86 protein-coding genes and 1 riboswitch (2 of these 87 cut by a window edge) are annotated in these 115,343 nt (G+C 68.2%); of the genes, 45 read left to right on the top strand and 41 right to left on the bottom strand.

Annotation, left to right across the window (positions count from 1 at the left end; all coding sequences use genetic code 11):
- Both ACFQ9R_RS18270 and ACFQ9R_RS18265 read right to left on the bottom strand, forming a co-directional pair.
- On the bottom strand, window positions 1–526 hold the 5' portion of the coding sequence (locus ACFQ9R_RS18270; protein ID WP_378991932.1) for a phosphotransferase family protein. The gene continues 479 nt to the left of window position 1, outside the view; only the first 526 of its 1,005 coding nucleotides appear in the window; its start codon is at window positions 524–526; its stop codon lies off the left edge, out of view.
- Entirely contained in the window at window positions 523–813 is a 291-nt protein-coding gene (locus tag ACFQ9R_RS18265) for a DUF6285 domain-containing protein (protein WP_378991931.1), read from the bottom strand. The genes ACFQ9R_RS18270 and ACFQ9R_RS18265 overlap by 4 nt, the downstream gene beginning before the upstream one ends.
- A 159-nt stretch (window positions 814–972) precedes the next feature.
- Between ACFQ9R_RS18265 and ACFQ9R_RS18260 the strand changes: the two genes are divergently transcribed.
- Both ACFQ9R_RS18260 and ACFQ9R_RS18255 read left to right on the top strand, forming a co-directional pair.
- Entirely contained in the window at window positions 973–2,262 is a 1,290-nt protein-coding gene (locus tag ACFQ9R_RS18260; protein WP_378991930.1) for a hypothetical protein, read from the top strand.
- Window positions 2,259–3,026 (top strand): hypothetical protein, encoded by a 768-nt coding sequence (locus tag ACFQ9R_RS18255; protein ID WP_378991929.1) that lies wholly within the window; start codon window positions 2,259–2,261, stop codon window positions 3,024–3,026. The genes ACFQ9R_RS18260 and ACFQ9R_RS18255 overlap by 4 nt, the downstream gene beginning before the upstream one ends.
- Window positions 3,027–3,400: 374 nt before the next feature.
- Here ACFQ9R_RS18255 and ACFQ9R_RS18250 read toward each other — a convergent pair whose 3' ends face one another.
- On the bottom strand, window positions 3,401–5,578 hold the full coding sequence (locus ACFQ9R_RS18250) for a malate synthase G (protein ID WP_378991927.1): 2,178 nt from the start codon (window positions 5,576–5,578) through the stop codon (window positions 3,401–3,403).
- Between the two features lie 234 nt (window positions 5,579–5,812).
- Between ACFQ9R_RS18250 and ACFQ9R_RS18245 the strand changes: the two genes are divergently transcribed.
- The 9 genes from ACFQ9R_RS18245 to ACFQ9R_RS18205 all read left to right on the top strand — a co-directional run bounded on the left by ACFQ9R_RS18245 (window position 5,813) and on the right by ACFQ9R_RS18205 (window position 15,985).
- Window positions 5,813–6,454: a TetR/AcrR family transcriptional regulator gene (locus tag ACFQ9R_RS18245; RefSeq protein WP_378991926.1), complete on the top strand. Its 642-nt coding sequence runs from the start codon at window positions 5,813–5,815 to the stop codon at window positions 6,452–6,454.
- Between the two features lie 2 nt (window positions 6,455–6,456).
- Window positions 6,457–7,746, top strand: coding sequence for an acyl-CoA dehydrogenase family protein (locus ACFQ9R_RS18240; RefSeq protein ID WP_378991925.1), 1,290 nt, complete (start codon window positions 6,457–6,459; stop codon window positions 7,744–7,746).
- 42 nt (window positions 7,747–7,788) lie between these two features.
- A complete protein-coding gene (betT, locus tag ACFQ9R_RS18235) occupies window positions 7,789–9,942 on the top strand; it encodes a choline BCCT transporter BetT (RefSeq protein WP_378991924.1) in 2,154 nt (717 codons plus the stop codon).
- 10 nt (window positions 9,943–9,952) lie between these two features.
- A complete protein-coding gene (locus tag ACFQ9R_RS18230; protein WP_378991923.1) occupies window positions 9,953–11,467 on the top strand; it encodes an aldehyde dehydrogenase family protein in 1,515 nt (504 codons plus the stop codon).
- Window positions 11,464–13,017: a GMC family oxidoreductase gene (locus ACFQ9R_RS18225; RefSeq protein ID WP_378991922.1), complete on the top strand. Its 1,554-nt coding sequence runs from the start codon at window positions 11,464–11,466 to the stop codon at window positions 13,015–13,017. The genes ACFQ9R_RS18230 and ACFQ9R_RS18225 overlap by 4 nt, the downstream gene beginning before the upstream one ends.
- A gap of 40 nt (window positions 13,018–13,057) precedes the next feature.
- Window positions 13,058–13,288 (top strand): hypothetical protein, encoded by a 231-nt coding sequence (locus tag ACFQ9R_RS18220; RefSeq protein ID WP_378991921.1) that lies wholly within the window; start codon window positions 13,058–13,060, stop codon window positions 13,286–13,288.
- A 59-nt stretch (window positions 13,289–13,347) separates the two neighbouring features.
- Window positions 13,348–13,890, top strand: coding sequence for an HNH endonuclease (locus ACFQ9R_RS18215; protein WP_378991919.1), 543 nt, complete (start codon window positions 13,348–13,350; stop codon window positions 13,888–13,890).
- Entirely contained in the window at window positions 13,887–14,141 is a 255-nt protein-coding gene (locus ACFQ9R_RS18210) for a WhiB family transcriptional regulator (protein ID WP_378991918.1), read from the top strand. The genes ACFQ9R_RS18215 and ACFQ9R_RS18210 overlap by 4 nt, the downstream gene beginning before the upstream one ends.
- Window positions 14,142–14,317: 176 nt before the next feature.
- Window positions 14,318–15,985 (top strand): VWA domain-containing protein, encoded by a 1,668-nt coding sequence (locus tag ACFQ9R_RS18205; protein ID WP_378991917.1) that lies wholly within the window; start codon window positions 14,318–14,320, stop codon window positions 15,983–15,985.
- Window positions 15,986–16,004: 19 nt separating this feature from the next.
- Here the strand turns inward: ACFQ9R_RS18205 and ACFQ9R_RS18200 are convergent, their stop codons facing one another.
- Together ACFQ9R_RS18200 and ACFQ9R_RS18195 are read right to left on the bottom strand one after the other, a co-directional pair.
- Entirely contained in the window at window positions 16,005–16,850 is an 846-nt protein-coding gene (locus ACFQ9R_RS18200) for a virginiamycin B lyase (RefSeq protein ID WP_378992054.1), read from the bottom strand.
- A complete protein-coding gene (locus ACFQ9R_RS18195; RefSeq protein ID WP_378991916.1) occupies window positions 16,843–18,330 on the bottom strand; it encodes an ABC-F family ATP-binding cassette domain-containing protein in 1,488 nt (495 codons plus the stop codon). The genes ACFQ9R_RS18200 and ACFQ9R_RS18195 overlap by 8 nt, the downstream gene beginning before the upstream one ends.
- Before the next feature lie 61 nt (window positions 18,331–18,391).
- Here ACFQ9R_RS18195 and ACFQ9R_RS18190 point away from each other — a divergent pair, with 61 nt between their 5' ends.
- Entirely contained in the window at window positions 18,392–18,982 is a 591-nt protein-coding gene (locus ACFQ9R_RS18190; protein WP_378991915.1) for a TetR/AcrR family transcriptional regulator, read from the top strand.
- Between the two features lie 31 nt (window positions 18,983–19,013).
- Here ACFQ9R_RS18190 and ACFQ9R_RS18185 read toward each other — a convergent pair whose 3' ends face one another.
- The 9 genes from ACFQ9R_RS18185 to ACFQ9R_RS18145 form a co-directional block, all read right to left on the bottom strand.
- A complete protein-coding gene (locus ACFQ9R_RS18185) occupies window positions 19,014–19,787 on the bottom strand; it encodes an FkbM family methyltransferase (RefSeq protein WP_378991914.1) in 774 nt (257 codons plus the stop codon).
- Window positions 19,787–44,158, bottom strand: a complete 24,372-nt coding sequence (locus tag ACFQ9R_RS18180) for a non-ribosomal peptide synthase/polyketide synthase (RefSeq protein WP_378991913.1) — start codon at window positions 44,156–44,158, stop codon at window positions 19,787–19,789. The genes ACFQ9R_RS18185 and ACFQ9R_RS18180 overlap by 1 nt, the downstream gene beginning before the upstream one ends.
- 870 nt (window positions 44,159–45,028) lie before the next feature.
- Window positions 45,029–47,839: an aminomethyl-transferring glycine dehydrogenase gene (gcvP, locus tag ACFQ9R_RS18175; protein WP_378991912.1), complete on the bottom strand. Its 2,811-nt coding sequence runs from the start codon at window positions 47,837–47,839 to the stop codon at window positions 45,029–45,031.
- A gap of 164 nt (window positions 47,840–48,003) precedes the next feature.
- A riboswitch (glycine riboswitch) is annotated at window positions 48,004–48,103 on the bottom strand.
- Window positions 48,104–48,271: 168 nt separating this feature from the next.
- Window positions 48,272–48,829 (bottom strand): MerR family transcriptional regulator, encoded by a 558-nt coding sequence (locus ACFQ9R_RS18170; protein ID WP_131816826.1) that lies wholly within the window; start codon window positions 48,827–48,829, stop codon window positions 48,272–48,274.
- A gap of 158 nt (window positions 48,830–48,987) precedes the next feature.
- The gene (locus tag ACFQ9R_RS18165) at window positions 48,988–49,461 is read right to left on the bottom strand and encodes a bifunctional nuclease family protein (protein WP_067446263.1); all 474 of its coding nucleotides are present in this window, start codon (window positions 49,459–49,461) and stop codon (window positions 48,988–48,990) included.
- Window positions 49,462–49,620: 159 nt separating this feature from the next.
- Window positions 49,621–50,409 carry a MerR family transcriptional regulator gene (locus ACFQ9R_RS18160; RefSeq protein ID WP_378991911.1) on the bottom strand — a complete coding sequence of 263 codons (789 nt, stop codon included), beginning with the start codon at window positions 50,407–50,409 and terminating at the stop codon, window positions 49,621–49,623.
- Between the two features lie 70 nt (window positions 50,410–50,479).
- Window positions 50,480–50,965, bottom strand: a complete 486-nt coding sequence (locus tag ACFQ9R_RS18155; protein ID WP_101462719.1) for an FHA domain-containing protein — start codon at window positions 50,963–50,965, stop codon at window positions 50,480–50,482.
- Between the two features lie 177 nt (window positions 50,966–51,142).
- Entirely contained in the window at window positions 51,143–51,556 is a 414-nt protein-coding gene (gene gcvH, locus ACFQ9R_RS18150) for a glycine cleavage system protein GcvH (protein ID WP_378631210.1), read from the bottom strand.
- A 27-nt stretch (window positions 51,557–51,583) separates the two neighbouring features.
- Window positions 51,584–52,219: a CDP-alcohol phosphatidyltransferase family protein gene (locus tag ACFQ9R_RS18145; protein WP_378631208.1), complete on the bottom strand. Its 636-nt coding sequence runs from the start codon at window positions 52,217–52,219 to the stop codon at window positions 51,584–51,586.
- Window positions 52,220–52,340: 121 nt separating this feature from the next.
- On the opposite strand from ACFQ9R_RS18145, the gene ACFQ9R_RS18140 reads away from it, so the two are divergent.
- The 3 genes from ACFQ9R_RS18140 to ACFQ9R_RS18130 all read left to right on the top strand — a co-directional run bounded on the left by ACFQ9R_RS18140 (window position 52,341) and on the right by ACFQ9R_RS18130 (window position 55,305).
- Window positions 52,341–53,735, top strand: a complete 1,395-nt coding sequence (locus tag ACFQ9R_RS18140; RefSeq protein ID WP_378991910.1) for a DUF2252 domain-containing protein — start codon at window positions 52,341–52,343, stop codon at window positions 53,733–53,735.
- 63 nt (window positions 53,736–53,798) lie between these two features.
- Window positions 53,799–54,677, top strand: a complete 879-nt coding sequence (locus ACFQ9R_RS18135) for a nuclease-related domain-containing protein (protein WP_378991908.1) — start codon at window positions 53,799–53,801, stop codon at window positions 54,675–54,677.
- Window positions 54,678–54,708: 31 nt separating this feature from the next.
- Window positions 54,709–55,305, top strand: a complete 597-nt coding sequence (locus tag ACFQ9R_RS18130; protein WP_378991906.1) for a phosphatase PAP2 family protein — start codon at window positions 54,709–54,711, stop codon at window positions 55,303–55,305.
- Here ACFQ9R_RS18130 and ACFQ9R_RS18125 read toward each other — a convergent pair.
- On the bottom strand, window positions 55,302–57,233 hold the full coding sequence (locus tag ACFQ9R_RS18125) for an acyl-CoA dehydrogenase (RefSeq protein ID WP_378991904.1): 1,932 nt from the start codon (window positions 57,231–57,233) through the stop codon (window positions 55,302–55,304). The genes ACFQ9R_RS18130 and ACFQ9R_RS18125 overlap by 4 nt on opposite strands.
- A gap of 101 nt (window positions 57,234–57,334) precedes the next feature.
- Between ACFQ9R_RS18125 and ACFQ9R_RS18120 the strand changes: the two genes are divergently transcribed.
- The 3 genes from ACFQ9R_RS18120 to ACFQ9R_RS18110 are packed head-to-tail and all read left to right on the top strand — an operon-like array spanning window position 57,335 to window position 60,516.
- Window positions 57,335–57,955 carry a TetR family transcriptional regulator gene (locus tag ACFQ9R_RS18120; protein WP_378991902.1) on the top strand — a complete coding sequence of 207 codons (621 nt, stop codon included), beginning with the start codon at window positions 57,335–57,337 and terminating at the stop codon, window positions 57,953–57,955.
- Between the two features lie 3 nt (window positions 57,956–57,958).
- The gene (locus tag ACFQ9R_RS18115) at window positions 57,959–58,888 is read left to right on the top strand and encodes an ATP-binding cassette domain-containing protein (RefSeq protein ID WP_378991900.1); all 930 of its coding nucleotides are present in this window, start codon (window positions 57,959–57,961) and stop codon (window positions 58,886–58,888) included.
- Window positions 58,885–60,516, top strand: a complete 1,632-nt coding sequence (locus ACFQ9R_RS18110; protein WP_378991899.1) for an ABC transporter permease — start codon at window positions 58,885–58,887, stop codon at window positions 60,514–60,516. The genes ACFQ9R_RS18115 and ACFQ9R_RS18110 overlap by 4 nt, the downstream gene beginning before the upstream one ends.
- 60 nt (window positions 60,517–60,576) lie before the next feature.
- Here the strand turns inward: ACFQ9R_RS18110 and ACFQ9R_RS18105 are convergent, their stop codons facing one another.
- A complete protein-coding gene (locus ACFQ9R_RS18105) occupies window positions 60,577–62,076 on the bottom strand; it encodes a sugar transferase (RefSeq protein ID WP_378991898.1) in 1,500 nt (499 codons plus the stop codon).
- Between the two features lie 486 nt (window positions 62,077–62,562).
- Here ACFQ9R_RS18105 and ACFQ9R_RS18100 point away from each other — a divergent pair, with 486 nt between their 5' ends.
- The 4 genes from ACFQ9R_RS18100 to ACFQ9R_RS18085 are packed head-to-tail and all read left to right on the top strand — an operon-like array spanning window position 62,563 to window position 66,297.
- Entirely contained in the window at window positions 62,563–63,822 is a 1,260-nt protein-coding gene (locus ACFQ9R_RS18100) for a methyltransferase domain-containing protein (RefSeq protein WP_378991896.1), read from the top strand.
- A 14-nt stretch (window positions 63,823–63,836) separates the two neighbouring features.
- Window positions 63,837–64,613, top strand: a complete 777-nt coding sequence (locus ACFQ9R_RS18095; RefSeq protein WP_378631193.1) for a glucose-1-phosphate cytidylyltransferase — start codon at window positions 63,837–63,839, stop codon at window positions 64,611–64,613.
- Complete coding sequence (locus ACFQ9R_RS18090) at window positions 64,610–65,260, top strand: PIG-L deacetylase family protein (RefSeq protein ID WP_378992053.1); 651 nt, start codon at window positions 64,610–64,612, stop codon at window positions 65,258–65,260. Before ACFQ9R_RS18095 ends, ACFQ9R_RS18090 begins: the two co-directional genes overlap by 4 nt.
- A gap of 2 nt (window positions 65,261–65,262) precedes the next feature.
- Complete coding sequence (locus tag ACFQ9R_RS18085; RefSeq protein ID WP_378992052.1) at window positions 65,263–66,297, top strand: NAD-dependent epimerase/dehydratase family protein; 1,035 nt, start codon at window positions 65,263–65,265, stop codon at window positions 66,295–66,297.
- Here ACFQ9R_RS18085 and ACFQ9R_RS18080 read toward each other — a convergent pair.
- Entirely contained in the window at window positions 66,275–66,838 is a 564-nt protein-coding gene (locus ACFQ9R_RS18080) for a dTDP-4-dehydrorhamnose 3,5-epimerase family protein (RefSeq protein ID WP_378991895.1), read from the bottom strand. The two genes, ACFQ9R_RS18085 and ACFQ9R_RS18080, sit on opposite strands and share 23 nt — an antisense overlap.
- Before the next feature lie 14 nt (window positions 66,839–66,852).
- On the opposite strand from ACFQ9R_RS18080, the gene ACFQ9R_RS18075 reads away from it, so the two are divergent.
- Window positions 66,853–67,965 carry a class I SAM-dependent methyltransferase gene (locus tag ACFQ9R_RS18075; RefSeq protein ID WP_378991894.1) on the top strand — a complete coding sequence of 371 codons (1,113 nt, stop codon included), beginning with the start codon at window positions 66,853–66,855 and terminating at the stop codon, window positions 67,963–67,965.
- Between the two features lie 190 nt (window positions 67,966–68,155).
- A complete protein-coding gene (locus ACFQ9R_RS18070; protein ID WP_378991893.1) occupies window positions 68,156–68,791 on the top strand; it encodes an MspA family porin in 636 nt (211 codons plus the stop codon).
- A 51-nt stretch (window positions 68,792–68,842) separates the two neighbouring features.
- Here the strand turns inward: ACFQ9R_RS18070 and ACFQ9R_RS18065 are convergent, their stop codons facing one another.
- The 6 genes from ACFQ9R_RS18065 to ACFQ9R_RS18040 are packed head-to-tail and all read right to left on the bottom strand — an operon-like array spanning window position 68,843 to window position 75,744.
- Window positions 68,843–69,940, bottom strand: a complete 1,098-nt coding sequence (locus ACFQ9R_RS18065; RefSeq protein ID WP_378991892.1) for a glycosyltransferase family 4 protein — start codon at window positions 69,938–69,940, stop codon at window positions 68,843–68,845.
- Window positions 69,927–70,964, bottom strand: coding sequence for a beta-xylosidase (locus ACFQ9R_RS18060; protein ID WP_378991891.1), 1,038 nt, complete (start codon window positions 70,962–70,964; stop codon window positions 69,927–69,929). Before ACFQ9R_RS18060 ends, ACFQ9R_RS18065 begins: the two co-directional genes overlap by 14 nt.
- On the bottom strand, window positions 70,903–72,501 hold the full coding sequence (locus ACFQ9R_RS18055; RefSeq protein WP_378991890.1) for an oligosaccharide flippase family protein: 1,599 nt from the start codon (window positions 72,499–72,501) through the stop codon (window positions 70,903–70,905). Before ACFQ9R_RS18055 ends, ACFQ9R_RS18060 begins: the two co-directional genes overlap by 62 nt.
- On the bottom strand, window positions 72,498–73,562 hold the full coding sequence (locus ACFQ9R_RS18050) for a glycosyltransferase family 4 protein (RefSeq protein WP_378991889.1): 1,065 nt from the start codon (window positions 73,560–73,562) through the stop codon (window positions 72,498–72,500). The genes ACFQ9R_RS18055 and ACFQ9R_RS18050 overlap by 4 nt, the downstream gene beginning before the upstream one ends.
- Complete coding sequence (locus tag ACFQ9R_RS18045; RefSeq protein WP_378991888.1) at window positions 73,559–74,923, bottom strand: O-antigen ligase family protein; 1,365 nt, start codon at window positions 74,921–74,923, stop codon at window positions 73,559–73,561. Before ACFQ9R_RS18045 ends, ACFQ9R_RS18050 begins: the two co-directional genes overlap by 4 nt.
- A complete protein-coding gene (locus ACFQ9R_RS18040) occupies window positions 74,920–75,744 on the bottom strand; it encodes a glycosyltransferase family 2 protein (protein ID WP_378991887.1) in 825 nt (274 codons plus the stop codon). Before ACFQ9R_RS18040 ends, ACFQ9R_RS18045 begins: the two co-directional genes overlap by 4 nt.
- Before the next feature lie 307 nt (window positions 75,745–76,051).
- Here ACFQ9R_RS18040 and ACFQ9R_RS18035 point away from each other — a divergent pair, with 307 nt between their 5' ends.
- From ACFQ9R_RS18035 to ACFQ9R_RS18005, 7 genes are all read left to right on the top strand, one after another.
- The gene (locus ACFQ9R_RS18035) at window positions 76,052–77,122 is read left to right on the top strand and encodes a hypothetical protein (RefSeq protein WP_378991886.1); all 1,071 of its coding nucleotides are present in this window, start codon (window positions 76,052–76,054) and stop codon (window positions 77,120–77,122) included.
- A gap of 9 nt (window positions 77,123–77,131) precedes the next feature.
- Window positions 77,132–78,448 (top strand): GNAT family N-acetyltransferase, encoded by a 1,317-nt coding sequence (locus tag ACFQ9R_RS18030; RefSeq protein ID WP_378991885.1) that lies wholly within the window; start codon window positions 77,132–77,134, stop codon window positions 78,446–78,448.
- Window positions 78,448–79,779 (top strand): glutamate-1-semialdehyde 2,1-aminomutase, encoded by a 1,332-nt coding sequence (locus ACFQ9R_RS18025; protein ID WP_378991883.1) that lies wholly within the window; start codon window positions 78,448–78,450, stop codon window positions 79,777–79,779. Before ACFQ9R_RS18030 ends, ACFQ9R_RS18025 begins: the two co-directional genes overlap by 1 nt.
- Window positions 79,776–80,879, top strand: a complete 1,104-nt coding sequence (locus ACFQ9R_RS18020; RefSeq protein ID WP_378991881.1) for a glycosyltransferase — start codon at window positions 79,776–79,778, stop codon at window positions 80,877–80,879. Before ACFQ9R_RS18025 ends, ACFQ9R_RS18020 begins: the two co-directional genes overlap by 4 nt.
- 274 nt (window positions 80,880–81,153) lie before the next feature.
- A complete protein-coding gene (locus ACFQ9R_RS18015) occupies window positions 81,154–83,166 on the top strand; it encodes an SDR family oxidoreductase (RefSeq protein WP_378991880.1) in 2,013 nt (670 codons plus the stop codon).
- Window positions 83,167–83,228: 62 nt separating this feature from the next.
- Entirely contained in the window at window positions 83,229–83,582 is a 354-nt protein-coding gene (locus ACFQ9R_RS18010; RefSeq protein ID WP_378991879.1) for a hypothetical protein, read from the top strand.
- Between the two features lie 56 nt (window positions 83,583–83,638).
- The gene (locus tag ACFQ9R_RS18005) at window positions 83,639–83,860 is read left to right on the top strand and encodes a hypothetical protein (protein ID WP_378991878.1); all 222 of its coding nucleotides are present in this window, start codon (window positions 83,639–83,641) and stop codon (window positions 83,858–83,860) included.
- On the opposite strand, the gene ACFQ9R_RS18000 is transcribed toward ACFQ9R_RS18005, so the two are convergent.
- The 3 genes from ACFQ9R_RS18000 to ACFQ9R_RS17990 all read right to left on the bottom strand — a co-directional run bounded on the left by ACFQ9R_RS18000 (window position 83,840) and on the right by ACFQ9R_RS17990 (window position 85,989).
- Entirely contained in the window at window positions 83,840–84,223 is a 384-nt protein-coding gene (locus ACFQ9R_RS18000) for a hypothetical protein (RefSeq protein ID WP_378991877.1), read from the bottom strand. The genes ACFQ9R_RS18005 and ACFQ9R_RS18000 overlap by 21 nt on opposite strands.
- A gap of 33 nt (window positions 84,224–84,256) precedes the next feature.
- Window positions 84,257–85,165 carry a pyrroline-5-carboxylate reductase gene (gene proC, locus ACFQ9R_RS17995; RefSeq protein ID WP_378991876.1) on the bottom strand — a complete coding sequence of 303 codons (909 nt, stop codon included), beginning with the start codon at window positions 85,163–85,165 and terminating at the stop codon, window positions 84,257–84,259.
- Window positions 85,166–85,491: 326 nt separating this feature from the next.
- Entirely contained in the window at window positions 85,492–85,989 is a 498-nt protein-coding gene (locus ACFQ9R_RS17990; protein ID WP_378991875.1) for a MarR family winged helix-turn-helix transcriptional regulator, read from the bottom strand.
- Window positions 85,990–86,057: 68 nt separating this feature from the next.
- Here ACFQ9R_RS17990 and ACFQ9R_RS17985 point away from each other — a divergent pair, with 68 nt between their 5' ends.
- Complete coding sequence (locus ACFQ9R_RS17985; RefSeq protein ID WP_378992051.1) at window positions 86,058–86,999, top strand: NAD(P)/FAD-dependent oxidoreductase; 942 nt, start codon at window positions 86,058–86,060, stop codon at window positions 86,997–86,999.
- 126 nt (window positions 87,000–87,125) lie between these two features.
- On the top strand, window positions 87,126–87,824 hold the full coding sequence (locus tag ACFQ9R_RS17980) for a GNAT family N-acetyltransferase (RefSeq protein WP_378991874.1): 699 nt from the start codon (window positions 87,126–87,128) through the stop codon (window positions 87,822–87,824).
- Window position 87,825: 1 nt separating this feature from the next.
- Here ACFQ9R_RS17980 and ACFQ9R_RS17975 read toward each other — a convergent pair whose 3' ends face one another.
- Both ACFQ9R_RS17975 and ACFQ9R_RS17970 read right to left on the bottom strand, forming a co-directional pair.
- Entirely contained in the window at window positions 87,826–88,929 is a 1,104-nt protein-coding gene (locus ACFQ9R_RS17975) for a glycosyltransferase (protein ID WP_378991873.1), read from the bottom strand.
- A gap of 103 nt (window positions 88,930–89,032) precedes the next feature.
- A complete protein-coding gene (locus ACFQ9R_RS17970; protein WP_378991872.1) occupies window positions 89,033–89,689 on the bottom strand; it encodes a CPBP family intramembrane glutamic endopeptidase in 657 nt (218 codons plus the stop codon).
- Between the two features lie 339 nt (window positions 89,690–90,028).
- Between ACFQ9R_RS17970 and ACFQ9R_RS17965 the strand changes: the two genes are divergently transcribed.
- Window positions 90,029–90,766: a hypothetical protein gene (locus ACFQ9R_RS17965; protein WP_378991871.1), complete on the top strand. Its 738-nt coding sequence runs from the start codon at window positions 90,029–90,031 to the stop codon at window positions 90,764–90,766.
- A 5-nt stretch (window positions 90,767–90,771) separates the two neighbouring features.
- On the opposite strand, the gene ppk2 is transcribed toward ACFQ9R_RS17965, so the two are convergent.
- Complete coding sequence (ppk2, locus tag ACFQ9R_RS17960) at window positions 90,772–91,707, bottom strand: polyphosphate kinase 2 (RefSeq protein ID WP_378629995.1); 936 nt, start codon at window positions 91,705–91,707, stop codon at window positions 90,772–90,774.
- A 205-nt stretch (window positions 91,708–91,912) separates the two neighbouring features.
- On the opposite strand from ppk2, the gene ACFQ9R_RS17955 reads away from it, so the two are divergent.
- From ACFQ9R_RS17955 to ACFQ9R_RS17935, 5 genes are all read left to right on the top strand, one after another.
- The gene (locus tag ACFQ9R_RS17955) at window positions 91,913–93,391 is read left to right on the top strand and encodes a sugar porter family MFS transporter (protein WP_378991869.1); all 1,479 of its coding nucleotides are present in this window, start codon (window positions 91,913–91,915) and stop codon (window positions 93,389–93,391) included.
- 85 nt (window positions 93,392–93,476) lie between these two features.
- Entirely contained in the window at window positions 93,477–95,879 is a 2,403-nt protein-coding gene (locus ACFQ9R_RS17950) for a glycoside hydrolase family 65 protein (RefSeq protein WP_378992049.1), read from the top strand.
- Window positions 95,876–96,634, top strand: a complete 759-nt coding sequence (locus ACFQ9R_RS17945; RefSeq protein WP_378991867.1) for an HAD family hydrolase — start codon at window positions 95,876–95,878, stop codon at window positions 96,632–96,634. The genes ACFQ9R_RS17950 and ACFQ9R_RS17945 overlap by 4 nt, the downstream gene beginning before the upstream one ends.
- A gap of 179 nt (window positions 96,635–96,813) precedes the next feature.
- Entirely contained in the window at window positions 96,814–97,890 is a 1,077-nt protein-coding gene (locus tag ACFQ9R_RS17940; RefSeq protein ID WP_378991866.1) for a metallophosphoesterase, read from the top strand.
- 46 nt (window positions 97,891–97,936) lie between these two features.
- Window positions 97,937–98,554, top strand: coding sequence for a methyltransferase domain-containing protein (locus tag ACFQ9R_RS17935; RefSeq protein WP_378991865.1), 618 nt, complete (start codon window positions 97,937–97,939; stop codon window positions 98,552–98,554).
- A gap of 10 nt (window positions 98,555–98,564) precedes the next feature.
- On the opposite strand, the gene ACFQ9R_RS17930 is transcribed toward ACFQ9R_RS17935, so the two are convergent.
- The 3 genes from ACFQ9R_RS17930 to ACFQ9R_RS17920 form a co-directional block, all read right to left on the bottom strand.
- The gene (locus ACFQ9R_RS17930) at window positions 98,565–99,503 is read right to left on the bottom strand and encodes a sigma-70 family RNA polymerase sigma factor (protein WP_378991864.1); all 939 of its coding nucleotides are present in this window, start codon (window positions 99,501–99,503) and stop codon (window positions 98,565–98,567) included.
- Between the two features lie 10 nt (window positions 99,504–99,513).
- The gene (locus ACFQ9R_RS17925) at window positions 99,514–100,698 is read right to left on the bottom strand and encodes an NAD(P)/FAD-dependent oxidoreductase (RefSeq protein ID WP_378991863.1); all 1,185 of its coding nucleotides are present in this window, start codon (window positions 100,696–100,698) and stop codon (window positions 99,514–99,516) included.
- A gap of 79 nt (window positions 100,699–100,777) precedes the next feature.
- Window positions 100,778–101,626 (bottom strand): alpha/beta fold hydrolase, encoded by an 849-nt coding sequence (locus ACFQ9R_RS17920; protein ID WP_378991861.1) that lies wholly within the window; start codon window positions 101,624–101,626, stop codon window positions 100,778–100,780.
- Window positions 101,627–101,691: 65 nt separating this feature from the next.
- Here ACFQ9R_RS17920 and ACFQ9R_RS17915 point away from each other — a divergent pair, with 65 nt between their 5' ends.
- Window positions 101,692–102,303, top strand: coding sequence for a TetR/AcrR family transcriptional regulator (locus ACFQ9R_RS17915; RefSeq protein WP_378991859.1), 612 nt, complete (start codon window positions 101,692–101,694; stop codon window positions 102,301–102,303).
- A 72-nt stretch (window positions 102,304–102,375) separates the two neighbouring features.
- Here the strand turns inward: ACFQ9R_RS17915 and ACFQ9R_RS17910 are convergent, their stop codons facing one another.
- Window positions 102,376–102,783 carry a hypothetical protein gene (locus tag ACFQ9R_RS17910; RefSeq protein WP_378991858.1) on the bottom strand — a complete coding sequence of 136 codons (408 nt, stop codon included), beginning with the start codon at window positions 102,781–102,783 and terminating at the stop codon, window positions 102,376–102,378.
- A 50-nt stretch (window positions 102,784–102,833) separates the two neighbouring features.
- Window positions 102,834–103,646, bottom strand: a complete 813-nt coding sequence (locus ACFQ9R_RS17905) for an alpha/beta fold hydrolase (protein WP_378991857.1) — start codon at window positions 103,644–103,646, stop codon at window positions 102,834–102,836.
- 254 nt (window positions 103,647–103,900) lie between these two features.
- Between ACFQ9R_RS17905 and ACFQ9R_RS17900 the strand changes: the two genes are divergently transcribed.
- Window positions 103,901–104,626 (top strand): helix-turn-helix domain-containing protein, encoded by a 726-nt coding sequence (locus ACFQ9R_RS17900; RefSeq protein ID WP_378991856.1) that lies wholly within the window; start codon window positions 103,901–103,903, stop codon window positions 104,624–104,626.
- Window positions 104,627–104,713: 87 nt separating this feature from the next.
- Here the strand turns inward: ACFQ9R_RS17900 and ACFQ9R_RS17895 are convergent, their stop codons facing one another.
- Entirely contained in the window at window positions 104,714–105,670 is a 957-nt protein-coding gene (locus ACFQ9R_RS17895; protein ID WP_378991855.1) for an endonuclease/exonuclease/phosphatase family protein, read from the bottom strand.
- Between the two features lie 141 nt (window positions 105,671–105,811).
- On the opposite strand from ACFQ9R_RS17895, the gene ACFQ9R_RS17890 reads away from it, so the two are divergent.
- On the top strand, window positions 105,812–107,173 hold the full coding sequence (locus ACFQ9R_RS17890; protein WP_378991853.1) for a M20/M25/M40 family metallo-hydrolase: 1,362 nt from the start codon (window positions 105,812–105,814) through the stop codon (window positions 107,171–107,173).
- 21 nt (window positions 107,174–107,194) lie between these two features.
- Window positions 107,195–107,722 carry a YbhB/YbcL family Raf kinase inhibitor-like protein gene (locus tag ACFQ9R_RS17885; protein ID WP_378991852.1) on the top strand — a complete coding sequence of 176 codons (528 nt, stop codon included), beginning with the start codon at window positions 107,195–107,197 and terminating at the stop codon, window positions 107,720–107,722.
- 54 nt (window positions 107,723–107,776) lie between these two features.
- Here ACFQ9R_RS17885 and ACFQ9R_RS17880 read toward each other — a convergent pair whose 3' ends face one another.
- The 3 genes from ACFQ9R_RS17880 to ACFQ9R_RS17870 form a co-directional block, all read right to left on the bottom strand.
- Complete coding sequence (locus ACFQ9R_RS17880) at window positions 107,777–109,600, bottom strand: AMP-dependent synthetase/ligase (RefSeq protein ID WP_378991851.1); 1,824 nt, start codon at window positions 109,598–109,600, stop codon at window positions 107,777–107,779.
- A gap of 131 nt (window positions 109,601–109,731) precedes the next feature.
- A complete protein-coding gene (gene ribA / locus ACFQ9R_RS17875; RefSeq protein ID WP_378991850.1) occupies window positions 109,732–110,418 on the bottom strand; it encodes a GTP cyclohydrolase II RibA in 687 nt (228 codons plus the stop codon).
- A gap of 80 nt (window positions 110,419–110,498) precedes the next feature.
- Window positions 110,499–112,127: a PfkB family carbohydrate kinase gene (locus ACFQ9R_RS17870; protein WP_378991849.1), complete on the bottom strand. Its 1,629-nt coding sequence runs from the start codon at window positions 112,125–112,127 to the stop codon at window positions 110,499–110,501.
- Between the two features lie 77 nt (window positions 112,128–112,204).
- Here ACFQ9R_RS17870 and ACFQ9R_RS17865 point away from each other — a divergent pair, with 77 nt between their 5' ends.
- Window positions 112,205–112,600: a hypothetical protein gene (locus ACFQ9R_RS17865; protein WP_378991848.1), complete on the top strand. Its 396-nt coding sequence runs from the start codon at window positions 112,205–112,207 to the stop codon at window positions 112,598–112,600.
- 4 nt (window positions 112,601–112,604) lie between these two features.
- On the opposite strand, the gene ACFQ9R_RS17860 is transcribed toward ACFQ9R_RS17865, so the two are convergent.
- The 3 genes from ACFQ9R_RS17860 to ACFQ9R_RS17850 are packed head-to-tail and all read right to left on the bottom strand — an operon-like array spanning window position 112,605 to window position 114,950.
- The gene (locus tag ACFQ9R_RS17860; RefSeq protein WP_378991846.1) at window positions 112,605–113,684 is read right to left on the bottom strand and encodes a quinone-dependent dihydroorotate dehydrogenase; all 1,080 of its coding nucleotides are present in this window, start codon (window positions 113,682–113,684) and stop codon (window positions 112,605–112,607) included.
- Between the two features lie 7 nt (window positions 113,685–113,691).
- The gene (locus tag ACFQ9R_RS17855) at window positions 113,692–113,943 is read right to left on the bottom strand and encodes a DUF5703 family protein (RefSeq protein WP_378652767.1); all 252 of its coding nucleotides are present in this window, start codon (window positions 113,941–113,943) and stop codon (window positions 113,692–113,694) included.
- A complete protein-coding gene (locus ACFQ9R_RS17850; RefSeq protein ID WP_378991845.1) occupies window positions 113,943–114,950 on the bottom strand; it encodes a YncE family protein in 1,008 nt (335 codons plus the stop codon). Before ACFQ9R_RS17850 ends, ACFQ9R_RS17855 begins: the two co-directional genes overlap by 1 nt.
- 168 nt (window positions 114,951–115,118) lie before the next feature.
- Here ACFQ9R_RS17850 and ACFQ9R_RS17845 point away from each other — a divergent pair, with 168 nt between their 5' ends.
- Window positions 115,119–115,343, top strand: partial view of a hypothetical protein gene (locus tag ACFQ9R_RS17845; RefSeq protein WP_378629053.1) — the 5' portion only. 132 nt of this gene lie beyond the right edge of the window; the window shows 225 of its 357 coding nt (coding positions 1–225); its start codon is at window positions 115,119–115,121; its stop codon lies beyond the right edge, outside the window.

Genomic DNA, 115,343 nt, shown 5'->3' with positions numbered 1-115,343 from the left:
CGCCGACCAGCACACGCACGTCCGCCTCGGCCGCGGCGAATAGGGCGGCGGCCGGATCGGCGCCCGCGGCGGACATGGTGCGCGGAGCGGCGGCCGGATCGATGGCGTGCAGCCTGCCCATCGCCTCGCCCCACTCGCGGGCCACCGTCTCGGCGTTGCCCGCGGCCGCGATGAGGCGTAATACCCTGCGCGGGACGGTCTCCCCGGCCACGTGCTCGCTGACAACGAACGGCTCGCCCACCACGGCCGGATCCGCGCAGACCGCCACCACCGCGGGCACCGCCACTCCGTGCGTGCGCGCCAGCTCACGCACCGCCGCCTCATCCTCGACCGACATGATCTGCACGGCGGCAGGCACGAGCGTGGCGACCAGCTTGCGGGCCCGCTCCCCCTCGACGTGCGCGGTGAAGCCGACATTGCGTCGGCGCGCACCGGCCGAAAGGTACTCCAGCTCGTCTACTCGCGTAGGCGCGGCCCAGGTCCGGGTCAGGAACTCGGCCAGACCTGCGACGAGATCGGTGGTCACTGCCCCTCCCAGCTGTCGTAACCGGGTTTGGCGATCGCCAGGTCGGCGCGCACCACCTCGACAAGCGCCTGCCACAGGGCGCGCTCGTCGTCGGCCGCGGCGAGTAGTTCGTGTTCGTGCCGCGTCGCCGCCGGCGCGAGATCGATCTCGCGCCGCACGATCCTGGCCAGATTCGCCCCCACCCGCGCACGGTGCTGCAGCGCGGGTGGCAAGGCCGGCAGCAATGTGCTCTCCAGTAGTTCGGCCAGGGACTCCAGCAGCTCGGCTGCGGGTGGTTGATTCTGCACAGTGACACCTCTGACGCTGCCGCCATCGTGAACGAACTCAGCGTTTTGACTCGAAGGTGAAGCTACGGCAGATCGCGCAACGAGACAATAAGAGACTCAAAGCCTATATATCTCACGGCTTGGCGTGTTAGAAATACCGCCAACGGCAAGGAGGCGGTTGTGACACGTCCGTATCGGCTGATCGTGTGGGGCCCCGGCGATATGGGCGGGCGGGCGCTGCGCACAGCGCTGGCATCCCCCGATTTCGAGGTCGTGGGAGTCAAGGTGTTCAGCCCGCACAAGCACGGCAAGGACATCGGCGAACTGGTCGGGCTGGCGCCGGTGGGCATCACGGCGACCACGTCCAAGGCGGAAATCCTTGCACTGAAAGCGGATTGCGTCGTGCACACGCCGACGACACCGTCTCTGGTGCAGGGCGCCGATGCCGATGTGCTCGACCTGCTCGAGTCCGGCAAGAACGTGGTGTCCGCGGCGTCCTATCACAATCCGGCCATGCCCACCTGGCTGTCCGAATCGCGTTCGCCGCTGGAGGTATTGCGCACTGTCGCGCAGATGCGGGTGACCGGAGGCGCCTTCGGGCCGCAGTTGCCCAAGGCGCTGTCGGCGCTGAAAACGCTCATGCGCGTGGCAGATTCGGGCCCGCTTCGGTTCGCCGGTCCGGTCCTGGAGCGTCTGGCCGCACCGGTGGTGGACCGGGCGATCCCACGCCGAGCGACAGGCGAGCGACTTCAGGCTGCCTGCTTGCGGGGCGGGGTATCGCTGCACGGCACTGGCCTGCACCCTGGACTCATGGTGGAGCAACTGCTGCTGCGTCTGGCCGGGCTGCTCGACGAGGTGCGCGAGGTGAAATTCCTGGAGGTCGGTGATCTTTCGGCCGCGCCGGACGGCATGTGGGGCGGTCTGGCCAGCCTCGGTTTCGGGATGCCGCTCAGCGCGGTCGACTCCGACCACGCCATCGCGCTCATGCAGCACTTCTACTTCGACGCGGTGCTCGCCACCGTCGCGCACACGCTGTTCGGCGCCCGCGCCGAGGAGGTGCGGGTGGAACGGCATGTCTATCCCGTGCCGGCGCGGACCCGGGTGCAGGCCGGCGGCAGTGTGATCGAGCCGGGCACGGTCGGCGCCATCCACATGAGCTACCGCGGCTACCTCGGCGACCGGTTGTTCATGACCAACGCCGAATGCTGGCACGTCGGCCCGGGCAACGCCCACCTCGGGCCGGATCATCCGCGCAGCCTGGCCGGTGGGCATGTGATCACGCTGGACGGCAGCCCCGCCCGGATCGAGATGCGCAACGAACTCGACGACGAGTCCTACGAGGGCGATTGGTCCGCGGTCACCGACATCTCGGTCAAGGCGATGCTCGACGTCATCCCGGAACTGTGTGCGGCGCCGGCCGGTGTCGCGACGCCCGACCTGAGCCCTCGATACCGTCTGGAGACAGTATGACCTCCCCGCTGCTGGTCGCAGTGCTCGGCGCCGGGCCGCTCGCCGACCGGATCGCCGCGCACCCCGATATCGCTGTCGCGCCCCCTTCCTCGGCCGCGGTGGTCATCCACCTGACTGCCGATGTCGATGCGGTTGTCGCCCAGCTCGGCGCGGGCCGTGACGTGGTGACCGCGCTGCCCCTCGAAGCCCTCCCCCTGGACGAGGTGCGGGACGCCTGCCGCGACGGATCGTCCACCCTGCACGCCACCGGCGGCTTCCAGTCGGCGGTCGCGGCGCGGCTCACCCGCTCGCTCGCCGCCGCGACGCGGGAGATCACCAGGATCGAACTGATCGAGGAGCTCGAGCTGCCCGACGACGGCGTGTATCCGTGGAACACGGTGCCGGAGGAGATGTTGCCCGGCTACTACTTCTCCGGTCTGCGCGTACTGGACGACGCCGCCTTCACCGGCTCACGCTCCGACACTCCCGAGCAGGCCGGTGCCGTCTACACCCTGGGCGACCGGATCACTTACCGTTCGATCCGCACCCGAGACACCGGCACGGTTGCGCTGCGCTATCGCCTGGTCACCACCACCACAGCTGGAACTGCCACGGCCACAGTCGATTTCCATCCCACCGACGGCGTTCACCCGGCCGATCATCTGACGTCGGTGGATCTGGTGAAGGCACTCGGTCCGGTTCACGCGAGCGAGCCCGGCATCGTCCTGCGCGATCTCGGCATCACCTATTTGGTCCCGGACGACCGGCTGCCGCGGTCCACGTAGGGCCGAAGGCGGTTGGATATCACCTTCTCGCAGGTCGTTACCCAGACCTTGCCGGTAACTGCAGATTCTGCTGCTCCGGATTCATCGCGAAGCCCACTTGCCTCACAGCCCACAGCCGCGCCTCTCCGCCGTGTCGTGAGTTGCAAACATATTCAGATGCGAATATCTATACCTCTTACTACCAGATGCTCGGCACCCCGACCGGTCCCAGCCGGGCCCGTGCCGGACATGGGCTTCACTGACCGTTTCGAGGCTGATGACCCGGTAACCAAGATGATGTCCGGTGACGGCAGCGGCCCCGCCTCGGAGATCTCCGAGGCGGGGCCGCAAGCGAAAAGAGCTGCTATGAGCTACTTTTCATGCACTCGACACCGCTACTTCTGCGCGGCCTTGAACTCACGACGACGCCGGTGCAGGATCGGCTCGGTGTAGCCGTTGGGCTGCGTGGTGCCTTCCAGGACCAGTTCCTTGGCGGCCTGGAACGCGATGTTGTCATCGAAGTTCGGGGCCAGCGGGCGGTAGGTCTTGTCGTTCGCGTTCTGGCGGTCGACGACCGGGGCCATCCGCTCGAGGCTGGCGATCACGTCGGCCTCGGTGACGATGCCGTGGCGCAGCCAGTTGGCGACCAGCTGGCTCGAGATGCGCAGGGTGGCACGGTCTTCCATCAGGCCGATGTCGTTGATGTCGGGCACCTTGGAGCAGCCGACACCGTGATCGATCCAGCGGACCACGTAGCCCAGGATGCCCTGGGAGTTGTTGTCCAGCTCCTGACGCTTCTCCTCGTCGGTCCAGTCGGTGGACTGGGCGAGGGGGATCTCGAGGATCTGGTCGACGGTGGCGCGCGGGCCGCCCTTGGCGATCTGCGACTGCTGCTTGAACACGTCCACCAGGTGGTAGTGGGTGGCGTGCAGGGTGGCAGCGGTCGGCGAGGGCACCCAGGCAGTGTTGGCGCCGGCCTTGGGGTGGCCGATCTTCTGCTCGAGCATGCCCGCCATCAGGTCGGGCATGGCCCACATGCCCTTGCCGATCTGCGCCTTGCCGGGCAGGCCCTTGGCCAGGCCGGTGTCGACGTTCCAGTCCTCGTAGGAGGTGATCCAGGTCTGGGCCTTCATCTCGGCCTTTCGGACCATCGGCCCGGCCTCCATGGAGGTGTGGATCTCGTCGCCGGTGCGGTCGAGGAAGCCGGTGTTGATGAACACCACGCGGTCCTTGGCGGCCCCGATCGACGCGGCGAGGTTGACCGTGGTGCGGCGCTCCTCGTCCATGATGCCGACCTTGAGGGTGTTGCGGGTCAGGCCGAGGACGTCCTCGATCCGGCCGAACAGCTCGTTGGTGAACGCGGCCTCGTCGGGGCCGTGCATCTTCGGCTTCACGATGTAGACCGAGCCGGTGCGCGAGTTGAGGCGAGTGTTGTCACCGTTGAGCGAGTGCACGGCGATCAGCGAGGTGATCAGGCCGTCCAGGATGCCCTCGCCGACCTCGTTGCCCTCGGCGTCGATGATCGCGTCGGAGGTCATCAGGTGACCCACGTTGCGCACGAACAGCAGCGAACGACCGTGCAGGACCAGCTCGGAACCGTCGAGCGCGGTGAACACGCGGTCGGGGTTCATGGTGCGGGTGAAGGTCTTGCCGCCCTTGGAGACTTCCTCGGCCAGGTCGCCCTTCATCAGGCCGAGCCAGTTGCGGTAACAGACGACCTTGTCGTCGGCGTCGACCGCGGCGACCGAGTCCTCGAAGTCCATGATCGTGGTGAGCGCGGACTCCAGGACGATGTCCTTGACACCGGCGGTGTCGGTGGAGCCGATCGGCGAGGTGGCGTCGACCTGGATCTCGATGTGCAGCCCGTTGTGCTTGAGCAGGATCGAGGTCGGGGCCTCGGGGTCGCCGAGGTAGCCGACGAGCTGCGACGGATCGGCCAGGCCGATGTCGGTGCCGTCTTCCAGACCGATCTCGAGCTCGCCGTCGACGATCTTGTAGTACGCCGAGCCGAGGTGCGAACCGGTGATCAGGGTGACCGCGTCGTCGAGGAAGTTGCGGCCCCACTCGATGACCTTGTCGCCGCGCACGCGGTTGTAGCCGCTGCCCTTCTCCGCGCCGTTGGCCTCGGGGATGGCGTCGGTACCGTAGAGCGCGTCGTAGAGCGAGCCCCACCGCGCGTTGGCGGCGTTGATCGCGAAGCGCGCGTTCATCACCGGCACCACGAGCTGCGGGCCCGCGGTGGTGGCGATCTCGGTGTCGACGTTTTCGGTGGCGATCTGGAACGCGGCCGGCTCAGGCTTGAGGTAGCCGATCTCGGTCAGGAACTGCTTGTAGGCGGCCTTGTCGTAGCCGGTGCCCGGGTTCTCGCCGTGCCAAGCGTCGAGCTTGCCCTGGAACTCGTCGCGCTCAGCGAGCAGAGCGCGGTTACGCGGGGCGAGGTCGTTGATGATCTGCTCGGCGCCGGCCCAGAACGCGGCGGAATCTACGCCGGTACCGGGGAGCGCCTCGTTCTCGATGAAATCGTGAAGAACGCTCGCCACCTGGAGCCCGCCGACCTGAATCCGCTCTGTCATCTACTGCCTCACTTTGGTGAAAACCGGGTGGGAAAAGTCGATGTCATGTTACCCGTGGGTAGAGGTGACACCTCGTGTGGGTTCGAACGCCCTGCGGCCTCCGTCCATTCCGCCACGCCGAGCCACCGAGGTCGGAGGCATGGGCGCGGCGGGTCACCCCTTGATTGTAGGTGCGCGGGCAATTAATGTACTGATCGGAACATTAAGTCGCGTGCCGGACCGAACGGAGGCGCCGTGACCACCGAACCGGTATCGCCCGTGCGCCGTCGCGGACGCCCCCGTGCCACCGAGCGCGCCGACACCCGCGAGCGGATCCACGACGCCGCGCTCGAGCTGTTCGCCGAACGCGGATTCCACGCCACGGGTGTGGCCGAGATCGGCGCGAGAGCCGACGTCCAGCGGGGTGCGCTGTACTACCACATCGGTTCCAAGGAAGACCTGCTGTGGGCGATCCTGCGCGACTACACCCGGCTGCTGCTCGCCGACGCCGAACGCATCATCGAGGCCGGCACCGACCCCGTCGAGACCCTGCGCCTGCTGATTCGCAGTCACGTCGAGCTGATCGTCACCCATCGGCGCGCGGTGGCCGTGCACCTGCGTGACGCCGACGCACTCACCCACGAACACGCGGTCGTGCTCCAGCAACTGCGCGATCGGCTGCAGCGCCACTGGCAAGACGTGATCGACGCGGGCCACGCGGCCGGTCAACTACGCACCGCCGACCACATCGTCACCAACGGCATGCTCGGCATGCTCAACTCCCTGGGCTACTGGTACCGCGAGCGCGGCTCCCATTCCCCCGCCGAGATCGCCGACATCCTCACCGACACCGTCCTGTCCGGGCTGCGCGCCACGGGCGACAACACGAAAGGCTGACCATGGCTTGGGATTTCGAGACCGATCCGGAGTACCAGCGCAAACTCGACTGGGTAGCGGAGTTCGTTCGCACCGAGGTCGAGCCCCTGGATCTGCTCTACCCCAACCCCTACGACCGCGCCGACCCCGAGATCCGGGCGCTGATGCGGCCGCTGCAGCAGCAGGTCAAGGATCAGGGCCTGTGGGCCTGCCATCTCGGTCCCGAGCTCGGTGGTCCCGGTTTCGGCCAGCTCAAGCTGGCACTGCTCAACGAAGTGCTCGGTACCTCGATGTGGGCGCCGCTCGTGTTCGGTTGTCAGGCACCGGATTCGGGCAATGCCGAGATCCTGGCGCACTTCGGCACCGAGGAGCAGAAGGCGAAGTACCTGCAGCCGTTGCTCGACGGCGAGATCGGCTCCTGCTACGCGATGACCGAGCCCACCGGCGGCTCCGACCCGACCGCGTTCCGCACCACCGCGGTGCGCGACGGTGACGAATGGGTCATCAACGGCGAGAAGTGGTTCAACTCCGCCGCCGAATTCGCCACCTTCCACATCGTGATGGTCGTGACCGACCCCGAAGCCGAACCGCACCAGCGGTTGTCGATGTTCATCGTGCCCGCCGATGCGCCCGGGCTCGAGCTGGTGCGCAACTTCACCGTGCCCGGGTTCAGCGAACACGAAGGGCATCTGCGATTCACCGATGTCCGGGTGCCCGCCGATCATCTGCTCGGCGCGGAAAGCGCGGGGTTCATCGTCGCGCAGACCCGGCTCGGCGGCGGACGCGTGCATCACGCGATGCGCACGGTCGCGTTGGTACGCAAGGCCTTCGACATGATGTGTGAGCGCGCGGTGTCGCGCCCGGCCCGCAAAGGTGTCGTCGGCGGCTTCCAGATGACCCAGGAACGCATCGCCGACAGCTGGATCCAGATGGAGCAGTTCCGCCTGCTGGTCCTGCGCACCGCGTGGCGCATCGACCAGGCCCAGGATTATCGCGCCGTCCGCAAGGACATCGCCGCCATCAAGATCGCCATGCCGACCGTCATGAACGACATCGCCCGCCGCGCACTGCATCTACACGGCGCGATGGGCGTGAGCACCGACCTGCCCTTCCTCGACATGACCACCTACGCCGAGGTCATGGCCATCGCCGACGGCCCGACCGAGGTGCACAAGATCACCCTCGCCAAGGAAGTGCTCAAGAACTACGCGCCGGGAGATCCGGTGTATCCGAGTGGCTACCGGCCGGCGCTGCGCGAACAAGCCCGCGATCTGGTGGCGCGCAGGCTCGAACACGAGGTCGGCAACCACTGAAGGTCCCCGATCGCGGGGTAGGCACGAACTAGCCTGCCTCGCATGGGTGGTGTCAGCAATCCCGGGGACAACGGCACGCAACGATCACCTGCCGGGACCGAGGACGAAGCGGTCCCGGCACATCCGGTCGCGAATCGTCGTTCGGTCAACAAGCCGGTGTTCCTCATCGCCGCGGGCACCGTGCTGGCCTTCGGGATCTGGGCACTGGCCTCACCGTCGAGCGCCGAGACCATCGTCGGCGAGGTCAAGACGTTCACCACCACCTGGTTCGGGTGGTGGTACTTCGTGCTCGCCACGGCCATCCTCGGCCTCGTCGTTTTCCTCGGCGCCAGCCGGTACGGCCGCTACCGGCTGGGACCGGAGGAGTCACGGCCGGAGTACAGCCTGTTCTCCTGGACGTCGATGCTGTTCGCGGCGGGTATCGGCATCGACCTGATGTTCTTCTCGGTCGCCGAGCCCGTCTACAACTACCTGCGTCCCCCGCTGGGTGAGCCGGGCACCAACGAAACGGCCCGCAACGCGGTGGCCTGGACGATCTTCCACTACGGCATCACCGGTTGGGCGATGTACGCGCTGATGGGCGGTGCACTCGCCTACTTCGCGTTCCGCCACAACCTGCCGCTGACGATCCGTGCCGCGCTCTATCCGATCTTCGGCAAGCGCGTACACGGCCGGTGGGGCGACGCGATCGACGTGGCCGCGGTGCTCGGCACCATCTTCGGCATCGCCACCTCGCTGGGCATCGGCATCGTCCAGCTCAATTACGGACTGCACCAGATGTTCGGGATCCCCCAGGGCAAGGCCGCCCAGATCGGGCTGATCGCACTGTCGGTGGCCATCACCACGATCTCCGCTACCACCGGCGTCGACAAGGGCATCCGGCGATTGTCGGAGCTCAATGTCATCATGGCGATCGCGCTGCTGATCTACATCCTGGTGGCGGGCAACACCGATTTCCTGCTCAACGGCCTGGCCCAGAACGCGGGCGACTACCTGTCGACCTTCCCCGACCGGACCCTCGACACTTTCGCGTGGGAGCGCAACCCCGAGACGGCGAACGCGCCGTCGACCTGGCTCGACAGCTGGACGTTGTTCTTCTGGGCGTGGTGGGTGGCCTGGGCACCGTTCGTCGGCCTGTTCCTCGCGCGCATCTCGCGTGGACGCACGCTGCGCGAGTTCATCTTCGGCGTGCTCGTCGTGCCGTTCAGCTTCACCCTGATGTGGATCTCGATCTTCGGCAACAGCGCGCTCGAGGTCGCCAGGGACGACCGAGCCTTCGCCGAGAAGACCGCGGACCGAGCCGAACTCGGCTTCTACTCGCTGCTCGAGAAATATCCCGGCGCGACGCTGTTACTCGGCGTCGCGACCATCACCGGGTTGCTCTTCTATGTGACCACCGCCGATTCCGGGTCGCTGGTCATGGGCAATTTCACCTCGAAGCTGCCCGATCCGATGGCCGACTGCGCCACCGGCACCCGCATCTTCTGGTCGGCCGCGATCGGCGTGCTCACCCTGTCGATGCTGTTCGCCGGTGCGGGCGGGTCCATCACGACCCTGCAGAATGCCACCATCATCATGGGGTTGCCGTTCTCGTTCGTGTTGGCGCTGATCGGCATCGCGCTGCTGCGCGCTGTCCGCAACGAGTCGTTCAAACTCGACAGCTACCGCACCTCGTTGCCCAAGGCTTTCGCCGCGGGCCGTGGACCGGCCGAACTCAGCAGTTGGCGTCGCCGGTTGCTCTCGACCATCAACTACCCGGGGCCCGCGGCCACCCGCAAATTCATCAGCGGCACCGTCGATCCGGCGATGCACGATGTCGCCGCGGAGTTCGAGCACATGGGTATGACGGCGACCATCGACGATTCCCAGTCCAACGAGGGTCTGCCGTCCCCGCGCCTGCTGGTCGATCAGGCCAGTGAGCCCCGGTTCGAGTACGGCATCTGGCCGGTCTCGGCACCGGCCCCGACCTACGCCGTGCTCGCGCAACGGTCCGGGGATCGCTACTTCCGCTGCGAGGTCTACCTGGCCGAGGGGTCACAGGGCTACTCGCTCAACGGCTACAGCCGCGAGCAGATCATCGGTGACATTCTCGACCAGTACGAACGCCACCTCGGCTATCTGCACCTGCGCCGCGCGGCGAGCGATCACCACGAGCCCGAATCCGGCGACGTCGACAGCACCGACCGCGAACTGTGAAGGGATCAGCATGAGCGACACTCTCTATATCGACGGTTCCTGGCGACCGTCAGCGTCCGGGCAGACGCGCGAAATCCGCTGCCCGGCAGACGATTCCCTCGTCGGGGTCGTCGCCGAGGCCGGCCGCGACGACACGGTCGCCGCGATCACCGCGGCCCGGCGGGCCTTCGACGAAGGCCCGTGGCGCCGCACCGGCGCCGCCGAGCGGGGCGACCTGCTGCTGCGGGTCGCCGACGCGATCGACGCGCGACGAGACGAGTTCGTGCGCGCCGAGACCCTCGACACCGGCAAGCGCCCCTACGAGTCCGACATCGACATGTCCGACATCGCGAACTGCTTCCGGTATTTCGGCAAGCTCGCCGCCGACGACGCGGGCCGGATCGTCGACGCGGGCTCCCCTGACATCGACTCCCGCATCGTCTACGAACCGGTCGGGGTCTGCGGGTTGATCACGCCGTGGAACTACCCGCTGTTGCAGGCGGCCTGGAAAGTCGCCCCAGCGCTGGCGGCAGGCAATACGTTCGTGCTCAAACCGGCTGAACTGACTCCCCACACCGCGATTCTGCTGATGTCGGTGCTCGATGACCTCGGCGTGCCCGCCGGGGTGGCCAATCTCGTGCTCGGCGCGGGCGCCACCGCGGGTGCGCCGCTGTCCGAACATCCCGATGTCGACCTGGTCTCGTTCACCGGCGGGCTCGCCACCGGCAAGATCATCGCGCGCGAGGCGGCCGCCACGGTCAAGAAGGTGGCACTCGAGCTGGGCGGCAAGAACCCGAATGTCGTCTTCGCCGACGCCTGCGACACCGACGAACGGCTGGCCGCCAGCGTCGACAACGCACTGAACGCGGCCTTCCTGCACTCCGGTCAAGTGTGTTCGGCGGGCGCGCGCCTGGTCGTCGAGGAATCGGCCCACGACCGTTTCGTCGACGAGTTGGTGCGCCGCGCAGAGCAGATCCGGCTCGGCTTGCCCTTCGTCGAGGGGACCGAAACCGGGCCGCTGATCTCGGCCGCCCACCGCGACAAGGTGAACGCCTATGTCGAGCAGGCCCGCGCCGAGGGTGCCGTCATCCGCACCGGTGGCGCGTTCGCCACCGGCGACCGAGGCTCCGGAAACCTCGACAACGGGTGGTTCTACCTGCCGACCGTCATCGACGACGCCACCCGCGCGATGGCGTGTGTGCACGACGAGGCGTTCGGGCCCACCGTGACCGTGGAGACCTTCACCACCGAAGACGAGGCCGTCGCCATCGCCAACGACACCGAATACGGGCTCGCGGGCGCGGTCTGGTCCGGTGACGCCGCACGCGCCCGCCGCGTCGCCGCCCGGCTGCGGCACGGCACGGTGTGGGTCAACGACTTCGGGCCGTACCTGCCGCAGGCCGAGTGGGGCGGTTTCGGCCGCTCGGGTGTCGGGCGCGAGCTCGGTCCGTCCGGCCTGCACGAGTATCGCGAGGCCAAGCACGTCTACGAGAATCTCCGGCCGGGCGTCACCGGCTGGTTCGCCGATCGGGAGGAACAGCGGTGACCACATACGATTACGTGATCGTCGGCGGCGGTTCCGCGGGAGCGGCCGTCGCGGCACGATTGTCGGAAGACCCGTCGGTGACCGTCTGTCTGCTCGAGGCGGGACCGTCCGATGTCGACGACCCGGCCGTCCTGCGACTCGATCGCTGGATGGAGCTACTGGAATCGGGCTACGACTGGGACTACCCGATCGAGCCGCAGGAGAACGGCAATTCGTTCATGCGCCACGCCCGCGCCAAGGTGCTCGGTGGCTGCTCCTCGCACAACAGCTGCATCGCGTTCTGGGCTCCGCGCGAGGACCTGGATTCCTGGGAACGCGAGCACGGCGCCACCGGGTGGGGTGCGGACTCGGTGTATCGGCTGTACCCGCGGATCGAGACCAACGACGCCCCCGGCGAGCACCACGGCCGCGGCGGCCCGGTGCACATCATGACGGTGCCGCCGCACGATCCGTGCGGTGTCGCCTTGCTCGACGCCTGCGAGGCGGTCGGTATCCCGCGCGCCGAGTTCAACGCGGGACGCACAGTCGTCAACGGCGCCAACTTCTTTCAGATCAACCGGCGAACCGACGGAACGCGCTCGTCGTCGTCGGTGAGCTATCTGCATCCTCATCTCGACCGGCCGAACCTCACCATCCGGACCGGCGCGTGGGCCAAGAAGATCGTGATCGAGAACGGGCGGGCCGTCGGGGTCGACATCACCGACAACGCGTTCGGTCGGACCACCCGGATCACGGCGAACCGTGAGGTGATCGTCTCCGCCGGCGCCATCGACTCGCCGAAGCTGCTCATGCTCTCGGGCATCGGGCCTACAGTTCACCTGCGCGAGAACGGCATCGAGGTGATCGTCGACTCGCCCGGTGTCGGCGCGAACCTGCAGGACCATCCGGAGGGTGTGATCGGTTTCGAGACGACGCGACCGATGGTGGACAGCTCCACCCAGTGGTGGGAAGCGGGTATCTTCACCCCGACCGAGGACGGCCTCGACCGGCCGGACCTGATGATGCACTACGGCAGTGTGCCTTTCGACATGCACACACTGCGGCAGGGGTATCCGACCGCCGAGAACACCTTCTGCCTGACGCCGAACGTCACCCATGCCCGCTCACGCGGCACGGTGCGCTTGCGCTCGCGCGATTTCCGGGACAAGCCGAAGGTCGACCCGCGCTACTTCACCGACCCCGACGGTCACGATATGCGCGTGATGATCGCCGGTCTGCGCAAGGCACGCGAGATCGCCGCGACCGCACCGCTGTCGGATTGGGTGGCGCGTGAGCTGTATCCGGGGCCGGAGGCGCAGACCGACGCCGAACTCGCCGATTACGTCCGCCGAACCCATAACACCGTCTACCACCCCGTCGGCACGGTCCGCATGGGCGCGGTCGACGACCCGATGAGTCCCCTCGACCCCGAGCTGCGGGTCAAGGGCGTCGAGGGTCTGCGTGTCGCCGACGCTTCGGTGTTCCCCGCGCACACCACGGTCAATCCGAATATCACCGTGATGCTCGTCGGCGAACGCTGCGCCGAACTGGTCGCCGCCGATCGGACGTAGGTCAGCCGAGGACCGGCCCGTCCCCGCGCAGCAGAACTCTGTGCCCCGAAATAAATCAGCCGACATTTCGGACACGGTGTGCCACCATGATTTCACGCAGGTGATTCGCATCGGGCGAGGAACCGACGAGCAGCATCGAGAGGAGGAGACGGCCGTGAAACAGCAAGCGCCACAGCGAGAATCGGATAAGACCTTTCGCCGCGCGAGTTCGGTCCATCGCGCGATGCGCCTGGATATCGATGGCTCCGGCCGTTTCCTGATCGTGGCCTGACCGGCCCGACCCGCCTCCGCTCCCGACGTTCACACCTCTCTCGAAACATGGTGATTCCCATGCTGATTCGTCATGCCGTCGACCCGACGGCGCCCGCTCCCGACACCTGGATACACACGAGGGTGCTCGTGCTCAATGCCAGCTACGAGGCCCTCGACGAGATCACCGCCGATCGGGCCGTGACCTTGCTGATCAGCGGCGCCGCCGAGACCGTGATCGAGCGGGCACCCCGGTTCCCGATCCGCTCGCAGCATCTGGTCATCGCGTTGCCCGAGACGATCCGGCTGGTGCGCTACGTCTACCTGGCGCACGTCACGCCGATCGGTGACGACAGCCGCGCCACCCTGGCCGGCGTGTTGCGTCGCGACAAGCACCGCTGCGGCTACTGCGCCGACTGGGCGCACACCGTCGACCACATCCGCCCCCGCAGCCGGGGCGGACCGAACACCTGGGGCAATCTCGTCGCCTGTTGCGCACCGTGCAATTCAGGCAAGGCCGACCGCACCCCGGAAGAGGCGGGGATGCGGCTGCTGTGGGAGCCCAAGGCTCCCGACCCGCTCGCTCGCAAGCAGCGCCGGATCTGGAAGGAGTACGCGCCGTGACCACCACCGACCTCGCACTGACCGAACTGCTGACCCTGTCCGATTCGGGGCAATGGCACCGCGCCGCCTGCCGTGGTGACCCCAACCACGAGGCGTGGTTTCCCTACCCGTCGCAGGACTTCGACTACGCCCGCAAGATCTGCGCCGGGTGCCCGTTGCTCGCGGGGTGCGCGGAGTACGCGGCACAGACGGGTCAGTCAGGGGTGTGGGGTGGTCGTGAATACGATCGCGGCCGCGTGATTCGCGCGTGACCGGCAGCGCCGGGTGTCCGCTGTGGCACCCGGCTCTGCGCGTCCGGCACGCACTGCACGGTTGCATGCGCTGCCTCGACCGAGGCTGACCACTCTTGCCACCTGCTGTGACCTGCGGCGATGCGCACCGGTATGCGCTGTGCTGCGGTTGCGCGCGGTGTCCTTAAACTTGCCGCGTGGGTACGCATCGCAACGGGACCAGTTCTCGAAGTATCAGCAAGGGTCCGGTTATCGCGGCATCGGCAATCGTGCTGGTGATCGTCGCCGTCTTCGCCTGGGTCCAGCTCAGTGATCGTGCGGCGACCACCGATGTCGCGGCCGCCGCCGAGTGCGTCGAGGGGGCCTCACAGCTCGACGTCACCGTCGATCCGGCGATCTCGGGCCCGGTGCGTGCCGCGGCCGACCGGTTCAACGCGACCAAGCCTCGGGTGCGCGACCACTGCGCGCAGGTGAAGGTGTCGGCCCGCCCGTCGAGCGCGCTGGTCGCCGGTCTCGCCGACACCACGAAATGGGATCCGGGTCTCGGTCCGCAGCCGGGGCTGTGGATCGCCGATTCGAGCCGGTCGATCGAGCTGGTTCGGGTGCCGGGTCTGATCGAGGGCACACCCGCCTCGATCGCCACCAGCCCGATCGTGCTCGCCGTGCCCGATGCCCTGCGTCAAGCGCTCGAACAGCACCAGATCTCCTGGGCCGACCTGCCACGACTGCAGCAGGGCTCACTCGACGAGGTCGGCCTGTCCGGCTGGGGTGGGCTGAGCATGGCACTGCCCGCCGGTGACGCCACGACCGCCGCCGCCGCGTCCATCGGCGCGGCGATCTCGGGCACCGAACCGTTGACCGAGCAGGCCGCCAAGTCGGGTCAGGTCGTCGCCGCGATCTCCGGGCTCGCCGCCGGCGCGCAGGCACCGGCCGACCTGATGACCGCCATGTCGGAGATCAGCGCGAATCCCCTCGACGACGATGTGCACGCGGTCGCCGCGACCCAGCAGCAGCTCGGCACCGGCGGACTCACCGCGTTCCGGCCGGTCGGCAGCGCGCCGCTGGCCGATTATCCCGCCGCGCTGATGTCGGGTCCGTGGGTCGACAAGACCCAGAATCTGATCGCGTCACGATTCATCGACTTCCTGCGGGCCCCGGAGCAGGCGGGTGCGCTCGCCACCGAGGGCTTCGGGCCCGCCATCGGTTCGGCACCGGCGAATCCGCCGCGCGCGGCACTGGAGAAGGTGCAGTCGACGCTGGCCAACCCGGTGCTCGGGGTGAACGCGACGGTCCTGCTCGACGTGTCGTCGTCGATGGGTACCGCCGAGGGCTCGACCACCCGGCTGTCGAACGCGATTGCCGCGGTCGCCTCCACCCTGCAGGTGATGCCGCCCGACTTCGGGCTCGGCCTGTGGACGTTCGGCAAGAACCTCGACGGCACCACTCCGTACAAGGTGCAGGCGGCCACCGAGCTGCTCACCGATTCCCAGCGCAATGCGGTCGGCTCGGCGATCACCGCGGTGAAGCCGAGCCAGCTCGCCGCGGATCAGGCCTACCCCAGCCTGCTCGCCGCCTACCGCGCGGCGGTGGCCGGTTACTCCCCCGGTCGCACGAATTCGATTCTGCTGATCACCGACGGTCCCGACGACGATTCGACGCTGACCGGCACCGCGCTGGTCGACGAGATCACCGCGGCGACCAAGTCGGGCAAGCCCATTCGCATCGACATCGTCGTGGTCGGCGGCCAGGGCACCCAAACCCTGCAGACCCTCGCCGACCAGACCGGCGGGACCTACACCCGCATGCCGACGAGCAACGACCTCGGTTTCGGCACCGCGGTCGTCAAGGCGCTGACCACGCCGTAGGTCACCGGCACGGCGGCCGCTACAGGGAAACCCGCACCAGTGCACCGGATTCCATCGCTACCCAGAGGTCACCGGCAGCGTCGACGGTGAGTCCGTGCGGTTCGGCGCCCGGTAGGTCGAGATGAGTGATCGTGCCGTCGGTGGTGATCCGGCCGAGACGGCAGCTCGCCCACTCGGTGAACCACAGCGCACCATCGGGGCCTGCCACGATCGCGTGCGGGCGGGCGTCGGTCGCCGGGAGCGCGAATTCGGCGACGGTGCCGTCGAGGTCGATGCGCCCGATCGCACCCGCGCCGATTTCGGTGAACCACAGTGCGTCGTCGGGGCCCGCGGTGATGCCGACCGGTGCGGCCGCGGGCGTGGGGATCGGGTAGACGCGCAGCGCGAGGTCGGTGTCGACGCGGGCGATCGCATTGCCCTGGTTCAGCGTGAGCCACAGCGCCCCATCGGGCCCGGGCGTGATCATCGAGGGCATACCGTCGACCTCGACGCGGGTGAGGTTGCCGTCCGCGGCCAGCCGCCCGACCCGACCCGCCTGTAATTCGGTGAACCAGAGCGCTCCGTCCGGCCCGGCGCACGCACCGTAGGGACCTTCCACGGACAGGCTCGTTACCACACCGTCGACGGTGATCCGTCCGAGCCGACCACCCTGGAACTCGGTGAACCACAGGTCATTATCGGAACCGGCGACGATCACCGTCGGTTGCCCGTCGGACTGCTCGAGCGGATAGGACCGCACGATCCCCTCCGCGCAACGTCCGATCACACCCTGCGTCACCAGCGTGAACCACAGCGCCCCGTCGGGCCCGACAGTGATCCCGTACGGAGCGCCGGGCACGTCGATCACTTGCACGATCTCAGCCAAAATCCTCAATTCCCTTCTGTATTCCGCGGAAACGGCGGCGCAGCGCCCGGTCGTGCGACACCACGACCACCGCACCCCGATACTCGCTCAGCGCGCGTTCGACTTCCTCGACCAAGGTCAGCGACAGGTGGTTGGTCGGCTCGTCCAACAGCAACAGGTCGTGTTCACCGGCGAGCACACCGGCCAGCGCGAGCCTGCGCCGCTGACCTTCCGAGAGGGTACCGACCTCACGATCGAGCAGTTCGGGGGCGAACAGCCCTGTCGCCAGCAATGAATCGCGCCCGAATCCGTAGGTGTCGGTGACACTTCGGGCCGGATCGAAGCGCTCGTCCTGGCGCAGGTAGCCGATGCGTCCCGGTGCTGCCGCGTGGATCGCGTCGAGCAGTGTCGATTTGCCCGAACCGTTGGGTCCGTGGATCAGCAGCCGCTCGCGCGGGCCGAGCGTCAGCGCGCCGAGGTGGAACTCCACGCCGCTGCCTGCCGCGAATCGGCCGCGGAACCGCAACGGTTCGGGTGGTCGCGGCACCGGATCCTCGCGCAGCCGGCGCAGGCGCTCGGCCGTATTGCGCACCCGCGACGCGACCGAGCTCTGCACCCGCCCGGCATTGCGGTCGTAGGCCATCTTGTTGTTGTCGGTCATCGCGCGACCCCGCGCGACCTGCTGGGCAGTGCTCGTGGCGAACTCCTCGAGCCGCCCGATCTCGCTGCGCCACTGCGCATAGGCCTGTTCCCAGCGAATGCGTGCGGCCGCCTTCGCCGTCAGGAATCCGGTGTAGCCGCCGCCGAAGCGGGTCAACGCGCCGTCGGCGACCTCGAGCACCGCGGTGACCACCCGATCGAGGAAGGTCCGGTCGTGCGAGACCAGCACGACTGTGCCCTGATGGGTGCGCAGGCGGTGTTCCAGCCAGGTGAGCGCGGCGTCGTCGAGGTGGTTGGTCGGTTCGTCGAGCAGGAGCACCTCCGGCGAGGCAGCGAGCAGGCAGGCCAGCCCGAGGCGGGCCCGTTCGCCGCCGGACAGGCTGTCGAGGGGTCGGTCACGGCCGATACCCGCCACTCCGAGTCCGTGCATCGACGCGTCCACCCTGGCATCGGCGGCGTAGCCGTCGCGCGCCTCGAAACGGGCGAGCAGCGCGCCGTAGCGGTCCATGTCCTGCGCTTCGGCGGCGGCTTGCATGCCCGCCTCGAGTTCGCGCAGTTCGGCCAGCGCCAGTTCGATGGCCGCACCGACTGTGTCGCCGGGCAGTGTTTGCGCGAGGTGGCCGATCCCGCCCTCGGCGGTGACGGTGATCGTGCCCGCGTCGGGTCGAGCGAGCCCGGCGAGCAGGTAGAGCAGGGTCGATTTGCCTGCGCCGTTCTCGCCGACGATGCCGACGCGTTCACCGGGCCGGATCGAGGCCGAGATGGTGTCGAGCACGGGCCGGTCCGCATAGGACTTCGAGACTCCGCGCAGGGACAGTTGAGTGGTCAAACAGTGCTCCAATCGCTACTCGTGTAGCTTTAACAGTACAAAACCGCGACAGCTAACGCAACAGGAGTTGTTTTTGGAACCACAACGACGCCCCGGCGGACGCAGCGCCCGAGTCCGGGAAGCCGTTCTCGACGCGACGGCGGACGAACTCGCCGAGCGGGGCTACCAGGACCTGAGCATGGAAGCTGTCGCTCAGCGCGCCGGAGTGCACAAGACCACCGTCTATCGGCGCTGGCGCGGCCCGGAGGGGCTCGTCGCCGACGCGCTCGAGCGCGCCTCGCAACAGCCATGGCCGATCCCCGATACGGGCACCCTCACCGGAGATCTCCGTGCGCTGACCGAATTGCTCCGACAGGGCTTCACCGATCCCGAATCAGGCTCGCTGGCAACAGCTTTCATCGCAGCAGGGATGCAACATCCCGAGGCCGCCGACGCGCTGCGCGGCTTCTACGCGGCGAGACACGACGAGGCGGCGGCGATCGTGGCGCGGGCGGTCGCGCGCGGTGAAGTCGACCCGGAGGTCGATGCCGCCGAGATCATCCGGCTCGCGGTCGCACCACTGTTCCACCGGCTGTTCATCACCCACGAACCCGTCACTGCCGACCAGGCGCGCCGAGCCGCCGACGTGGCCGCCGCGCTGGCGAGAACACCGATCGGCACCTGAATCAGCTTGCGCGACAGTACGACCCGCCCCATCAGGCTCGCACGGCATACACCTCGTGCAGTTCGGTGCCTGCCAGCGACGGGTCCTGCCTGATACGTGAGGTGAGTCCGTGGAGGTTGAGGACCTCGCAGAATTCGGCGAGGCGGCCGTCGCGGTCGTGCACCTCGGCGACGACGGCGCGGATGCGCGGCCAGTCGGATTCGGTGATGCCGAGCAGGACATCGAATTCGGCGCGCTCGACGTCGATCTTCAGCACGCCGATCTCGGCAACCGGATCTTCCTGCGCAAGGATCGCCGACACCGTGGTGACCTCGACATCGATCTGCTCCCCGTCGTGCAGGCCGCGGGTGATGAGGCTGATCGCGTCGTCGGGCAGGCCACTGTTGCGCAGGAAGGTCTTCGTCGCATCGTCATCGGCTTCACGGTCGGCATACAGACTCGAGTTCGCGGTGGCGCGGGGGTACCAGGTGAACGGCAGCACACCGGGTGCGGCGCCCACCGCGACCTCGAGGGCGACACCGCCTGGCACATGGGCTGCCATATTGCGGTGCAGGCAGTCGAAGATAGCGGGAGCGGGTTCGGCGGCGATCACGCGGACACCGGGGAGCGTTTCGGCGAACATCATCGCGCTGAGTCCGATATTGGCGCCGATGTCGACCGCGAGGTCACCGGGACGCAGGGTCGCGGCAGCCTGGCGGTAGTACCCGTCGGCGATCATTTCGTTCCAGAGCATGCGCGCTTCGGCGGGGCTGGTGCAGGTGACGGTACGGCCGTCGTCGAGGCGCAGTTGCTGCTGTGTCGTCATCAGATCATGAATCCTTCGAGGATCGGGCCGATCACGGCCAGCGCGGACGGGTGGGTCAGCTCGAGATGGCGAGCGTCGAGCACAGTGTTGTGGATACGGCCGGTGATGTGCGGTTGCCACGTCTGCGCGACGGCCTCGGTGTCGTCGCGGTCTTTGCCCGCGGTGAAGAAGATCAGGTCGCCGTCGAAGATCCGCGGGTGATAGTCGCCGACGAGTTCGCCCGCGGTGGAGAAACTCTCCATCACCCGGTCGACCTGGTCGGCGCCGAACAGGCCGGTACCGGTGATCTGATCGCGGATCACCTGCCAGGCCTGCTCGGTGGTGCTCGCGGTGACGGTGTCGCCGAGGTCGAACAGTTCCCGCCAGCCACCGAGCAGATCGGCCATCAGCTCCCCCGGCGCGACATCGGTGTCGGGAGTGATCGGTGGAGCACCGACCGCGCTGTCCATCATGGCCAGCAGCGCGACCTGTTCGCCCTGTTCCTGCAACTGTGTCGCCACCACGTGGGCGATCTGGCCGCCCAGCGACCAGCCGAGCAGGTGGTACGGACCGTTCGGCTGGGTCCGGCGGATCTCGTCGACATAGCGGTGCGCGAGCTCATCGATCGACGTGGCCGGGGGCTCGGCGGCGACGACGTGCGGGTCCTGCAGGCCGAACACCGGCCGATCGCCGCGCAGATGCCCGACGAGTCCGCCGTAGAACCAGGCCAGCCCGCCCGCCGGGTGGATCGCGAACAGTGGGGTCGCATCGCCCGCGGGCCGCAAGGGCAGCAGCACCTGCATGCCCGAACCGCCCTCGGCCGCATCGACCCTGCGCGCCAGTGCCCGCGGTGTCGCGTCGTCGAACATCCACGGCAGTTCGAGTTGCACGCCGCGGCCCTGCAGTTCGGCCACCGCCATGGTCGCGAGCAGTGAGTTGCCGCCCAGATCGAAGAAGCCGGCACCGGCACCGACCCTGGCCACGTTCAGGGTCCGTGCGAAGACCTCGGCGATCGCGATCTCCGACGGTGAGCGCGGCGCGTCGTATTCGTCCTCGTTACGGCCGAAGTCGGGTGCGGGCAGGGCATTTCGATCGAGCTTGCCGTTCACTGTCACCGGCAGCGCCGAGAGCACCACGACGGCCGAGGGCACCATGTACCCGGTGAGCAGGTCGGCGGCGGTGTCTCGAACCCGCGCCGGGTCCAGTTCCTGCCCGTCGGCGGGGACGACGTAACCGATCAACTGGTCGACGTCCCTGGCGTGGCGATGCACCGCGGCTGCCGCCTGGGCGACACCGGGATGACGGAGCAGCGCCGATTCCACCTCACCCAATTCGATACGGAAACCACGCAATTGGATCTGCGCGTCGGCGCGCCCGCGGTAGTCCAGTTCCAGTCCGTGCCCGCCGCGATGCCACCGCCCGACATCACCGGTCCGGTACAGGCGGCTACCCGGCGTGCCGAACGGATCGGCCACGAACCGGCCCGAAGTGAGCGCGCCCGCCCCGTGGTAGCCGCGCGAGAGCTGTCCGCCGCCGACATAGAGGTCACCGGTGACGCCGACCGGCACCGGCCGCAAGCGCTCGTCGAGCACGTACACCGTCAGGCCGGGCAGGGCGCGCCCGATCCCGCCGCCCGCCTGATCGACCTCGGCGTAGCTGACATGCACGGTCGTCTCGGTGATGCCGTACATGTTGACCAGGGTCGGCGTACCCGCCGGGTGGGCGAGGAACCAGCCGGTCAGCCGGGACGGGTCGAGCGCTTCGCCACCGAACACGATGTAGCGCAAGGCGAGGTCGGCGCCACCCGCGCCGTGGTAGCGGCGCTCCGCGTCGACGAATCCGTAGAACGCCGACGGGGTCTGGCTGAGCACGGTGACCTGCTCGCGCGCCACGAGCTCGACGAAAGCATCGGGCGTGCGCGTGGTGTCGTAGTCGACGACCACCAGGCGACCGCCCGAGAGCAGGGCGCCCCACATCTCCCAGACCGCGAAATCGAAAGCGTAGGAATGGAACAGTGTCCAGACATCGTCGGGCCCGACGTCGAACTTCTCCGCGGTGTGGGTGAGCAGGGTGACCACATCGCGGTGGGTGACCGCGACACCCTTCGGCCGACCGGTGGAGCCCGAGGTGTAGATCATGTAGGCGATGTTGTCGGGCAGCGCGGCGACTCTCTGCGCACTGTCGACGACGTTCTCGTCGTCCACAAGGACTGTCGGCCCGGCAAATTCGGGTGTCTGCGATGCCATCGCCGATGTGGTCAGCAGCGCTACCGGTCGTGCGTCGTCGAGCACGAACCGGAGCCGCTCGGCCGGGTACGTCACATCCAGGGGCAGATAGCCCGCACCCGACATGACCACAGCCAGCAGCCCGACCGCCAACTCGGCCGAGCGCGGCATCGCGACGGCGACCAGTGTTTCGGGGCCCGCACCGGAGGCGATCAACTGGGCGGCAACAGACTTCGCGCGCCGATCCAGTTCCGCGTAGGTCAGGACCGTCGTCCCATCGGTCACCGCCACCGAATCCGGGGCCACCGCCACGCGCCGTGCGAACAAGCCACCGATCGTTTCCTCGGGAACGTGCGCGCCGGCCACGCCTGCCGCATCGAGAACCTCGTAGCGCTGACTCGATTGCATGAACTCGATGTCACCGATGATCGCCTGCGGATTCGCGGTCACCGCCTCCAGGATGCGCAGATACCACTGCGCGAACCGCTCCATCGACTCTTCGACGAAAAGGTCTGTCGCGTAGGTCAATCGGCCGAGCGTACCCAGCGGGCGACCGTCGGCGGCGAACCGCTCGACCAGCTTCACATTGAGATCCGACTGCGCCTGATCGACATAGTCCTCGACCGGTTCCACCGAGATCCCCGGCAGTTCGAGCACCACCTCATCGAGATTCTGGTAGTCGATCGTCACCTGGTACAGCGGCAGATGCGCGGTCGAACGCGGCGGATTGAGCGCCTCGACGACCTGCTCGAAGGAGACCTCCGCATGTGCGAGGGCAGCCAGGTCGGCTGCTCGGACGTCGGCCAGAAGCGCGTCGAACGGCTGATCGGCAGAAACCTCCGTCCGCAGGACGACAGTGTTGACGAACATGCCGATCAGGTCGTCGAGTTCACGTTCCCCGCGCCCGGAGACCGGGGTACCGACCGCGATGTCGTGGGTATTCGCCAGCCGTGCCAGCAGCACGGCCAGCGCGGCGTGAGCCACCATGAACGGCGTCGCGCCCGCGACCCGCGCCACCGCGGCGATCCGCTCCTGCAGCGATGCCTCGATGTCGAAGTCGATGGTCCGGCCGCGCATCGACGCGACCGGCGGACGCGGCATGTCGGTCGGCAGTTCAAGGAGTTCGGGCAGCCCGGTGAGGGTAGCGCGCCAGTAGTCCAACTGACGGGACAGCAGCGACTCCGGATCGTGCTCGTCGCCGAGCAGATCGTGTTGCCACAGCGCATAATCCGGATACTGGACCCTGAGCTGTGGCCACGCGGGCACGCTCGCGGTGATCACCGCGTGATAGGCGGCCGCGACGTCGCGGGCCAACGGAATCATCGAGAGCCCGTCCGCACAGATGTGGTGCACGGCGATCACCAGCACGTGATCATCCGAGCCGAGATCGAACAGTTCGGCCCGCACCGGCGGTGCCTCGGAGAACTGGAAACTCTTCGACAGCACCGCCGCTGCGGCCTTCGGCAGCACCGATTCCTCGATCGCGATCGGGATCAGGTCGGGCACGACCTCGTCGGCGTCGACGATCATCTGCCACGGTATACCGTCGATTACCGGGAATTTCGTGCGCAACGATTCGTGGCGGCCGATCACCATCGCGCAGGCTGTACGCAACGCGGGGATTTCCAGCTCGCCGGTCAGCCGGATCACCAGCGGCACGTTGTAGGCGCCGACAGAGGCGTCGAGCTGGTTGAGGAACCACATCCGTTGCTGGGCGGGCGAGAGCGGGATCAGGCCGGTGCCGGGTCGCCGGGTCAGCGTCGGGCGTTCGACGTGGTCGCGGCCGGTGAGCCGGGCGGCGAGGTCGGCCATCCGCGGGTACTCGAACAGGTCGCGCACCGCCACCCGGACGCCCAGCGCGGAGCTCAGGCGAGCGGTCAGCCTCGTCGCGGTCAGCGAATTGCCACCGAGGTCGAAGAAGTCGTCGCGCATGCCGACTCGGGGCAGGTCCAGCACTTCGGCGCAGATGTCGGCGACGAGGCACTCGGTCGGATCGCTCGGCGCCAGATATCCGGCAGCGACGAAACTCGGCATCGGCAGTGCGCCGCGGTCGAGTTTTCCGGTGGTGGTCAGCGGAAGCTGTTCCAGCACAACGCAGATGTCGGGAACCATGTGGGCCGGTAGCCGGCGGCGTGCCGATGCCCGCACGTGCTCGGGGTCGATCGTGTCGCCGATGAGGTAGCCGACGAGCCGGTCCGCGCCGTTGTCGTCGGTGCGCAGCACCGCTACCGCATGGGTGACCGATCGATGTTCGGCGAGGACGGCCTCGATCTCGCCGAGTTCGATCCGCTGGCCACGGATCTTGACCTGATGGTCGGTACGGCCGACGTAGTCGAATGTGTGGTCGGCGGTCCATCGGACCCGGTCGCCGGTGCGGTACATCCGGGTGCCCGGATCGTAGGGGTTGGCGAGGAAGGTGGCGGCGGTCGCGCCGGGACGGCCGAGGTATCCGCGGGCGAGCTGGATGCCGCTGACATACAGTTCGCCGGTCACCCCGATCGGCACGGGCCGCAGGTACGAGTCCAGCACCACCGCGGATGTTCCGCGAATCGGACCACCCAGGGTGATCGGTTCGGGCGGCGCGAGGGGATCGCTGATGGCGACCATGATCGTGGTCTCGGTGGGTCCGTAGCCGTTGAACAACTGGCGTCGTGGCGCCCAGAGCGCGGCGAGTTCGGCGGGCACGGCCTCCCCGCCGGCGACCAGAACCCTGAGGCTGTCCAGCCCGTCGGGTGACATGGTCGCCAGCACGGTCGGGGTGAGGAAGGCGTGGGTGACCGCGTTGTCGCGGATGAGCCCGGCCAGCTCTGTGCCCGCGTAGGTGTCGGGCGGCGCGATGACCAGCGTCGCACCGTGCGGGTGCGCCATCAGGACTTCGAGCATGACGGCGTCGAATCCTGGTGCGGCACACTGCAGCACCCGTGAATCGGGGCTGACCTGGTACCGGTCCCGTTGCTCGGCGGCGAAGTTCGCCATTCCCGCCTGGGTCACCGCGACGCCCTTGGGGGTGCCGGTGGTTCCGGAGGTGTAGATGACATAGGCCAGGTCGGTGTCGCGGACGGTCCGTGTCACCGCGCGCGAAGGTCGGCTCGCGATCTCGCGCTCGGCCGCCGGATCGTCGACGACCAGGCGTGCCCACTCCCCTTCCGGCACTCCCTCACTCACCTGCGCGACGGTCAGCACGACGTGGGCAGCACAGTCGGACAGCATGACCGCGAGCCGCTCTCGCGGGTTGCGTGGGTCGAGAAGCGCACACGCGGCACCGATCTCGGCGAGCGCCCAGATCGTGGTGATCAACGGGATCGACCGCGGCATGACCACCCCGACGGTGTCCCCCGTGTCGACACCGTGCTCGACCAACCACTGCGCCAGCCGATGTGCTCGGCCATCCAGCTCGGTGAAGCTCACCGTCTCGGTCCCGGACGCAACCGCCACACCGTCGGGGTGTCGGGTCACGCCGTGGCGCAACAAATCGGTCAATGGTTCAGGAGCCACCCGTTCCGCGCCTCTGGCCGGGACGAGTGCCGCATGCTCGGCGGCCGACAGCAGGTCGATATCGCCGACGCGTCCGTTCGGGTCGGTAGCGACCGCACGCAGGACCCGCTCGACACGGTCGGCGAGCCCGGCGGCGGTCACACGGTCGACGCGAGCCGCCTGATACCGAAGGCGGATGTGCAAGGTGTCGGTCTGGTGGGCCTGCACGGTGATCGGGTAGTGCGCGGCATCGGTGCCGGCCACCCCCGCAACCCGCACTCCGTCGATGTCCGCGTCACCGAGTCCGCTGCTGTCGACCGGGTAGGACTCGAATGCCACCAGGGTGTCGAACAGCTGTCCGCCGCCGAGCGCGGCCATGATGCCGGACAGTTCGACGTGGTGGTGGTCGAGCAGCCGGGTCTTGTTCGCCTGCAACTGTTCCAGCGCCGCCACGATGGTCCGGTCACCGCGCACGAGAACCGGAACGGGCAGCGTGTTGATGAACAGCCCGATCATCGACTCGACGCCCGGCACCTCGGCCGGTCTGCCGGAGACGGTCTCGCCGAACACGATCCGCTCGCGGCCCAGCTGGTTGGCCAGCACCGTCGCCCACGCGAATTGCACAATCGTCGACATCGTGGCGCCCGAGGTGCGGGCGAGCTCGGTGAGGGCGGCGGTGATGTCGTCGTCGAGATCGATACTCAGATCGGTCGGCACCTCGACAGTGGCCGCGCCGACCGTGTCGGCGATCAAGGTGGGTTCGGTGAAGCCCGCCATCGTGTCGCGCCAGATCTCGACACCGGCGGCGGTGTCGCGCCGGTCCAGCCAGGCCAGGTAGTCGCCGTAGGACGGCGCGGGCGGCAGCAGGGCGGCGTCCGCGCCTGCCGCGTACAGCCCGACCAGGTCGCGCAGCAGCAACGGCAGTGACCAGCCGTCGAGCAGCAGGTGGTGCGCGGTCAGGATCAGCCGGAATTCGGTGGGTGCGACGGCGACGAGGACGAATCGCACCAGCGGCGGATCGGCCGGGTCGAAAGCCGTTTCGCGTTCGGCTGTCAGGATCTGCGGCAGAGCTGTCTCGGGGGCCTCGATGCGGCGCCAGTGCACAGCGGATTCCGCCGGAACAGCCTGTACGACAACACCATCGGACGTTCGGGTGAACGCCGCCCGCAGGTTCGGATGCCGATGCAGCAGGTCCGCCGCGGCTCGCCGCAGCCGCGGCTCGTCGACCGGCCCGGTGAGCGTCATCTCCGACTGCGCCGTGTACACATCGAGGTCGCCCGCGGCGAGCTCGGCGTGGAACAGCAGCCCCGCCTGCAACGGCGCCATCGACCAGACGGCCTCGATCGGTCCGTAGCGTTCGGTGAACACGTCGAGGTCCTGTTGGGTCAGGGCGACCAACGGGGTGTCGGACGGGGACAGTCCCCAATCTTGTTCGCGTGCCGCCGCTTCCGCGATTTGCCCGAGGGCCGCCGTCCACTCGTCGAGGAGTTCGTCGACGGCATCACGATCGAGAAGCCGTGCGGCATACCCGATCTGCACGGCGAGGGTCGGCCCGACGGGGGTATCGACGATGCTGATGTCGAGGGTCAGCGCGGCGGACGCGGGCATGTCCGGATCGAACGAGCCCTGGTGGTCGAATTCCTCGTCGGCGGGAATCCAGGCGAGCCCGGACAGTGCCGAGATGTCGACGCCCGCCCGGCCGAGGTTGTTGAAACTGATCTGTGGCGCGGGCAGCGAGGCCAACCGATCGGCGGTCGCCGGGTTCAGGTATCGCAGCATGCCGTAGCCGATTCCCTTGTCGGGCACGGCTCGCAGCTGTTCCTTGACCGCCTTCACCGCGGCACGTGGATCGGTGCCGTCGATGTCGAGGTCCACCGGGTAGGCGCTGGTGAACCAGCCGACGGTGCGCGACAGGTCGGCGCCCGGGGCGAGTTGTTCTTCGCGCCCATGGCTCTCGAGCAGGATGCGCGCGCCGGAGTGGTCGACACCGCGCCGGGCACGCCAACGTCCCAGTGCGAGAACGAGGCCCGCCAGCAGAGCATCGTCGGTGGTGGCATGCGCGGCGCGGGGCACCGCGTCCGTCAGAGCGGTGGTCAGCTCGACAGGCAGCGCCAGCGTCAGCCGCTCGACCGTGGCGTGCACGTCGAGCGCCGGGTCGAGAGGCGCGCGCCCGAGCAGCGGTTCCGGTCGCGACCCCATCCGCTGCCACAGCGCCAGCTCGTCGGCACGGCCGCCGGCGGCAGCGGAGACGACCTCGGCCCACCGGCGCATAGATGTGCCGACCTCGGGCAGTTCGACCGCTCGCCCCGCACCCACCTGCTGCCACGCGGAGACGAAGTCGGGGAGCAGGATGCGCCAGGAGACACCGTCGACCACCAGGTGGTGGATCACGATCAGCGCGCGCCCGCGCGACGCCACGCCGGGCTCGGGCAGCAGGCAGACGATCTGCATCATGACGGCATCCACCGGGTTCAGCGCGGCCGAAGCCTCTTCGAGGGCACCCTCCACCAGCGACGTGAAACCCGCAGTGCCAGGGGCATTATCGGCACCGAACGTACGCACCGACACCAACTGCTCGGCATCGATCTCGCCGGGCGTCAACGCTTCGAGGTGCGCCGCACTCAGGCGTGCACGCAGCATGTCGTGCCGATCCAGAACGGCTCGGACGGTGGCGATCACGTCGGCCGGGCGCGCGTCGCCGGGCAGCTCGACCAGCAGCGACTGCGCGAACCGGTCGTCGGCGGGACGGTCGAGGTACCAGGACACGATCGGTGTCCGCGTCACCTCGCCGATACCACCGCCGGGCAACTCCTCGAGACCCACCCGTCCGGCGCCCCCGGCCACGGCGGCCAGCCCACGAACGGTCCGGTGCTCGAAGATGTCCCGTGCCGTCACAACCACGCCTGCGGTCTTCAATCGCGACGCCAGTTGGATCGACATGATCGAGTCACCACCGCGCGCGAAGAACGACTCGTCCGCACCCACCGAGGCCACACCGAGCACCTCGGTGAAGATCCCCGCGATAGTCGCCTCCAACTCGCTCGCCGCGGCGGCCACCGCCGAATCCGGCACCTCGGCACCGGGTTCGGGCAGCGCGCTTCGATTCACCTTGCCCGTCGAGGAGACCGGCATCTCGTCGAGCACCATGAGCACAGCGGGCACCATGTGGCCGGGCAGTGCGCCCGAGATCTGGTCGCGGATCGCGGCCGCGTCGATCGTTCGCCCCTCGGTGGCCACCAGGTAGCCGACCAACGTCGGTTGCCCGGCCTGGCCACGCCTGCTCACCGTGACCGCCGAGGCGACGTTCGGGCAGGCGACCAGCGCCGCGTCGATCTCGCCGAGTTCCACCCGCTGACCACGGATCTTGACCTGGAAGTCGGCGCGGCCCACGTATTCGATGGTGTGCTCGGCGCTCCAGCGCACCAGGTCACCGGTGCGGTACATCCGGGTCCCCGGTGCACCGAACGGATCGGCCACGAACGCGCCCGCGCTCGCCCCCGGCCGATTCAGGTAGCCGCGCGCCAGCGCATTGCCCGCCAGGTACAGCTCACCGACGACGCCGACCGGTACCGGCCGCAACCGGCTGTCGAGCACGACGGCGCGCACCCCGCGGATCGGGGTGCCGATGGTGATCGGATCACCGGGCTGCAACTGGGCGCTGACGCACACCGCGATCGTTGTCTCGGTCGGCCCGTACACATTGTGGAAGCGGCGGCCGGGTGCCCAGGCGGCGACGAGTTCGACGGAGAGCGCTTCGCCGCCGATGGTGAGCATCTGCAGCGCGTCGAGACCCTCCGGCCGCAAGGTCGCCAGGACGCTGGGTGTGAGGAACGCGTGCGAAACCCGGTGCGTGCGAATCAGTTCGGTCAGTTCCGCACCGGCGAACACCTCGGCGGGCGAGACGACCAGGGCGGCACCCGCCGCGTAGGCCATCAGCGATTCCATCATCACCGCGTCGAACGCGGGCGCGGCGACCTGCAGGACCCGCGATTCTCGATCCACCTGATAGTGCTGGTGCTTCTCGTGCGCGAACGCCGACAACCCCGCGTGTGTGACGACCACGCCCTTCGGCTTGCCCGTCGAGCCGGAGGTATACACCAGGTAGGCGACATCGTCGAGGCGTGCTGCCTGGAAGGTGTGATCCGTTGGCGCGGTGGCCAAGTCGGCGATCACTCGGTCGTCGTCGAGGCACAGCCAGTCGACCGTGTCCGGCAGTGACGAGCGCGCCTCGTGCAGAGTCACGCCGAGCGTGACGCCGGAGTCCTGGGCCATGTGCGCCAGCCGGTCCGCGGGGTAACGCAGATCCATCGGCATGAACGCGGCACCGGTTTTCGCGATCGCCCACAGCACCACGTGATAGGTCACCGACCGCGGAACGGCCAGGGCGACATAGGTTCCCGGTGCCGCACCCGCTCGCGCCAGCAGCACCGCGAGCCGATCGGATCGCCTATCGAGTTCGCCATAGGTCAGGGTTTCGTCGGTACCGATCAGCGCGGTCGCCGTCGGGTCCGCGGCAGCGTCGGCGAGCAGCGCGGGCAGCGTTTTCGGCACCACGGCGGTCTCGCGCCCGACAGGGAGCAGGTGTGCGGTCTCCTCGGGGCACAGCAAGTCGATGGCCCCGACCACGGTGTCCGGCCGCGTGGTGATCGTTTCGAGAATCCGCAGCAGGCGGTCGGCGAACCGCGCCGCCGTGGCCCCGGTGAACAGGTCGGTGGCGTAGACGATCTCACCGTCGATACCCGCGCCGTCGGCACGTTCGTTCAGCATCACCATGAGGTCGGTCTTGGCCTGTGCAACACCGGGATCGAGCACCTCGATGCCGATATCGTCGAGTTCGAACCGAGTGGGGTCGGCATGCCGGAAGCCCAGCATCACCTGATAGAGCGGTGAATACGCGGTCGACCCCGCCCGGTCCAGTATCTCGACCAGGCGCTCGAACGGTACGTCCGCGTGAGCCAGCGCTTCCAGATCCGCGCCACGCAGGTCGGCCAAGAATTCACGGAACGACAGATGCTCGGCGACGCGGGTGCGCAGGACCACCGTGTTGACGAACATGCCGACCACATCGTCGAGTTCGGGGCGGCCACGACCGCCGACGGGGGTGCCGATCGAGATGTCGTCGCTGTGCGCGGTGCGCGAGAGCAGAATCGTCAGGGCGGCGTGCAGAACCATGAACACCGTGGCACCTTCGCCGTGCGCGAGTGCGACGACGGCATCGCGCAGACCCGGCTCGATCGTGAAGGCGACGCTGCCACCATCCATCGACAGGACCGCGGGCCGTGGGCTGTCGGTCGGCAGGGCGAGCAGTTCAGGTGCGTCGGCGAGAATCCGCTGCCAGTAGGCGATCTGACGCCCTGCCAGCGAAGTGGGGTCGTCCTCGGCGCCGAGGAACTCGCGCTGCCAGACCGCGTAGTCGGCGTAGTCGACGGGCAACGGCGGCCACAGCGGCGCCGAGCCGGTACGACGAGACCGGTAGGCGGCGAACACATCTCGGGCAAGCGGCCCCATCGACGCACCGTCAGCGGCGATGTGGTGCACCACCAGGACCAACACGTGGTCGTCGGCGCCCGTGCGGTACAGACGTACGCGGACCGGCGTGTTCGTGGCAACGTCGAAACCCGACTCGACCGCATCGCGCAGCCGTTCTGCCAGCACCGTCGGATCGTCGATATCGGCCAGTTCGATATCGGCGGCGCCGACCATGCTGTCGTGGACGAACTGATGCGGTTGTCCGCCCACTGCGGGATAGGTCGTGCGAAGGGTCTCGTGTCGGGTGACCACATCCACCATCGCGGCGCGCAGCGCCGCCACATCGAGCGGTCCGCTCAGCCTGGCCACGAAACCGATGTTGTACGCACCGGACTCGGGATGGAGCTGATTGAGGATCCAGATACGCCGCTGGGCGGCTGCCAAGGGAATTTCGGTCCGGTGCCGGCGACGGACCAGCGGCACCGACGCGTGTTCGTCGCGCATCGCGATTCGTTCGGCGAGCTCAGCGACGGTCGGCGCGTCGAAGACATCGCGTACACCGACGCGCACGTGCAGCGCGGCCTCAGCGCGGGCCGCTACCTGAGCTGCCGACAGCGAGTTCACCCCGAGCTCGAACAGGTCGGCAACGACACTGACCTGGTCGGCACCGACGATCTCGGCGACGATCTTCGCCAGCACCGCCTCACGGTCCGTGCGGGCGACGAACTCTGCCAGCATCGTCGCGCGCGTCGCGGCGTTGTCCGCGTCGGAGGCGATGGACCCGTCCGCATCGTCGAAGATCATGTGCGACAGGGCCGACCTGTTCACCTTGCCGTCGGAGCTGAGCGGCATGGTGTCGAGCACCTGAATTCTTGCCGGCACCAGGTAGGACGGAAGCAGTCGGGTGAGACGTTTGCGGACCTTCGGCTCGGAGAGGGTCGCACCCGGTATCGGCGACACATACGCCGTGATCCGGTCAGCGGAAACGATCGCGACTGCTCCGGAGATCTCCTCGATCGAGCGCAGCGCGGCCTCGATCTGCGCGGGCTCGACCCGTTGGCCGTGGAACATCGCCTGAAAGTCACTGCGGCCCACGTACTCCAGATCCCCGGACCGTGACCAGCGAACAAGATCCCCGGTGCGGTAGAGGCGGTCCCCTGGCTCGCCGAACGGATCGGCGACGAACCGACCGCAGGTGAGGTCCGGCCTGCGGTGGTAGCCGCGAGCGAGCTGAACGCCCGAGACGTACAGGTCGCCGACAACGCCGACCGGTACGGGCCGAAGCCGTGCGTTCAGCACGTACGCAGACATTCCGGTGACCGGGCAACCGATCGGGACCACTTGCCGTGCCGGAGAATCCGCCGGGCAGCGATAGGCCGTCACAACTTCTGCCTCGGCGGGGCCGTACCAGTTGACGACCTCGGCCCGGTCGAAGGACTGCCCGGCGCGTACGGCGGTGCGCTGGGCCAGTGCCTCACCTGCCGCGAACACATAGCGGACCGACGGCAGCCGCGTCGTGCCGGTGTGCTCGAGCAGCACCTCGAGCATCGACGGGACGAAGTGCACGGTGCTGACCTGCTCCTCTGCGATGATCTCGGCCAGGTAGGCGGGATCGTGGTGGCCGCCGGGTTCGGCGACGACGATCTGCGCACCGATCTGCAACGGCCAGAACAACTCCCACACCGCGACGTCGACGGTGATCGGGGTCTTGTGCAGCACCACATCCGACGCGTCGTGCGGGAATTCGCGTTGCGCCCAGGCCAACTGGTGGGCGGTGGCGGCATGGGTGAGCGCGACGCCCTTCGGTGCGCCGGTCGTGCCGGAGGTGAACAGCACGTACGCCGTGTTGCCGGCGCGCAGCGGTGCGCGACGTTCGTCGTCGCCGACCGGGCCGCCGGGGCGCGCGCTCAGGTCCAGCTCGTCGAGGCGGATACGCTCGATGCCGTCGGGCAGGGAGCTCTCGTCACCGGACGTGGTGACGAGCAGCAGTGGCCGGGCGACCGACAGGACGTCTGCCAGCCGGGCGGTGGAGCGGTCCGGGTCGAGCGGAACGACGGCGGCACCGGATTTCACGACGGCGTAGACGGCGGTGATCAGGTCGATCGAGCGGTGAATCGCCACGGCCACGGTCGTTTCAGGGCTCGCGCCGAGATCGATGAGGTGGCGGGCGAGGCGGTTGACGGTGTCGTCGAACTCGCGGTAGGTGAGGGCGCGGCCGCCGGGGACTCGGACGGCTACAGCGTCCGGGGTGCGTGCGACCTGCTCGTCGAAGGCGTCGACCAGCGTGCGGCCCGCGCTCACCAGTGGTGCGTCGTGGGGGCGCAGCAGCCGATCGCGGGTCGTGTCGTCGGCGAGGTCGATCTCCCCGGCGATGACCCGCTCGTCGGTGGTGACCGCGTCCAGGACGCGCCCGAACTGTTCGGTGAACCGGCGCGCGGTGGCGTCGTCGAACAGGTCGGTGGCGTAGGTCAGGCGCAGATTCATGCCCGCGATCTCGTTGTGCGGACCCCGGTCCTCGGTGATCATGAGCAGCAGATCGCAGATCGCCGCGTCGGCGCCGACATCGATGCCGCCGACCTCGAGCCCCGGTACCTCGAGCTGGGCGGGCGCCATGTTCTGGTAGGCGAGCATCACCTGGAACAGCGGCGAATGTGCCGTCGAGCGCGCCGGATTCAGCACTTCCACCAGCCGTTCGAACGGGACGGCGGCATGATCGAACGCCTCGATGTCGGTGCGCCTGGTCATGTCGATCAGGTCGGCGAATCGCTGGTCGGGGCGGACACGGGTGCGCAGGACCAGCGTGTTGACGAACATGCCGACGAGGCGATCGAGGGCTCGGTCGCCGCGGCCCGCATACGGGATGCCGATGGCGATGTCGTCGCTGCTCGACAACTGCGCGAGCAGAACGGCAAGGGCGGTGTGCACCACCATGAACGGGGTCACGCCGTTGCGTCGCGCCAAGGCCGCCACGGCTTCGGCCACCCGGGAAGGCACCGCGGTGTGGACGGTCGCGCCGCGGTGGGACCGCTCGAGCGGGCGCGGGCGGTCGGTGGGCAGCGCGAGCACATCCGGGATCCCCGCGAGTTGGGTACGCCAGTACAGCAGGTCGCGGCCCGGCGCGGAGTCGGGTGCCGCGAGCAGTTCGCGCTGCCACAGCGCGTAGTCAGCGAATTGCACTGGTAGCGGCGCCCATTCGGGCGCGGCACCGACCCGGCGCGCGCGGTAGGCCTCGATGATGTCGGCGGCCAGCGGCGCCACCGAGTAGCCGTCGCAATTGATGTGATGCACCGCAAGCGCCAGTGCGTGCGCGGTTTCGGTGAGCCGGAACAACGCCATGCGCAGCGGGGCGCCCGCCGAGACATCGAAGCCGGTGCCGAAGAACTCTGTCAGCCGTGGGAGCAGTTCATCGGCGGACACCGGGTGCACGGCGAGATCGCAGGACGCGACGACGTCCTCGGCGGTCAGTACGACCTGCGCGGGGGTGCCGTCGTGGGCCGGATAGGTGGTGCGCAAGATCTCGTGCCGTTCGATGACATCGCGGAGCGCGGCCGTCATGGCCTCGATGTCGAGTTCACCGTCGAGGCGGATCGACAGTGGCACCACGTAACTCGCCGACTCCGGGTCCAGTTGGTTGAGCAGCCACATCCGGCTCTGCGCGGGCGAGAGCGGGATACGCTCGGGCCGCGGTTTCGCCACCGGTCCCGCGACATCGCCGACGGCGCGCTGCTGTTCGATCCACCGCGCCAGTTCAGCCACGGTCGGCGCTTCGAAGATGGCGCGCACGGGAACCGTCACGCCGAGGACTTCGCCGATGCGGCTGAGCACGCGGGTCGCCAGCAGCGAATTGCCACCGAGGGTGAAGAAGTTCTCGTCGGCGCCGACCCAGGGAGTTTGCACCAGTTCGCCGATCACGCCGGCGATGGTCTCCTCCGCGATCCCGCTGGGAGCGCGGTAACGGGTTGCGGCGGTGCGGGTGTCGGGGGCCGGGAGGGCGCGGTAGTCGATCTTGCCGTTGGGTGTGAGCGGGATCGTGTCGATCCGAATCACCTGGACGGGCACCATGTACGCGGGCAGTCGCGACAGCAGGTACGTCCGCAGCGAGTCGGGGTCGATCGCCTCGTCGCTCACGGCGTAGGCCACCAGGATCTGCCCCTCGGCAACCGTAGACACCCGCACGACCGCAGCATCGATGTGATCGTGGGCGAGGAGCGCGGCTTCGATATCGCCGAGTTCGACGCGCAGGCCGCGAATCTTCACCTGGGAATCACGGCGGCCGACATACCGCAGTCGGCCTGCCGTGTCCCAGCGGGCCAGGTCGCCGGTGCGGTAGAGGCGTGCCCCCGGCGTCGAGCCGAACGGATCGGCCACGAACGCGCTCGCCGTCAGGTCCGCGCGGGCATGGTACCCACGGGCGAGCTGGATTCCGCCGAGATACAGCTCGCCCGTCACGCCGGCGGGGACGGGCCGCAGCCGTGCGTCGAGCACGTGCGTGACGGCATTCGCCTCGGGCGTACCGATCGACACGACAGGTCCGTCGAGCTCGCCGATCTCGTAGGCGGTGACGCTCACGGCCGCTTCCGTCGGGCCGTACAGGTTGTCGACGCGTGCTGCGCTGAGGTCGCGGAACCGGCGAACGGTCGCGGAGTCCAACGCCTCACCGATGCACAGCACCTGGCGGACGGCGGCGAGATCGTCCGGGGTCGCGATCTCGAGGAACGCCGACAGGAGCGAGGGAACAAAGTCGACCACCGTCACGCCGTGACGAGCGATCAGCCGTGCGACGGCGGCGGGGTCGGTGTGATCGTCGCGCCCGGCGACGACCAGCGCGGCACCGGCGGTGGGTGCGGTGAACAATTCCCACACCGACAGGTCGAAGGTCGCGGGCGTGCGCAGCAGCAGCACGTCGTCGGTGCCGATCCCGTAATGGTCGGTGAGCCACCGGAGTTGGTTGACCACCGCCTCGTGGGTGAGTGCCACCCCCTTGGGGACACCGGTCGACCCGGAGGTGAAGATGACGTACGCCAGATCCTGCGGGCGCAGCGGCCTGATCCGATCGGCGTCGGTGACCGGCATGGTGCCGGTCGTGGGCGAGGTGAGATCCGACAGACGCCAGACCGGTGCCGGTGCCGCCAGGTCGATGTCGTCGCCGGTCAGCACCGCGTCGGGTCGCGCGGTCGCGAGGACCGTGCGCAGCCGGTCGACGGGGTGGTCGGGATCCAGCGGAAGGTAGGCGGCACCTGCCGCGTGGACGGCGTAGAGCGTGGTGAGCAGCTCGACCGAGCGGCGCATGGCCACGGCCACCACGCTTCCCGGCCCGATACCGCGACCGATCAGCCCTCGTGCCAGCGCGTTCACCTCGGCGCCGAACGCGACATAGGTGAGCGCGTCCCCGCTCTCCCCATCGATCACCGCAGGGCGTTCGGGCGTCGCCGCGACCTGCTTCGCGAACAGATCCGCGATCGTCGCGCCGTCGGAGGGCACGTCGGGGCCGGACTCGCGTAGCGCCAGTTCGTCGAGTTCACGCGGGCTGAGCAGCGGCAGATCACCCACGGGCACATCGGGATCGGCGACGACACCGCGCAAGATGGCGACGAACCGCTCGAAGATCGGCATGATTGTGGCTTCGTCGAAAAGGTCGGTCGCATACCCGAATTCGACCTGCATGTCACCGGGAGCGCCGTGCGCATCGACCGTGTCGACCAGGGTGAGATGCAGGTCGTACTTGGCGACACCCGGCTCGACGAGGTCGGCCGCCACCGTGAGCCCGCCCAGGCGCAACGTCGGGATATCGATGTTCTGGAAGGAGAAGCCGACCTGGGTCAGTGGCTCGTGTGCGGTGCTGCGCGGCGGATTGAGGACCTCCACCAGCTGTTCGAAGGGAATCGCGGCATTGTCGAACGCACCGAGATCGCATTCGCGGGCGCGCTCGAGCACCTCCGTGAACGGGGCCGCGGGATCGACCTGTACCCGCAGCACCAGCGTGTTGACGAACATGCCGATCAGCGGGTCGAGGGCGGGCTCTCCGCGCCCGGCGACCGGCGTGCCGACCGCGATGTCGCCGGTGCCCGACAGCCTTGCCAGCAAGATCGCGAACGCCGCATGGGTGACCATGAACAGTGTCGAGTCGTGGCGCCGTGCGAGAGCGATGATGTCGCGGTGCAGGTCGGCGGGAATCGCGGCCGACATGGTCGCCCCGCGGTAGGACTGCTGTGCGGGACGCGGCCGATCGGTCGGCAGGTCCAGCATCTGCGGTAGGTCGGCCAGTGCCGCGAGCCAGTACCGGATCTGGCCCGCGGTCACACTGGTCGGGTCTTCCTGCACGCCGAGGTTTCGCCGCTGCCACAGCGTGTAGTCGGCGTACTGGACCGGCAGGGGCGCAAAGGCAGGCGCTTCGCCCGCCGTTCGCGCCCGGTAGGCCACGGCCAGGTCGGTGGCCAGCGGCGCGAGCGAGGATCCGTCGATGGCGATGTGATGCGCGGTGAGCACCACGGCCCATTCCTCGGCGGTGGTGCGCAGCAACGTGATCCGGAACGGGACCTCGGTGCTCACATCGAAGCCGAGGGCGGTCTCACGCGCGATCTGTTCGGCGATCTCGGCCGCGGCGACCTCGCGGCACTGGAGCTGCGGTGCCGATTCCATGGGCAGGATCTGCTGCCATGGACCGCTGTCGCTGTCCGGGTAGCGGGTGCGCAGCGTCTCGTGCCTGGTGATCACGTCGGCCAGTGCCGACCGAAGAGCGTCGACGTCGAGCGGGCCGGAGATCCGCACGACGACAGGCACGTTGTAGACCGCCGCCGAGGTATCGAACTGGTTCAGGAACCACATTCTGGTCTGCGCGGGCGAGAGCGGAATCCGATCCGGACGCTGCTGTGGCACCAGCCGACGATGGACTGATCCCCGATCAGCCTGTCCACCAACCGAATCCAGCTCGCGGGCGAGCGCGTCGACGGTCGGCGTCTCGAACAGCGCCCGCACCGCGATGTCGGTGCCGAACACATCGGACAGGCGCGCCGCGACCTTGGTCGCGGTGAGTGAGTTGCCGCCCAGATCGAAGAAATTGTCGAGCGCACTCACGTGCGCCGCGCCGAGCACATCGCGGTAGACGCCGGCGACGAGTTGTTCGGTGGGCGTGCGTGGCGCGATGGCCTGGGCGGTCTGCGGGAACACCGGCTCGGGCAACACGGCGCGATCGAGTTTGCCGCTGGCGGTCAGCGGGAATCGGTCGAGCACCATGCACACATCGGGCACCATGTGCGCCGGCAGCCGGTCGCGCGCGGCGGCGCGCACCCGCTCCGCGTCCACGCCCGCGCCGACCAGGTAGCCGACGAGCCGGTCGGCGCCCGCGCTGCCGTGGATCACGACGACGGCGTGGGTCACCGCGGGATCCTGGGCGAGTACGGCTTCGATCTCCCCCAGTTCGGTGCGTTGGCCACGGATCTTCACCTGGTGGTCGGCGCGGCCCAGATATTCGATGGTCTGCTCCGGGGTCCACCGGGCGAGGTCGCCGGTGCGGTACATCCGGGTGCCCGCACCACGGGGATCGGCGACGAAACTGGCTGCTGTCACCGTGGGCCGGCCGAGGTAGCCGCGCGCCAATTGCACACCGCCGATATACAGTTCGCCCGCCGTACCGACCGGCACCGGCCGCAGCCGGGAGTCGAGGACCTGCGCGGAGATCCCGCGAATGGGCCCGCCGATGGTGATCGGCCCCTGGACGGGGATCGGGTCGCTGATCGCGACCATGATCGTGGTCTCGGTGGGTCCGTAGCCGTTGAACAGCCGACGCCCCGGCGCCCAGGTCGCGCCGAGCTCGGCCGTGAGGGCTTCGCCACCGGAGACCAGCACCCGCAGGCACTCCAGGTGCTCCGGCGACATCGAGGCCAGCACGGTCGGCGTCAGGAAGGCATGGGTAACCCCTTGTGCCCGAATGAGTTCCGCCAGTTCGGTGCCCGCGTAGACATCGGGTGGGGACACGATCAGCGCGGCGCCACCGGGGTGGGCGAGCAGAATCTCCAGCATCACCGCGTCGAATCCCGGGCCGGCGGCCTGCAGGACCCGTACGGTGGGCTCGACGTCATAGCGGTCCTGTTGTTCGGCGGCGAAGTTCGCCAGCCCCTGGTTGGTGACCTCGACACCCTTCGGAACGCCGGTCGTTCCGGAGGTGTAGATCACATACGCCACGTCGCCGGGGTGCACGGGCCTGCCACGGTCGGCGTCGGTCACCGGTGCGGACGAGTACCCGGCGGTGATGCTGCGCGAGACCGGGTCCGCGACCACCAGCAACGTCCACGGCCCCTCGGGCGCAGCGCCCTCGACTTCGGCGCTGGTCAAGACCACCCGGGGCGCGCTGTCGGCGAGCATCGAGGCGACCCGATCCCGTGGGTTGCGCGGGTCGATCAGCACCAAGGCGGCACCGGTTTTGGCGACGGCCCATACCGCGACCACGAAATCGACCGAGCGCGGCAGGACCATCGCCACCACCGCACCGGGTCGGGCTCCGTCGTCGAGCAGACGCCGGGCGAACCGGTTCGACAACGCGTCCAGCTCCGCGAAGTCCAGGCACTGTGCCCCGGACACGACAGCCGGACCCTCCGGCGAGATCGCGACACCTCGGGCCAGCAGATCCGACAGCGCCACGCCGGGTACCGCGTCGGCGCCCCGAACCGGATGCAGCACAGCGCGTTCGGCGTCGGACAGCAGTTCCACATCGCCCACCGGCACAGCAGGGTTCGCCACCACCGCGTCCAGGATCCGGCCCAGCCGTGCGGCCATCTGCTCGACGGTGGCGGGGTCGAACAGGTCGCTCGCGTAGTTGAGCCGCACCGCGACGTCGCCGGTGCCCGCGGCGTTCGCGCCCACGGTGACGACGAGGTCGACCTTCGCGGGTTCGGCGCCGGGATCGACAACGTCCACCGTGAGATCGGGCAGGACCAGTCGAGGCAGTTCGGTGTTGTCGAAGGCCAGATACACCTGACACACGGGCGCGTAGGCCGCCGAGCGCCGCGGATCGAGCTCTTCCACGACCCGGTCGAAGGGCAGCTCGCCGTGCGCGAAGGCATCGATGTCGATGTCCTTGACGCGTTCGAGCAGGGCCGTGAACGACTCCTCGCCTCGAATCGGCGTACGCAGCGCCACGGTGTTGACGAACATTCCCACCAGCGGAGCCAGATCCGGCTCGCCCCGTCCGGCCATCGGCGCGCCGATCACGATGTCGCCGGTTCCCGACAGCCGGGCCAGCAGGACGGCGAGTGCGGCGTGGACCACCATGAACGGGGTGACGTCCGCGGCGCGGGCGAGTCGCTCGATCTCGGTGTAGGTCCGGGCGGAGAGCTGCGTGGTGACGGCCTCGCCGCGCATCGAACGGCGAGCAGGCCGGGGCCGGTCGGTCGGCAACTCGAGCACTGCGGGCGCATCGGCCAATTGGGTTGTCCAGTACCGCAACTGGTCAGCGGCGAGCGAATCCGGATCCGCCTCGTCGCCGAGCAGGCGACGGTGCCAGTCGGCGTAATCGGCGTACTGCACCCGAGGTGGCACCTGATCAGGTGCCGTTGCCTGCGACCGTGCCGCGTAGGCGGCGGCGAAGTCGGCTGCCAGCGGCGCCAACGACGTACCGTCACAGCAGATGTGGTGCAGGACGAGTACCAGCACATGCGTGTCGGGGCCGATCGTGAGCAAGTCCGCGCGCAACGGCGGGCGGGCGCAGACATCGAAGCCGGCGGCCGTCAGCTCGCGGATCCGGTCGGCAAGCCGGTCTTGCCCGAGTTGTTCCGGGACACAGTCGAAGTCGGCCAGAGCCGCCTCGGCCGACAGAACCTCCTGCATACCGTGACCGTCACGGGCGGGGTAGCGCGTTCGCAGCGCCTCATGGCGATCGAGGACATCGCCCAGCGCCGTGCGCAGTGCGGCGGGATCGAGTCGCCCGGTCAACCGCAGGACCAGCGGAATGTTGTAGGCGGCGGACTCCGGGTCGACGCGGTTGATCAACCACATCCGATGTTGCGCGGGAGCCAGCGGCAACAGGCCGTCGCGCGCGATCGGTGTGAGTGTGGGCCGCACCCGGCGCCGTGCCCGGCCCACGCACGCGGCGAAGCCTGCCACCGTCGGGTTGCCGAACAGATCACGCACCGACAGTGCGCATTCGGTGGCATCGGCGACCCGGGCGACGGCGGCCGCCGCAGTGAGGGAGTTGCCGCCCACCTCGAAGAAATTGTCGAACGCGCCGACCCGGTCCATCTCGAGCACCTCGGCGAAGACGTGCGCGACGGTCTCTTCGGCCTCGGTGCGCGGCGCGAGATAGCTCGCGGCGCTCCCGGCCGCCGGTTCGGGCAATGCACGCAGATCGAGTTTGCCGTTCACCGTCAGCGGCAGTTCATCGACGACCAGCACGACGTTGGGGATCATGTAGTCCGGCAGCAACGAACCCGCCTGCGCGACAACGGCCTCGACATCGCAGTCGGCGCCCGCCGGTACGACGTACCCCACCAGACGCGCCGTGTCGGTGCCTGCTCGATGCACCACCACCGCGGCCGCGGCCACCGCCGGGTGGGCCAGCAGCGCGGCACGGACCTCATCGAGTTCGATGCGGAACCCGCGCAGCTGTACCTGCTGATCCGCACGCCCGCGGTATTCGAGAGCGCCGTGGTGATCGCGGCGGGCCACGTCCCCGCTGCGGTACATCCGCTCCCCCGGCGCACCCCACGGGTCGGCGACGAATCGACCCGAACTCAATGCCGCCTGCCCGAGATAGCCGCGAGCCAATTGTGTTCCCGCTACATAGATTTCACCCCACGCGCCCACCGGCGCCGGTCGCAGCCGCCGATCCAGCACGTAGGCGCGAAGGCCGGGGAGCGCCGCGCCGATCACGCTGGGCGCGCCGGGTACCGCCAGATCGCCGCTCATGTCGGTGTGGGTGACGAACACGGTGGTCTCGGTGATGCCGTAGCTGTTGACGACGACCGGCCCCTCCGGGTTGTCCACGTACCAGGGCGCCAACGCCGCCGGATCCAGACCTTCGCCCGACAGCACGACCAGCCGCAGCCCCAGCTCACCCTCGGGCGCACCCGCCGCAAGGTAGCGCCGCTGAGCTGCGGCGAATTGGTAGAACGCCGAGGGAGTTCGGCTGAACACGGTGACGCGTTCACGGGCGACCAGGCGCACCAGTTCATCGGGCGCGCGCGTGGCCGGCGTATCGGCGACCACGACTCGGCCGCCGGTGACCAGCGGGCCGAAAACCTCCCAGATCGAGTAGTCGAACGCCACCGAGTGCAGCCATGTCCACACGTCGTCGGCCCGAATGTCCAGGGCGGCACACGCATTCGCCAAGTAGGTGACGACCGAGCGGTGGCTGATCACCACGCCCTTCGGCCGCCCCGTGGAACCGGAGGTGAAAATGACGTAGGCGGCGTCGTCAGGCCGCAGTGGTGCGATGCGCTCGTCATCGGTGATCGGGTCCGCGGCACCGTCGAGGTCGTCGTCTTGCCCGAGAACCAGAGTCTGGCCCCGACCTACCGGCAGTCCGACCTCTTCGACGATGACAACTGTCGGATCTGCCTGGCCGACAACGTATTCCAGCCGCTCCCGCGGATGGGTGATATCCAGTGGCAGATACGCGGCACCGGATTTCAGCACGGCGAGCATCGCGACGATCAGCTGGGTGCCACGCGGCAGTGCGATGGCGACCAGCGTGCCCGGACCCGCGCCACGGCCGATCAAACGCCGGGCGAGCCGGGTGGAACGCTCGTCGAGGTCCCGGTAGGTGATCGTCTTGTCCCCGGCGGTGACCGCGTCCGCGAGCGGGGCCGAACGAGCCTGTCGCGACAGCGAATCCACCAGCGTCTCGACCGGGGCGACACCTTCGGCACCGGCCGACTCGCCGATGATCGAGAGCTCTTGCGCGGCGGACACCAGCGGCAGTTCCACCACCCGCTCGCCGGAGTCGGCCTCGATGAATCGGTGCAGGAAATCGATGAATCGGTCGGCGTGCGCGTCGATATCGCGCTGACTGTAGAGGTTGTCGTTGCCGTGCAGCTCGATCAGCAGCGGCGTGTCCGGCCCGGTCCGGTAGAGGTTGATCTGCAGATCCTCGAGGGCGCCCGAGGTGAGCGCGTGATAGCGCCCGACGGCGTCGCCGAGACGGATCTCGGAGTCGAAGAACAAGATGTTGACAACGGGGCCGAAAGTGTTGGCGGAGTTGTCGATCGAGGCGGATTCGCGACGCAGATCCTCGAAGCGGTAGCGCTGATGACGCAGCGCGGAGACCAACTCGCTGATGGACGCCTTGACCAGTTGCTCCACGGTGGTCGCGTCATCGATCGCGAAGCGGATCGGCACCATATTGGCCAGCATCGCCGCGGCGTTGCGGAGCTTCACGGTGACCCTGGCGCTCATCGGGACCGAGAGCACCACCTCGTCGGCACCGGTCATCCGCGTGAAGAAGGCCGCGAACGCCGCGACGACGACCTGCGCGGCCGACGCGTCGAGTTCGGCCGAACGACGATCGAGCAGCGCGCACAGCTGCGCCGGAAGTTCGCGCGCCGCAACTTCGTCCACGGTTCCCGCGCGCGCCGACCGACCGGACAGACCGGCGGGCGCGGGCAGATCGGCGACCTTGTCCAGCCAGTACTGTCGATCGGCCTCGAACCTCGTGCCCTCCCGATAAGCCTGTTCGTCGGCGGCGATTTCGCGCAGGTGCGCGGCCACCAGTCGAGCGGGCGGCCTGCCTTCCGACAGCGCGTTGTAGTGCTCGGCGACCCGGCACAGCACGCTGAACGCGCCGTAGCCGTCGATCACGAGATGGTGGGCGCGCGCGTACCACAGGTGCAGGTCATCGCTGATTCTGATCAGCCGTGTGACCGCGAGTTGATCTCGGGTGATGTCGACCTGCCGGGTGTAGTCGCGGCGCATCCATTCCAGCGCCGCGGCCATCGGATCGCTGTGCGTGCCGAAGTCGAGCACGAGTTCGTTGAACGTGATGTCGCGGTCGACGACCTGGTAGGGACGCCCTTCCACCTCGATCACCCGCACCATGAGCGACTCGGTCTCTTCGGCCGCCTCGTGCACCGCCGTGTTGAACAGGGCGACGTCGATCCGCCCCGCTATCTCGACGTACTGCGCGATGTTCGTCGCCGGTCCACTATGCGCGCCGTCCGCGTACCACATGCCATATTGCGCAGAGGAAAGCGGAATAAGATCCTGATTACCGGCACAGCTCTCGACAGACTCCATGATTACCCGACCCCTCGCATGGCTATCGACCTAACACGGACCCCGAGTATGGACATCCGTGCGCTTTCCTACCCCACGTAACAACGTGTACCACAACCGCCGAATGCGGGGTCCGTTCACTGCCGAGCAGCCATACGTATTCCCCTTGCTGTTCTCAGGACCGATACGGATCCGTTAGACACTGATCCGACATCCCGCGAGGTGCGGTACCCATCCGGTTACTACCCGAAACATCTCCCCGAGATTAGCCTGACAGCTAACAACCGGCATACGATTTAGGGGGAACACACTAGTAACAATTCAATTCAGATCGATCACGAATCCGGACATTCCACGCGAAACCAATATTCCGAGAGCACTGCAGGTCCAGGCGCTAGGTTTGCAAACATAGCGCTGCCGCTCGCGATGCGGGCCGATCGCCACCTGTGCGATCTCCGGCCTCGATACTGCACATCCCCAGCGTGTACGGCAAATTTTGCAAACAATTCAGCCGAACTGATCGACTGACCGAATCTGTCGATTGCTGCCGCGTCGACATTCGACACTCCCCCGGAATGCCGAGAGCGAAACCAGAGCCCGGATTTGTTGGGGACATCCCGATTTTGCGCGTGTCGCGCGGCGGATATACCAATTCGGTTGCCACCAACATTTGGGGCTTGACTCAATAGTGAGACCATTTGACGGCGCGAGACATACTGGACATTCCCTGAATAGCCGAAAACGAGGCAATCGGTATGTGACGCGCCGCCATTACGGCCGATGAGAATTCACTTTCGGCAACCATGCCGCGACTGCAACGTCACCTGGCCCGCACAGACGACAACGGGCCCCGCCGACAAGGTCGGCGGGGCCCGTTGTCAGGACTACCGGTCAGTCTTCGTAGGCATCCAGCGGCGGGCACGAGCACACCAGATTACGGTCGCCGAACGCACCGTCGATGCGCCGCACGGAAGGCCAAACCTTCGGACGAGCATGGCCGATACCGCGCGGGTACACCGCGGTCTCCCGGCTGTACGGGTGGTTCCACTCGGCTACCAGGCTGGCAGCGGTGTGCGGCGCACCGCGCAGCGGGTTGTCGGTCACCGGCCACACCCCGGCCGCCACCTGGTCGATCTCACCACGGATGGCGATCATGGCGGCGATGAACTCGTCGATCTCCTCGAGGTTCTCGCTCTCGGTGGGTTCCACCATCAGCGTGCCCGCGACCGGGAAGCTCATGGTCGGCGCGTGGAAACCGTAGTCGGCCAGTCGCTTGGCCACATCGTCGACGGTGACGCCGGTCTGCTTGGTGATCTCCCGCAGATCCAGGATGCACTCGTGGGCGACCATGCCGTTCTCGCCGGTGTAGAGCACCGGGAAGTGAGCGTCGAGGCGGCGGGCGATGTAGTTGGCCGACGCGATCGCGGTCAGCGTCGCCGCGCGCAGGCCCTCGGCGCCCATCATCCGGATGTAGGCCCAGGTGATCGGCAGGATCGACGCGGAACCGTAGTTCGCCGCCGACACCGCGTGCGAACCGGCTTCGAGCGGGTCACCGGGCAGGTACTGCGCCAGGTGCGCACCCACCGCGACCGGGCCGACGCCGGGGCCGCCGCCGCCGTGCGGGATGCAGAAGGTCTTGTGCAGGTTCAGGTGGCTCACGTCGCCGCCGAACCGGCCCGGACGGGCAAGGCCGACAAGGGCATTGAGGTTCGCGCCGTCGACGTACACTTGGCCGCCGGCATCGTGCACGAGCGCGCACAACTCGGCGACCTCGTGCTCGTAGACGCCGTGGGTGGACGGGTAGGTGATCATGATGCAGGCCAGCCGGTCGGCGTGGTCGGCGATCTTGGCGCGCAGGTCGTCGAGGTCGACGTCACCGTTCGCACGGCACTTGACCACCTCGACGCGCATGCCGACCATGGCCGCCGAGGCGGCGTTGGTCCCGTGCGCGCTGGACGGGATGAGGCAGGTGTCGCGGTGGTCGTCACCGCGATCGAGGTGGTAGCGGCGGATCGCGAGCAAGCCCGCGTACTCGCCCTGACTACCGGCATTGGGCTGCAGGCTCACCGCGTCATAGCCGGTGATCTCGGCCAGCCACCGCTCGAGGTCGGCGATCAGCGTGCGGATGCCGGGGGTGTCCTCGGTGGGCGCGAAGGGGTGCAGGCGGGCGAAGCCGGGCCAGGTGATGGGCTCCATCTCCGCGGTCGCGTTGAGCTTCATCGTGCACGAACCGAGCGGAATCATGCTGCGGTCCAGTGCGATGTCCTTGTCCGAGAGCGCGCGCAGATAGCGCAACATGGCGGTCTCGGTGTGGTGGCGGGTGAACGCCGGGTGGGTCAGGTAGTCCGAGGTGCGGGTCTCGATCGCGGCGGGCTCGGCGCCCGCGCCCGCGTCGGGAGTCAGTGCGGTGCCGAAGGATTCGACGACGGCCGCGACATGCGCGTCGGTGGTGGCCTCGTCGCAGGCGATGGCGACGTGGTCGGCGTCGACCAGGCGCAGGTTGATGCCCTTCGACTTCGCCTTGGCGACAACCGCTTCCGCGCCGCCGGGCACGTGGGCGAGCACGGTGTCGAAGAAGGCACTGTGCACCACGGCCCCACCGAGGCCGGTCGCGACGGCAGCGGCGTGCTGGTGCACCCGGCGCGCGATGGCGCGCAGGCCGTTGGCACCGTGGTAGCTCGCGTACATCGCGGCGACGATGGCCAGCAGCACCTGGGCGGTACAGATGTTCGAGGTGGCCTTCTCGCGGCGGATGTGCTGCTCACGGGTCTGCAGCGCCAGACGGTAGGCGGGCGCGCCGTCGGCGTCGACGGACACGCCGACCAGGCGACCGGGCAACTGACGGGCGAAGGCGGTGCGCACGGCGAGGTAACCGGCATGCGGGCCGCCGAAGCCCATCGGCACGCCGAAGCGCTGGGTGGTACCGAAGCACACGTCGGCACCCTGTTCACCGGGCGGGGTGCTCAACGTCATCGCGAGCAGATCGGCGCCGGCGGCGACCAGTGCGCCGCGCTCGTGGGCGGCGGCGAACAGCGAGGTCCAGTCGACGATGTGGCCCGAGGCGCCCGGGGTCTGCACGATCACGCCGAAGAACTCGCCCTCCGGCAGCTCCCCGGTCGACAGGTCGGCCTCGATGATCTCGATGCCGAGCGGCTCGGCCCTGGTGCCGATGATGGTCTTGGTCTGCGGGAACAGATCGGCGTCGATCAGCAGCCGGTTCGACTTGGACTTGCCCGCGCGGCGCAGCAGCGTCATCGCCTCGGCCGCGGCGGTGGCCTCGTCGAGCATGGAGGCGTTGGCGACGTCCATGCCGGTCAGATCCGACACCATGGTCTGGAAGTTGAGCAGCGCCTCGAGCCTGCCCTGGCTGATCTCGGGCTGGTACGGGGTGTAGGCGGTGTACCAGGCGGGGTTTTCGAGCAAATTGCGCACCAGCACCGGCGGGGTGAGGGTGTCGTAGTAGCCCAGACCGATCATCGAGGTGGCGACGGTGTTCGCCTGCGCCAGCGTGGCCAGTTCCTCGAGCACCTCGTGCTCGGAGGCGGGCGCGGGCAGCGCGCCGAGGCCGGACTCGTCGAGGATCGTGGCGGGCAACGCCGTGGTCGCGAGCGCGTCGAGGGACTCGACGCCGATGGTCGCGAGGATCCGGGCGAGTTCGCCGGAATCGGGTCCGATGTGGCGGTCGGCGAACGAACGGGTCACGGCAGCTCCAGGTCGGGCGGGTCGACCTCATGGTCGACGGGTACCAGCCCTCCCCCTCTGTCTGTGCGCCTGAGAGATTCGGAAACCCGGCCCCCGAAACGGGAAGACCGTGCCCCTTTCCCCGTGGGCGGGCAGCCGGATGCCACCGCTTTCCAGAGGCGTCGAATCACCGTGCGGTCCCTGTTGCCTGAGAGATTGACGGGGAGGTGCTGCTCCTTCGGCGCCCCGATTCTCACGAACCGAGGACTCTCCCGCACGGCGGCGACGCACCACCGATTCTAGATGCAGCGAACCCCCGGTCGCGCCACCAGGGGCCCGCCGGGGGTGTAGTGCTGATCACTGTCGCGCCTCTCCGCGCCTTCGGGCCGGACTCAGGTGCGGGGCTGGGCGGCAAACGCGGCCGAGTGGAGACGAGACGGCCGGTCGGCACGACTAACCGGTTTTCCGGTTCTCCCTCACCTTGCGTCGAAAAGAGAGCTCGTCTTCGGGGCGGTCGGTGATGGCGGTGGCTCGTTCTGCCGGGAAGTCCGCGATCGCGCCGGTCAGCTCACGCATGGCGCCACCGACGGCGATCCCGAAGACTCCCTGGCCGCCCTGCAGTAAATCGACGACTTCCTCGGGTGAGGTGCACTCGTACACCGAGGTGCCGTCGGAGAACAGGGTGATCCCGGCCAGATCGCCCACGCCACGACTGCGCAGGTGATCGACGGCGATCCGGATGTTCTGTAAAGAGATGCCCGCGTCCAGCAGCCGCTTCACGATCTTGAGGACAAGGATGTCCTTGAACGAATACAGCCGCTGGCTGCCCGATCCCGCCGCACCACGGATCGACGGCACGACCAGCCCGGTCCGGGCCCAGTAGTCGAGCTGACGGTAGGTGATACCGGCGACCTGACACGCGCTCGGCACCCGGTAGCCGACCAGATCGTCCGGAACCGAGTCGTCCGGGAACAAGCCAGGCTGTACGACATCCTGCGTTTGTTCTTCCACTGATCGCTCCTTCTGCCGACGTTCTCGGGTCGGAGTCACGACGGATGTTGCCCGACTTTCGAGGTTACTCCTGCCATTGTCGGACCTGCGGTGTTGTCACACCAAGCACCAAACGCCGCGATTCCCTGGACCTCTACTTAAGGTTTAGAAGATCGTGATCAGCTGTCGGTCGCCTTGAAGTCGTCGGGTGAGACCGACTCCAGGAACTCCTTGAACTTCTCCACCTCGTCCTCGCGTTCGTCGGGCATCACCAAGCCCGCCTCGGCGAGCACCGGCTCTTCGGCGTAGATCGGGCACCCGACGCGCAAGGCGATCGCCACCGAGTCCGACGGTCGCGCCGAGACCCGCAGGTCGCCGTCGAAGACCAGATCCGCGTAGAAGGTGCCCTCCTGCAGATCCACGATCCGCACTTCCTTGAGTGTGTGTCCCAGCTCGGTGATCAGAATCTTGATCAGATCGTGAGTGAGCGGACGGATCGGCGTGACCCCCTCCTGCTCGAGCACGATCGCGGTGGCCTCGGCCTGCCCGATCCAGATCGGCAGATACCGCTCCCCCGAAGCCTCCCGCAGCAGCAGCACGGGCTGGTTCTGTGGCTGCTCGACACGGATGCCGATGACACGCATCTCGCTCATGAGTAAGTCCTGCCTCCCATACTCGGCCGCCGGCCGGCACGACAGCTGCACAGCTCGCCGTATCAACGAGTCTAGGCGAATTCTGGGGCGTGCAAGAAAGACGTTCGCGCCGAAATCGGTGTGTAGCCGGGGCGATACCTGATCACCAGGCCGGGTGTGTCAGCCGCCGAGGGCTGTGCGCACCGCGGCTTTGACCAATGCGGCGTGCAGGTTCAGCGACAGCGCCGCGAGTTCGCGCACGGTCTCCTCGGCGCGAGCGCGCGCATCGGCATCGCGACTCTTCGCGATCGGCGCGGCGATCTGTGCGATCAGCGCTGCCTCGCGATCGGCGGCGAGTTTGAAGGCGCGCAGATGACGAGCCTCCAGGCCGAATTCGGCCATCGCCTTCGCCGCGTGTGCCAGCGTGACCGCATCGGACTCGAAGAATCCGCCCGCACCGGGGACGATGAGTCCCGCGCGCAGCAGATCGTCGAGGAACCGGTCGTCGATGTCGGCCTTGGCGAGCAGGTCGGACCTGGTGAGCCGCACGCCGACGTCGACGCGCAATTCCTCGGGCGTGATCGCGCCCGTGACGATGCCGAGGCGGCGCGGCGCGGCCGGGCTCGTCGCCTCGGTATCGGCCTCCGCGGAGCCGGACACACCGTGCCCGGCCTCCGCGGAGCCGTGGTGGGAGTGCGCACGGGCGCGCGCTTCACGCACGCCCAACGTCGCCGCACCACTGTCGATCGCTTCCAACTGCTCCTTGATCACCTTCAACGGCAGGTACTGATCGCGTTGCGCGGTCAGTACGAAACGCAGCCGTTCGTAGTCGGCCACCGAGAACCGCCGGTATCCCGACGGCGTCCGTTCCGGCCGGATCAGGCCCTCGGATTCGAGGAACCGGATCTTGGAGATGGTGATATCAGGAAAATCTGGTCGCAGCAGGTCGAGTACGGAGCCGATCGACATCCCTCCGCGCGCCCACTGCGCCGCCCCTGTCACAGCACTGTGCCCGTTACGGGCACCAGTACCGTTGGGGTCATCGCGACCCCGCGCCCGACGCCGACTCGTTCGCCTGCGTGCGCGGACCGGTCAGGAAGACCAGCCGGAACTTGCCGATCTGGACCTCGTCGCCGTTTTGCAGCTCCGAGGAGTCCACCGGCTCCCGGTTGACGTAGGTGCCGTTGAGGCTGCCCACATCGACGACCTGGAACGAGTCGTCGTCCTGACGGAACTCGGCATGCCGACGGCTGACCGTGACGTCATCCAGAAAAATGTCACTGTCGGGATGGCGGCCGGCCGAAGTGGTCGGCTGATCCAGCAGGAAACGCGAGCCCGCGTTCGGGCCACGCTTGACCACCAGGAGGGCCGCACCGGCCGGCAGGCCCTCGACGCCCTGAACCGGCTGTTCGCCGGTCGGCTCTGCGGAGCGCGACGCGTCGACCTCGTTGAGGAAGTCCGCGCGGAAGACCGACGTCGTCTCGGCCGCGGTTTCCCCGTAACCCGGGTCCCTGTTCTCGCTCACCGTTTCTCTCCTCCTCGAACCTGATTATCCATGCAAGCAGGTGCTGTATTCGGCGACACGACCGGCGCGATCACATCGCCAGGAAAAGATCCCGGCGTCGATTCCCCGACGTATCCGCTTGGCTTTGACCGTACCCTGCCGGGGCGTGCCCGTGCAGGGAGAACTGTGAAGGCTGAGTCAGCCCCCGATAACTCCTTGGTAACCCGCTGCATCCAGCAGTTCACCGAGGGCGGAATCGAGGGTTGCCTCGTCGTCGAACGCGAGCTCGAACAGCCAACCCTCGTTGTAGGGATCTTCGTTGAGCGTCTCCGGCGTCTGGACCAGATCCTCGTTCACCGCAACGACTTTGCCGGTGAGCGGAGCGTAGATGTCGGACACGCTCTTGGTCGACTCGACCTCGGCGATGCTGTCGCCGACGGTCACGTCTTTGTCGACATCGGGCAGCTGGACGAACACGACGTCACCCAGCTGTGACTGGGCGTAATCGGTGATGCCGACACGGACCGCCGTGGGGCTGGTCCGCCGCACCCATTCGTGCTCTTCGGTGTAGCGCAGTTCCTCAGGGGTCCGGGTCACTGGACGTCCTTTCATCGTCGACGTTGCACGCAACAGTATCGACTAGCTCCCCCGGTGCGGCACAGGCGGTATCGATCGCGCGACCGCGACCGCGAGCCCCGCGTAGAGCAGCCCGGTCCAGACGTAGAGTGCCGTGCCCCAGATCAGCAGGGCCCAGCCGAAGGCCCACCCGAAACTCGCCCCCGCCCAGTCCATCTCCCCGGTCAATATCCACGGCAGCGCCGACATCAGCGCGAAAGTGGCCGCTTTGCCCAGGTAGATCACTTCCGGCGCGGGTAGTTCGCGCCGCTTGTACACCGAAAGGGTCGCGGTGAGTACCAGATCGCGTGCGATCAAGATCACTGCCAGCCACCACGGCAGCAGACCGCGCACGACGAAGGCCACCAGGGTCGTCACCAGATAGAGCCGATCGACGAGCGGGTCGAGCAGCGCTCCCAGACGCGAGGACTGATCGAGCAATCGGGCGAGTTTGCCGTCGAGGAAATCGGTGAAGCCGCTGGCGATCAGCAAGGCGAAGGCCCAGCCGTCGGCGTGGCGGACCAGCAGGAGCCAGAGGAAGACGGGGATGCCGATCAACCGCACCACGCTCAGCGCGTTGGGCACGGTCAGGATGCGGTCGCTGAACACGCCACCGGTTTCGGTGTCGTGCGTGCCCGGCGTTCCTGATTCGGTTGCCACGCCCCTGCTTACCGCACCGACCCCGTCCGGCGCCATCCGGCCACGCCGAAACGCCGTCAACTCCGCTGTGTACCGAGCGCCACGCTGCCCGGCGCGCGGCAACCGGCTAACCTCGGCAATCGTGTCCGACAGTGGTATTGATCTGCGTTCCTACGTCTCCGCCGAGGACGCCCGCGAGCGTGGCCGGGCTGCCCGGCGGCGGGTGCCTGTCACCGAGCGTGACCGTGCCGCGGCGAGCCCCGATCGGCCGACGGTGCGCGAATTCATCGACATCAGCAACCGTGGCCGGATCGAACGTCTGATCCCGTTGCGGATCGGGCGGATGATCGCCTCGCCGTTCACCTTCTTTCGCGGCGCCGCGGGCCTGATGGCCGCCGACCTCGCCGCCGGACCGGACAGTGGTCTGGCCGCCCAGATCTGTGGTGACGCCCACGCCGCCAACTTCGGCCTCTACGGCACCCAACGTGGCGAGATCGTGATGGATATCAATGATTTCGACGAGACGGTCATGGGCCCGTGGGAGTGGGATCTGGAGCGTCTGGCGGCAAGCCTCGTGCTGGCGGGACGCGAGAGCGGCGTCGACGAGGACGATTGCCTGCGCGCGGCACGCGATGCCGCCCGTTCCTACCGTCATACCGTCGGCGAATTGGCCGACATGCCGTTCATGCAGTCCTGGACGGCGTTGCCCGACGAGTCGATCCTCACCAGCGCCAAAGCCGAAGATCTGCTCGACGACTTCAAGAAGGCCGCGAAGAAGGCGCGCAAGAACACCAGCGCCAAGGTGGTGGCGAAGTGGACCGAGCACCTCGACGACCACGAGACCGACATCCGCAAGCACCGCTTCGTCAGCGATCCACCCGTGCTGACCGCGGTCGACACGCCGGTGTCGGAAGCCGTGATCGACGGCCTGCAACGCTACGCGAGCACCATCCGGGAATCCCGGCGCAACCTGCTGGCCAGGTTCGCGGTCTCCGATGTCGCGTTCCGCATCGTCGGCACCGGCAGCGTCGGCCTGCACAGCTATGTGGCGCTGTTGCACGGCAACGACGGCGAGGCGGTGGTGTTGCAGGTCAAGCAGGCGCGCCCATCCGCCCTCGCGCCGTTCCTGCCGCCCACCGAGCCCCGGCACGAGGGTGAACGGATCGTGGTCGGCGCGCGGACCGTGCAGTCCGAGACCGACATCCTGCTCGGTTGGACGACCGTCGAACTCGACGAGTCGCTGCCCTTCATCGTGCGTCAGTTCCGCAATCTCAAGGGCAGCATCGACCCGGCGGAACTGTCCGCCGACGATCTCGACGACTACGGCCGCCTCGCCGGCGCCCTGCTGGCCCGCGCGCACGCTCGCTCCCTCGACCCGCGCGCGCTGGCGGGGTATCTGGAAACCGACGATGACGACGAGCGGTTCGAGGACTCGGTGGCCCGCTTCGCGGTGCGCTACGCCGACCGCACCGAGGCCGATCACGCCGACCTCGTCGCCGCCGTGGACGCGGGCACGGTCGCCGCCGAACAGGATTGATCGAGCTACGATGTACGCCAACGGTTCTCGGCACAACGAAGGGCGGTCTCCATGCTCGTGCGCGTGCAGAATGCGGCAGGCAGCGATGCCGAGGCGGCGCTGATCGACTGGTTGCGCACGTGGAAGGACCCGGCGAGCCCGCACGGCGTCGCCACGATCAACTGCAGCCTGTTCCACCAGGATCGGCTGCATCAGTTCGACGCGGTGGTCTGGACTCCGACCAGTTGCGTGATCATCGAGGCGGAGACGTTCACCGCCCCGCAGGACGGCGTGCTCGAGATCCCGCTCAACGGTCCGTGGATGGTCTCCGGCGAACTCGCCCAGTTCGCGGGCGCGGAGAAATCGACGCCGCTGGAGCGTTCGCGTGATCACACCTTCGCCCTGCAGGACTATCTCGCCGCGCGCGGGCTCGGCCAGCGCGCGGTGCACGGTCTCGGCCTGATCGTGCCGATGCCCGGCGCCCAGATCGACGTGCACCAGGGCTGGAGCGACCCGAGCTTCGATGTGATCGTCACCGACGACCCGCAACGGCTCGAGATGTATTTCGAATTGCTGGCCGAGAAGGAACACAACCTCTGGACGGCCAACGACGTCGCCATCGCGTTCCGTGGCCTCGGCATCCTGCCGTTCCTGCCCGCGCCACAGGATCTGCTCAACGAGGGCTTCCTCGGCCCGATCGACGTGACGCTGTGGCACGGCGGGCCCACCCAGGCTGCCGCGGAGTCCTATGCCGAGCAACAGGCCGAGCTCGAACGCCAGGCGCAGTCCCGGGGCATGGTCGCGCCGTGGTACAGCCCGTGGAAGCTGTATCCGCGGGTCGGCGGCGATCTCGATTTCGGCCGGGCGTTCCTGCGGATCACCCTCGCTCTCGGCATGATCGTAGCCATCGTGTGGGTGCTGTGGTTCCTGGTCACGGCGGTGCTCACCTACGGTCCGGCCTGAGCGGCGCCGGACGGCGGCTATCGTCGCGTTCGTGATCGACCGTGTCGGTAGTACCTGCGCTGTGCGGGTGGCAGCGATCGGCGCCGGTGCCGCGCTGACCGCGTCGCTGCCGTTGACGTTCCCCGCGGACGGCGGCCCGACCGAACTGGACTCGGTGGTGCCGGACAACACCGTCTCCGCCGGCCTCGCGCAGGTGCTCGTCACGCCGAGTAACGCGCCGGTGGTCGTGGCGCTGCTCCTGGTCGCGTGTGCCTTTTTCGCACTGCACCGGCAGTGGTGGCGGACCGTGACCATGCTGGTGGTTCCCGAGGTCGCGTTGGTGGTCAACACCTGGTTGCTGAAACCACTGTGGGATCGGCAGCTGGACGACCATCTCGCCTACCCGAGCGGGCACACCGTCCACATGGTCGCTGTCGCAACAACTTTCGCGTGCCTGGTGACCGACCTGCGGACACGGATCACGGTCGCGACGCTCACCGTGCTCGCCCTGATCGCGATCACCCCCGCGATGGCCGAGCTGGGCTACCACCACCCCACCGATGTCCTCGGTGGGGCGGCGGCGGCCGCCTCGATGGCGATCGGCCTGTGCTGGATCTCCGATGCCCTACACGCCCGGCGCGCCGCCTAGCGACGATCGAAAACGCTGGCGTCGTGCAGCATTTCGGCGCGCAGCATCGTCTCGGGCACACCCATCGCCTCCACCAGGGTCAGCGCGTCCGGACGCAGGCGGTCGACGAGTTCGTTCACCCCGCGCCGCACCGCCTTGGCCCGCTCCACCGACATGAACCGGTGCATGATGTACCAGGCCAGGTTCTCCTCCAGCGAGGCGTAAACGAAGAGGTCACAGACGGTTTCGGCCAGCGCCTTGGCATCCGGGTCCTCGATGGTGGCGATGCCGTCGACGAATTCCTCGAGCACGAGCCGGTCGATGTGCGCGGCGCCGGCGGCCAGGATGTGGTCCTGGGCATTGTTGAACGCCTCGAACGGGCCGGTGTCGGCGGCGCGGGCGCGCAGCCGGTGCGCGGCGGTGCGCAGCAGGTAGTCCTCGCGGTCGGCGAACAGCTGTAGCTGGACGTCGCGTTTGGACAGGTCGCCTTCGTCGACGGACTCGTCGTTGCGGTCGCGCAGGGTCTGGATCAGCTGCCGCACGCCCGAGCGTTTGCGCACCACGTCACCGGCCATGGTGGCGGCGAAGCGCACCCAGCCGAGTGCGTCGAGGTCGCGGACCTCGTCGGAGTAGGCGGTGAGCAGCTCCTTCGCCACGAGCTGGGTCAAGACGACGTTGTCACCTTCGAAGGTGGTGAACACATCGGTATCGGCTTTCAGCGTCACCAGGCGGTTCTCGGTGAGATAGCCGGCGCCGCCGCAGGCTTCGCGGCATTCCTGAATCGCCCGTGTGGCATGGCGGGTCTGAGCCACCTTCAGACCGGCGGCACGCTTCTCCAGCGCCCGCTGTGAGCTCGGTTCGGTGTTTTCCCCGCGCTGGATCTCGTCCATCCGGCGCACGAGGTCGTTCTGGGCGAAGGCCAGCGCGAACGACTTCGCGACCAGCGGCAGCAGCCTGCGCTGATGGCTGCGGTAGTCCAGCAGCAGGGTCTCCTCACCGGTATCGGGGTCGGCGAACTGCCGGCGTGCCAACGCATAGCGGACGGCGATACTCAGTGCCACCCGCGCGCCCGCCGCGGCCGCGCCACCCACACTGACCCGGCCACGCACCAGCGTGCCGAGGGTGGTGAAGAAACGGCGGCTCGGGTTCTCGATCTCCGAGCTGTAGGTGCCGTCCGCGGACACATCGGCGTAGCGATTGAGCAGGTTCTCGCGGGGGATCCGCACCTGGTCGAAGACGATCCGGCCGTTGTCGACGCCGGGCAGGCCGCCCTTGATACCGTCGTCGTAGGTGGTCACGCCGGGCAGGTCCGCGCCGAGGTCGTCACGGATCGGCACCAGCAGGCAGTGCACCCCTTTGCTCTCGCCGCCGACGATCAGCTGAGCGAACACCGCGGCCATCCGCGCGTGCACCGCGGCACCACCGATGTAGTCCTTACGCGCCGACGGGGTCGGGGTGTTGACGACGAATTCCTGGGTGGCCGGGTCATAGGTGGCCGTGGTCTCCAGATCGGCGACATCGCTGCCATGGCCCGACTCGGTCATCGCGAAACAGCCGAGCAGATCGAGCGAGATCAGGCGCTTGATGAAGTCACGGTGACGTTCGGTGCCCAGGTTCTCCACCGCGCCACCGAACAGTCCCCACTGCACGCCGGATTTCACCCACAGCGACAGGTCGGTGTAGGCGAGCATCTCCAGCCCGACGACCGCGCCGCCGGGATCACCGGTGCCGCCGTTCTCGGGCCGGAACCCGCGCTCGGGGTAGCCCATGGTCGCGATGACCCGCATCTGGTCGAGCACGCGAGCTCTCGCCGCGTGGATGTCGAGTTCGGGATCGTCGGTGAATTCCGCACCGGCGAGCTGGGTGCGCGCCTGCTCCCTGACCGTGCGCCACGGTCCGTCCAGCGCTGCGCGGAGATGTTCTGCCGTCGTCGATGTGCCGGTAGCCATGGCTTCGACATTAGCCCGCACACGATGGGTCACCCAGGCCCGAAACTCGGATCGGGTGAAAGTCTTGCCAACGGATTGAACACGCGTTTAACATATTGAACATGCGTTCAGCCGATCTCACCACCGCCGCCAGGATTCGTGATGCCGCGATCGAATTGTTCGGTGAGCAGGGCTTCGGCGTCGGCGTACGGGCCATCGCCGCCGCAGCCGGGGTGTCACCCGGGCTGGTGAACCATCACTTCGGCTCCAAGGACGGTCTGCGCGCGGTCTGCGACGATCGTGTGCTCGAGATCATCCGCGACGAGAAGCTGCGCGCGATCCAGGCACCCGGTCCCGCGGGGATCTTGAACGCGATGGCCGAGATCGAGATGTACGCACCCCTGGTGGCCTACATGCTGCGCAGCTTCCAGGCAGGCGGCCCGCTGTCGGAGTCATTGCTCGAACACATGATCTCCGACGCGGAGCAGTACATGCAGACCGCCGTCGACGAGGGCAAGGCCAAGCCGAGTCGCGACCACGCGGCCCGCGCTCGCTACATCGTGCTCTGCCATGTCGGCGCGATGAACCTCTACCTCCAGATGCGCATGCAGCGCGAAGGAAAACTCGATTACCGCAAGGCGATTCGTGAGCTGTCCGACGAGATCACCTTCCCGGCGCTCGAGCTCTACACCCAAGGATTACTCACCGATTCCACCATGCTCGACACCCTTTTCGAGGAGTAGACGATGCCCTCCCCCACCACCGACCGGGTCATCGATGTCGCGGGCCTGCGAAAGACGTTCGGCCGCTTCACCGCGCTCGACGGACTCGACCTCCACGTCAGCACCGGCGAAATCCACGGTTTCCTCGGCCCCAACGGCGCAGGCAAGTCCACCACCATCCGAATCCTGCTCGGAGTACTGCGCGCGACCGGTGGCGAAGCCGCGGTCTTCGGCCGAGACCCCTGGACCGATGCCGTCGACCTGCATCGCCGGATCGCCTATGTCCCCGGCGATGTCACGCTGTGGCCGTCACTGTCGGGCGGTGAGACGATCGACCTGCTCGCCCGCATGCGCGGCGGGCTGGACGAGTCACGCCGCGGCGAGCTGATCGAACGCTTCGAACTCGACCCCACCAAGAAGGCGCGCACCTATTCCAAGGGCAACCGGCAGAAAGTCGCACTGGTGTCGGCCTTTTCGGCGAACGCGGATCTGCTGATCCTCGACGAGCCCACCTCGGGTCTGGACCCGCTGATGGAGCAGGTCTTCCAGGACTGCGTGCGCGATGCCGCCGCCCGTGGCGCGACGGTGCTGCTGTCGAGCCACATCCTGTCCGAGGTCGAGCACCTGTGCGACCGGGTCACCATCATCCGCGCCGGGCGTACCGTCGAATCCGGTTCGCTCAACGACCTGCGCCATCTGAGCCGCACTGCCATCACCGCCGACCTGATCGGCGATCCCGGCGATCTGAGCACGATGCCCGGGGTCGGCGATGTCGAACGAGACGGTTCGACCCTGCGCTGCCAGGTCGACGCCGACCACCTCGGCGCACTGATCCGGGTACTCGGCGACGCGGGGGTCCGCAGCCTGACCAGCGCACCACCGACGCTAGAGGATCTGTTCCTTCGCCACTACCACGTCGACGACGCCGAGACCGCGGAGAAGGTGCGGGCATGACTGCGACAGCCGCTCTCCCCCGTTTCGCCGGAACTGCCCGCACCGCAGGCGAATTCGCTGGCACCGGCCAGATGCTGCGCCTGTATCTGCGCCGCGACCGGGTGGTCGCGCCGCTGTGGTCGCTGCTGATCGGGCTGATGCCCGCGCTGCAGATCGTGTCGATCAAGGACATCTACACCACCGGAGAACAACTCGACCACTTCGCGGCGACCACGGCGGCCAGCCCCGCGCTGATCGCCATGTACGGACCCGTTTTCAGCTCGGCACTCGGTTCCATCGGCACCTGGAAGGCCGGGGCGATGTACGCGATGATCGCGATCGCCGCGGTACTCACGGTCATCCGCCACACCAGGGTCGAGGAGGAGACCGGGCGCGCGGAACTGGTCGGCGCCACCAGCATCGGCCGCTTCGCCGGCCTCACCGGAGCACTCCTGCTCACCTACGGTGCTTCGGCGGTTGCCGGAATCGTCTGTGCCGCTTCACTGATGGCCACCGATCTGCCTGCCGGAGGGTCGGTCGCCTTCGGCGCCGCACTCGCCGGCTCCGGTGTGGTCTGGGGTGCGGTGGCAGCCGTCGCCGCGCAGGTCAGCACCGGCGCGCGGCTTGCCCGTGGCATCGCGCTGGGCGCACTGGGCGCGGCGTTCGCGGTACGTGCGGTCGGCGATGCGGGAAACGGTGTGCTGTCCTGGTTTTCGCCGCTGGGGTGGTGCCTGCAGATCCGCCCGTTCGCCGACGAACGCTGGTGGGTGCTCGTACCGATGGCCGCCCTCGCCACCGGCGCGACGCTGCTCGCCTATCGGTTGCTGCGGACACGTGATATCGGCGCGGGATTGCTGGCCGACCGACCCGGACCGGCCGTCGCGGGCACCGCGCTGTCGGGTCCGGCGGGTCTGGCCTGGCGGCTGCAGCGAGGTTCGCTGCTCGCCTGGACGACCGGTTTCGCCCTCTACGGTCTGCTCATCGGCGGTGCGGTCAACAGCATCGGCGGCATGCTCGACGACAGCGGCACCCTGCAGGACGTGGTCACCTCGATGGGCGGGTCGGCCGATCTGGAGAAGTCGTTCATCGCCTACGCCGTCACCATGCTGGCCGCCGCGGCCGCCGCCTACTCCGTGTCGGCGCTGCTGCGATTGCACGAGGAGGAGAACTCCGGGCGCGCGGAGACGGTCCTGGCCGCCGCGGTGAGCCGCGTGCGCTACGCGTCGAGCCACCTGCTGTTCGCGATCGGCGGACCCGCCGTGGCACTGCTGACCGCGGGCCTGGCGATCGGCATTGTCTGGGGCGCGACAGACGGCGACCTCCCCGGCAAGGTCGGCGAGTCCTTGGGCGCGGTCGCGGTACAACTGCCCGCGGTCTGGGTGGTCACCGCCATCGCGATGCTGTTGTTCGGCGCACTGCCCAAGCACGCGGCACTCGCGTGGGGCGTGCTGAGCGCGATGATCGTGATCTTCGTGCTGGGCTCGCTGGGCAGCTTCTCGCAGTGGATCCTCGATCTGGTGCCCTTCGTCCACCCGCCGAAGCTGCCGGGTGCGGCGTTCGACATGGTGCCGATCGGCTACCTGCTCGCCCTCGCGGGGGCGGGGATCGCGGTGGGGCTCATGGCCTTCCGCCGGCGCGACCTGCGCTGACCGGGAGCGCGCGCTCCGCGTAGCCGAGCCGGGGTGGTGAGTCGACTCGCCACCCCGGTTTCAGTACGCGCCGTCGCCGCGGGTGACCGCTCCGATGGTGCGCGCGATCAACGCCAGATCCAGCACCATCGACCAGTTCTCGACATAGGACAGGTCGAGGCGCACCGAGTCCTCCGGCGACAGATCCGACCGTCCGCTGACCTGCCACAACCCGGTGACGCCCGGCTTCACCAGCAGCCGCCGCCGCATTTCCCCGTCGTAGCTGTCGACCTCACGTTGCACCTGCGGCCGTGGCCCGACGACGCTCATGTCGCCGCGCAGCACATTGAAGAACTGGGGCAGCTCGTCGAGGCTGTACTTGCGCAGGAAGCGGCCGACGGCGGTGACCCGCGGATCGTCTTTGACCTTGAAGAACAACGGATTTCCACCGTGGCGCTCGATGAGCGCCTCCACTGCGTGGTCGGCGTCGACGAGCATGCTGCGGAACTTGATCATCCGGAACGGAATACCGTCGCGCCCGATCCGCTCCGACAGGTAGAACACCGGCCCCGCACTCGTCATCTTCACGGCGATCGCGATGGCGGCCAGCATCGGCGCGACGAGCACCAGCACGGTCGCGGCGAAACACACATCGAACAGCGCTTTGCGGCTCGACTTCGCCCGTCCGTAGCGCGGCGGGTCGATGTGCAGCATCGGCATCCCCGCGACGAGGCGATTGGTCAGCCGCGCCCCCGCGATGTCGGCGATGCCGGGCGCGACGATCAGATCGACGCCGAGAGGATCCAATGCCCATGCCATCCGCCGCAACTCGGCGGGTCCGAGATGATCGGTCGCGGCCACGGCCACCGAGTCGGCGCCACTGCGGCGCACCGCCTCCAGCACCGAGCGATCGTCGCCGAGCACCGACGGCCCGTCGGACGTATCGAACTGCGCGCCCACCGATCCCGCGGGCACGCAGACACCGACCACGCGATAGCCGGAGCCGGGATCGCCGGTGAACGCCGACGCCATCGCCTGCGCGGCCTCCGGCGAACCCACGACCAGCACCGCGATGTGGCACCGCCCTTGCGCGCGCCACCGCCGCAACCGCCATCGCCACGCCAATCGCCCCACGACCAGCGCGAACAGCCCGGCGGGCAACGCGATGGCGAGATAGCCGCGCGCGACCTCCACCCGGAACAGCAGCGCGAGGATCGCGAGCACACCGAACAGCCGCAGGGTCGCCGACACCAGCCTGCGGAACTCCTCGGTCCCGGTGCCGACCACCTGCGGGGTGCGGCTGCCGTAGCCGTGCAGCAACGCCAGCCACCCGGCGGCCAACGCCAGCGACACCACGGAGTAGCCGACCTCGTAGGGCAGCGGCCAGGCCAGCGGCGGCGCGGCGGGACCGCCGAAGCGAATGACCTGTGCCGCCGCGACCGCACCGAACACCGCGATCACATCGGTCACCGCCAACCGCTGGACCAGTGCGCTCTGCCAACTCTCGCGTTGGGTGCGGCGCAGCACCTGGACACCGTTGACAACATCGACGTCGCCACTTCCGGTGAGCTCGTAGCTCATGAACCCACACCTCCCCTTCGGGCGACGAATCGTTTCCCGATCCCCGTCGACCGGAATGCGGCCGTTGCGGCCGTCCTACTTCCCGTCGATTCGATACCCGCCTGCTGATTGTTACAGACCACCAGCAGGGGTTCTTTCCGAAGACTCACCGCCACAAGGGATTCCAGTAGTTAGCCACTTCACAGCGCAATCGGACAGCTATCACCGAACCGCTATTGCCTTTCGATATGAATGCAGGACAATCACTTTCACAAGTGATCGCCATCACAAACAGAGGAGGAATGGTCGTCCTCGCCGACAGTTAGCCGGTGCCGGATCGGCCTGGTATAACTCCGAAAATTACCATGAATCTGTTTCCGCCCGAATGTTTCGGGGCACTCTTCTGCCCGCCGCGCTGTAACGTCTGTGCCCACTGATCCGACTTCCGCCATGACCGGCATGAGCCGCGACAGCTCGGGTGAACAGGTATGAAGGTGGGGGCTCCACGTGCAATGTCGACTCTGTGACTCCGAACAGCTCACGAGCGTGCTCGACCTGGGCGCCACCCCACCGTGCGAGAGCTTTCTGTCCGCCGCCGAACTCGACCTGCCCGAATCGACGTATCCGCTGCACCTGCGGTTGTGCGAGGACTGCCTGCTGTTACAGATCCCGGCGCTGATCACCCCCGAGGACACCTTCACCGAGTACGCGTACTTCTCCTCGTTCTCCGACAGCTGGGTCCGCCACGCCGAGCAGTTCGTCACCGCGACCGCCGAACGACTCGGCCTCGGCGGCGATTCGTTCGTCGTCGAGGTGGCGAGCAACGACGGCTACCTGCTGCGACACGCGGTCGCGCGCGGCATCCGCTGTCTGGGCATCGAGCCCTCGGTCAATGTCGGACGCGCGGCCCGCGCGGTCGGCGTGCCGACGGACACCGCGTTCCTGGAGCAGGATTCGGCCGCACGGATCCGCGCCGAGCACGGACCGGCCGACCTGGTGGTCGCCAACAACGTCTACGCCCACGTGCCCGACCTGCGCGGATTCACCCACGCGCTGCGTACCCTGCTCAGCGACGACGGCTGGTGCAGCATCGAAGTGCACCACGCGCTGAACCTGGTCCAGCTCGGCCAGTTCGACACCATCTACCATGAGCACTTCCAGTACTACACCGTCCATTCGGCGCAGCGCGCGCTGGCGATCGCCGGCCTGACCGTCGTCGATGTGGAACTGCTGGACACCCACGGTGGCTCGATCCGGCTGTGGGCACGCCCCGACGCGGTCGCCGAACCCACCGCCCGGGTCGCCGAGGTCCTCGACCTCGAGCGTGCGGCGGGGCTGCACGAACCCGCCGGCTACGCCGCGCTGGGTGCCCGTGCCGAATCGGTTCGCCACGAGCTGCTGCGTTTCCTGCTCGACTGCCGCGCTGCGGGTAAGCGGGTGGTCGGCTACGGCGCGCCGGGCAAGGGCAACACGCTGCTCAACTACTGCGGCATCCGGCCCGACCTGCTCGAGTACACCGTGGACCGCAACCCCTACAAGCACGGCCGCTACACCCCCGGCACCCGGATTCCGATCCATCCGCCGGAACGCATCGACGCGGACAAGCCCGATGTGGTGCTGGTCCTGCCGTGGAATCTCGAAACCGAGATCACCGCTCAACTCAGCCACGTCGGCGAATGGGGTGGCGAACTGATCTACCCCCTGCCGGTGCTGCATCGCGCCGCCACGGCGGGCGAACCGGTCGCGGCCGGCGCACTCTCCGAATGAAGGTGAACGAACCGATGAAGGTCGTATTGTTCTGTGGCGGATACGGCATGCGCATGCGCGGCGGATCCGACGACGTCGTCCCCAAGCCGATGCAGCTGGTCGGGCCGCGCCCGTTGCTGTGGCACGTGATGCGCTATTACGCGCACTACGGACACACAGAGTTCGTGCTGTGTCTCGGTTACGGCGCCGAGCACATCAAGAACTTCTTTCTCACCTACCAGGAGTCGGCGTCCAACGACTTCGTGATCCGCAACGGTGAAGTGGAGCTGCTGGGCAGCGACATCAGCGACTGGACGATCACCTTCGTCGACACCGGCGTCGAATCCGCGATCGGGGAGCGACTGCGCCGCGTGCGCGAGCACCTCGACGGCGACGAATACTTCCTGGCCAACTACGCCGACGTCCTCACCGACGCACCGCTGGACACCATGATCGAGCGTTTCCATGCCTCGGGTGCGGCCGCATCGATGATGGTGGTGCCGCCGCAATCCTCGTTCCACTGTGTGGACATCTCGCCGACCGGTGAGGTGAAGGACATCGTGCCGGTGGCGCAGATGCCGCTGTGGGAGAACGGCGGATATTTCGTGCTCAGCCAGGAGATCTTCGATCTGCTGCCCCCTGGCGGCGATCTGGTGGCCGACGCGTGCGGCGCGCTCGCCGGGCAGGGCAGGCTCTTCGGGTATCAGCACATGGGTTTCTGGAAACCGGCCGACACCTTCAAGGAACGCGCCGAACTCGACGACGCCTACCGCAACGGCACCCGGCCGTGGATGGTGTGGGACCGGCCGTGATCGGGCTGTTCACCACCCCGCCGCGCCGGATCGCGGTGCTCGGCGCGCACTGCGACGACATCGCGATCGGGATGGGGGCAACGCTTCTCGCGCTCACCGGCGCCGATCCCGAGGTCGAGGTACGCGCGCTCGTCCTCTCCGGTGGCGGCACCGCACGTGAGGACGAGGAGCGGGCGGCACTCACCGCGTTCTGCTCGGGCAACAAGCCGGAACTGCACGTCCTCGATGTGCCCGACGGCCGCGCGCCCGCGCACTGGGATCGGATCAAGGACGCACTGGCGGTCTTTCGTCGTGGCGGTGAACCCGAGGTGGTGTTCGCGCCGCATCGTGGCGATGCCCACCAGGACCACCGGCTGCTCGCCGAACTGGTGCCCACCGAGTTCCGTAATCACCTGACCCTGGGTTACGAAATCCTCAAATGGGAGACCGATACTCCGACTCCCACCCTCTACCACCCACTGAGTCACGCACTCGTACAGCAGAAGTCGCGTCTGCTGCACGAACACTATCCGTCGCAGACGGGCCGCGACTGGTTCGACGAACAGGCCTTCCTCGGGCTGGCCCGGATGCGTGGCGTGCAGTGCCACGCACCGTATGCCGAGGCGTTCGTGCTCGACAAAGCGATCATCAGATGGGAACAGACGTGAACATGCGGGTACTGGTCACCGGGCACCAGGGCTACCTCGGCACCGTGATGGTGCCGGTGCTGCGGGCGGCGGGCCACCAGGTCACCGGCCTGGACATCGGCTACTTCGCCGACTGCCTGCTCGGCGAATTCGCCGGTGACCCCGACGGTTCGGCAGTGGACCTGCGCGAGGTGACCGTCGAGCAGCTGCGCGGTTTCGACGCGGTGATCCACCTCGCGGCGTTGTCGAACGATCCCCTGGGCGCCCTGGCGCCGGAGATCACCTACGACATCAACCATCACGCGTCGGTGCGACTGGCCCGCCTCGCCAAGGAGGCCGGGGTGTCGCGGTTCCTCTACGCGTCTACCTGCTCGGTCTACGGCGCCGCCGGAGCCGACCTCGTCACCGAGGACGCCCCGCTGCGCCCGATCACCCCCTACGCCGAGAGCAAAGTCCGCGTCGAAGACGATGTGGCCGCGCTGGCCGACGACAACTTCGTTCCGGTATTCCTGCGCAACGCCACCGCTTTCGGCTTCTCGCCGCGGTTGCGGGCCGACATCGTGCTCAACAATCTGGTCGGCTACGCGGTACTCACCGGCGAGGTGAAGGTGCTCTCCGACGGCACCCCGTGGCGGCCCCTGGTGCACGCCGCCGACATCGCCGCCGCGTTCGCCACCTGCCTCACCGCACCCGCCGCCGACATCTCGTGCCGGGCGTTCAACATCGGCACCGAGGTCAACAACCTCACCGTCGCCGAGATCGCTGCCTCGGTGGTCGACGCGGTCCCCGGATCCCGGCTGCTGATCACCGGCGAGAACGGCGCCGACCCACGGTCCTACCGGGTCGACTTCTCCTACGCGCGTGCGGTTCTCGGCTTCGAGGCCCAGTGGACGGTCCCTGCGGGCGCGGCCGAGCTCTACACCGAGTACACCGCGCGCGGACTCACCGCCGACGCGTTCTTCCGCCGGTACACCCGGCTGCCGCACCTGCAGGGCCTGTGCGACTCCGGGGTGCTCGACGCACAGCTGCGCCGGATCAGTGCGCCGGCGTCAGCGTAGCCAGCAGCGCGGCCCAGGTCCCGGCCCGCGCGTCACGTGCGGAGACCGGGCCGACGGGCAACGGCCATGCGATGGCCAGTTCGGGGTCGTCATAGGCGACCCCGAGGTCCTCGGCGGGATCGTGCGGACGGTCGATGCGGTAGCAGACGTCGGCGATCTCGGTGAGCGCTTGGAACCCGTGCAGGAAACCCGGCGGCACATAGAGGTGATGGAACTGCTCGTCGTCGAGCCGAAACGCTTGGCGCGCACCGAAAGTCGGCGAACCGGGACGAATGTCGACGAGCACGTCGTGCACGGCGCCGTGCGCGCACCGCACCAGCTTGGCCTCACCGCGCCCGCCGCGCCCGTGCATGCCACGGATCACCCCGCGCACCGACCGCGACTGCGAATCCTGCACGAAGGCCGCCGCCGCACCCGGTACCCCGAGATGGGCGTCGAACTCGCCCGCGTCGAAGGTACGGGTGAACAACCCCCGCTCGTCCCGGAACGGTTCGGGAACGAGTACCACTACGTCGGCCAATTCGGTCCGCTCGATACGCACGAGGCCATACTCCCATGACCCACCGATGCCGCGGCTGCGCGAAGACCGCGCTCGTTCCCGTCCTCGATCTCGGCGCGGTCCCGGCGGCGGATCACTTTCCGCCACGTGACGCTCCGGTCGCCGCCACCGAATCCGGCCACCCCCTGCGGGTGGACCAATGCGCGGCATGCGGGCTGGCTCAGCTGGCCGACGACGACACTGTCACCGCGGAGCCCCGCGGTATCGAGCCGCTGGCCCTGCGCGACCAGGCCGCCGAGGCGGTGCGTCTGGTGCACGCCGCCGGGCTGCTGCGCGGATCGACGGTCACCGAATTCGGTAGCCCGCACGGCGGCACCTGGCTGCCCCTGCTCGCCGAGCACGGCTTCACCGAGAACACCGGGGAACCGGCCGATGTGGTGCTCGACTGCTTCGGGATCATGCACGAACCCGATCAGCGCGCGGCCTTTGCGGCACGGGCCGCGGCGACAGCGCCCGACGGGGTGCTGCTCGTTCAATACCACTCACTGGCCACCATCGTCACGCAGGGACAATGGAACGCGTTGCGGCACGGGCACTTCGCGTACTACTCACTGTCCGCTCTGCGCACCTTGTTGCGGGCGGCGGGGATGAGCGTGGTCACCGCGTGGGAGTTCGACCTCTACGGCGGCACGGTGCTCCTGGCCGTTCGCCACGGCGATCACACCCCCGACGCCACCATCGACAGCCTTCTCGTCGCCGAAGCCGACGCGCTGAGCGCGGCCGCCGAGTTGCAGCAGACGGTCGACCGTCACGTCCGCGCCCTGCGCGGTTGGCTGGACGCCGGTGCCACGCAGGGCCGTCGGGTCTATGCCTACGGCGCCGCGTCGCGCGCGGTGGCGCTGCTGAGCATGGCGGGCGCGCACCGCGGCCTGCTCGCCGGTGTCGCCGACGCCGCTCCGGGAAAGCAGGGCTGCCGGATGCCCGGCACCGATGTGCCCATCATCTCCCCCGCCGAACTGGTCGCCGCCGAGCCCGACGTCGTGCTGCTGACGCTGCCGGACCTGCTCGCCGAGGTGAGCGCCGCACTGCCCGAACTCGACGGGCGGTGGATGATCGACGATCCGGCGGGCCCACGCAACCGAGACAGGCATGGCAAGACTGTGGGATAGCCGACCTTATGTCGATCGGCGCATGATCGCAGGACGTGGGATACTCGGAAATGCCCAGCGCCGCACCATGATCGAGTTCGGGTCACCGCTGGACCGCCGCAGTGTCGCGGTGGCCGGTGCCCGGGTCGCAAGGGGAAATGCGGCGCCGAACGCAGCGTTCGACGGGCGAGTGTCCAGGGGAAGAATTCTGATGAGGGGAACCACCGTGCTCGCACCACGCGCGCTCCGGATCGCGGCGATGGTATCGGCCATCGCTGTCGGTCTCGCCATGGGGTCAGGCGCCGCTGCTGCCGGAATCGACAGCAGCAGTACTGTTCTCGACGGCAAGAACCGCACCGTCGAGGCGATCCAGTCCGACACCCGGATCGACTTCGTCGCACCACTGGACGGCAATCCGCTCACCCGCGAATGGTTCCACAGCGGCGCGGCCTCCTACCTGGTCACCGGCCCCGACGCCGAGACCTGGTCCGGTCGCATCACGCTCGGCTATCAGGTCGGCTACCCCGCCACCCTCGACGGCAGGATCAAGTTCGAGTGGTCCACCCCGAGCCTCGGCCTCGAGGTCGGCGCCGACGGCCCCACCGTGAAGCTCGACGGCCTCATCCCGCGCGCGGGCATCGAACTCGCCGCCGGCTTCGGCCCCGGCATCCAGGAGGTCGAGGTCGCGGGCGGTGATATCGCCGGAGCCGAAGGTGTACTGCGTCTTTCGGGTTTCCACGGCACTGTCACCGGTGTGCTCGGCCAGACCAATGTCCGCCCATTCGTGCGGATCGTCGGCTCGTCCGGCGACACCGTCGTTACCTACGGCAAGACCTTCTCGATCTGATCACGACCCGATGGACCCGGCGAGCGAACTCACTCGCCGGGTCCATCGCTGTCACGGTGCCGTGCCGAGCAGTGCGTCGAGCATCTGCGGCAGCGTGCGGGACCGATCGTGTGCCGCCGCGACACGAGCCCGACCGTCCTCGTGCAAGCGCGACCGCAACCGCGGGTCACCGGTGACCCGCTCGATCGCCGCCCGCAAGGCGACCGGATCAGCGGGGGGAACGCACACCATGACGCGGTCGTCGGCGTAACCACCGTGATCGGTGGCGATCACCGGGACACCCAGGCTCATCGCCTCGAGGACGACGAGCTGACCGGCCTCGGGCAGCACGCTGGCCGAGATCACCGCGTCCCAGCCCCGCAGGGTGGTCATCGCGTCGACCTGACCGAGAAAGGCGACCCGACCGGCGAGGTCGGGCTGTTCGGCGCGCTCGCGGAGCTCGGCCAGATACGTCACGTCGCCGGGCAATGCCCGACCGGCGATTTCGAGTCGCACCTCGGGCAACCCCGCGACGGCCTCCAGCAGAACGTGGTGGCCCTTCCATGAGGTCACCACCCCCAGGATGCCGACCACCGGTGGCGTGCGCTCGATGACGGGCGCGGGTTCGACCGGCCAGGTCACGCCGTTGCACACGACATCGACATCGAAGCCGCGCCGGCGCAGCGGCTCCGCGGCGGTCTCGGAGACCGCGATGGCGTGGCCCACCGCGGCACGACCGGCCCAGGCTGCGCCGTATTGCCGTCGGCTGGCGAGGATGTCGTGGACCAACCAGGCCGCCGAGCGCCGATGCGGACAGGCCAGCGCCAGCGCGGGCAACGCCATGGTCGAATTGACAATGATCCGGGTTCGGCTGTCGCGCAGCGGCTTCCGAAGCCGCCGCGCCGCACCGATCCAGTTCTTCAGCATCACCAGCGCGGCGGTCAACCGGCGCAGGCCCCGTTCACCCGCCAGCCCCAGCCCGGCGATGCCGATGTGCTCGACTGCGGCGGGCAGCCGTTCCCGCAACGGACCATCCGGGCAGGCGACCCGCACCCGGTAGCCACGTTCCAGCGCCAAGTCCACGAGGGCCAGCATCACGTTCTCCGCGCCCGACGCCTGTCCGGTGTGAGCGACGAATACCAGCTCGCGCCCGTGGTCACTGTCCGGCACGGAGCACCTCCGCGCGGGCGCGGACCTGCGCCAGTGCCGGTTTCGCCGAATAGTCGCGACGGAGCATGCCGAAGTTGTCCTCCAGGTTCTGGCGATCGTCGCCCGCGTCGATCAGGGAGTAGACGAAAACAGGGCCGATATTGGGCATCGCCGCCATCGAGTCCAGGCCGCCGCCGAGTATCTCGGCTTGGGTCTGCTCGTCGACCGCGCGTGCTCCGGTACCGGTCGGCGCGCCGAATTCGGTGGGCCACAACCGCTTCGATGTGTCGCCGCGCGCGTCCATGATCGCCCGAATTCGAGTCAGGTTCTGGAAGGCGTTGTCCCGGCTCGGTGACGAGGGCAGTTCCGGATAGGAGTAGGGGTGCACCGCGATGGCGTCGAAGTCGAGAGCCGAGCCCAGCGCGTAGAGGCGCTCGATGAACGTCGACGGCGCGATGTCGCGGCCGTTGTCGGCGGCGGGCGCCAAGCCACCGACCAACACCTGACCACCCGGCTGGCGGGTGCGCACGGCCGTCGCCGCCTGGTGGAGCAGCTGGGCGTACAGACCCACATGGGGCAACGGCGCGAAGAAGCTGGTGACATTGGGCTCGTTCCAGACCTCCCAGTGCTTGATCTGATCGCGGTAGCGCTCGACCGCGTCGGCGACGAATTGGCCGAACAGCGCGGGGTACGGGGCGACCTTGTTTCCGCCGGGCCCCGGATCCTGACGTGCCCACGGCGGTGAGTAGGTGAGGATGGCCAGCACGTGCAGCCCATGGGCGCGCGCCGACCGCACCACCCGATCGGTCATCGACCAGTCCTTGCGGCCACGATCGTGCTCGATGAGCGACCAGTCCAGATCCATCCTGATCCAGGTGGCGCCCGCGTCGACCACGCCCTTCATCTGGCGGTCCAATTCGCCGGTGCTCAGTGTGAGCCACGAGTGCCCGCCCGCGATGCCGAGTCCGGTCTCGTTCACGCGCTCATCGAGCACGGTCGACATCGTCGGTGTCCCGCATCCGAGCAGGGTGAGGGTGAGAGCCACGGTGGTGATCATCCGAGCGAATCGCCACAGTGTCATCAGATTTCGGCCCTCGCACGCTTCGTATCGTCAATCCGTCGGTCCAGCGCACAACGCAGCCGGCGAGGAAAAGGTACAACACACCGGCCACCGTCGAGGTGACAATCCACGGCGGCTCCCACCGCTGCTGAATCATCGTCGCGGGGACGATCACCGCGACGGCGACGGCGCTGACCGACACCACCGAGGTGACCGGGATCAACCGCCCGATCCGCACCGTGGCGACGAGCGCGAGCCACACCCCGATCAGCAGAACGACGTTGGCCATCAGACCGGCGACGGCCGCGCCTTCGAACGACAGCCACGCGATCAGCGGCCACGACAACGCCAGGTCGACCGCCAACGCGAGCAACGCGATCCAGGGAATCAGGTAGTTGCGCCCGGCAGCCATCAGCGCGACCAGGCCCAGATGGGCCAGCGCGCCGAGCAGTCCGCCGATGATCTGGTAGCGACTCGCGTCGACCGCGGACACGAACTTCGCACCGAAGAGCAGGTCGATCACCTGGGTCGCGACCGGCCAGAAGGCGACCAGCGCGGCAAGACCGAGGGCCGTCAGCGCGGCACCCGACTGGCGGAAGTAGCGCCGGAATCCGGTGGGGTCGGCCGGCCATACCGCGATCAGCAGCGTGGTCAACGGGGCGACGACAGCGATCGCCGCGGTGTCGACGAGGTCGGCGAATTTCATGCCGACCGCGAACATCCCGACGGATTCGAAGGTGTCGAAATGACCCAGCAGCAGCAGGCCGACCTTCTGCAGCATGATGATCAAGGCCAGGCCGATGCTCAACGGCAGCGCCTCGCGCAGCATGCCGCCCCACCAGCGCAGTTCGACGCGGCGCGCCGGGATCGGTCCACCGAGCCCCCGCCCCACGCCGACGATCTTGATCGCGATGGCGATCAGTTCGTACACCACGGCGGGGATCACCACGATCAGCAAGGTCGGTGCCCACAGCACCGCCACGACGGTCAGCGCCACCTGGACAAGGCGGGCGATCGACTCCGCCGCGGCGACCAAGGTCAAGCGCATGGTCGACTGGAACAGCACGGTGAGCGCGTTGCTCGGCGTCGCGACCACCACGACCAGCCCCGCGATGGCTGTCGCCGCGATGACCTGCGGTGGACAACCGAGCACCACCACATAGCCCAGGGCCACCCCGTAGCCCAGCAGCCCGAGTACGGTCCGCAGCGCGATGAACGAGCTCGCGATCTCGGCGACCTCGGCGGGCTCGCCGTGCACGAGTTTTCCGATGACCGCACGCCCGACACCCAGATCGGTGACGATCGCGAGCATGCCGAGCAGACCGAACACGAAGGAGAAGTAGCCCCATTCGACCGCGGGCAGCATGCGGGCGGTGAGCATGGTGCCGAGCAGGCCGAGCACCGCGGCGAAGATCCGGCTGGCCAGCATCGCGGCGGTGTTGTTGGCGGCGGCCCGGCCCGACAGCGCGGCGCGGCCACCGATCGGGCGATCGGGAACCGACGGTTTCGCCTCGGTCGTCACGGAATCAACCCGGCGCCGCGATAGGCGCCGACCGTCGCCTCGGCGGTGGCCCGCCAGCTCAGCGTCGACGCCGCGGCGAGACCACGCTCGCGCAGTGCGGTGTTACCGACGCTGTCGTGCAGCAGTGGGCGCACGGCCGCCGTCCACGACTCGACATTCGCGCGCGCGACCAGCACGGCGCCGTCGCCACAGACCTGTGGCAGCGCGCCGACCGCGCTGGCCACCACCGCGCCACCGCACGCCATGGCCTCCACCGGCGGCAGCCCGAATCCTTCGTACTCCGAGCAGTAGGCCACCACGGTCGCGGCCGCGTACAGCGCGGGCAGATCGGCGGCGTCGACATAACCGAGACCGATCGCGGTGGCCGGGGCCTGCGGACCGGTGGATCCGGCCCCGGCCAGCACGAGCGGAATGTCGAGGGCACGCGCCACTTCCGCGAGCATCCCGACCTGTTTGCGCGGCTCGACGGTCCCCACCTGCAGGATGAATCGAGGCGGCAGGTCGTAGTCGGCACGCACCCGGTCCACCGCGGAGGCCTCGGGGACGCGCGCCCAGTCGGCGGGAGCGAGCGGCACGACGACCGCCGCACGGCCGAACTTGTCCGCGATCCGTTCGGCGGTGAATTCCGATACCGCGATCAGCAGATCGGCCCGCATCAACGACGTCCGGACCAGCAGCTGTTCTCCGCGCGCCCGATAGCGGCTGAACGCCCACGGCACATCGAAAACCGACAGGTCGTGCACCGTGGCGACCGTGGCGCGCGGCCCGACCAGCGGAAGGTCGACATCGAGGCCGTGGAACACATCGAATCCGCGCAGCGGCGCGACGCCGTGCCACGCGCGGCGAGCACCCGCCGCGACCGGCCGCGACACCGCCGAAACGGTGGACGGCAGCGAACTCGCCGCGTCGGCTTGGACCAGCGCCGACAACTCGGCACCCGGCAACAGCGCGGGCAACTGCGCCAGCAGTTCCCGCTGATACGTCGATACCCCGGCGCCGTCGGGTCGGTAGGCCAACGCCCCGAAACACACGGTGGGCCGGCTGTTCGCAGCAGAATTCATGACACCTGTTCGGGGACGGGGCTGCGCTCGACTGCCTGGGCTGGGGAGTGCTGGGAGACCGCGCAGCCGACGACCGCGGCGAGCAACCAGAAGTAGAAATCGCTGGGAAAGATCTCGAAGTAGCTCGACGCGACCGCCGCGACCGCACTCGACAACACGGCCGCCGCGACCCCGAGGGCCAGTGCGGCGTCGTTGCCGGTCATCGTGCGCGCCGAACGCAGCGCGAGCAGATAGATCACCACCAGGATCGCGCAGAACAACCACACCCCGATCGGCCCGAGTTCGATGAGCAGCTTCACGTAGTAGTTGTCGGGTTGGTACGGGCGCCCGTAGATCTGGACTTCGCCGGTGGCATAGGGCAATTTCTCGGCGGCCGGGCCGAGCTCGGCGACGAGTTGGGCCGCCTTGGCCGCCCCCGTGGAGCCGAGGCCCTCACCGAACGGATGACTCGGAACCGTTCTGGTCACGACCTTCCACCCGGTCTCGCGCGCGGCCAGGCTGTCCGAGGACAACAGCGAACTGCGCGCCTGCGACGACGCCCCGACGCCGGCCACCACGATCAACACGACCCCACCGATGATCACCGCTTTGAGTTGTCGCCGATAGCGGACAACCGCGAGCACCAGCACACCGATCAGCAACCCGAGGAGCGCGGCGCGCACGACGCTGGCCGCGACACCGGCCACCAGCACCGGAGTCGTCAGCAGGAACAGTCGATTGCGTAGCCGTCGCGGCGCGGCCAGCGCGACTGATCCGCCCACCAGCAAGACGGTGACCAGATAGAACGCGAACGGGAACGGTTGGTTGAACGATCCGAACGAGCGCATCAGACCACCGGAGAACCGGATCGTCTCGTTGAATTTGTAGCCCATCTCCGCGAGCCCGGCGGGCCCGATCGCCTGCTGCGCCAAGCCGAAGACCGCGATTCCGACCGACTCGACCATCATGATCGTGATGAGCAGATCGCGATCGCGCGCGGTGAACGGCCGCAGGTACAGGATCAGCGGCACCACGATGAAGTAGAAGAACGTGATCTTGATCGCGAAAATGCCCAGAATTCCCGCTGTCAGGAACGCCGAACCGACCCCGAACACACACAGCACCACGCCGATCGACCACCACGGCAACGCCGGACGCGGGTCGACTCGCCCGTGGGGCACGAACGCCGCCACCGCGAGGGTGAGCAGCAGCATCGCTTCTTTCCAGCCGTCGACCCGCATCCACGCCGGCGCGATCAGCAGCAATCCGTTGAACGGCACCAACGCCGCCACCAGCAACACCCCGCGTTGGGGCCGATGCCAGATCCAGCGCAGGAAGACCCATGCCACCGGCAAGGCCACCACGTACAACAGGGAGCTCACTGCCGCGCGCCTCGCCCGAACAACCGCGCGGCCCGCGCCGATACCCGGACCAGCGCCTGGCGCAGCACGCGACCGTCGCCGATCAGGACATCGATCACACCGACGCGGTCAGCGAACTGCCGATGGTGATGGTGGTTGAACCGCAGCACGTCGGCGAATTTGCTCGCCGACGATGTCGTACTCGAGTAGTTGAACACCGACGCGCGGTTGATCGCGAGCACCCGATCGTGGCCGAAGAACTCTCCGCGTCCGCACAGCCGCGCGACCAGGTCGACATCCATCGCGTACAGGAAGTCCGCGCGAAAACCGGTGGTAGCGGCGAAATCAGCGCGACGGAACAGGAACGCCGCGGTCGGGCACACGTCGTCGGGTAGTTTGCGTACGAGCGTGCGCAGTACGGTCTGCGACGAGCATCGGCCCACCAGTCCTGGCAGCCCGCGCCCCCGTGCGAGGACCACACCGTCGTCGTCGACGACGTCGAACTTGGCGCCGGCGACCGCGATCTCGCGATCGCTCATCGACTCGACCTGCGCCGACAGGCAGCCCGGGGCGATCATGTCGTCGGCGCAGACCAGCTTGACCAGCTCGCCGCCGGCCAGTTCGATCGCCCGATTCCAGTTCTGCTCGATCGGCAAGGTGGTGTCGTTGGTGTACAACCGAATGCGCGCATCGTCGAACGCCCGCACGAGATCACCCGTGCCATCGGTGCTCGCGTTGTCGACGACCACGATCTCGAGGTCGTCGAAATCCTGCGCGCTGATCGACTCCAGCGTCTCGACAATCGTGCGCGCCGCGTTGAAGGCCGGTACACATACCGACACTCGAACCCCCACAGCCGTTACCCCTCAATGACATCCATTTGCCGACGGCTCAGCCGTCCCGCACCCATCAAGGGCGAACGTAGATCAGACTACCTGGAGGGTCGCGCGGATGTTCGCCGTGGAATTCCCAGCGACTTACCGGACAGTGAACAGTGCAGGTTCGGCGGGGTTCGGCCGCGTTCGCCGACGCGACCGTCCGGCCGACCTGAGGTATCGTCATCGCAACTCGGTCGTGCCGAAGTGACGGCCGTACCGGCTTCGGGGGCCGGTGATCGAGAAGTGTTGATGCGTGAAATGTGGGGGAAGTGTGAGCAGTACCGAGTCGCCGTCGACCGCCGACCTCGACTCCGGCGGGCGGTCGATGCCCGTGGTGAACATCGCGGGCCACCTCCGCCAGCTGATCCGGGTCCTGCCGTTCGCCCTGGTCGCCGCGATCATCGTCGGCGGCGCGGTGTGGTTGGTTCGTGACGGGAGCGAGCGGACCTACCAGGCGAGCATCACCGTCCAGATCTCGCAGCCCTCGATCGGCGCGGTGTTCAACGAACTGACCCAGCCCTACATCGTGATGGTCACCGATACTCGCGTGCTCTCGGATGTGGTGAAGAACGGGCTCGCACCCTCGGAAGCGGATCTGCGCTCCCGGGTGTCGGCGATGACCGGTCCCGCGCCGTCGTTGCTGATCATCACCGCCGAGGCCGGCTCGCCCGAGCAGGCCTCGAAATTGGTCGTGGCGGTCGAACAGTCGCTCGACAGCGTCGGTTCCCAGATGCGGACCGAGGCGATCGCCCGGTCCGCAGCCGACCTGGAGGCACACCGGCGCGCGGTCGAGGACACCTTTTCCAAGCGGCTCTCCGATGATCCGCTGCGCCCGGAGTTGAGTTTCGACGCCCGTGACGTCGCGCGCGAGACCGAGTTCCGCCAGGTACTCGGCCCGGCGCGTCTGACGGTGCTCACCGCGCCCTCCTGGGAACTGGTCGCCCCGCACCCGGTGCAGGAAGGGCTGTTCGCCGCGCTGGCCACAGTGATCGTGGTCGCCGAAGGTCTGGTGCTGGCCGGGGTGGCTCGTGGCCGTCGACGTGGCGGCAAGAAGCCTGCCGATCCCACGGGGGTCGACATCGACAAGGTCGCGCCCACGCCGGAAACCCGAGCACCCGAAAACCGTGCTCCCGCGGTGGAAACCCGTGCACCCGCTGCCGATTCCCGGATGCGCGCGTCGCCGACTCCCCCGGCGTCGTTCGACACGCCGCCACGCCGCGCTGCCCCGGTCACCCCGCGCTCGGCCACCCTCTCGCACGATCCCGAGACCATGGCGCTGCCTCGGGTCGGGTACACGCCGGGCAGTCCGCGCGCGACTCCCACCGAACCACGCGACAGCTAGCTCCGCGGCGTGACCATCTCCTACCGAAGCAAACAACGGCCGAGCGACCGCGAATTGTCACAGCTGACCCTCGGCCCGGTGCGACACAACGGCCACGAGATCCGATTGCGCCCACCCCGGATGTCGGATTTCGCCGCGTGGCGCGAGATCCGACTGCGTGATCGCGCCCATATCGAACCGTATTGGAGCACCTCCCCGCTGCCGTGGGAACGACGGCACACCGCGCGGCGCTGGGCGCGCGAATGTCTGCTGGCCCGTGCCGACATGCGCGCCGGACGCCGCTACGCGGGTGCGATCGAGGTCGACGGACAATTCGTCGGACAGTTGGAGTACTGCGTCATCGACACTGCGACGAAAACCGCCGAGTCCAGCGCCTGGATCGACGCCCGCTGGGCAGGCCACGGGGTGATCACCGTGGCGGGCGCGATGCTGCTCGACTACGGGGTCACCGCGCTCGGGCTGGTACGCGTTGTCGCGCCGATCTCGCCCGCCAACCTGCCCGCCGCCGGATCGGTGCGCGCCCTCGGCTTCCGTAAGGAAGCCACCATGGCCGTGGCCTTCGACGCGGGTGGGTCGCTGCGTGACCACGCGTTGTGGGCGTGGACCGCACGTGACAGTTCGACCCCCGAGACTTTCGCGGTTGCGCCACGGTTCCCGGCGCCAGCAACCGATCCATCCTCGCGCACCGGTGGGCCCGCACCGGCGATCATCGCGATCGCCGCGCTGCGGCTGTTCCTGTGGATGGTCGTTCGCCGTCTGCGTCGATACGCGTTCGCCCGGGCGGTGCGGATCACCGTCAGCGGCGCACCGAACATCGCGGTGCGCAGCCTGTCCCGCACCGACCGGGTCGACTGGCAGGCGGCCGCTACCGCACACCGCGCCCGGCTCGCACCGACCGACCGGCGCCGGCATCGGCGCGAGTGGCACCGCGCCCTGCGCAACGCCCGTCACGGGTTGCGGTCACCCGGCGGGCTGGTCCTCGTGCTCCGCACCGAGGGCCGGTACGCCGGGGAGATCCGATTGTTCGAACCGACGATGACCGGGCGCGTCGCCCGGCTGTCGGCCTGGGCGGATCCCGAGCTCGTCGAGGCCACGCAGCTGGGGGCGGCGCTGCGGGCGGTCGCCGAACACGGGTTCGACGAACTCGGGCTTCGGCGGATCGCCGCCGAAGTCCCCAGCGCCGACCCCGCGCCGAACACCGCTTTGACTGCCGCCCATTTCACCGAAGAAGGTGTGCTCCACGACCATTGCGGCCCCACGGGCGTCCGCGCCGACCATCGCCTGTGGGCCCTGACCACACCACCGAGTCACGGAGGTCGCCGCTGATGCGAACGTTCCAGCGCAGCAATGAGATCCAGGCCCGCCTGCACGATCTGGTGCCGGGCGGCGCGCACACCTACGCTCGTGGCGCCGATCAGTACCCGGAGAACATGGCGCCGATCCTGGTGCGCGGCAAGGGCGCGCACGTGTGGGACGCCGACGGCAATCGCTATGTCGAATACGGGATGGGGTTGCGGTCGGTGACGCTCGGCCACGCGTACCGACCCGTGCTGGACGCGGTGTCGTCGGCCATCGCCGACGGGGTCAGCTTCACCCGCCCCACCGAGCTGGAACTGCTGGCCGCCCAGGACTTCCTGGATCTGGTCCCCGGCGCCGACATGGTGAAGTTCACCAAGAACGGTTCCGACGCGACCACCGCCGCGGTGCGCTTGGCCCGCGCGGTGACCGGACGCGACCGCGTCGCGGTCTGTCAGCAGCCTTTCTTCTCCGTCGACGACTGGTTCATCGGCACCACACCGATGTCAGCTGGTATCCCCCTGGTCGACACCGTGACCTTCCCCTACAACGACCTCTCCGCGCTGCGTCGAGTCCTGGCCGCGGCGCCGATCGCCGCCGTGGTGATGGAACCCGCGACGGCCACTGGAGAACCCGAACACGGCTACCTGTCTGCGGTCCGCGACCTGTGCGACCGGTACGGCGCCCTGCTGGTCTTCGACGAGATGATCACCGGTTTCCGCTGGTCGGCGGGTGGCGCGCAGGCCGTATACGGCGTCGCCCCCGACCTGTCGTGCTGGGGCAAGGCGATGGGAAACGGTTTCCCCATCGCGGCGCTGGCGGGCAAACGCGAGTTCATGGAACGCGGCGGGCTTCGGACCGACCACGACCGCGTGTTCCTGCTGTCGACCACGCACGGCCCGGAGACCGCGTCGCTGGCGGCATTTCGCGCGGTGGTGCACGCCTACCGCACCGAGGACCCGGTCGCCCGGATGGAAGCGGCCGGTAGCCGGTTGGCCGCGGGAGCGAACGCGATCGCCGCCGAGCTCGGCATCGCCGGGCACCTGTCGGTGACGGGGCGCCCGTCCTGCTCCATTTTCCGTACGCACGACGCCGATGGTGTTGCTTCCCAAGCCTTTCGAACCCTGTTCATCCAGGAGATGCTGACCCGAGGCGTCCTCGGTCAGTCGTTCGTCACCTCGGCCGCCCACGACGACACCGCCGTCGACCACACCATCGCCGCGTTCGCCGAGGCCGCTCGGGTGTACCGCACCGCCCTCGCCCGTGGCACCGTCGACGGCCTGCTGACCGGTCGCCCGGTCGCCCCCGCCCTGCGTCGCACCGCCGCGCCCCGACAGATCGAAGCGAGCACCCGCCGATGACCCGTGTCGCCATCGTCCACGAACGTTTCACCGAGTTCGGCGGCTCCGAGGCTGTGGTCGGCGAATTCGTCGAAACCTGGCCCGATGCCGAGGTTTTCGCACCGATCGTCGCGCCGGGCGGCCTGCGCGAGCCCGTGCGCACTGTGCACGACACCTGGCTCAGCACAGCGCACACCTACACCGGCGGCAGGCACGCTCCCCTGCTCCCGTTGGTCCCGCGCGCGCTGCGGCGAATGCCGTTGCGCGACTTCGATGTCGTGGTGATCAGCCATCACGCGTTCGCCACCCAGGCCGCCTTGGCCACCGACGCACCGGTGGTCGCCTACGTGCACTCCCCCGCCCGCTGGGCGTGGGATCGCGAATTCCGCGCACAGGAGGCAGGCGGTCGTATCGGGCAGCTGGCGCTGGGCGCGCTGGGCACCCTGGCCCGGCGGGGCGAACTGCGCGCCGCCCCGCGGCTCACCCACGTCATCGCCAACTCGCACGCGGTCGCCGAGCGGGTCACCGAATGGTGGGGGCTGCCCGCCTCGGTCGTCAACCCGCCCGTGCAGGTCAGCCGCTTCACCCCTGATCGGTCGGTGGCACGCGAGGACTTCTTCCTGTGCGCGGGCAGGCTCGTGCCCTACAAGCGCGCCGACCTCGCCATTCGCGCCGCGCAGCGGGCCGGGGTTCGCCTGGTGGTTCTCGGCGAAGGCCGGTTCCGCGCGCAGCTCGACGAGATCGCGGGCTCGGAGACGACCTTCCTCGGCGCCACCTCCGGCGAGCTGTTGCAGGACATGTACCGGCGCTGCCAAGCCCTGCTCATGCCGGGCATCGAGGACTTCGGCATCGTCCCGGTGGAGGCGATGGCCTGCGGCACGCCCGTGCTCGCGGTCGGTGCCGGTGGCGCCCTCGATACGGTGCGCCCCGGCGTCACCGGCGAGTACGTACCGGCCGGATCCGATGCGGACGTCGTCGCGGCGCTGGCCGACGTGATGGGCGAATTCCGCTCGGCGTCCTACGATCCCGTGAAGATCCGCGAGCACGCCCGCACCTTCGCCCCCGAAGTGTTCCGCACCAGGATCGCGAGCACTGTCGGCGACGTCCTGGCGGATCGGTAGCGACATGTTGTCTGAAACTCTCGGTTACTGAAAGTATCTGTCACACATACCCTTTGACCTGCGGCGATGGGTGACAATTCCCACACGGTGATACCACGCCATCAGCTTGCCCGGCTAGGTTACTGACGAGTACGGTAAGCGTAGCCGGGACGACGATGTGCCCGGTTTCTCTCCAGCCACTTTGCTGCTGGACCTCAACCGTTGATTTCGCATTCACCGCCGCATGCCGATCACTGTTGCGCGACACCGTGTTTCGAGATTTTCAGGAGGAGCGATGGTTTCCTACATCGTGACAGGCGGTACCGGATTTCTGGGTCGACGCGTGGTGCGGGGGCTGCTCGCAGCCGACCCCACCGCGATCGTGCACGTGCTGGTGCGCGCCGAGTCGCTGCCCAAGTTCACCGCACACAATGCGCAACATCCCGACAGCGACCGCGTGTTCGCGCTGGTCGGGGACCTGACCGCCGACGGCCTCGGTCTCGGCGACGGCGCACCGCGTGCCGATCACGTACTGCACCTCGGCGCGGTCTACGACATGACCGCCGACGAGGAGACCGCCCACGCGGCCAACGTCGCGGGCACTCGCTCGGTGATCGAATTGGCCCGCAACCTCGATGCCACCCTGCACCACGTGTCCTCGGTGGCGGTGGCGGGCGATCACCGCGGCAAATTCTTCGAGGAGGATTTCGACCTCGGCCAGAACCTGACCTCGCCGTACCACCGCACCAAGTTCGCCGCGGAGAAACTTGTTCGCGAGGCCACCGACGTGCGCTGGCGGGTATATCGCCCGGCGATCGTCGTCGGCGATTCGCGGACCGGCGAGATGGACAAGATCGACGGCCCGTACTACTTCTTCTCGGCCATTTCGACGCTGGCCGGCCTGCCGTCCGAACTGCCGCTGCCGCTGCCCGATCTGGGTGCGACCAATGTGGTGCCGGTCGACTACGTCGCCGAGGCGATGGTGCGACTGGTGCGCCGCGACGGCTTGGACGGGCGCACATTCCACCTGGTCAACCCGCGGCCGCAGCCGTTCGGGGAGATCTACCGCGCACTGGCCGCCGCCGCGGGCGGTCCGGTCGGCATCGGCACCGTGCCCGGCAGCGCACGCGCGCTGAGCGGGCTCGGCCACGTGCCCGGCGCGAACACGGTGCGCGACTTCCTGTTCGAACAGGCAGGCATTCCCGCCGAGGTCGCACCCCACGTCGGATTCACCGCCGACTTCGTCTCCGATTCCACCCAGGCGGTACTGCCCGGCCTCACCGTGCCCGCCTTCGACACCTACGCCGACCGTCTCTGGGACTTCTGGCGCGTCAATCTGGACCCGCACCGCGGTCGTCCCGCCGCCGACGCGCACCCGCTCTCGGGCCGCACGGTGCTGATCACCGGCGCGTCCTCGGGTATCGGCCTGGCCACGGCCCACGCCGTCGCCCGCCGTGGCGCGATCGTGCTGATGATCGCCCGTGGCGTCGAAGATCTCACGGCCGCAGCGGAATCCGTGCGCGCCGAAGGGGGCACCGCGTTCGCCTACCCCTGCGACATCACCGACTCGGAGGCGGTCGACCTCCTCGTCAAGACCGTGCTGACCGAGCACCACCATGTCGACTACCTGATCAACAACGCCGGTCGCTCCATCCGCCGTTCGGTGGCCAACTCGGTGGACCGGATGCACGACTTCGAACGCACCATGGCGGTCAACTACTTCGGTGCCGTCCGCCTCATCCTGGGGCTGCTTCCCTCGATGCGCGAGCGTCACTTCGGCCACATCGTCAACATCTCCTCCATCGCCGTGCAGACCAAGGCACCTCGCTTCGCCGCCTATGCCGCGAGCAAGTCCGCCCTGGACAACTTCAGCGATATCGCCGCCGTCGAAAACCGTGGCGACGGTGTGTCTTTCACCTCGATCCGGATGCCGCTCGTGCGCACCCCGATGATCGCGCCCACCGATCTCTACCGTTCGCTGCCCCTGCCCGACCCCGACCGGGCGGCCGACATCGTGGTCCGCGCTCTGCTGGAACGCCCCGACCGCATCGACACCCCCGCGGGCACCTTCGCCCAGGCGGTCGAGATGTTCCTGCCCTCGCTCAAGCGCACGATCATGCACACCGGGTTCCGGTTCTTCGGCGAATCCACTGCGGCACAGGGTAAGTCCGTTCCCGCCGCGGTCACCGAGCCCGCCGAACCTACGCGCAATGCCCTCACCGTCCTCGGCCCGGTCTTCGCGCCGCTGATGGTGATGCCGAACTCGGCGGCCCGCATGAGCCGGGTGCTGCCCGGCGTGCACTGGTGACATCACCCTGAACACCCGGCCGGGGGGGGCGGGGGGGGGGGGCGGGGGCGGCCGGCCCCACCTTGGTCGCGGCCGCCACGGCGGCTGCGCTCGCACCGCCGAGTTCGGTCGCGGCGCTGGCGGTGGCGCTCGGACTGCTCGGGGTGGGCTGGAATCTGGGACTGGTCGCGGGGACGACGATGATCGCGGATGCGACGCCGGTCGCCACCCGGGCTCGGACGCAGGGCACCGTCGATGTGGGCATCGCTGTCGCGGGCGCTGGGGGCGGGCTGGGATCCGGGGTCGTCGTGGCATTCGCCGACTACCCGGGTCTGGCGTTCCTCGGTGCGGGGATCGCGCTGCTGATCGTGCCCGCATTGGCGTGGGCCACTCGTCGGCCTGCGGTTCGCGACGAGGTCGTGCGGGTCGAGACCTGAGCGATGTGGTGACAGCTCGTCCTGGCAGGAGGCTGGGGCCGTGCGATGATCTGGCGATGAAAGGTCAGACGAGTACCGCCCGGCTGTTGACACTGTTCGGTGGTGTCGCGCTCGTGATGCTGATGGTCAACTGGAGCCTGATGCGCGCGGTCGCGTTCGCGGTGATCTGGGCGGTCGCGGCAGGCGTGCTGGTGTTGCGTGACCGGCGTCGTGGTGCCGAGGACACCGCGCCCGCCGTGGTTTCCGACGCAGGCGTCTCAGACTCCGGCGAGCGCTGAGGCCAGATCCGGCACATCCAGGGCCTGCATGGCCTGCTGGCGCACATCAGCGCAGTGCTGCTGGGTGACGGCATCGATCACCTCGCGGTTGCGAGCCACCGCCACATTGATGCCGCCGCTGCGCACCGCCCAGTTCTGCACTGTGGCGTTGAACGACACGCGCGCCACAGTGACTCCCTGCGCACGCCAATTATCGAGATCCGGGGCCATCATCTCGCACAGGTGCGCGGCCGCCTCATCGGAGATTTCCGGCGCGCCCTCGGCCGACGGCGGCAGACCGGGATCAGGTGCCTCGGTGCTGGTAGCGCAGCCGGCGACAACCAGCAGCCCGATCAACACGGCCCCTCGTAGATGTGTGAACACGACGCTGTCCCTCCGGTAGAGGTTTGTCCTTGCTCAGTGCGAATGCCCGCCTTTCGACGGCTCAAACAGCGGTCGGCGGCCGGAAATCGCTGGGGGAGGCAGGGATTCGGACAGCCGGCCTGGAATAGAGCGAGGCTGGTTCGACAGCGCACCCAGTTCGGCCGAACGGCGTTCTGCCGCGATCAATGCCTCACCGAAAGCCGAACGCACACCACCCCGCTCGAGTTCTCGCATCGCCACTGCGGTCGTTCCCTCGGGTGAGGTGACGGCAGCGCGCAACTCCACGCAAGACCGGCCCGACTCGGTCAACAACGCGGCCGAACCGAGCATGGTCTGCTGCACCAACTGGGTGGCTACCTCCCGGGACAGACCCAGCTGCACGGAGGCGTCGATCATGGCCTCGATCACCAGAAAGAAATACGCGGGCCCCGAACCCGACACCGCGGTCACCGCGTCCATCTGCGACTCGGCGACGGTCACCACCTTGCCGACCGCCTCCATCACCTCACCGACCAGCCGCAACTGCTCCTCGCTACAGTGACGGCCCGCCGCGATGGCGCTCATGCCCTGGCCGACCAGCATCGGGGTGTTCGACATGACCCGCACCACCGGGAAACCGGCGGGCAGCTCAGCTTCCATCCGTGCCGTCGATACACCCGCGGCCAGCGACACCAGCACCTGATCGCGCGCCCTGCCAACCATCGACTCGGCCAGTTCGGCGAGCACGCCGTCCACATCGCGCGGTTTCACCGCGATCACCATCAGATCCGCATTCTCGGTCGCATCCGCGAGACTGGTCATCGCCCGGATGCCGAACCGCTCGATCCGCGCCAACACCCGCCCCACAACCACCAGGTCCTCGCTCGCCCACCCGGATTCGAGAAGCCCAGCGATCAACGCCTCCCCGATCCGGCCACCACCGATCACCGCAATCCTCGACACAAAACGCAAGGTTAGCGGACACGTTCCCGGACACGATCCGCCCACCGAACACCCGCCGCGCCGCCCTATCGGACCGACGCGACTGATCGCTGATGGTTTTCGGGTTCTCCCGAGATCAGGCCGAGGTGATGTTGGGGCAGTTGGATCGGTTGCTGACGCTGATGTCTCTGCCACGTCTCATGCTGGTGTGCTGCCGATGAACGCACCGTATGAGGATCCAGCGACGAACTGGTTCGCGATCTTCGTTCAGGCCGAGACGGTCACCGCCGAGCTGTCGGTGAAGCAGCCGCGTGAGATCGCCATGTACGAGCTATTCGGGCTTGGTCTCAACCGTTGCTTCGAGCTTCGAGACTCTGGGCGAGGTGGTCCAAGCCCTGTAGTACTGCGGCACGTTGTTGGTCCAGGTCGGTGAGTAGCTGTGCGTGGGCTTCGAGTTCGCGGGGGAAGACCTCGTCGATCAGGCCAACCCCTGCCGGGGTGAGGCGGATCAGGGTCGATCGTCGATCGGTCGGGTTCTGGGTGCGGGTGATCAGTCCTCGCCGTTCGAGTTTGGTGAGTGTTTTTCCGACGCCTGCCCTGGACATGCCGAGATGTTCGGCCAGACGGATCGCGGTGAGGGGTGGGTCGGCGTACCGGAGGGGTACAAGTAGGCCCACCTCTGCCGGGGTGATGTGGGCCTGGGCGTAGATGTCCTCCACGGCGCGGTCGAGCAGGGCGGAAATGCGTTTGATCTGGCCGACCACCACCATGGCGGAGGTGTCGAGGTCGGGGTTTCGGACACGCCAGAGATCGGATGTCCGTTCTCGGAGCGACTTTTCGGCCATCACCTCTCCTTTTGTTAACTAGTGAACAATTCGGTACGTTCGGAGCGTACCCGGACGGCGACAAGGTCGTGCGGAGTGGTCGAGGGGGAATTGTGGTTCACGATGTCGTGGTGGTCGGTGGGGGCGCGGCCGGTCTGAGTGCCGCGCTGGTTCTGGCTCGATCGTGTCGTCGGGTAGTGCTCATCGACTCCGGTGAACCCCGAAATATGGCTGCCCAGACGACGCATGGGTACTTGACCCGGGACGGAGTCGCGCCGGGGCAGTTGCTGGCGACAGGCAGCGCGGAGGTGCGCCGCTACGGTGCGCAGGTGCTGACCGGCCGAGTCGTGGACATCGCAGCGGTCGACGGACATTTCTCGGTGGAGACCGAAGCCGGGGCCGTCGTTGTGGCGCGGGCAGTGGTTGTAGCGACGGGCCTGCGCGATGAACTGCCGGCGATCCCTGGAGTTCGAGAGCAATGGGGACAAGGGGTTCTTCACTGTCCGTACTGTCACGGATACGAGGTGCGAGACGCACCGCTCGCGGTTCTGGGTGGCGCGAACAGGGCATTTTCCGTGCACCAAGCGTCGCTGGTGCGTCAGTGGTCCGACGACGTCCTCTTCTTCCCGCGAGAGATCGCGTTGTCGGACGACGAGCGCCGCCGCTTGTCCGCGCGCGGCGTTCACGTCGTCGAAGGAGAGGTGAACCGAGTGGTTGTGCAGGACGGTCGCCTCCACGGCGTGGAACTCGCATCGGGACAGCTCATTTCGCGGACGGCGGTCTTTGTCGGGCCGTGTTTCACTCCCCGTGATGAGCTGCTCACTCGGCTGCGATGCGCGGTCGGCGACGATGGTTGGGTCGCTGTCGATGCCACGGGGCGCACCAGCGTCGCTGGTATCTGGGCCGCGGGCAATGTCGCCGATTCGCCTGCGCAACTCGTCCACGCCGCGGCTGCGGGATCCAGGGCCGCTGTGGCGGTGAATCACTATCTACTGGAACTGGATATCCAGCTTTCGCTCGCCGAGTATTGACTCGGTCCGCTCGTTGCGGGATGTGCTCGAGGCCGAGGGGGTCGGAATCGTGGTGAGTGCAAACGGTGACCGGCGGTTGTGTGCTCGGCTAACGTTTCGGCGGTCGGGTTGCCTGGTGAGGAGAGTGTGTTGACCGTCGACGTCGATATCGCGGTGCATCCGCTCGATGATCCGGTGCGGGCTTCGTTGCGGGGCGAGCACAGTCGTTTCGCGCGGTGGACGGGGCGGATCGGGCGCTATGAGCCGGAAGTCGCGCGATTCGTCGGGCATCCGGCGGTGCTCGACGAGCAGGATTGGGCTGATCTGGGCGCTGTGCTCGGGTCGGGCGGCAGTGCTGGAATCCGCGGGATCGGTCATGTGGTGCCGGCGGAGTGGGCGGTGCTCGCCGAGTTCGACACCGTGCAGATGGACGGCGCGGGATTGCGGGTTGCCCTCGATCCTGAGCTCGAAAGACTCACTGCCGCTGATGTTCCCGAGATCTTGGAGCTGATCGCCCGAACCGAACCCGGCCCGTACGCGCCGCGGACCATCGAAATGGGCACCTATCTCGGACTGCGGGTCGAGGGTCGGTTGGTGGCGATGGCGGGGGAGCGGCTGCATCCTCCGGGGTGGACCGAGATCAGCGCGGTGTGCACCGATGTCGAATTTCGGGGCCGGGGGATCGCTTCGCGGTTGATTCGGGCGGTCGGGGCCGGAATCCGCGCGCGGGGTGAGACACCGTTTCTGCACGCGGTCGCACACAACACGACGGCGATCAGTTTGTACGAGACGCTGGGCTTCACCGTGCGCAAGAAGTCGACGCTGACGCTGGTGCAAGCGCCCTAGGTCATCGGGTGGCGGCCGATCGGGTCACCTCGTCGGCGATGTCGCTGACACCGGGCATCGCGGCGATCTCGGCGGCGACCGCACGTGCGTTCGTCCTCAGGTCGGGATCAGAGATCAGGGCGTTGAGGTGGGCGGCGGTGATCGAACGGGCAGGCACCGACAGTCCGGCGCCGCGTCGCTGCACCGAGCTCGCGTTCCAGGCTCGGTCGCCCGGTGCGGGGGTGGCGATCTGAGGGACGCCGGCGTGGAGGGCGGCATAGACCGAACCGGCTCCCGCGTGGTTGACCATGGCAGTGCAGTGGGGCAGAGCTTCGTGTAGGGCGATCCACCCGGTCGTGCGGATGTTCGCGGGAAGTGCGGTGTTGCGCAGTGTCTTTCGATCGGGTCGCACGATGACGATGTCGGCATCGACATACGGTGCGGCGCGCACGATCGCCCGCAGCATCGTGTCCGGACCGTCGCCGAGCATGGTCGAGCGGGTGACGAGAATGCGTGGGCGTGTGGACGGTTCGCGCAGGAACGCGGGGGTGTCCGCGCCCGGGGCGGAGTACGGGGTGTAGCGCAACGGCCGCCCCTCGACCCGGACGATGCTGGGCGGGGCGATGGACAGGGTGCTCGCCGGAGCGGGCAGGGCGGCGTCGGTGAGCAGACGCAGCAGTTCACGGCGGATCACCGTGCCGTTGTCGAGGGCGATGTTGTGCAGGATCGTGGGTACGCCGAGCCGGTCGGCCACCATCGCCGCGGCCGCCGCGAACGGCTCGTGCACGATCACCTCCGGCGCGAACTCGGTAGCGGCACGCAGCAGCGGCTCGACCATCGGCCGATTGGTGACCGCGAAGACGTGGGCGCCGCCGCGTGCGTCCGCCATCCCCTTCCCCGACCGCACCGCCAGCACCGGATGCCGCCCCAGCCCGCGCACCGCGGCACGCAGATAGTTGATCGGCGGGGCGACATCGGCTACCGGCAATCGCGCGCGCACCACCGCGGCCGCGTCCCCGCCGGTAGCCACCATGATGTCGTGCCCGCGCTCGCGCAGAGTGTCGACCAGCGGCATCATCGGGAACAGATGCCCGATCAGCGGCATCGCCACGAACAGCACTCGCATCAGGTCCCCGCCATCGCCCCGGGCGGCCGCAGTCTCGACCCCCACCATCCAGCACTACGACTCAACGTCGACGATAGTTCACCTCGGCCCCGCATCGAGAGAGTTACGCGGCCGCTGCCCCGTGATAGAACAAGTCGCCGAGGCCGACGGTGAAGACGAGGATGCCATAGAGGGCGTGCTCCACCGAAGTGGTGAGCAGCGAGCGGGTCCGCCGATACCGGGCTGCGAAGAGAACGCCGGCCGCCGCGCTCAGCAGCACCGAGATCGGGTTGCCGACGATGAAGTGGGCGAAACCGAACGCGACGGCGCTGGCGGCGATCATGCGCGGACCGTCTCCGAAGATCGGCGCGTAGCGGTGAAACAGGAAGGCGCGGAACAGCAGTTCCTGCGGATAGACGCTGACCAGCGGATAGAACACGAGGACCAGGACCCAGATCAGGGGACGTTCGCGCGGTAGATCGAACAGCGAATCGGGCCGGAACACCGCCACCGCGGCGGCGAGGGTCAGGGCCGAGATCGCCCAGAGCGCGAGGATGCCGGGCAGGGCGGGGCGCAGTGCGTCGGCCCGCCAGAAGCTGCCACGGTCGAAACCGGTGCGGCGCAGGTAGATCACGATGCCGACGGTGATCGCCACAAGGAAAGGCAGCGGGCTCACACCGCGCAGCAACACCGCGAACAAACCGGTCAGGCCGAAGAAGAGGGCGACGAATTCGACTGTGAGCCAGGTCTTCCGGCTGGTGCGGCCGGTGTCGACGGTCATCTGCCGAGATTAGCCGCTGTGCTCGGCCTTCGTCGCGGCCAACGTCGCCAGCAGGGCGGGCAGGGCGATGTAGTAGTCGTAGGTGACCAGTTTCTGGGCGTCGGGATCGCCCTGCCACAGGCCCGCAGGGCCGCGATAGTCCGGGATTTCGCTGTCGGTGGAGACACCGGCGCCCGGACAAGATCGCCACGAGCTGGGTGGTCATGGCCATCCAGCCTAGGTCCGGTAGAGCAGTGCGGTCGACGGATTTCGGTCGTTGTCCTCGCGAAGGGCTATCGCATCTGACTATGCAACGCTAAAGTCTGCCTGGAGTGGACAACAGTGGAAGGTGGCAGACGAATGACGTCGGCAACGGTCAAACGGCAGGTACTCGAACTCGGTGGGGCGTTCATGATCTCGCGCGAGGCCAGGGCGTTCGGGGAGACGACCGGGGTGGCCGGGTTCCACGGCGCCTACACGCGAGGCCGTGGCGGGGTGCTCGGTGACGTCGACGCCGACGTGGTGACCGCCGCCTTCGGCTTCTTCGAACCCGGATGCGTGCGCGCCGCATGGGAATCGGTGCCGATGCCCGCCGCAGGCGCCGCGGTGGAATACATGCTCGCGTGTCGCGATTTCGGGCAACGCAAACTGGCCGCGTTCGAGCAGGCCGACCGGCTCGCACAGCTGCTGCGCCGCGTGGTCGATGCCGCACCCTCGACCGGCTTGCCCCTGTTCGCCGGTTGGCGGGCCATGCCGGTGCCCGAGGACGGGCGGGCCGCGGTGCTGCAACTGACCCATGTGCTGCGCGAGCTCCGCGGCGGACTGCACCTGGTCGCGGTGCTGGCCAACGGACTCACCCCGCTGCAGGCGATCCTGGTCGCGGGCTCCCCGATCCTCGACGGCCCCGGTCACGCGAAATTTCTCGGCTGGACCGAACCGTTCGAGACGGTCACCGACGATGTGCGGGTGCGCTGGGACGCGGCGGAGAAGCTGACCGACGAACTGATCGCACCCTGCTTCGATGTCCTTGACGACACCGAGCGCGACGAGCTCGCCACCCTGATGCTCGACGCGCACCGAGTCGCCTTGACGCGCTAGAACGTTCAGGACCCGATCACGTCGCGCCCGCGGCCCACGATCAGTGGGTCGGCGGTGCCGACGATCTCGACATCCTTGTTGCCGTAATCGAACCCGCTCAACACGTGCCGCATCGCGTTGAGCCTGGCGCGCTTCTTGTCGTTGCTCTTGACCACGATCCACGGCGCGTGATCGGTGTCAGTGTGCTCGAAGTTCTCTTCCTTGGCCGCGGTGTAGTCGTCCCACTTGTCGAGCGAGGCCAGGTCCATCGGCGAGAGCTTCCAGTGCCGGACCGGGTCGACCTGGCGGATGGCGAAGCGGGTGCGCTGCTCCAGCGGCGAGACCGAGAACCAGAACTTGACCAGGTCGATACCGTCGTCGACGAGCATCCGTTCGAACAGCGGCACCTGCGACAGGAACCGTCGATGCTGTTCGGGCGTGCAGAAACCCATCACCCGTTCCACCCCGGCGCGGTTGTACCAGGAGCGGTCGAACAGCACGATCTCGCCCGCGGCGGGCAGGTGCTCGACGTAGCGCTGGAAATACCACTGGGTGGATTCGCGCGCGGAGGGCTTCTCCAGTGCCACGACCCGGGCCCCGCGCGGATTCAGGTGCTCCATGAAGCGTTTGATGGTGCCGCCCTTGCCCGCGGCGTCGCGACCCTCGAACACGATGACGACGCGGCGCCCGGTCGCCTTGACCCAGTTCTGCAGTTTCAGTAGCTCGATCTGCAGTAACCGCTTGTCGAGGTCGTATTGCAGGCGCGAGAGGCGCTCGTCGTAGGGGTAGCCTTCGCGCCAGGTGTCGACGACCAGGCCGCCGGGTTCGGTGAGCAGGATCGGATCGTCGTCGTCGCTGTCGTCGACGGTGAATCCGGTGGTGTCGGCCAGGTTCACGACGGTCGCGAGATCGGCGATCTCGCTGACATCACGGGGGATCGGACGAATCTCGACATCGGTCATCCCGTGACGCTAAATGGTGTGCGTGTCGCGAAGATGAACGCGCGGTGCCCAGCGCAGCGAGGCTGCCGCGCCAACCCGGCAACACGGCGATGTGGGCTCGCTATCGTGAATTGGTGCAGATGGCACCCCGTTCGGGGCAGACTGTGATCTGATTCACGCCGCTACTCGCGAGGCACTGCTGCCCGCCGTGGAGAGGACGACGCCGATGCATGATGGAGGCTCCTTCACCGACCAGTCCGCTCTCCCCGACGGCGAGCCGGCCTCGGGCAGCCGCGTGATCCGGATCGCGTCCGTGGCGGCGCTGGGCGGATTGTTGTTCGGCTTCGACAGTGCCGTGATCAACGGGGCCGTCTCGGCGATCCAATCCGAATTCGATGTCGCCGACGCCGTTCTCGGCTTCGCTGTGGCCTCGGCGCTGCTCGGCGCCGCCGCGGGCGCCATGACCGCGGGCCGGATCGCCGACCGCATCGGCAGGCTCAAGGTGATGAAGATCGCCGCGGTCCTGTTCTTCATCAGCGCGGTGGTCACCGCTTTCGCGCCCGATGTGTGGATCCTGGTCGTCGGCCGGGTGATCGGTGGTCTCGGTGTCGGTGTGGCCTCGGTCATCGCCCCCGCCTACATCGCCGAGACCTCGCCCGCGCGGATCCGCGGCAGGCTCGGATCACTGCAACAGCTGGCCATCGTGCTCGGCATCTTCCTGGCCCTGCTGGTGGACTACGTGCTCGCCCACCTCGCCGGTGGCGCGAGCGAGATCCTGTGGTTCGGGCTCGAAGCCTGGCGCTGGATGTTCTTGTCCATGGTGGTACCCGCCGTGGTCTATGGCGTCTTGGCCTCCACGATCCCGGAGTCGCCGCGCTACCTGGTCGCCACGCACAAGATCCCCGAGGCCCGGCGCGTGCTGTCGATGCTGTTCGGTGAGAAGAACCTCGAGCTCACCATCGGCCGGATCGAGGAGAGCCTGCGCAGCGATACCAAGCCGTCCTGGAAGGACCTGCGCCGACCGGCGGGCGGGCTCTATCCCGTCGTGTGGGTGGGGCTGATGCTGTCGGTGTTCCAGCAGGCCGTGGGCATCAACGTGATCTTCTACTACTCGAATGTGCTGTGGGAGGCCGTCGGCTTCGAGGAATCCCAGTCGTTCCAGATCAGCGTGTTCACCTCGGTGGTCAACATCGCCACCACGATCGTCGCGATCATGCTCATCGACAAGGTGGGCCGCAAACCGTTGCTGCTGACCGGCTCGATCGGAATGACCGTCACCCTGGCCACGATGGCGATCTGCTTCGGCGGCGCCGACCAGCTGCCCGACGCCGAAGGCGTCATGGAGCCACACCTGACCGGTGCGCTCGGTCCGATCGCGCTGGTCGCGGCCAACCTGTTCGTCGTGTTCTTCGGCATGAGCTGGGGCCCGGTGGTGTGGGTGCTGCTCGGGGAGATGTTCCCCAACCGGATCCGTGGCGCCGCGCTGTCGCTCGCGGCGGCCGGCCAGTGGGCGGCGAACTGGGCGATCACCGTCTCGTTCCCCAGCCTGAAGACCTTCTCGCTCGGCTTCGCCTACGGGATGTACGCGGTGTTCGCGCTGCTGTCGCTGGGCTTCGTCGCCAAGTTCGTGCCCGAGACCAAGGGGATGTCGCTCGAGGACATGGACGAGGCCGCCGGCTACGAACGGCCCATCGCCAGCACCTGACCCCGCCCGAAGCGCCACCGGCTCGACCACGTCGTCACCATCGCAGTGCGGTCATCGATCACCCTTCGACGAGGAAGGCTGCGTGATGCATTCGGCCTACGGCTACCCAGCGCAGACGAACCGGGCATCGCGCGCGGTCCGCGGCGGTGAGACGGGCAACGCCCGGACCCACACGAGCGAGACCACCTCGTGGACGGTGGTCGAGGACGCCTGGAACCCGCAGCGCGCCAACTACTTCGAGACGATGTTCACCATCGGCAACGGGCGCCTGGGAACCCGTGGCTCGCTCGAGGAACGGCACACAGGGGCGTTGCCGGGCACATTCATCGCCGGTGTCTACGACGCCTACGACTCCCCGGTCATCGATCTGGTGAACGCGCCGGACTGGCTCGACAGCGAGGTCTTCGTCGACGGTCTTCGCCTGGACACCGAGTCCGCGCAGGTGGTCGAGCATCATCGTGCACTGGATCTGCGCAGCGGAGTCCTGCACCGCGACACCGTGTTCCGGCTGCCCAGCGGCGCGCGGGCCAGGCTGCGGACCGAGCGGTTCGCCAGTTCCGCCGACCGAGATCTGTGCTGTCTGCGGATCGAGGTGACGTGCCTGGATTACGCGGGGGCGGTCACGGTGCGGACCGGTATCGACGCGAACCGGCGCAATCTCGAACGGTTGCCGACCTACCACGAACAGACGGCATTCGGCTACGAACGCAAGTGGGACAAGTGGGCCAAGTCCACGCACCTGGTGTCGGTCGGTGCGGGATTCGACGGTGAGGTCGGCGTCATCGAAAGCCGCACCATCGACAGCGGGGTCGACCTGGCCTATGCCTTCACCTGCTCGGCCGACAGCGGGCAGCGTCACCAGCGGGTCCGCCACGACGGCATCGAGGTGCAGTGGCATTTCGACGTGGGCGCAGACGAAACCGTGCGGGTGGACAAGCTCGTCGGTATCGCCACCAGTCGCGACTACCGAGCGGTGCGCCCACCTCGGGCGCGCGCACTCGACACCGTCGCGCGCGCAGACTCGTTCGACACCGCCGCCGCGGCCAACCGGGCGGCGTGGGAGGGGATGTGGGCCGCCGCCGATTGCGAAGTGGTCGGCGACGATCGGGTGACCCAGGCGCTGCGGTTCGCGATCTATCACCTGCTCATCGCCGCGGACCCCGACGATCCGACCGTGAGCATCGGCGCGAAAGCGCTGTCCGGCGAGGGCTATCGCGGGCATGTCTTCTGGGATACGGAGGTGATGCTGCTGCCGTTCTTCCTGTTCACCCGGCCGCGCGCCGCCCGCGCGCTGCTGGGCTACCGCCACCACACCCTGCCCGGCGCACGGGAAGTCGCCGCCGACAACGGAACCGGCGGCGCGCGCTATCCGTGGGAATCGGCCGATACCGGCCGCGAGGAGTGTCCGCAATACACCCCGGACGGGAAGGACCGTTTCTACACCCGCGAAGAAGAACTGCACATCACCGCCGATATCGCCTACGCGATCATGCGCTACGCCGCCGTCACCGGCGATGACGACTACCTGTTCGGGGAAGGCTCGGAGATCCTGTTCGACACCGCTCGATTCTGGGTGCAGCGGTGCGTCGAGGACGGCGATCGGCTCGCCATCCGGACGGTGATGGGACCGGACGAGTTCCACTCCCACGTCGACAACAACGCGTTCACGAACAGGCTGGTGCACTGGCATCTTCAGCAGGCGGCGGCGGTGTACGAACGGATGTCGCGGGAACGGCCCCAGCGGGTGTACGAGCTCATGGCCTCGATCGGGCTGGAGGCGGGTGAACCAGCCCTGTGGCTCGCCACCGCGGACCGGCTGCGGGCGCCGACCGATCCCGACTGCGGTGTCATCGAACAATTCGACGGCTATTTCGATCGCACGGTGGTGCCCATCGTCGACTGGGACGACAACGGCATGCCGCGACTTCCGGTCGGCTACAGCCCTTTCGACTGCGAGACCACCTCGCTGCTCAAACAGCCCGATGTGGTGATGCTGCTGCACATGCTGCCCGACGAATACTCCCCGGCCACCCGGCGGCTGAACTACGAGTTCTATGAGCAGCGCACGATGCACAAGTCGTCGCTCAGCCCGTCGATCCATGCGATCGTGGGGTTGCAGGTGGGCGATTGCCGCACGGCGGAACGGTATTTCGAGCGGTCGGCGTTCGTCGATCTCGACGACAACCAGGGCAATACCGAAGAGGGAATCCACATCGCGTCGGCGGCGGGCACCTGGCAGGTCGCGACGCACGGCTTCGGCGGATTGCGCGCCGACGCCGACGGATTGCGTTTCGCACCCGCGCTTCCGGCGTCCTGGCAACGGTTACGGTACGCGGTGCACTGGCGGGGTCGGTCGGTGCGGGCCGATCTCGGGCACCGGGACGCGCGCTTCGAGCTGGTCGGTGCGGGGCCATCGGTGGAGATCACGGTGTGGGGTCAGCCGGTGACACTCGAACCCGGTGTCGTGGTCGAGGTCGGGGCGCCATGACCGGCGTCTTCGACGCGCAGGCGGTGCTGTTCGATCTCGACGGCGTCCTCACCGACACCGCGGCGGTGCATCGGCGGGCGTGGTCGGCGCTGTTCACCGAGTTCCTGCCCGCCATCGCGCCGGACGCCGCCCCTTACACCGATGCCGACTACTTCGCGCTGGTGGACGGCAAAGCGCGCGCGGCGGGCGTGCGGTCGGTGCTCGCCTCGCGCGGCGTGCGCGTGCCCGACGGCGAGCTGGACGATCCACCCGGCGCGCAGACGGTGCACGGGTTGGGCAACCGCAAGAACGTCCGTTTCACCGAGATCATCCGTGGTGACGGTGTCGAGGTGTTCGACGGGTCGTTGCGCCTGGTCGACGCGCTCGCCGCCGCCGGTGTCCCGATGGCGGTGGTGTCGAGCTCGCGCAATGCGGTGCTCGTGCTGGACACCGTCGGCCTGCTGGGCAGGTTCGCGATAGTGATCGACGGCGTGGTCGCCCACGACGAGCGCCTCGCGAGCAAACCGGCGCCCGACATGTTCCTCACGGCCGCGCGGGGTCTGGGCGTGGATCCGGTGCGCACGGTGGTGATCGAGGACGCGGTGTCGGGGGTCGAGGCGGGGCGCCGGGGCGGATTCCGGGTGATCGGGGTCGACCGGGGGACCGGCGCCTCGGCCTTGTGGGCCGCCGGTGCCGACGTCGTCGTCAGCGATTTGGCGGATCTGCTCGAAGACCAACGGGATCGGCGCAGGTCTGCCGTGTCGGGGGAGATCTGAGTTACTCGACTTGAACTGAACGAGCTTCCGGGTCGGGCAAATATTCACGCTCGCCGACATGCGCGTGACCGACGGACGATCCGTGAGCCGCGCCCATTAGGCTGCGGCGGCGTCACGATCATGTCAGTGTGCTTCGATCAGGTCAGTTGTCCAATAGAGCCATTACCCAGAAGGTGACCATGCACGATCAGTTCTCGTCCGGAATCGGCCGTCGTGAAGTTCTGGCAGGCGCCGCCGGTGTCGTCGCGGGCCTGTCGCTGGTGGGGCTCACGCCCGCCGCGGCGGTGCCTGCCGAAGTGCCCAAGTTCACCCCGCAGGCCGGGCGTAACGTGCGGGTGCTGGTCACCGGCGACGCGGGCACCGGCACCCGCACCCAGTGGGCGGTAGCCGACGCGGCACGCGCATTCCACGCACGCCGGCCGTTCTCGCTCGCCGTGGGTCTGGGCGACAACATCTACGACACCGGACCCAACGGGCCCGACGACGAACAGTTCGCCACCAAATTCGAGAATCCCAATGCGGGACTGGACATTCCGTGGGCGATGGTGCTCGGAAACCACGACACCAGCTCGGTGTTCCCCGGCGACGGCGGCTGGCTGGCGCGCGGCAACTTCGAGGTGGCCTACCATGCGAAGTCACAGCGCTGGTGGATGCCGAGCCGCTACTACTCGGTGCGCGTGCCCGAACAGAACCCGGTCGTGGAGTTCTTCGTGCTCGACATCAACCCCCTCGCGGCCTACATCCCGCCGTTCCTCGACCCCTACTGGGCCGTCGACGGTCCGTACATGAACGAACAGCGCGCCTGGCTCGACAGCGCGCTCGCCGAGTCCACCGCGCCGTGGAAGATCGCCTGCACCCATCAGGCCTACATCAGCAACGGCCCACACGGCGACGCGGGCAACTACGAGGGCCTGCCGGTCGAACCGATCAACGGTGTGCACGCCAAGCGATTCTTCGAAGACCACGTGCTGGGCAAGGTGTCGTTTCTGCTGTCGGGCCACGACCACACCCTGCAGGTGCTCGAACCCACACCGGCGACCAAGGGCACCCGCCAGATCGTGTCGGGCGCGGCGGGCAAGACCGCGGGCGGTCAGCCGCGGCTGACGAGCGGTGCGCACAGCGCGCTGTTCGAAACCCAGCACGAACTGGGGTTCATGGTCTTGGACCTCACCGCCGACTCGGTGAACCTGACAGTGCTCACCGTCGACCCGGCCTCGGGCGCGAGCACCGAGGTCTTCGACCGGCGACTGGGCTGAGCGCGACCGGGTGCAGAAAACGCGGTGGCGGGAGGATGATCGGTGGATGGGCTTCTACACCGACCGGATCCTCCCGCACCTCACCGACAAAGTCTGCGGCGTCGCCCAGAACGGGCCGCTGCGCGAGCGAACCTGCGCCGGGTTACACGGCGAGGTGCTCGAAATCGGGTTCGGGTCGGGCAACAACATCGGGTTCTATCCGGCCGCGGTCGAGCGGGTCAGCGGGGTCGAACCCGCCGATACCGCGTGGAAGATCGCCGCGAAACGTGTCGCGGGCAGCTCGACCCCGATCGAACGCGCGGGCCTGGACGGCCAGTCGCTGCCGTTTCCCGACGCCACCTTCGACACCGCCCTGTCGACGTTTACTTTGTGCACCATCCCCGACATCGCGGCGGCACTCGCCGAGATCGGCCGGGTCCTGCGCCCCGGCGGCACCTTGCACTTCGTCGAACACGGACTCGCGCCGGAGGAATCGGTGCAGCTCTGGCAGCATCGCCTCGACCCGATCCAGCAGAAGATCGCCGGCGGGTGTCACCTCTCGCGCGACATCGCGGGACTGATCACCGAAGCGGGTTTCGAGATCACCGAACTCGACCGGTTCTATCAGCCGGGCGCCCCGAAAGCGTGGGCGGCGTTGTCTCTCGGCGTCGCGCGTTCTTCCTGAAAACAGCTGATCACCACGATCGGACCAGCGGAGCGTCATGCTCGCACCGCTGCCATTCGGCGGTGAGACGTCCCAGCCTCTGCGGTGCGGCGATGCTGCGCATGCCGGCGATCTTGTCCGCACGCATCTCCAGGATCGCGACGCCGAGGACTCGATCGCCGAGCGTGACGAGCACGGCCGGACAGCCGTTGGCCACAACCGCGTAGATCGACGGCGAGCCACCGGCGAGGCGTCGCTTGGCCGGGCTCGGTGTGAAACCGGCCCGCACCGCGGTGGCCAGGCGTTGCGGGCTCGCGTAGCGGATGAGCTTCGCGGCCGAGCCGCCGACGCCGTCGGAGATGCCGGTCGCGTCATCGGTCAGCAGCGCGACCAGCCGATCGGTGCGACCCGAGGTGGCGGCCTCGATGAACGCCTGGACGACCCGGCGGGCGGCGCCGTGGTCGATGTCGATGGTGGTGCGCGCGGCGGTGATCCGCCCTCGCGCACGGTGCAGGTGTTGCTGACTTGCCGACACGGTGATGTCGAGGATGCCGGCGATCTCGGCATGCCGGTACGCGAAGGCCTCGTGCAGCACGTACACGGCGCGTTCGGTCGGCGACAACCGTTCCATGAGCGTCAGCACCGCCAGGGTCACCGATTCGCGCTGCTCGACGGTGTCGGCGGGCCCGAGCATCGGGTCGCCGTCGAGCAGCGGTTCGGGCATCCAGGCGCCGACCGCGCGCTCGTGGCGCGCCTTCGCCGAGCGGAGCCGGTCCAGCGCCAGGTTGGTGACGATCTTGGTCAGCCACGCCTCCGGCACCTCGACATAGTCGCGGTCGGCGGCCTGCCACCGCAGGAACGCGTCCTGGACCGTGTCCTCGGCGTCGGCGGCCGAGCCGAGCAGACGGTAGGCGATCGAGGCCAGCCGGTGGCGGCTGGCCTCGAAACGCGCCACGGTGGCAGTGTCCATGAGCACGACTCTAGGTCGCGACCACGGCGTGGGGTCGATCGGTGACCGCGCGGTACCGGCGGCTGGGCATGCCGAAGGTGGGGTGGCTCAGGCTCCAGGGGTTGACCCCGAGGATCACCGCTTTGACGCGGGCGGCCGTTCGCCCGCGCAGGGCCCACGACTTCGATCGCGCGTCACCGTCGACCACCTGGAAGATCCCGTCCTTGCGGCCGAGGCTGATGTGGTTGCCCACATACGACAGTGAGGTCGTCGAGATCTTGCGCCCGGTCCGGTCTCCGACGATCGTGGCCGTGGCCTGCATGCTGGTGAATCCGGCGGACGCGCACGACATCGGCAACGGTAAACCGTTGTCGCCGATGACGAACGCGCTGTCACCGGCGACGTAAACGTCGGGGTGCGAGACCGACCGCATCTGCCGGTCGACGGTGATCTGCCCGTTGGGTTCCACCGCGAGACCGCTGGTCGCGGCGATCGGATGCACCGCGAACCCGGCTGCCCACACCGTCGCCTGTGCGGGGAAAGTGGTGCCGTCGGCGGCAACCGCGCCCGCCGCGTCGACCCGGGTGATGGTGGTGTTCTCGTGGACCGTGATCCCGAGCCGGTCGACGGCGTCGAACAGGTGGCGGCGGGCCTTGCCACCCAGCCACCCGCCGAGTTCACCGCGCGTGGCCAGGCCGACCTGGAGCCCTGGATGGGATTCGGCGATCTCGGTGGCGGCCTCGATCGCGGTCAGGTTGCCGCCGACCACCAGGACCTTCTCGTTCGTGCCCAGGGCGGCCAACCGGGCGCGCAGGCGCAGCGCGGCTGGGCGGGATGCCACGTGGTAGGCGTGCTCGGCGGCCCCGGCGATGCCGTGGACGGCGGCGGTACTGCCCAGCGAGTAGAGCAGGGTGTCGTATTCGAGCCTGTCGATGTCGTTGCCGTCGGCAATGGTGATCGTCCGGTGGTCGACGTCGACGCCGCTCACCCGCGCTACCCGCAGCCGGATGCCGGTGCCCGCGAACACCTGCGTCAGCGGCAGGTGGCGCAGATTCTGCCCGGCGGCGAGTTGATGATTGCGCAGCCGCTCGGCGAAATCGGGTTCAGCGTTGACGACGGTGATCTCGAAGTCGTCGGAATGGAGTCGGCGGGCCAGTACCCCGGCGGAGAAGGCCCCGGCGTATCCGGCCCCGAGGACGACGATGCGGTGCTTCATGAGTGGCTCCTGTCTGGTTCGCGTGCCTTCTGAACGAGACGGCCGCCGAAACCCTGACAGGATCGATCAGTGATGTAGGTCACGCCCGGGTGGCACGGGAGGTGGCGAGGAATTCGGTGATCGCGGTGGCGACGGTGGCAGGTTGGTCGAGCATCGACAAAACGTAGGCGTCGTCGATTTCGACCAGGCGGGAACGGGGAATCAGTGCCGCCAGGCGGTGGCCGTGGGAGCGGGGCATGACTTTGCCCGCGGACGACCACAGGACAAGGGTTTCGCCGGAGAAGTGCTGCAGGGCTTCGGTGTTGGTGACGAGTTCGCGCTTGTCGAAGCCGGAGCGGGTGTAGGCGAGCAGGTCGGCGCGGATGCGGGGGTCACGCAGGCCCGGTTCGGTCCAGGCGTGGACCAGGGCGTCGGGGAGGGGAGTTTTCGCCATCCAGCCGAACATCACGGGGCTGCGGCGCAGCCAGCCGATGCGCATCTGGCGCAAGGCCAGGGTGATGCCGCCGGGCAGGGCCGAGGCGAGCGTGGCGGTTTTGCCCGGGAGGCCGGGCGGGAAGTTGTCGAAGGCTTCGCTGGGGAAAATGATCAAGCGCCCGACTCGTTCGTCGAGGCCGTAGGCGGTGAGGAACAGGGCCCCGCCCCAGTCGGAGTGCACGAGGGTGACGTCGTGCAGGTCCAGTGCGGCGAGGAAGTCGGCGACGAGCTGATTGAGGCCGCGCAAGCTCAGGTCGGTGCCCGGGCGCAGGGGTTCGGGGTGGGCGCCCAGCGGTAGGTCGGGCAGGACGTAGCGGAAGCCGGTGGGCAGATGGTCGAGAACCGAATCCCAGACCGTGTGGTTCATCAACAGTCCGTGCAGCAGGACCACCGGGGGCCCTTCGCCGTGTTCGCGGTAGTGGAGCCGACCCGCATCGAGTTCGACGATCGCCATGACATCCTCCCTTGCCCTCCACGGCTAGAGCGTTTGCTCTAGCGTGTTTGCTCTAGTCTGGTGGAGTGAGCGAGCAGATGTCAACGAGTACCCGCGAGCGACTGGTGACCGCGGTCGCGGAATTGATGCGTGTCCACGGCTACAGCGCGATCACCGTCAAACAGATCGCCGCCGCCGCCGAGGCGCCGATGGGGTCGCTCTACCACCACTTTCCGCAGGGCAAAGTGCAGATCGCGGCCGAGGCGCTGCGCAGCACCGGCGCGGCCTACATCCAGCTGCTACCGCTACTGATGGACCCGCACGAGGATCTGCGGGTGGCCGTGCCCGCCGCGTTCGACGACGCCGCGCGCACACTCGAGGAGTCGGGGTGGATGAACATGTGCCCCGTCGGCACCGTCGCGGGCGAGATCGCCGACAGCGAACCGGTTTTGCGGGAGGTGGCCGCGGAGGTCGTGCGGGACTGGATCGACCAGGGCACACGGTATTTCGTCGAACGCGGCGTCGGGCAAGCCGCGGCACGCGAGCTGATCTTGGCGATGTTGTCCGCACTGGAAGGGGCATTCATTCTGGGCCGCACACTACGTTCGGCCGAACCGTTGCGCGCGGCCGGTCAAGCGATGGAGGCGCGGGTGGATATGGTGCTCGCCGCGCGCGAGAGCGCTGTCGTCGATCGGTGATCACCCGGCACACCACGGTGGCCGTGTCACGGGCCCTGTGACACGGCTGTGGTTGCGCGAGTGGGTATCTCATCACGCGGCGGCGAGTGCTCCGGTGATCTTGCGGGTCATGTCGACCATCGTCGGGTTGGGCCGAGTCTGGTAGAGCTGGGCGGTGTCGAGGGCGACGGCGATGGTGTTGCGGAAGTTCTCGGCCTCCACCGGGTCGTACCGGCCGAGCAGACTCACCGCCGCGGTGAGGGCGGGCAATACCTGATCGGCGAGTTCGGCGACCGAGGAGCCGCTCAGTGCGATGTGCCCGGACTTCTCGGCCAGCACGTGCCCGACCACACCGGTCGCCGACGACAGCGCGATGGTGCCGGTGGTGGCGATCTTGTGCGGCTTGCCGGTAGCCCCGCCCGCGGCGGCGAGCAGGGAGACCGCACCGTATGCGGCGGTGCGCACAGTGATCTTTTCCTGGGCGGTGAGGGTGACAGACATGGCGTTTCTCCTTGGGGTTCTGCTTGTGGGGGAAGGGAATCGGTACCGAGTCAGCGCGAGGCGGTGGTCTCGATCTCACGGACGGCGTCGGCGATGGCGCGGAAGTCCTTGCGCAGGATCGCGCCGTGGTTGCTGGCGACTTTGGCGCTGACGCGAATGTTGGGGTTGCTGTCGAGCACCGCGTCCAGTCCGGCGCGGATCTTCTCCTGCTCGTCGCCACGGCTGCCGAACGAGGTTCCCGAAGCGACCACATACCGCACCGGGACGGTGATGGCATTCAGCACCGGACCCAGTGCGCTGACGCTGGAGAGCTTGCCGAGTTCGATATTGCTGTCGGCCTGCTGCTGTGCGGTCAAACGGGGCGCGAGCCCGGTCGGGCGAGCCAGCGGCAGCACCCAGCTGAGCCGCTTGAACAGCTTGCGGATGCGCTGCTCCATCGCCTCGTCGAGCCAGTCGTAGGGGAACGCGCCGTCGACGAGGACCGCGCCGAGCGCACCGGCCGGGTTGCGGCTGGTCCAGTGCGCCCCGAGGTAGGCACCGTAGGACCAGCCGACCAGGATCGGCTTCTCGGTGACACCTCTGGCCGCGAGGATCGCGTCGATATCGCGCACGCAGGTGTCGAAGGAGTAGTCGGCCGACTTCTTGGACTTGCCGCGAGCCCGCTCGTCGAAGGTGATGTGACGGTAGCCGGGGCCGAGGTCGGCGATGACCCGGCGCCAGTAGCCCTGGGTGGCGAACTGGCCGTTGAGGTAGACCACCGGGGTTCCGGTGCCGCCGGTGTCGGTGACGGCCAGTTCGGTGTCGTCGATTGTCACCATGCCGGTCCAGGGGGCGATGGTGCTGGTGGGGTTCGAGGAAGTCATTGTCGTGTCCTTGCGTTGCGGTGTTCGGCATTTACTGATGACCAAAAGGTAGATTGCGTTCACTCATCTGTCAACAGTCAACTTGAGTGAAAATGCGTGGTAGAGAACGATAAAGCGCTGATAGTGCAATGACAATGAGCGTGAATGCAACGGGCTCGTGCGTTGCGCTTTGCAATGAAATGAAGGTGAATGCATACTGGGCGTGGTGCGGGCCACCCGCTTCGTACCGGTCGACAGAGAGGTGACCAGCAGCGATGCCCGGAGGCAGACTCACCGACGCGGACCGTCAGCACATCGCCGCGGGGCTCGCGGACGGACTCGGCTACGCCGAGATCGGGCGCGCGCTCGGCCGGCCGGCCTCGACGATCATGCGCGAAGTCACTCGCAACGGCGGACCCGACGACTACCGGGCCGAACGCGCGCAGGCAGCCACCCAGCAGCGCGCACGCCGCCACAAGCAGGCCCAACCGCTCGCGCCACCGATCCCCGACGGTGGTTACGGGCGCGACCCCCGCGCGGTCGCCGACTTCACCGAGTCGTTCACCGCGCTGCTCATCGAACAGGGTCTGCCCCGGATGGAAGCCAGAGTGCTTGCCTGCCTGCAGATCACCGACTCCGGAGCGCTCACCGCCGCCGAGTTGGTCGCGCGACTACGCGTGAGCCCGGCCTCGATCTCCAACGCGGTCGCTTTTCTCGAACAGCAGGGCATGCTGCGCCGAGAACTGGTTCCCGGTGAACGGCGCGAGCGCTACCTCGTCGACGACGACATCTGGCTGCGCAACCTCGTCGCCTCGGTGCAGATGCAGAACTCGTTGTCGGCCATGACCCGGCGCGGCGTCGAGATCCTGGGCCCCGATACCCCGGCCGGCGCCCGCTTCGAACAATCCGCCGAGTTCGTCGCCATCGTCGGCGCGGCACTGCGTCAGGCCATGGAGCAGTGGCGAGTGCGCCTGGCCGAACGCAGCGCCGAACGCGAGTAGCGATCGCGCGACCCCGTGCATCGCCTGCCAGCCGCCGGGTCGTCTCCGGCCCGCCGAAATACGTTCTGCAACAGCCGAATACCGGGTCTAACCCTTGGCTGTGAGGACTATCCGCGCCACCAGCGCTCGGTGATCGGCGCCGGGTACGGCGACAGTTTCGACGCTGGTGGCGCGGGCATTCGCGAGCAGGAAATGGTCGATGCCCACCAGCGGCGGGATGGCCTTGTCGGTCGGGTAGGTGACCAGGTGACCCGCGCCGGCTTGGACCGCCGCGTCGGCGAAACGCCCCGACGCCAGGGCGCGGAAGCGGGCATGGTCGTAGGTGGCGTTGAAATCGCCGCCGGCGATCACGGGGCGATCGGTGGGGGACAGGCGCAGGATCTCGTGCAAGCGGGCGAGCTCGTCGGCCCAGACACCGGTGTCGTAGACGGGCGGGACGGGATGGAAGGCGTAGATCGCGACCGGGCCGAGCTCGGGGACGGTGGCGGTGGCCGAGATCTGATTGAGGACGTAGCCGTCGTATTCGACGGTGTCCGACAACGGGAATCGGCTCCAGATACCGGTACCGCTGGCAGTCTGGCCCGGTGCGAGGTAGCGGTGGGGCAGCAACTCGTCGAGGCCGGCCTGCGACAAGCTCGCCACGGCCGCGCGGGTGAGCTCGTTGACGGTCAGAATGGCGATGTCGCGCGCACGCACCTGGTCGACGAGCGCCCGCGGATCGGCACCATCGAAGAGCAGATTGGCCTGCATCGCCACGATCGGCTGTCCCCGACCACCGTTCTGTGCGACATACAGCGGCACCTGTGTCGCGATCCCCGCGCCCGCCACCACCACGGCCACACCGGTCGCGATCCACTGCCTGGTCACCGTGAAACCGGCGACGCCGAGCACCGCACCGCCCATCAGATAGGGCGCCCCCGAAGCCGCGAGGACGAGCGGCTCCAGCGGCCAGCGGATGAAATGCAAGGCGACCCCGGCAGCGCCGATCGCCGTCGCGGCACCGGCCAGCACGCGGACACCGACTCGGACAACCTGCGCTCGCATCACAACAGCCAAGCACGCCACCGGGACGCAGGCGAATTCCTAGTTCTGCTCACGCCGAGTTCGGCGCGCGAGCAGCGGCGCAAGGGTCCTGAGGGCGGCAGGTGGCGCGACGGGTGCGCGAATGGTGGTAGGAAAGGGGACGTGTCGGCATCTGGCGAGAATTCTGGTTCGAACGGGCGGTCCCGCGCGGAAGACGAGGTGGTGGAGCTGGTCAGCAAGCTGATCCAGTTCGACACCTCCAACACCGGGGAGCTGTCCACCACCAAAGGTGAGCGTGCGTGCGCCGAGTGGGTGGCACAGCAGTTGCACGAGGTCGGTTACGAGACCGAATACGTCGAATCCGGTGCGCCCGGGCGCGGGAACGTGTTCGCGCGGTTGAAGGGCGCCGATTCCAGCCGCGGGGCGCTGATGATCCACGGGCACCTCGATGTGGTGCCCGCCGAGGCCGCCGACTGGAGCGTGCACCCGTTCTCGGGCGCGGTGCGCGACGGCTACGTGTGGGGGCGCGGCGCGATCGACATGAAGGACATGGTCGGGATGACGCTGGCGCTGGCCCGCCAGTTCAAGGCCGAGGGCACGGTTCCGCCGCGCGATCTGGTGTTCGCGTTCCTGGCCGACGAGGAGAACGGCGGCAAATGGGGCTCGCAGTGGCTGGTCGAGCACCGGCCCGACCTGTTCGACGGTGTCACCGAGGCCGTTGGTGAGGTCGGCGGGTTCTCGCTGACCGTGCCCCGCCCCGACGGCACCGAACGCAGGCTCTACCTGGTGGAGACCGCGGAGAAGGGCCTGGGCTGGATGCGGTTGCGTGCCAAGGCCCGCGCCGGGCACGGGTCGTTCCTGCACGAGGACAACGCCGTCACCATCCTCGCCGAAGCTGTCGCGCGCCTGGGCCGCCACACCTTCCCGGTGGTGCTGTCGGACTCGGTGGCCGAGTTCCTCGCCGCGGTCAGCGAGGAGAGCGGGCTGGCGTTCGACCCGCACGGACCCGATATCGAAGGTCAGCTGGCCAAGCTGGGCACCATCTCGCGCATCATCGGCGCCACCCTGCGCGATACCGCGAATCCGACGATGCTGCAGGCCGGGTACAAAGCCAACGTCATCCCCCAGACCGCGGAGGCCGTGGTCGACTGCCGGGTGGTGCCGGGACGGCAGGCGGCGTTCGAACGTGAGGTCGACGAGCTGATCGGACCCGACGTGGAGCGGGAATGGATCACCAAACTCGACTCCTACGAGACCACCTTCGACGGCCACCTCGTCGACGCCATGAACGACGCGGTCCTGGCCCACGACGCCGACGGCCGCACCGTGCCCTACATGCTGTCGGGTGGCACCGACGCGAAAGCGTTCGCCCGCTTGGGGATTCGCTGCTTCGGTTTCGCACCGTTGCAGCTGCCTCCCGAGCTGGACTTCACCGCCCTGTTCCACGGGGTGGACGAGCGGGTGCCGGTGGCATCACTGGAATTCGGCACCCGGGTGCTGGAACACTTCCTTCTGCACAGCTGACCTCGACCCGAAAGGTCCTCGATGACTTACAACCCGTATGACGCGTTGCCGCAGGTGCCCTCGTTCACCGTTACCTCCGCCGACATCACCGATGGTCAGCCCTTGGCCAACGATCAGGTGTCGGGAGTGTTCGGTGCCGGCGGCAAGGACATCTCGCCGCAGCTGAGCTGGTCCGGATTCCCCGAGGGCACGCAGAGTTTCGCGGTGACGGTGTACGACCCGGACGCACCGACCGCGTCGGGGTTCTGGCACTGGGCCGTGGCCAATATTCCGGCATCGGTCACCACCCTCGATACCGGTGCGGGCAGCGAAGGCGGCAGCCTGCCCGCCGGTGCGGTGAACTTGCGCAACGACGGTGGTTTTCCCGGCTTCGTCGGTGCGGGACCGCCGAAAGGCCATGGTCCACACCGGTATTTCGTGGTCGTGCACGCCGTCGACGTGCCCGAACTCGAGGTCGGACCCGACGCCACGCCCGCCTACCTGGGGTTCAACCTGTTCTTCCACACCCTGGCCAGGGCCACCCTGATCGGGACCTACGAACAGAACTGAGAACGCGCAACGGCGGTGGCCCTGAGACTTCCAGGGCCACCGCCGTTTTCGCAACTACTTCACGTTGACGACATGCTCGGGCGGGGTCGCGGCGTAGAGCTCGGCGATGGTCTCGGCGTACTTGTTCGAGATCGGGGTCCGCTTGAGCGACATCTTCGGGGTCAGCTCGTCACCGCCGGGCTCCCACAGGTTCTCGACGATCACGAAACGCTTGATCTGCTCCACCCGCGAGAGCTTGCGGTTGCCCGCGAGCACCGCTTCCCTGACCTCGTCGACGATCTCCTTGCGCCGGGCCAGTTCCGCGTGGGTGGCGTCGGTGGCGCCGAAGTCCTTGGCGCGCAAGGCCGCGACGTCGGGGTCGAGCATGATCAGGGCGGTGATGTAGGCGCGGGCCTCGCCGATCGCGACGGCCTGGCCGATCATCGACGAGGCCGCCTTCATGGCGTTCTCGATATTGGAGGGGGCGATGTTCTTGCCCGCTTCGCTGATGATCAGTTCCTTCTTGCGATCCACGATGCGCAGGTAGCCGTCGGCGTCGAGGGTGCCGATGTCGCCGGTGTGCAGCCAGCCGTCGTCGTCGATCGCCTCGGCGGTCTTGTCGGGCATGTTGCGGTAGCCGGGGGTGATGATCGGGCCGCGCAGCAGCACTTCACCGTCGGCGTCGAGACGCAGTTCGCACCCGTCCATCACCCGGCCGACCGAGCCCGGGCGCGGTTTGTCGAGTTCGGTGTAGGTGCCGACGCCCGCGGTTTCCGACATCCCCCACACCTCGGTGACGGCGAAGCCGAGGCCGAGGAAGTACTCGAGGGTCTCCGGCGGTACCGGCGCGGCACCGGAGGCCGCACACTTCAGCTCCGCGAACCCGAGCGCGTCACGCAGTTTCGCCAGCACGAGCGTGTCGGCGATCTTGTGCTGCACGCCGAGTACCAGCGAACTCTCACCGGCCAGCTTCGCCTTGGCCTGCGCGACGCCGACACCGATCGCCCAGTTGGCCAGTGCCTTCTTGACCGGGCTCGGCTCGACCGCGAGCTTGTTCTCGATCCCCGCCTTGATCTTCTGCCACACCCGCGGCACACCGAAGAACACCGTCGGACGGGCGTCCGGCAGAGCGGCGGCGATCTCCCGCGGATCGGTGACGGTGGTGATCTGGATGCCGGTGAGCAGGCTCATCGCATGCGCGGAGATGCGGTCGGCGACGTGCGCGGCGGGCAGATACGACACCGCGCGGTCGTCGAAACCGACCGGCAGCGGACCCGAGACCAGGCCGACGACCTGGGCGATCACATTGCTCTGGGTGAGCTCGACGCCCTTGGACGGGCCGGTGGTGCCGGAGGTGTAGATCAGGGTGGCCAGGTCGCCGGGTTGGACCGCCTGCCAGGCCGCGTCGAAATCGAAGTCCGGTGCGGGATCGGATTCGAGCTCGGCCAACGTGACGGTGCCCTCGGCGGTGCCGTCGACGATGACGGTGTGCTCGATCTCGGCGCCCGAGGCGCGGATGGTGTCGAGGAACGCCTGCTCGGTGATGACCACCGTGTTGCCCGCGTTGGCGAACACGTGCGCGATCTGTTCGGTGGAGCTGGTGTTGTACACCGAGAACGGGATGGCGCCCAGGTGCAGGGCGGCTGTGTCGATCAGGTTGAACTCGGGTCGGTTGGTGAGCATGATGCCGACCGCGTCACCGTGACGCACACCGAGTTTCGTCAACCCGGCGGCCAGTGCGCGCACCCTCGTCGCATATTCGGCCCAGGTGATCTCCTGGGTGCCACCGACCGTGCGCAAGGCGATCTGGTCGGGCCGCAACGCGGCGGTCTGCTGGAAGGCGGCGGGCACGGTGTGCACCGTGACCCCGGATGCGTGCGCGAAACCGATGTCTGTCATATCCCTGTTCCCATAGGCCGAGCTGGACGCCGAGCCAATGCGAGCGAAACTGCCTCGTTGTCTCGAGACAGGGGCGGCAACAGTGGCGTGGCTCACTTATCGTAACCGGACATACGGGATTACGAGGGGGGTTACCGGCGACCTCGTGGTCGCCACCACGACCGCGCCCGCTCCGATCGCTGCTCGTCGGCGAGCGGATCGGCGGGGATGGTGTGCTGGCGGTGGCGCCGTTTGGCCTGCAGATATTGCCTGCCGCGCGGGGAGTGCAAGGCGATGGTGAGGGCGACGGGCTCGACGGTGATCCCGGCCTCGGTGAGCGCCCGGCACTTGTCGGGGTTGTTGGTGAGCAGCCGGACCCGGGTGAGTTCGAGGTCGCGCAGAGCGTGCGCGGCGGGCTCGTAGCGGCGGGTGTCGGCGTCGAGGCCGAGGCGCCGATAGCTGTCGAAGGTGTCGGTGCCGGACTGTTCGCTCTCCCGGTAGCCGCGGGCCTTCCAGATCAGGCCGGCCCCGCGACCTTCCTGTTCGAGGTAGACGAGCACACCGGCGCCCTCGGCCTGGATGCGGTCCATCGACTCGGTGAGCTCCCCGCCGCAGTCGCAGTCGTCGGAGCCGAGACCCTCGCCGTAGAGGCATCGCGAGTGCACCCGCACGAGGCAGCCGTCGCGGGGCTCACCGAAGAGGAAAAGGTGCCCGCCGTCGTCGCGGTCCGGGATCTCGATCACCCGAATCGGTAGCTGCTTGCCCTGGCGACCCAGTCGGTGTGCGGTATCGGCACCGGTTTCCCCGGTCCTGGCACCGCCGAACGACAGAATGGTCAACGATCCTCCGTGCGTGGACAGGGCGACAAGGCGCCGATGCCGGACAGGCGTGAGCTGAATGTCGCGACCTTACCCCCGGATCAGGCCGGGGGCGCGTACAGGCGCACGATGCGGTCGATCTCCTCGGCACTCGGCATCGACACCGCCACCGCGCCCAGATTCTGGGTCGGAATCATCGCCGCGGTCGCCCACACGAAATCAGTTGCGGTGAGCGGGGTTCCGGAATTGACGAGACGATAGGCCAGCGCGCCGGTGAAGGCGGCGGCGGCACCGACCGAGGCCTTGAGTACCTGCGGGAAATGGTCGATGACTGTCTCGATCGTGTCGGAGGCGACCACACACCGGAAGTTCTCGACTGTGCACACGGTCCCGACTCCGAGGCCGCGCAACAGCCGGGCGATATCGGCGGCGGATTCGGCGGATACATCGGGCAGCAGCGCGTCGAGGTCCGCGGCCGCGCCGACGAGGTAGTCGACCGCGCCCAGATGTCGATACAGGCTCTGCGGTACCGGCATGGCCGGTGTCGGACACACGATAACGGGTGGTTTGGGCCGCATCTGCGACACCATCGACAGCACCTGCTCGATCACCGAAGGTGGCGGTTCGAAACTCAGGATCACCGCATCCGAGGCTTCCAGGGCGGCGCGGAGTTCGGGACGGTGGAGGTCTTCGTCTTGGAGCTGGACGCGATTGTCACGGCAGCCGATGATGCGGCTCTCGCCGTTGGGGGTGATCACCACGGCGGTGACCAGCGACGTCGCGAACGGAACGACCTTGACCAGGTCGAGGTGGACGCGTTCGGATTCGATGAATTCGAGGATGCGACGGCCGTATTCGTCGCCGCCGACGGCACAGACCAGATGCACGCCGATGCCGAGACGGGCTGCCGCGACCGCCCGGTTCAGCCCTTTGCCGCCGGGGTGCCCGGTAAAGCTGCCGCTGGCCGCGTTGTCGGCGGCCGGGAAGGAGTCGACCCGGTAGAGGTGATCGATGACGGCGTCACCGAAGACCGTGACGACACCGCGTTGCGCGGGCACGGCGGTGGGTTGGGCGACGGAGGGTCCGGCCATCGGATAGCCGGAATCGGTGGCGAGCAGCCCGGCGAGCGCGGTGAAGGCGTTGTGTTCGGAGACCGTACGCAACCGTTTGACGGTGGGCGCCTCCGGAACGGGGTCGACATCGAGCAGGGTGTGCAGCGCGATCCACTGCTCGGTCAAGGCCTCTCGACGTTCCCCGAGGTTGTCTGCGTACAGGCGTTCGACATCGACACCCACGCCGGAGCGGTCGCGAAACAGCCCGAGCGAGAGTGCCGCGTCCACGATCAGCCGGTCCGTCGGCGCCAGCCACTGCGTGACCTCGCGCACCACGGGCAGGATCGAGGCCTCGACACTGGCGCCGGTACGCCGTGCGTGCCGACGCACCGACAGCAGCTCTAGCAGCGGCGCAGCGTCGATCTCGGTGTGGCGCAGGCGTTCTGCGTTCAAGCCCGCGTACTTACCCAGCCTGGCCAGGATGGAGCGGATCGCGGCGACGCGGGCATCCTGGGGAACCATCGGCATGCTGCCTCCCGTCCACTTGTCGAGGCCGGCGCGCACCCGATCGGGGCGGACGCCGCACTGCGATCGCCACAATGCCGGGTTTGCCACGCCCGAAATCCGGCAATTACCTACTAACAATGGCAATTGACCAAGACAATTGGCAAATGCCACACTGGATTACGGGGAGTGGATGCCCCGCCAGACGCTCGGGGAGGGCGCAGCGCCCCGCCGGGGAAGGCAGGTCCGCGATGGTTATTCATGGCACCGACGACACGTTACGCAGCGACCGCACGCCGGAATTCGCCCAGCGAACCGACACCGGCGGCTGGCGATTGAGCTGGTTGCCCGAGTACACCCTCACCCGTGAGCAGGCCTGGGCGGGCATGGAGCTCGACGAACTCGTCAGCGATCTCGCCGCTGTGCACGACCGGCTCGCGCACGCCGAGATCAGTGCCCGCGCCGATCTGCTCGGCATCATCTGGCAGCAGGCTCTGATCAAGCTCGCCAAGCGCATCGACGCTCGCCGGGACGGCGACGACGCGCCAGCAGGGGAGTCGTTGCACGATCCACCGGCGCAACTGTCCCGGCTACGCCCGGCCCGATCGATGCACGACGACCGGGCGCCCCAGGCGAACTACGGCTGAGAACTCAGGCCGAGTGGGCGCGGTGCTCGGCGCCGACGGCGTCGGACAGGCGGGCGTAGCCACCCGCGCGCAGGTTGGCGGCGATGCCGCGGTGGACACGGGTGGTCCAGAAGGGGCCACCGTAGATGAACCCGGTGTAGCCCTGCAGCAGGGTGGCCCCGGCAAGGATGCGGGCCCAGGCCTGCTCGGGGGTTTCGATGCCGCCCACCGAGATCAGGACCACCCGATCGCCGACGCGGGTGTAGAGGCGGCGCAGGACCTCCAGCGCACGTTCCGCCACGGGGGCGCCCGACAGCCCGCCCGCGCCCATGGCTTCGACCTCGGCGGCCGGGGTGGCCAGGCCGTCACGGCGGATGGTGGTGTTGGTGGCGACGATGCCCGCCAGACCCAGCTCGACCGCGAGGTCGGCGACGGCGTCGATGTCGTCGTCGGACAGGTCGGGGGCGATCTTCACCAGGACCGGCACCGACACGCTGTCGAGCACAGCCTGCAGGATCGGGCGCAGCGACTCCACGGCCTGCAGGTCACGCAGGCCGGGGGTGTTGGGGGAGGAGACGTTGACGACGACGAAGTCCGCGAGCGGACCGAGTAATCGGGCGCTGGTCGCGTAATCGCCCGCGGCGGCGTCGGGTTCGGTGACCTTGGTCTTGCCGATGTTCGCGCCGATCGGGACGGTGGGGCGCGCGCCGTGCAGGCGAGCGGCCGCGGCGGCGGCACCGTGGTTGTTGAAACCCATCCGGTTGATCAGGGCGTGGTCGGCGGGCAGCCGGAACAGTCGCGGCGCGGGGTTGCCGGGCTGGGCATGCGCGGTGACCGTGCCGATCTCGGCGAATCCGAAACCCAGTGTGCCCCAGGCATTCGCGCCGTCGGCGTTCTTGTCGAAACCGGCGGCCAGACCCAGCGGCGCGGGGAAGTCGACACCGAACGCGGTGGTGGCCAGGATCGGGTCCCCCACCACGGTGAGCTTGCGGGCCAGCCAGCGCGTCGGCGGGAACCAGGTGGCGAAACGCAGCGCGGCGAACACCAGGTGATGCACCCGCTCCGGCGGGATCAGGAACATCAGGCGTAACAGGAGGGCGTACATGGTCGGCTCACAATCCGGGTTCGGGCACAGGCAGGACGGCATTCTTGCGGCGGCGCAACAGCACCCGGCGACTGCCGTCGGTGTAGGCGCGCACCCGGGACAACTCCCAGCCACCGAATTCGGCCTGGATGGCCAGTCGCATCGAGGCGGTGACCCGGTTGACCTCGGGTGGCAGCCGCAGGGGCACGTATTCGTAGTCGTCGTTGCTGGTTTCCCAGCTCGGCGGTAACGCCGAGCGCGCATTGCGAGGTGTGGCCATCACTGCCCTCTCTTTTGCTCTTGCACGCCGATCCGCTGCAGGCCATCGCCCGCGGCCGAGGCGACGAACAGGTCGCCGGTGCGTTCGTCGACGGTGATCGCGTCGGGTTGGCGTAGTGTCGCCAGCCTGGCCACCTCGACACCGATGCCGGTCGACAGGTCGTAGCCGACGACCTCGTTGCTCAGCGTGGCGCTCACCCACACCAGCTCCGACCGCGAGTCGTAAGCGAGCGCGTAAGGCGATGATGATACCGGGAAACGCTGGCGCAGCACGAGCGGACCGGCCGAGTAGACCAGCAGTTCACCGCCCGCGGTGTCGGCCACGATGATGCGGCCGTGCGGGTCGGTGATGGCGTTGGTGGCGCCGTCGCCGGCGCGCAGCATCAGGCCGAGCGCGTCCTCGCGCACCGCGACGACGGCGGTTTGCTTGCGGTCGAGCACAGTGATGTTCTCGCCGGTCACCGCGATCGCGTCGGCCGAGACGAGACCGGTGATCGTGCGGGTGACGGTGCCGTCGGCGTTCAGTTCGCGCACGGTGCCGTCGGCGGTGCCGACGACGAGTGTGCCGTCGGTGCGAGTGTGCACGCTGTGCACGTCACCGTCGACAGCGGTCTCGGTGAGCGCGCCCGTGCCCGCGTCCACCCGCAGAACCCGGTTGGGGGCGGCGACGAGGACCTCTCCCGGCCTGCCCTGAGCCAGCGCCGCGCCGACGGCGGGGAGGGCGACCGCGCGTGAGGTTGCCGGTGCGGCGGGGTCGATCAGCGACAGCGTGGTGCCCGCGGTATCGAGGGCGGCGAGCAGACCGGTCGAGCGTTCGGCGAGCAGTGCTTTGGTCGCGGCCGCGGCGAAGACCCGCCCCGCGGGATCGACCGCGGCGGGCGAGACCGCCGCGGTCGCGGGCGCCCTGGTCGGCACATCGGGACCGCCGTCTTCACCGCTGCACCCGGTCAGTACCACCAAAACCGCCGCGCCGACCAACGCAGAGGCGACCGAGCCACGAGGGCGCATGCACCGAACTCCTTCAATCCGCACGAGGTGACTGCCTTGATCACCATCTGACCATGATGACTCACCAGTAGCTCCGACCGGGTATCTGGCGTCGGAGCTGTCGGTGACGCGCGTTACTGTTGACGTGTCGAGCAATTGATCGCCATGCAACGGCAGGAGATCCCCACGATGACCGACCGGACACCGGCGGGTTTCGGCATCGATGACATCTCTGTGGGACCGTTCGCCCACGGCTTCGGCACCACCGACGACGGTCACCCCTTCGCCTTCCGCACTCACCGCGCCACCCTCACGGTGCAGATCTATCGCGCCGACCTGGGCGACGCGGTGCCCAGATCCGACGACGTGGTGGCCCAAGCTCAGGCGCAGGTGACCGACATCGACCTCGGCGAC

Source organism: Nocardia sp. NPDC056541, from assembly GCF_042794235.1.
GTDB lineage: Bacteria > Actinomycetota > Actinomycetes > Mycobacteriales > Mycobacteriaceae > Nocardia.
This window is presented reverse-complemented; position numbering and strand designations above follow the sequence as displayed.

What these genes read in the sequence shown, in the direction of transcription:
- ACFQ9R_RS18250 (WP_378991927.1), bottom strand. Translation starts at nt 5,578, where the DNA reads ATGACAGAGCGGATTCAGGTCGGCGGGCTCCAGGTGGCGAGCGTTCTT.
- ACFQ9R_RS17920 (WP_378991861.1), bottom strand. Translation starts at nt 101,626, where the DNA reads ATGGCGATCGTCGAACTCGATGCGGGTCGGCTCCACTACCGCGAACAC.
- ACFQ9R_RS18240 (WP_378991925.1), top strand. Translation starts at nt 6,457, where the DNA reads ATGGCTTGGGATTTCGAGACCGATCCGGAGTACCAGCGCAAACTCGAC.
- ACFQ9R_RS17865 (WP_378991848.1), top strand. Translation starts at nt 112,205, where the DNA reads ATGGTTATTCATGGCACCGACGACACGTTACGCAGCGACCGCACGCCG.
- betT (WP_378991924.1), top strand. Translation starts at nt 7,789, where the DNA reads ATGGGTGGTGTCAGCAATCCCGGGGACAACGGCACGCAACGATCACCT.
- ACFQ9R_RS17910 (WP_378991858.1), bottom strand. Translation starts at nt 102,783, where the DNA reads ATGTCTGTCACCCTCACCGCCCAGGAAAAGATCACTGTGCGCACCGCC.
- ACFQ9R_RS17885 (WP_378991852.1), top strand. Translation starts at nt 107,195, where the DNA reads ATGACTTACAACCCGTATGACGCGTTGCCGCAGGTGCCCTCGTTCACC.
- ACFQ9R_RS17955 (WP_378991869.1), top strand. Translation starts at nt 91,913, where the DNA reads ATGCATGATGGAGGCTCCTTCACCGACCAGTCCGCTCTCCCCGACGGC.
- ACFQ9R_RS18015 (WP_378991880.1), top strand. Translation starts at nt 81,154, where the DNA reads ATGGTTTCCTACATCGTGACAGGCGGTACCGGATTTCTGGGTCGACGC.
- ACFQ9R_RS18115 (WP_378991900.1), top strand. Translation starts at nt 57,959, where the DNA reads ATGCCCTCCCCCACCACCGACCGGGTCATCGATGTCGCGGGCCTGCGA.
- ACFQ9R_RS17900 (WP_378991856.1), top strand. Translation starts at nt 103,901, where the DNA reads ATGCCCGGAGGCAGACTCACCGACGCGGACCGTCAGCACATCGCCGCG.
- ACFQ9R_RS17925 (WP_378991863.1), bottom strand. Translation starts at nt 100,698, where the DNA reads ATGAAGCACCGCATCGTCGTCCTCGGGGCCGGATACGCCGGGGCCTTC.
- ACFQ9R_RS18025 (WP_378991883.1), top strand. Translation starts at nt 78,448, where the DNA reads ATGCGAACGTTCCAGCGCAGCAATGAGATCCAGGCCCGCCTGCACGAT.
- ACFQ9R_RS18020 (WP_378991881.1), top strand. Translation starts at nt 79,776, where the DNA reads ATGACCCGTGTCGCCATCGTCCACGAACGTTTCACCGAGTTCGGCGGC.
- ACFQ9R_RS17895 (WP_378991855.1), bottom strand. Translation starts at nt 105,670, where the DNA reads ATGCGAGCGCAGGTTGTCCGAGTCGGTGTCCGCGTGCTGGCCGGTGCC.
- ACFQ9R_RS17965 (WP_378991871.1), top strand. Translation starts at nt 90,029, where the DNA reads ATGACGTCGGCAACGGTCAAACGGCAGGTACTCGAACTCGGTGGGGCG.
- ACFQ9R_RS17850 (WP_378991845.1), bottom strand. Translation starts at nt 114,950, where the DNA reads ATGCGCCCTCGTGGCTCGGTCGCCTCTGCGTTGGTCGGCGCGGCGGTT.
- ACFQ9R_RS18095 (WP_378631193.1), top strand. Translation starts at nt 63,837, where the DNA reads ATGAAGGTCGTATTGTTCTGTGGCGGATACGGCATGCGCATGCGCGGC.
- ACFQ9R_RS17880 (WP_378991851.1), bottom strand. Translation starts at nt 109,600, where the DNA reads ATGACAGACATCGGTTTCGCGCACGCATCCGGGGTCACGGTGCACACC.
- ACFQ9R_RS17975 (WP_378991873.1), bottom strand. Translation starts at nt 88,929, where the DNA reads ATGCGAGTGCTGTTCGTGGCGATGCCGCTGATCGGGCATCTGTTCCCG.
- ACFQ9R_RS18160 (WP_378991911.1), bottom strand. Translation starts at nt 50,409, where the DNA reads ATGTCGATCGGCTCCGTACTCGACCTGCTGCGACCAGATTTTCCTGAT.
- ACFQ9R_RS18075 (WP_378991894.1), top strand. Translation starts at nt 66,853, where the DNA reads ATGACCCACCGATGCCGCGGCTGCGCGAAGACCGCGCTCGTTCCCGTC.
- ACFQ9R_RS18070 (WP_378991893.1), top strand. Translation starts at nt 68,156, where the DNA reads ATGAGGGGAACCACCGTGCTCGCACCACGCGCGCTCCGGATCGCGGCG.
- ACFQ9R_RS18185 (WP_378991914.1), bottom strand. Translation starts at nt 19,787, where the DNA reads ATGACGACACAGCAGCAACTGCGCCTCGACGACGGCCGTACCGTCACC.
- ACFQ9R_RS17970 (WP_378991872.1), bottom strand. Translation starts at nt 89,689, where the DNA reads ATGACCGTCGACACCGGCCGCACCAGCCGGAAGACCTGGCTCACAGTC.
- ACFQ9R_RS17855 (WP_378652767.1), bottom strand. Translation starts at nt 113,943, where the DNA reads ATGGCCACACCTCGCAATGCGCGCTCGGCGTTACCGCCGAGCTGGGAA.
- ACFQ9R_RS17905 (WP_378991857.1), bottom strand. Translation starts at nt 103,646, where the DNA reads ATGACTTCCTCGAACCCCACCAGCACCATCGCCCCCTGGACCGGCATG.
- ACFQ9R_RS17940 (WP_378991866.1), top strand. Translation starts at nt 96,814, where the DNA reads ATGCACGATCAGTTCTCGTCCGGAATCGGCCGTCGTGAAGTTCTGGCA.
- ACFQ9R_RS18005 (WP_378991878.1), top strand. Translation starts at nt 83,639, where the DNA reads ATGAAAGGTCAGACGAGTACCGCCCGGCTGTTGACACTGTTCGGTGGT.
- ACFQ9R_RS18230 (WP_378991923.1), top strand. Translation starts at nt 9,953, where the DNA reads ATGAGCGACACTCTCTATATCGACGGTTCCTGGCGACCGTCAGCGTCC.
- ACFQ9R_RS18215 (WP_378991919.1), top strand. Translation starts at nt 13,348, where the DNA reads ATGCTGATTCGTCATGCCGTCGACCCGACGGCGCCCGCTCCCGACACC.
- ACFQ9R_RS18180 (WP_378991913.1), bottom strand. Translation starts at nt 44,158, where the DNA reads ATGGAGTCTGTCGAGAGCTGTGCCGGTAATCAGGATCTTATTCCGCTT.
- ACFQ9R_RS18085 (WP_378992052.1), top strand. Translation starts at nt 65,263, where the DNA reads ATGCGGGTACTGGTCACCGGGCACCAGGGCTACCTCGGCACCGTGATG.
- ACFQ9R_RS18110 (WP_378991899.1), top strand. Translation starts at nt 58,885, where the DNA reads ATGACTGCGACAGCCGCTCTCCCCCGTTTCGCCGGAACTGCCCGCACC.
- ACFQ9R_RS18255 (WP_378991929.1), top strand. Translation starts at nt 2,259, where the DNA reads ATGACCTCCCCGCTGCTGGTCGCAGTGCTCGGCGCCGGGCCGCTCGCC.
- ACFQ9R_RS17945 (WP_378991867.1), top strand. Translation starts at nt 95,876, where the DNA reads ATGACCGGCGTCTTCGACGCGCAGGCGGTGCTGTTCGATCTCGACGGC.
- gcvH (WP_378631210.1), bottom strand. Translation starts at nt 51,556, where the DNA reads ATGAAAGGACGTCCAGTGACCCGGACCCCTGAGGAACTGCGCTACACC.
- ACFQ9R_RS18165 (WP_067446263.1), bottom strand. Translation starts at nt 49,461, where the DNA reads ATGAGCGAGATGCGTGTCATCGGCATCCGTGTCGAGCAGCCACAGAAC.
- ACFQ9R_RS18050 (WP_378991889.1), bottom strand. Translation starts at nt 73,562, where the DNA reads ATGAATTCTGCTGCGAACAGCCGGCCCACCGTGTGTTTCGGGGCGTTG.
- ppk2 (WP_378629995.1), bottom strand. Translation starts at nt 91,707, where the DNA reads ATGACCGATGTCGAGATTCGTCCGATCCCCCGTGATGTCAGCGAGATC.
- ACFQ9R_RS17990 (WP_378991875.1), bottom strand. Translation starts at nt 85,989, where the DNA reads ATGGCCGAAAAGTCGCTCCGAGAACGGACATCCGATCTCTGGCGTGTC.
- ACFQ9R_RS17935 (WP_378991865.1), top strand. Translation starts at nt 97,937, where the DNA reads ATGGGCTTCTACACCGACCGGATCCTCCCGCACCTCACCGACAAAGTC.
- ACFQ9R_RS17860 (WP_378991846.1), bottom strand. Translation starts at nt 113,684, where the DNA reads ATGTACGCCCTCCTGTTACGCCTGATGTTCCTGATCCCGCCGGAGCGG.
- ACFQ9R_RS17930 (WP_378991864.1), bottom strand. Translation starts at nt 99,503, where the DNA reads ATGGACACTGCCACCGTGGCGCGTTTCGAGGCCAGCCGCCACCGGCTG.
- ACFQ9R_RS18120 (WP_378991902.1), top strand. Translation starts at nt 57,335, where the DNA reads ATGCGTTCAGCCGATCTCACCACCGCCGCCAGGATTCGTGATGCCGCG.
- ACFQ9R_RS18105 (WP_378991898.1), bottom strand. Translation starts at nt 62,076, where the DNA reads ATGAGCTACGAGCTCACCGGAAGTGGCGACGTCGATGTTGTCAACGGT.
- ACFQ9R_RS18125 (WP_378991904.1), bottom strand. Translation starts at nt 57,233, where the DNA reads ATGGCTACCGGCACATCGACGACGGCAGAACATCTCCGCGCAGCGCTG.
- ACFQ9R_RS17950 (WP_378992049.1), top strand. Translation starts at nt 93,477, where the DNA reads ATGCATTCGGCCTACGGCTACCCAGCGCAGACGAACCGGGCATCGCGC.